This window comes from Mesorhizobium sp. Arg314, from assembly GCF_053714275.1.
Genome location: NZ_JBSKBP010000008.1, coordinates 1 through 113,982, shown reverse-complemented (window position 1 = coordinate 113,982; position 113,982 = coordinate 1). Strand labels below are relative to the sequence as shown.

Sequence of the window (113,982 nt, the reverse complement as noted above, 5' to 3'; positions counted from 1 at the left end):
CAGTTCAACGGAGAGAACACATGTTCAAGTTCACGGGGAAAGTGCTTTCCCTCTCGGCCGCGGCGCTCTTTGCGTCGACGGTGATTTCGTCCGCGGATTCGATGGACGATCTCGTCAAGGCCGCGAAGGCTGAAGGCCAGCTCACCACCATCGCGCTTCCGCATGACTGGTGTGGCTACGGGGCAGTGATCGACGCTTTCAAGGCTAAGTATCCGGAAATCAAGATCAATGAACTCAACCCGGACGCCGGCTCGGGCGACGAGGTCGAGGCGATCAAGGCCAACAAGGACAATAAGGGCCCGCAGGCGCCCGACGTTATCGACGTCGGCCTGTCCTTCGGTCCGACCGCCAAGGCCGACGGCCTGCTGATGCCCTACAAGGTATCGACCTGGGACTCGATCCCGGACAGCGCCAAGGATGCCGATGGCGCCTGGTACGGCGACTATTACGGCGTGCTGTCGTTCATGGTGAACAAGGACCTGGTCAAGGAATCGCCGAAGGACTGGGCCGACCTCCTGAAGCCGGAATTCGCCAACGCGGTCGCGCTCGCCGGTGACCCGCGCGCGTCGAACCAGGCCATCCAGGCGGTCTATGCCTCCGGCCTGTCGTCGGGCGCCGCCGCCGGTGAAGCCGCCGGCAAGGCCGGTCTCGAGTTCTTCAAGAAGCTCAACGCCGCCGGCAACTTCGTTCCGGTCGTCGGCAAGCCGGCGACGCTGGCCCAGGGCCAGACGCCGATCCTGATCAACTGGGACTACAACGCGCTTGCCGGCCGCGACACGCTGAAGGGCAACCCGCCCGTCGACGTGATCGTGCCGAAGACCGGCGTCGTCGCCGGCGTCTATGTGCAGGCGATCAGTGCTTTCGCGCCGCATCCGAATGCCGCCAAGCTGTGGATGGAATACCTCTATTCCGACGAAGGCCAGATCGGCTGGCTGAAGGGCTATTGCCACCCGATCCGCTTCAACGATCTCGCCAAGAAAGGCAAGATCCCGGCGGACGTGCTGGCCAAGCTGCCGCCGGCTGAGTCCTATGCCTCGGCGGTCTTCCCGACGCTCGTGGAGCAGGGCAAGGCCAAGGAAACCATCAGCAAGAACTGGGACGCCACTGTCGGCGCCAACGTCAAGTAAGACTTGAAATCCACCGGGCGGCCACTTGGCCGCCCGGCTTTCCCTCGAAAACGGTGCCGGGCGCATGACCGATCTATCGCTTTCAAATCAGTCTGTTGCCGCCACCAAGTCCGCGCCGCCGAACGAGGCGACCGCTTTCCGCCTGCCGACGCAATGGATCGGTGTGGCGCCATTCTTCGTCTTTGCCCTGATGTTCCTGATCATGCCGACGCTTTATCTCGTCATCGGCGCGTTTCAGACCGGGGAAGGCGGGTTCACGCTCGACAACATCCTGCAGTTGGTGAGCGATCCTTCAATCAGCAATTCCTATTGGGTTTCGATCAAGATCAGCTTCTGGTCGGCCATCGTCGGCGCATTTGCCGGACTGGCGCTCGCCATCGCGATCGTGCGCGGCGGCCTGCCCAGCTGGGTGCGGTCCGCGACGCTGACCTTCTCGGGCGTCGCCTCGAATTTTGCCGGCTTGCCGCTCGCCTTCGCGTTCATCGCAACGCTCGGACGCGTCGGCATCGTGACGGTGCTTCTGCGTGACATGTTCAACCTCAACATCTACGCGTTGGGGTTCAATTTCCTGACCACGTGGGGCCTGATCGTGGTCTATCTCTTCTTCCAGATCCCGCTGATGGTGGTGATCATCGTGCCGGCAATCGACGGCTTGAAGAAGGAATGGAACGAGGCGGCCGCCACGCTTGGCGCCACCCAGTGGCAGTACTGGCGCATGGTGGTGATACCGGTGTTGTTTCCGAGTTTCCTCGGCACCGTCATCCTTCTGTTCGCCAACGCCTTCGGCGCCATCGCAACGGCCTATGCGTTCGCCGGCCCGCAGCTCAACATCGTTCCCATCAAGCTCTACTCGCAGATCAATGGCGACGTGCTGCATAACCCGCAGCTCGGCTACGCGATCGCCTTCGGCATGATCGTCATCACCGGGCTCGCCAACGTCTTCTACATCTGGTTCCGGACCCGTTCCGAGAGGTGGCTCAAATGAAGTCGGGAAAGTTCTGGGCCTGGGTCGTCTTCGGTATCGGTACGGCCTATTTCTTCATTCCGCTGCTGGCGACTTTCGAGTTTTCGTTGCGCATGCGGCGCGGCGTGCATTCCTTCGATGCCTATCAGGTCGTGCTCGGCGACCCGCGCTTCCAGGCAACGTTCCTGTATTCGGTGGTCGCCGCCATCTTCACCATCATCCTCGGCGTGCTGATCGTGGTGCCCGCGGCCTACTGGATCCGGCTGCGTTTGCCTCAAATCAGGCCGATCGTCGAGTTCATCACGCTGCTGCCGCTGGTCATTCCGGCGATCGTCATCGTGTTCGGCTATATCCGCATGTACGGTTCGAATTCGCCGCTGCCTTTCCTGGCCAGCGATCTCGGCGCCAGCGCCTTGCTGGTGATCGGCTACGCAACGCTGGCACTCCCCTATATGTACCGCGCGGTCGACACCGGCCTTCGCACCATCGACGTGCGCACGCTGACGGAAGCGGCGCAAATCCTCGGCGCCGGCTGGGCCACGATCATCACCCGCGTTATCCTGCCCAATGTCCTGATCGCGGTTCTGTCGGGCGCGTTCCTTACCTTCGCGATCGTCATTGGCGAATTCACGATGGCGAGCCTGCTGAACCGCCCGGCGTTCGGGCCGTATCTGCAGAATATCGGCGCCAACCGTGCCTATGAGCCGGCGGCGCTTGCCATCATCGCCTTCGCCATTACCTGGGGCTGCATGTCGCTCATCCAGATCCTGTCCCGTTTCGCGCCGAAATCGGCGAACCGCCCGAATTGACCTGAGAGAAAAGCCATGGCCGAGCCATTCCTGTCCATCCAGCATGTGCGAAAGTCCTACGGCGCCAACACCGTGGTGCAGGATTTCAGCCTCGACGTCGAGCCCGGCGAGTTCGTCTCCTTCCTTGGCCCGTCCGGCTGCGGCAAGACGACGGTGCTGCGCATGGTCGCCGGCTTCGAGGAGCCTTCTGCCGGCAAGATCGTGGTCGGCGGCAAGGACATCACCAGGCTGAAGCCAAACCAGCGAAATGTCGGCATGGTGTTCCAGGCCTATGCGTTGTTCCCGAACCTGACAGTGGCGCAGAACATCGCCTTCGGCCTCAAGGTAGCTGGCATGTCGAAGCCTGACGCGGACAGGCGCGTCGCCGAGATGCTCGACATGATCAAGCTGCCGCAGATGGCCGATCGCTACCCCTACCAGCTTTCAGGCGGCCAGCAGCAGCGCATCGCGCTGGCGCGCGCCATTGCGCCGAAGCCGAAGCTCCTCTTGCTCGACGAGCCGCTGTCGGCGCTCGACGCCAAGGTGCGCGTGTCGCTGCGCGAGGAAATCCGCTCGATCCAGAAGAAGCTCGGCATCACCACCATCTTCGTCACGCATGACCAGGAAGAAGCGCTGTCGATCTCCGACCGCATCGCGGTGATGTATGGCGGCAAGGCCGAACAGGTCGGTACGCCGTTCGAGATCTACAACCGGCCGGCAACCAAGTTCGTCGCCAACTTCGTCGGCACGCTCAACGTGCTGGAGGGCAAGGTCACCGACGCGTCCAGCGGCAAGGTGCAGGTCAACACCCAGGAAGTCTCGCTCAAGGGCAAGCTCAACGGATCGAAGTCCGGCGATACGCTGTCGCTGGCGTTACGGCCGGAGGCGATTTCGCTGGCGCGCCAGCCGGGCCACGACACCAGCCTGTCGGGCGAGATCGCCGAAGTGCATTTCCTCGGTTCGGTCATCCGCGTGCGGGTCGGCATCGGCGGCAACACGGTGTCGCTCGACACCTTCAACAACTCGACGACGCCGCCGCCGGTCGTCGGCGACAAGGCCGACATCTCGTTTTCGTCGGGCGACATGCTGGTCCTGCACTAGGCTATGTCGATATTCAGGTGAGGCCGGCCTGCAAATGGCGGCTTCCTGCGCTTCCGGTGCTCACGTACTTCAAGTACGCTCCGCTCCGGTTCTCGGAAACCGCCATTTTCGACTCGGCCTGACCTGAATCTCGACACAGCCCCGCCAACTGGACTGAACCTCATCAGGCCAGTGCAATGTGCATATAGCCGGGCAATATCGACGCGTCCGACAAATCAACAGTATCCCGGCTCAAGGTACTGCCAAGCTTCGGGTTTCGTCGCTACGATAAGCCATGGCGCTTTTCGAACTCACTCTTGTCCTGCTTCTCATTGCCGTTGCGCTGACGGCGGTATCGCGATGGCTGGAGGTGCCTTACCCGTCGCTGCTGGCGCTTGCCGGGGTCGGGATTGCCTTCGTGCCGGGCGCGCCGATGATCGAGATCGATCCGGAACTGGCGCTTGCGCTGTTCATCGCGCCGGTGCTTCTCGATTCCGCCTATGACACCTCGCTGCGCGACCTGAAACGCTACCGGCTGTCGCTAGTGCTGCTGGCGCTTGGCGCCGTCGTCTTCACCACCGTGGTGATCGCGTTTGTCGGCTGGAAGATGGCCGGCCTGCCGATCGCGGCGGCGATCGCGCTTGGCGCCATCGTCGCGCCGCCGGACGCGGTGGCGGCAAGCGCGGTGCTCAATCAGTTCAAGGTGCCGCACCGGCTCACCGCCATCCTGCAGGGCGAGAGCCTGCTCAACGACGCCACGGCGCTGTTGATCTACCGGATATCGGTTTCGGCCGCCATCGGCTCGCTGATGCTGAAAGACGCCGTGCCGGTGATCCTGCTGGCGACGATCGGCAGCGTTGTTGCCGGCTATCTGTTCGGCCGTTTCTCGCTGCTCACGCTGACGCGCATCGAGGATGCGGCAAGCAGCACCGTGGTGCAGTTCGCCGGAACCTTCGCCGTCTGGATCATCGCCGACAAGCTCGGCCTCTCGGCCATCATCACCATCGTCGTCTATGCCATCACCATCGCGCGCAGGGCACCGCGCCGCATGTCGGCCAGACGCCGCGTCAGCACCTATTCGGTCTGGGAATCGGCGGTGTTCGTGCTCAACGTGCTGGCCTTCGTGCTGATGGGCCTGCAGGCGCGGTCGATCATCGGCCGTCTCTCCGGCGACGGTCAAGGCGAAGCTTTTCTCTTCGCCGGAACGGTGCTCGCCATCGTCATCGTGGCACGCCTCGTCTGGGTGGCAAGCTACGTCGCTGTCATACGATGGTTTGCCCGCTTCGACAGCGAAGAGCAAAGGCGAGATGCGCCGACATTTCGCGGCGCCGTGCTCGTCGGCTGGTGCGGCATGCGCGGGCTGGTGACGCTCGTGGTGGCGATTGCATTGCCTGCCAATTTCCCTGGCCGCGATCCAATCGTGCTTGCCGCCTTCGCGGTCGTGCTTGGCACGCTGGTGCTGCAAGGCATGAGCCTGAAACCGCTGCTGCGGCTGCTCAACTTCGAACGCGACACGACGGTCGACCGCGAAGTGGCACAAGCGCGCGTCGCCATCATGCAGGCTGCGCTCGACGTGCTGAGCCGCAAGAATTCGGCCGCGGCGGCCGTCGTGCGCGAACAGTATGAGGCGCAGCGCAAAGTCGCGGAAAACCCCGATGATGCGCAGGCGGCGACGGAATACGACCGGCTGCGCCTCTATGCCATCAACCGACAGCGCGACACGCTGGAGGAGTTGCGCACCAACGGCACGATCGGCGACGAGGCCTATCATCGGCTGGAGGAGGAGATCGACTGGTCGGAGCTGGCGGCGTCGCCCGCCGGAAGCTTCCAGCCGCTGACGACCTACTAGAGAGGTCGGTTCGCCGGTCATCGGCTGGACTATTGCGCCTGTCCGCGCGGCACATTGCAACGCTGGAGGCGGGGCGCTAGAGCGGTTCACCGAAATGGCGAACCGCTCTAGCTCTTTTGTTTTGACGCAATTTCAGACGGAAAACCGCTCACACTTTTCCTGGAATTGCTCTACTGCGATCATCGGAAGTGAGCCGGTTAATCAATGAAGCTGATCAGCTACAACATCCAGTATGGCTATGGCAGCGACGGGCGCTACGATCTCGCGCGCTCCGCCAGGCTGGTGGAGGGCGCCGACATCATCGCGCTGCAGGAGGTCGAGCGGCATTGGCAGCGCAGCGATGAAGACGACCAGCCCGATATCCTGTCCAGGTTGCTGCCCGACTATTACTGGGCTTACGGCCCCGCCTTCGACATGGACGCCAGCGAGAAGCCGGATGGCCGCATCGTCAACCGCCGGCGACAGTTCGGCACGATGATACTGTCGAAGCTGCCGATCGTCTGGTCGCGCCTGCACGCACTGCCGTTGCGGCGCACGCTCCGGCCGCTCAACACCCGTAACGCGGCGCTAGAATGCATGATCCGCACGCCGGCGGGACCGGTGAGGGTGCTCTCGCTGCACCTGGCGCATATCGCGGCCGAGGAGCGGCTGGAGCAGATCGACTATCTGCTTGCCGAGCATCGACGTGCGCCCTCGGACGGAGGCCCCTGGAGCGGCGTCGACGACGAACCGCAGCGCAATTGGTCGAACGGCCAGCCGGAACCGGAAAACCCGCTGGCGGCGATCTGGCTGGGCGATTTCAACATGGAGCCGGGCAGCGCCGAATACCGGCGCATCGTCGGCTCGACGCCCTATCATCGCGGCGCTGGCTACATCGACGGCTTCGTCGACGCGGCTGCCGTCGCAAAGGAACCGGCAGCCGACTTCCACACGCATGAAAAGATCATCGACGGCAGGCTCGCCAAGCGCCGGCTCGACCATTGTTTCGTCGGCGGCATGCTGGCCGATCGGGTGCGGTCGATCAGCGCCGGTATCGGCGAAGTGGCTTCCGACCATTTTCCGCTCAGGGTCGACATCGACCTGGAAGCGCCGGGTCTCGCTGTCAGATGAACGGAGCATGACGCTTTTCGTTTTCTTCGCGGTGCTTGCCGCAGCCGCCATGCATGCGATCTGGAACGCGCTGGTCAAGGTGCATCTCGACCGTTTCCTGTCGATCACGCTGATGACGCTCGGCATGGGATTTGCGGCACTTTTCGCGCTGCCTTTCGTCGAAGTGCCCAAGGCGGAGGTCTGGCCCTACATCATCGCCTCGGTGATCTTCCACATAGGTTACCGGACCTTCCTGATCGGCGCCTACAAGGCCGGTGATTTCGCCCAGACCTATCCGTTGGCGCGCGGCACCGCACCTCTGTTGGCGGCACTTGGCGGCATGGTCGTCGTCGGAGAGGTCCCGGCGCCGCTCGCCATCCTCGGCATCGTGCTTCTGTCGGCGGGAACGCTGGTGATGTCGTTTCGTGGCGGCGTTCATCTCGAACGTTTCAATCTTCGCGCGGTCGGCTTCGCGCTCGGCACGTCGATCTTCATCGCCAGCTATACGCTGTCCGACGGCAGCGGCGCGCGGCTGGCGGCAACCGCGCAAAGCTACGCGGCGTGGCTGTTCATCTGCGATGCGGCGGGGGCGCTCGTGCTGTGTATCGTCTTTCGCGGACCGCAATCGCTGCCTGTGCTGGCGCGTGACTGGAAGGCGGGGCTGTTCACCGGCGTGCTCAGCGGCGGCGCCTACTGGATCGTGATGTGGGCGATGACCAAGGCGCCGATCGCCTCGGTGGCGTCGCTGCGCGAGACCTCGATTCTGTTCGCCATGATGATCTCGGTCTTTGCGCTGGGCGAGAAAATGACGGGCTGGCGCGGTGCTGCCGCGCTCAGCATCGTTGCCGGCGTCGTCGCACTCAGACTCGGATAGAGCGGTTCACCGTTTCACGAAACGGCGGACCGCTCTATAGCCGGCCGGATAACCGCATTGCAGGATGCCCGAGACCATGCCGCGGGCGCCCGTGGTTCTCACTTTTTGCGTTCGCTGACTAAAGCGCGTCGCGCTGAAACGGTTTCAGGCGACGCGCTTTAAGTCCTTGTTTTTATGCATGTCGTTGTCCCAGAACCGCGTACAATTCTGGGCGACATGCATTAGGGTTCGAGATCGAAGACCATCAGCCCTTCTGTGCCGCCTTTGAGCGCGGCGACCAGGCGCGCGCCCGCGCGCTGATGCGCCTCATGCACGAGATAGGCGTCGCGGGCGGCGGCATCGCGAAAGTCGATGGTGAAGCCATGCGTGAAGCCGCGCGCGAACGGCTCGGGGCTGACATTGGCGCCGAACTGCACCTTGCCCATGCCGTCGGTGACGGCGCGCAGTGCCTCGAGATCGGCATGGATCGCCGCACGTTCGGTTGCCGGAACGTCGTCGCGAAATCGGACAAAGACGCAGTGCCGGATCATCATTTGTGTCTCAAGCCGCCTGGTTGCCCTTGAACACGGCCGGCGGCAGCGGCTCGCGGCCGAGGATGAGGTCGGCGCCCTTTTCACCGACCATGATCGTCGGCGCATTGGTGTTGGAGGAGGGGACGCGCGGCATCACCGAGGCGTCGCAGACCCGCAGGCCTTCGATGCCGCGCAGCCTCAGATCCGGCGTCACCACCGCCATCGGGTCATGGCCCATGCGGCAGGTGCCGACCGGGTGATGATCGGTCTTGGAGGTGCGGCAGGCATAGTCGAACAGGTCTGCGTCGCTTTGCAGGTTTGGACCTGGCAGCACCTCGCGCAGCACGAAGGGCTGAAGCGCCTTCTGCCGCATTATCTCACGCGCCAGTCTGAGGCCCTTGATCGACATGTCGCGATCATATGGGTCGGACCAGTAATTCGGATCGATCAGCGGATGGTCCGCCGGGTCAGCGCTCTTCAGCCGCACCGTGCCGCGCGAGCGCGGGCGCAGGAACGCGGAATTCAACGTCACGCCCGGGTTCTTCAGTTTCTCGACGCCGGCCTCGATGCCGGAGCCGAGGCCCAAATGGAACTGGATATCGGGCGAGGCAGTGGTCGGGTCGGCGTACCAGAAGCCGCCGGTCTCGAACAGGCTGGAGGCGACGGGGCCTTTCTTGAGCAGCAGATATTGCAGGCCGGCCCACAGCGTGCGGTGCAGCTTGGCGTAGTTGTCGTAAGTGTGGTCGCCGGTGCATTCGGCAATGACGAACAGGTCGAGATGGTCCTGCATGTTGGAGCCGACGCCGGGCAGGTCGTGGACCGGCGTCACGCCAACCGACTTCAGATGGTCGGCGGGGCCGATGCCCGATTGCATCAGGAGCTTCGGCGAGCCGATGGCGCCGGAGGAGACGATCACTTCGCGTTCGGCGCGCAGCATGGTCTTCTCACCGCCCGGCTTGTCGACGATCTCGACGCCGACGGCGCGACCCCTTTCGACGACGACGCGGGTGACCAGCACATCGGTCCTGACCGTCAGGTTCTTGCGGGCGCCGATCGGCTTCAGATAGGCGACGGAGGCGGACGAGCGCCGCGCATCCTTCTGGGTCAGCTGGTAGTAGCCGACGCCTTCCTGGCTGGCGCCGTTGAAGTCCGGATTGAACGGGATGCCCATTTCCTGGCCGGCGCGGAAATAAGCCTCGCAGATCGGCAAAGGCGAGATCGGGTTGGAGACGCCGAGCGGGCCCTGGTCACCATGATAGTCGTTGGCGAAGCGCTGGTTGTTCTCGGCGCGTTTGAAATAGGGCAGCACGTCGCGATAGCCCCAGCCGGCGAGGCCCTCTTCCTTCTCCCAGGCGTCGTAGTCGCGAGCGTTGCCGCGCGTGTAGATCTGGGCGTTGATCGACGAGCCGCCGCCGACCACCTTGGCCTGCGTGTACCAGAGGACGCGGTCCTTCATGTTCTTCTGCGGCACGGTCGACCAGCCCCAGGAGGCGATGCCCTTGGTCATCTTGGCAAAGCCCGCCGGCATGTGGATGTAGGGGTGCCAGTCCTTGCCGCCGGCTTCCAGCAGCAGGACGGAATTACCCGGATCCTCGCTCAGCCGGTTGGCCAGAACACAGCCGGCCGGACCGGCGCCCACAATGATGTAGTCAGCCATTGTTCCTCACAAGCGCGGCACGGAAAGCGCGCCGTCGACATCGATGACCGATCCGGTCGAAAAGCCGAATTTGCCGGAGGCAAGTGCGGCCACGACGCCGCCGATATCGGCGGCCTCGCCCCAGCGTCTGGCCGGCACCAGCCCACCCTCGATCAGCGCGTCATATTTGGCGGAGACGCCGGCCGTCATGTCGGTGCGGATGATGCCCGGCCGTACCTCGAACACGCCGATATTTTCCGCAGCGAGCCGCAGCGCCAGGTTCTTCACCCACATCGAAAGGCCTGCCTTGGAAATGCAGTAGTCTGCGCGTTCCGGCGAAGCCATGGCGGCGCTGACCGAAGTGATGGTGATGATCGACCTGGCCGAACCAGCAGGCGCGCCAAGCATCGCCTTGGCGACGGCCTGGCTCAGGAACACCGTGCCGCGCAGGTTGATGTTCAACGCGCGGTCGAAATTCTCCGGCTTCAGCTCCAACAGGTCGCCGCGCACAACAGCGCCGACGCCGGCATTGTTTACCAGGCAATCGATGTGGCCGAAGGCGCCGATGGCCGCTTTGGCAAGAGCGGCATGGCCGGCGAGATCGGCGATGTCGCAACGATGGTAGGCAAACTCCGCGCCGCGCCCGGTGATGTTGAAGGCGAGACTGTCGCCGGGCTTCTCGGCGATGTCGGCGATGAGGATATCGAAGCCTGCATCGGCCAACGCCTCTGCACAAGCGAGCCCAATGCCGCGCGCGCCGCCGGTGATGATGGCTGCGGGCCGGGTCATTGGAAATTAGTCCTGCGGGAGTTGGCGCTGCCCCTCATCGCCCTGCCGGGCACTTCTCCCCGTATAGTGACGGGGAGAAGGATGTTCTCGCCGTCGCATTCGCCAATCGCCAGCGATGCAAAAAAGGCGCCGGGGTTGCGGCCAGCTGTCTTCTCCCCGTTCACGGGGAGAAGGTGCCGGCAGGCGGATGAGGGGCGGCGCTGACGGCTCATGCGGCAAGCTCCGTGCTACGGATGTGGTCGGCCACCCGCAGCGCCTGGGCCGCGATCGACAGTGCCGGATTGACCGCGGCCGATGTCGGCAGGAAGCCGCCGTCGACGACGAACAAGTTCCGGTGGTCGAAGGCGCGGCAGAAAGCGTCGAGCGGTGACGTTGCCGGATCGTTGCCCATCTTCACCGTGCCGCACTGGTGCGAGGGCGTGCGCTTGTCGAAGGGGCGCGACAGCACGATCGGATAACCGCAAGCGCGAAGGTTCTCGCGCATCACCCTGGTCAGGCCTTCCAGCGACTGCATGTTGGAGCGCCGCCACTGCATGACGATCTCCTTGCCGTCGACCATGATGCGACTTTCGGGATCGGGCAGGTCCTCGCACATCAGGTACCAGTCGACGGCGTGGACGGCCATGAAATCGAGCGCGAATTTCGGCACCCGCTTCACATTGGCCTTGAGCATGTTGCCGTCGATCTTGCCGAGCAGCTGCACATTGCCCAGCGGCTTGCCGCCCTTGCCGTCCGACAGATAGTAGTCGTTGAGCATCAGCGTCTTCTGGTAGACGCTGTCGTTGCGGCGCCGCGGATCGATCGCCAGCATCGCGCTCGAATTGTGGTTCATGAAATTGCGGCCGACCTGGTCGGAGCTGTTGGCCAGGCCCTTGCCCCCGTTCTTGCCCTTAGTCGGCGAGGGTGAACGCAGCAGGATGGCGGCCGAGTTGATCGCGCCGGCCGACAGGATGACCAGCTTCGGCGACAGCGTCTTTTGCACGCCGTTCCGGGTGTAGTGAATGGCGGCGATAGACCTGCCGTCCGGCGAGGCTTCGAGCCAGTCGACACAGGCGCTCGTTTCGAGCCGGATGTTCGGATCCTTCAGCGCTGCGGTCAGGGGACCGGTCTGGGCATCGATCTTGCCCTGGCCGGTGTTGGGGAATGCGTCCCAACCGGTCTTGCCATCCTTCAGCCAGGCTTCGATGTCGACGCCGAGCGGCAGCGAAGCCGGGTGCAGGCCGAGGCTCTTCAATTCGGCACGGGCGCGTGCGATCGGCGGTTCGTCCGGCACCGGCTTGAAGGCGTAGGGGATCGAATGGAAGGGTTCGGTCGGATCCTCGCCAAGCGTGCCGCGCACGCGAAAAAGCTGCTCGGCCTTCGAGTACCATGGCTCGAATTCGTCATAGGAAAACGGCCAGGCCGGCGAGACGCCGCCGAAATGCTCGAGCTCGGAAAAATCCTCCTTGCGGTAGCGGATCAGGACGGCGCCGAAGAACTTCGAATTGCCGCCGACATAGTAATAGTTGCCGGGGTTGAAGGCAGCACCTCCGGCCTCGCGCCACATCTCCTTTGGCCGGTAATGCTCGTCGACGAAGATCGAACGCGTCGAGCGCGCGTGCGGCGTCGCGGGCAGCGGCTCGCCGCGCTCCAGGATGAGGATCGAGGCACCGCTACCGGCCAAGCCGGAGGCGATCGTGGCGCCGCCGATGCCGGAGCCGATGATGACGATATCCGGATTTGCCATGGTCTAAAGGTCTTTGCTTTGATGCATGTCGTTGCCCCAAAACCGGATCCACTTTTGGGCGACATGCATCAGAGAATGCGCTTCTCGGTCGCCGGATCGAAGAACACCGCCTTACTGAGGTTGAAGGCCAAAGGCGTGCTGGTGCCGGGCTGGATCTTGGCATCCGCCCGCAGCCGCGCCACCACGCCCTTGCCGCCGAGATTGGTGACGGCGAAGGTGTCGGAGCCGGCCGGCTCGACTACCTCGATGTGGCAGTCGGCGGTGGCAATGTTGGAGCCGTTGCGTTCGGCACCTTCCGGGTCGGTCAGCGCTTCGGGGCGGACGCCGAAGATCACCGATTTGTCCTTGAATGCAGCAAGGCCGGCGGGCGCGCCGGGCATCGGCAGTATGATCGGCTGGCGGGCTTCGCGGTCCAGCACCACGGAAAGCCCGCTGCCATTGCCGTCGATCTTGGCCGGGATCAGGTTCATCGCCGGCGAGCCCATGAAGTCGGCGACGAAAATGTTGGTCGGGTTGTTGTAGATCTCGGCCGGCGTGCCGAACTGCTGCACCTCGCCGTCGCGCATGACGGCGATCTTGGTCGCCAGCGTCATCGCCTCGATCTGGTCATGCGTGACGTAGACGATCGTCGTGCCGGTGGTGGCATGCAGGCGCTTGATCTCGATGCGCATGTCGACGCGCAGCTTGGCGTCGAGGTTGGAGAGCGGCTCGTCGAACAGGAAGAGTTTCGGGTCGCGCACCAGCGCCCGGCCCATGGCGACGCGCTGGCGCTGGCCGCCGGAAAGCTGGCTCGGCTTGCGCTGCAGGAGGTGGCCGATCTGCAGGATCCTGGACACCTTGTCGATCGCCGCCTGGCGTTCCGCCGCCGGCACGCCGCGCATCTCCATGCCGAAGGCGATGTTTCCGGCCACCGTCATGTTCGGATAGAGCGCATAGCTCTGGAAGACCATGGCGATATCGCGCTTGGAAGGGTGCAGATCGTTGATCGCGCGGCCCTCGACGCGGATTTCGCCCTCGGTGATGCTTTCGAGACCGGCAATGGTGTTGAGCAGCGTGGACTTACCGCAGCCGGAAGGACCGACCAGCACCAGGAAGCCGCCTTTTTCGAGCTCGACATTGATGCCCTTCAGGATCTCGACATTCCCGAAACGCTTCTTCAGCCCATCAATTTCCAGAAAAGCCATGGTCGTTCCTTCAAGAAAGAGGGTCAGCCCTTGACCGCGCCTGCCATCAGCCCGCGCACGAAATAGCGGCCGGCGACGACGTAGACGATCAGGGTGGGGAGGGCGGCGATCATCGCCGCGGCCATGTTGACGTTGTATTCGACCACGCCGGTCGAGGTGTTGACGACATTGTTCAGCGCCACCGTCATCGGCATCACGTCGCCGGTGCCGGCGTAGGCGGAAGCGAACAGGAAGTCGTTCCAGATGTTGGTGAATTGGTAGATGACCGTGACGACGAAGATCGGCATCGAGTTCGGCAGCATGATGCGGCGGAAGATCTGGAAGAAGGACGCGCCGTCGACCTGCGCCGCCTTGATCAGCTCGGTCGGGAAGGCCTCGTAATAGTTGCGGAAGAACAGCGTGGTGAAACCGAGGCCGTAGACCACGTGGACGAAGACCAGGTTCACCGTCGAATTGCCGAGGCCGAAGTTGAAGCCGGTCGCGTTCTGCAAGGTGACGCCGAAGCGGCCGATGCTGCCGAGGATCGTCGCCATCGGCAGAAGCACCGACTGGAACGGGATGAAGCAGGCGAACAGCATCATGGCGAAGACCAGCGTATGGCCGCGGAAGCGCCATTTGGTCAGCACGTAGCCGTTCAGCGCGCCGAGCAGCGTCGAGATCAGCACCGCCGGCACCACCATCTTGATGGAGTTCCAGAAGTAGCCCTTGATGCCGGCGCAGGTCAGCCCGACGCAGGTCTGGCCCCAGGCCTTGAACCAGGGCTCGATGGTCGGCGATTGCGGCAGCGCCAGCATGTTGCCGTTCTGGATCTCGTCCATGGTCTTGAACGAGGTGACCAGCATGACGAAGAGCGGCATCAAGTAGAAGATCGCGAACAGCGCCAGCAGCCCGTAGATGACGATGCGGTTGACGGTCCTGGCGCTGGTGCCGCTGGAGGCAGGCCGGGCAGGTGAGATGACAGCGCTCATCGCGGCTTCTCCCTGAGCTCGGAATAGAGATACGGCACGATGATTGCGGTCAGCGTCATCAGCATGATCACGGCGCTCGCCGAGCCGACCGCCATTTCGTTGCGCTTGAAGGTGAACTCATACATGAAGTTGGAGGGCAGCCAGGCCGAGCCGCCGGGCCCGCCGCTGGTCAGCGCCACGACAAGGTCGTAGGACTTGATGGCGAGGTGCGCGAGCACGATGAAGGCCGACAGGAAGACCGGCCTGAGCAGCGGGATGACGATGCGGCGATAGAGTTGGAAGGTGGAGGCACCGTCGATCTGCGCCGCCTTCATGATCTCGCCGTCGATGCCGCGAAGGCCGGCCAGGAACATCGCCATGATGAAGCCGGAGGCCTGCCAGACGCCGGCGATCACCACCGTGTAGATGACGAAATCCTTGTTCTTGATCCAGTCGAAGTGGAAGCTCGTCCAGCCCCATTGATGCAGCGTCTGCTCGAGACCAAGGCCGGGATCGAGGAACCATTTCCAGGCGACGCCGGTGACGATGAAGGAGAGCGCCATCGGGTAGAGGTAGATCGGCCGCAGCACGCCTTCGCCGCGGATCTTCTGATCGAGCAGGATGGCCAGGAACAGACCGAGCGCCAGGCAGATACCGATGTAGAGGAAGCCGAAAATGCCCATGTTGGTGATCGAGGTGTACCAACTCGACGGCGGGTCGCTCTCGAAGGTCCAGCGCCACAGCCGCTGATAGGCGCGGGCGCCGGTGATGTCGTAGGACGGGAAGGTCTTGGAATTGGTGAAGGACAGGTAGATCGTCCACAGGATGAAACCATAGACGAAGACGATCGTCGCCGCGAAGCTCGGCGCCAGCACGATCTTCGGCAACAGGTCCTGCAGCCGCGACCGGACCGACGCGCCAGGGCGGGCGTCATGCTCCGGTGTCAGCTTGATCTGGGTTTCGGCAACTGTGCTCATCGGCTCATCCAGTACCGGTTAGTGAGGATCGGCCGGCGCGCTACGCACGCCAGGAAGCAATCCCGGATATTGTCTCGGCGGGAGACCTCCCCCGCCGAAGCGGGGGAGAGTCAATCTATGCCAAAGGCCTTACTTGGCGTCGTCGATTGCCTTGACCAACTCGGTCACGGCCTCGTCCGAGGTCTTGATCTGACCATGGACGAACTTCGACACGACGTCCTTGTAGGCGTTGGCGACGGCCGGCGGAGCGCCATAACCCTGCGCCAGCGAGCCGAACAGCGTGCCGCCGTCATTGGCCTTCTTCAGGTCGGCGATGCCCTTCTTGCCGCAAGCGTCGAAGTCGGTGTCCGGCACGTCGGTGCGGGCCGGGACCGAACCCTTCACCACGTTGAAGGCCGACTGGAAGCTCTTCGACAGGGTGGCGGTGGCCAGAGCGACCTGGGCGGCCTTGCGGTCTTCCGGAACGTTGAACATGCCGAACATGTCGGAGTTGTAGATCACCGAGCCATCGGTGCCCGGGAAACGGTAGCAGAGGAAGTCGGTGCCCGGGGCCTTTTTGGCGGCGTGGAACTCGCCCTTGGCCCAGTCGCCCATGACCTGAACCAGCGCATCGCCCTTGATGACCATGGCGGTGGCGAGGTTCCAGTCGCGGCCCGAGAAGTTCGGGTCGACATATTTGACGAGCTTGGCGAGGTTGTCGAACGACTTCTTCATCGTGTCGGACTTGAGCGACCCTTCATCGAGGTCGTTCATCGCCTTCTTGTAGAACTCCGGTCCTCCGGTCGACAGCACGACGGAGTCGAACATGGTGGCTTCCTGCCAGTTCTGGCCACCAAGCGCTAGCGGAATGACCCCCGCAGCCTTGGCCTTGTCGAGCAGCGCGATGAAGTCATCGAAGGTCTTCGGCTCGGTGCCGCCGATCTTGTCCATGACCGCCTTGTTGATCCACAGCCAGTTGACGGAGTGGACGTTGACCGGAGCGGCCACCCACTTGCCGTTATAGACGGAGAATTTCTGCAGCGCGGCGGGAACCGACTTGTCCCAGCCTTCCTTCTTGGCAGTCTCGGTCAGGTCGCCCATGACGCCGGCGGCGGCATAGTCGAGCACGGTGTAACCCAGCATCTGCGAGGCGGTCGGATAGTTGCCGGCCGCGACCATGGCCTTCAGCGCGGTCATGGCGGCGTCGCCGCCACCGCCGGCTACCGGCACGTCCTTCCAGGCATAGCCTTCCTTGGCCAGATCCTGCTTCAGCACGTTCAGAGCAGCCGCTTCGCCGCCCGACGTCCACCAATGCAGCATCTGCACTTCCTTGACGTCCGCGGCATGCGCCGAGAACGCAAAGCTCGTCGCGAGAGCCGTTCCGATAAGCAGTTTGCGCAACATGTACTACCTCCCTTGTTGCATACACATAACCGGCGGGTGTCCGCCGGGGTCTCCCAACTCAGCCGACCCACCAACCGGTGCGCTGGCCGCGATGAAACTGGATAGTCTTTTCCTCGGTATAGTCCTCGACGGCGCGTTTGCCGAGTTCGCGTCCGAGACCGGACTGCTTGTAGCCGCCGAAGGGCAGTTCGGGATAACCTTCCATGAACGTATTCACCCAAACCGTCCCCGAACGCACACCGCGGGCCACCGACATGCAAGTGTCGATGCCGGCGCTCCACACCCCTGCAGACAGACCATAGGGCGTGTTGTTGGCAATGTGCAATGCCTCTTCAATCGTTCCAAAAGTGAGCACGGACAGCACCGGCCCGAACACTTCCTCGCGGGCGATCGCCATATCCTCGGTGACGTTGCCGACAATTGTCGGGTCGAGGTATTGGCCGGCGTTTGACGCGAGCCGGCCGCCGCCGCTGAGGACGCTGCCGCCGTTGCTTTTTGCCGCCGCCACATAGCCGGCTACCTTTTCCATATGGTCGACCGAGATCATCGCGCCGACCTTGGTACGGTCGTCAAGCGGATCCCCGACGCGGACCCTCTGCGCCAGTGCCGTGACCGCGGCAAGAAAATCGTCGGCGATCGCCTCATGCACGATCAGCCGGCTGCCGGCATTGCAGCATTCGCCGGCGTTGAAGAAGCCGCCGAACACCGCCGCATCCGCCGCCGCTTCGAGGTCGGCATCGGGGAAGACGATCTGGCCGTTCTTGCCGCCGAGCTCCATCGAGACCTTCTTCAGAGAATTCGATGCAGCGGCCATGGTCATCTTGCCGACGCGGGTCGAACCGGTGAAGGAGACCATCTCGACCAGCGGATGGCTGACCATCGGCGCGCCGACATCGGCGCCGAAGCCGGCGAGGATGTTGACGACGCCGGCCGGTAGTCCGGCCTCGAGCAGTATGTCGCCGAGCACGAACGTGGAAGCGGACGTCATCTCGCTCGGCTTCACCACCACCGTGCAGCCGGCGGCGAGCGCGAAGGGCAGTTTCTGGCTGATGATCAGGAAGGGGAAATTCCACGGCGTGATCAGCGAGACGACACCGATCGGCTCGCGCAACACCACGCCCAGCATGGCGTCGCCGAGATTGGCGTAGCTCTCGCCATGCAGCGTACGGGCAAGCGAGGCGGCGTAGCGCCAGATGTCGACGGCGCCGCCGATCTCGCCGCGCGCCTGGGCGATCGGCTTGCCGGATTCCAGCGCGTCGAGACGGGCGATCTGTTCCAGCCGGCTTTCGACCAGGTCTGCCGCCTTGAGCAGCACGGCGGCGCGCTCGGAAGCTTTCATGCGCGGCCATGGGCCGGTCTCGAAGGCCTTGTGCGCGGCCTGAACCGCGGCCTCGACGTCCACAGTGCCCGCCTGGGCATAGCGCGAGACGACAAAACCGTGGCCGGGGCTGGCACGCTCGATGCTGCGGCCGTCGCTGGCATCGAGATGCTTGCCGTCGATCAGCAGCTTGTAGGCCTTCGGCGCCTGGGACGCCTCGGTCGGCATGGAGATGTTGAGCGGTGCGTTCATCGTTTCTTCTCTAGGATCTCGAAAAGGCCGGCTTCTGCTTGGCCTTGAACGCGCCGACGCCGGTTTTCAGGTCGGCCGTGAGCGCAATGAAACCGCTGGCCAGCGCCTCGGTCGCCGCGGCATTCTCCTCGCCCTCGGCAACGCCGATCATCAGCTTGGCGGCCTCGGTCGCCAGCGGGCCGCGCTCGGCGATTCTTTCCGCCCAGGCCCTGGCGTCGTCGAAAGCCTTGCCGGTTTCGACGACGCGGTCGACAACGCCAAGCGCCAGCGCATCGGCCGCCGGAAAAATCTCGCCGCCAAGCGCCATTCGCCGCACGATCTGCACACCGAAGCGGCGCACAGCGCGCTGCGTGCCGGACCAGCCGGGAACGACGCCGATCGAGGTTTCGGGGAACCCGAGCTTCACCTGGGATTCGGCGACGCGGAAATCGCATGCGGCCGCCAGTTCCAGCCCGCCGCCCAGCGCATGGCCTGACAGAACTGCGATGGTCGGCTGCCGCAAGCGCGCCAGCCGGTCGAAGACACGGTGGCCGTAACGGACCCATTGCACCTGGAAATCGGCGGCGCTCATCGCGCCCCAGGCCTCGACGTCGCCGCCGGCACAAAAACCTTTGCCTTCGCCACGGATGAGCACGACGCGCACGCCCTCGGCCAGTTCCGCCTCGTCGAGCGACGTTTCCAGTGCCCGCAGCATGGGAATATCCAGCGCGTTGAACTTTTCCGGTCGGCGCAGCGTGACGACGCCGACAGCGCCATCCTGCTCGAAGGTGACGAGACGCTCAGCCATGCACGCCTCCGAGCGAGGCGCCGGCATTGAGCGACAGGCCGATCGGCCGGTCCTGGTAGAGCGACGAAGGCGTGACCTTGAGGTCGTTGGCGACGGCGAGCGGGATATCGGCCTGCGCCAGCACATCGCGTTCGAGGTCGATGCCGGGCGCCAGCTCCGTCACCATCAAGCCGCCTGGCGTCAGCTTCATCACGCAGCGCTCGGTGACATAGGTGATGTCCTGTCCCTGCGCGACCGCGCGCTTGCCGGAGAAGGAAATGTGCTCGACCTCCTCGACGATCTTTTTCACCTTGCCCTCCTGGTCGATGCGGATGGCGCTGTTCGCCAGCGAGAGCTTGGCGCCGGCATTGAAGAAGCCGGAAAAGACGATCTTCTTCGCCCGCGACGTGATGTCGACGAAGCCGCCGGCGCCGGCCGTCACATGCGGCCGAGCCGAAAGCTTCGACACGTTGACCGAGCCGTGGCGGTCGATCTGCAGGAAGGAGAGCAGGGAGGCGTCGAAGCCGCCGGCCTGGAAATAGATGAACTGGTGCGGCGAGGGCATGATCGCTTCGGCGTTCGAGGCGCAGCCGAACTTGAAGTCGAGCAGCGGCACGCCGCCGACCGCGCCCTGCTCGATCACCCAGGTGACCTTGCCGTGCTGGCCTTCCTCCAAGAGGATGCGCGGCACGTTGGCCGATATGCCGAAGCCGATGTTGACGGCCATGCCGTCGCGCAATTCCATGGCGACGCGGCGCGCGATCACCTTCTGGACGTTCATCTCCGGCGTGCGGAAGGTCGACAGCGGTCGGAAGATCTCGCCCGAGATCGCCGGGTCGTAAGGCGTGAGGGTCGTCTGCAACTGGTCTGGCGCCACCACGATATGGTCGACCAGCACGCCCGGCACACGCACATCATGCGGCTTCAGCGTGCCGTTCTCGACGACGCGCTTGACCTGCGCGATGACGATGCCGCCATTGTTGCGGGCCGCGAGCGCCTGCTCCAGGCCGCCGAGATAGGCGCCCTCGTGCTCATAGGTGAGGTTGCCGCGCTCGTCGGCCGAAGTGGCGCGGATGATCGAGATGTTAGGAACGATGGCGCGGAAATAGAGCCATTCCTCACCGTCGAACTGCTGCACCGAAACGATCGGCTCGCTGGCCGCGGCGTTCATGGCGCAGCCCTGGTGGCGCGGATCGGCGAAAGTGTCGAGGCCGACCTTGGTCAGCACGCCCGGCCGTTTGGCGGCGGCTTCGCGATGCATGTCGAACAGGATGCCCGAGGGCACGTTATAGGCGGCGACTGAATTGTCGCCGATCATCTTCCAGATCTGCGGCGGCTCGGCGGAGGAGGGGCCGGAAGGATAGGAGCCGCAAAGCGTGCGCTTCAACAGGCCCGGCTTGGCGAGATGGTCGATGCCCTTGATGCCGTACATGTCGCCGGCGGCGATCGGATGCAGCGTGGTGATATTCTTCGGATGGCCCTCGGCGTCGAAGCGCTCGCCGATCGCGGCTAGCACGGCGTCGGGACAGCCAAGGCCGCTCGACGACGACACCGAGACGACCATGCCGTCCTTGATCAGGCTGGCGGCGTGGGCCGCCGAGACGAGCTTGTTCACGCCAGGCCCCCGAGTTGCGGGTCGATCATCACGGATTTGCCGGTCTTCGACGATTGTAGTGCTGCCTCGGCCGAGGCCAGCGACCAGATGCCGTCCTCGCCGGTGGCGGAAGGCTGGCCTTCGCCAAGGATCGCGGCATGAAACTGGCGCAGCGTGCGGGTGTACAGGTCCTCGCGGTCGAAGCTAAGCTCTTCCTCGCCGCTCGCGGTGCGCAGCAGCACCGAGCCGACCGGCTTCTGCGTCATGACATTGGTGGCAATCAGCGAGCCTTCCGATCCATGCACCTCGAAGCCGGTGCCGGCGAATTTCGTCGTGAAGCCCTCATGCGACTGCGCGATGACGCCGGACTTGAAGCGCCAGATGCACATGGCGCCATCCTCCAATCCGCTGCCGGCCATGCCGGCCGACTGCGTGAACGCCGAAATCTCGACCGGATCGTCGCCGAGAACGAAGCGCAGCGTATCGGCGTCGTGGACGGTGATGTCGAGCACCACGCCGCCGCCGGCCTCAGGCCTGGTGATGCGCCAGCCCTGCAGGTTTTCCGGCAGGAAGACGGAATGGAAGACGCGCGCGGCGATCGGCTTGCCAATGCGGCCGGCGGCAATTGCCTCGCGCATGGCGCGGTGCGCGCCGGCGTTGCGCAGATGGTGATTGGTGCCGAAGACGATGCCGGCGGCCTTGGCGGCGCCGACCATCTGCTTGGCATCGGCGCTGGTCAGCGCCAGCGGCTTCTCGCACAGCACATGCTTGCCGGCTTCGATTGCCGCAAGACCCTGTTCGAGATGCAACTCGTTGGTGGTCGAGATGTAGACGGCGTCGATGTCCGCGCCGAGCAGCGCATCAACGGTCGAGACGGCGGCAGGTATGCCGTTCTCGCGAGCATAGGCTTCGGCGCGTTCCGCGCTGGAGCTCATCACGGCAGCGACCTCGCCATCGGCCTGCGCGCGAATGGCGTTGATCATGAACTGCTTGGCGATCGTGCTCGCGCCGATCAGGCCCCATCTCACGCTCATGCCGCGTCCCCCATTCCTTGCTTGCTGCGATCCGGGCCGCTGCTTTCGCGGACGACGAGGCTGACGGCGCCGATATGGTCCTCGGCGCGCGTGGTGCGGGACTGGATCATCTTCAGCATGACGTGGGCGGCGCGCTCGCCCAGGCCGGCGGTGTCGACGGCAACGCTGGTCAGCGCCGGGCTGTAGTGCTCGGCTTCGGCGACATCGTCGAAGCCAACGACAGCAAAGTCCGCTCCGGCTTCCAGATTGCGCCGGCGCAGGGCCAGCATGGCGCCGAAGGCGACCGCGTCGTTGAAGCACAGCGCAGCCGTCGGCGGCTCGGTCGCGGCAAGCGCCGTCTCCAGGCAGGCCATGCCGCCCTTGCGGCTGGTCTCGCCTTCGACGATCAGCCGGTCAGCCGCCGGGATGCCGAGCGTTTGGCAGGCTTCGAGGAAGCCGCCCAGGCGCTCATGATAGACAACGAGGTCGGATGAGCCGCCGAAGAACGCCAGGCGGCGATGGCCCTTGCGGATCAGATGCTCGGTGGCGAGGATGGCGCCGCGATGATTGTCCGGCGTGATCACCGGGATGCGGCTGTCGGGCAGCCGGCGCATGGCAAAGACGATCGGCACACCGGCCGTTTCGATGCGGCGGAAAGCGCCCGGCGTGGTGCCACGCGCCGGCGAGACGATCAGGCCGGCGACGCCTTGCTCCATCAGCGATTTCAGCACCTCTTCCTGGCGCACCGGGTTCTCCGCCGTGTTGGCGATGAAGGGGACCACGCCCGCCGCCTGGAAGACGCGCTCCATGCCGACCGCAAGCTCGGCGAAAAACGGGTTGGTGAGGTCGTTGATCACCATGCCGATGACGTTGGAATGCGCCTTGCGCAGATTGGCGGCGCCGCGGTTGTAGACATAGCCGACATCCTCGATCGCCTTGCGCACCTTGACCGTGGTCTCAGGTCGGATCAGCCCGCTGCCTTGCAGCACGAGCGACACCGTCGATTTGGACACGCCGGCCTCGCGGGCAATGTCCAGGATCGTCGCCTTGGCGCGGCTGGCCATCCTCGTCCCGTCCTCCGCGTTTTTTGAATGAATTTATTGGAACGTTCTAATCACTGTTCGAAATCAGAGTCAATGGCGATTCCCGTCAGATTCGAAAAATTGATTGATACGGTTTAAAATCGCGACCAATACAAGGGTTTTCACGCTGAGGTGCCGTGTGCCCTGCCGGCCAGGCTCCTTGAACATAAAGGTTCTTGATTTATTGGAACGTTCCATTTATAGGAACCGCAACGGGAGAGTTGAATGGACATCACCTTGCCTGCGGAAAACGGCGACCGGGTCAGCTACCGGCTCGTCGGCAAACCGGTCGTGCCGAGCGGGGGCGCGCATTTTTCACGCATCGCCTATGCCGCCGCCCACGTCGTTGCCGACCCCATCGCGATGACCAATCCCTGGTTGCGGCCTGCGGTCGACTGGGACAGGACCATGGCGTTTCGCCATCATCTGTGGCGGCTCGGCTTCCGCATCGCCGAGGCAATGGACACGTCTCAACGCGGCATGGGTTTCGACTGGGGGAGCGCGAAGGAATTGATCCGCCGCTCGATCGCGGAGGCAAAAACGGTTCCGGGCGCCGACCTCGCTTCGGGGGCGGGGACCGATCATCTGGCGCCAGCGGCGGCCAAAATGCTCGACGACGTTATCCGCGCCTACGAAGAACAATTCGCCTTCATCGAAGGCGAGGGCGGCAAAGCGATCATGATGGCGAGCCGCGCGCTGGCGGCCGTGGCAAAAGGGCCGGACGACTATGCCCGCGTCTATGACCTAATGCTCTCCCAGGCGTCGGGCAAGGTCATCCTGCACTGGCTGGGCGACATGTTCGATCCGGCGCTCAAAGGCTATTGGGGCAGCAACGATTTCGACGCCGCGCTCGATACGGTCGTGGCCATCATCGAGCGGCACGCAAGCAAGGTCGAGGGCATCAAGATATCGCTGCTCGATGCCGGCAAGGAAGTGCGGTTGCGCGACCGGCTGCCCGACGGGGTGGTGATGTTCACCGGCGACGATTTCAACTACCCGGAGCTGATCGCCGGCGACGGCAAAAAACACTCGCACGCGCTGCTCGGCATCTTCGACGCTATCGCGCCGGTGGCAAACGCGGCGCTGGCGAAGCTGGCCGAAGGCGACAAGGCCGGTTACGACGCGCTGATGGCCCCGACCGTACCGCTGTCGCGCAAGATCTTCGAAGCGCCGACCGAATACTACAAGGCCGGCATCGTCTTCATGGCCTGGCTGAACGGGCATCAGGACCATTTTACCATGGTCGGCGGCATGCAGTCGGCGCGCGGCATATGCCACTACGCGGATGTCTTCCGCCTCTCCGACCAGGCCGGTCTGTTGGCCGACCCTGATCTTGCCGCCGCCAGGATGAAGGTCCTGCTGGCGATGGCGGGCATCTGAGCCGATCCCCCGTGCGGGGATTTGCGTTCCGCCGGCAAATCTGTATTCGCTTGCCGAAATTGGCGCGGACGAATACGGCAATGGCGGACAAAGTCGCCCCAGCAGACAAAGTCGCCCTTATCACCGGTGTTACCGGGCAGGACGGGGCTTATCTGGCGCAACTGCTGCTCGAGAAGGGCCGAGGTGGACGCGCTGGTTGGCGACGCCGCCAAGGCGAGGCACGTTTTGGGCAGGTCGCACACCGTCGGTTTCAGGGACCTTGTGGCGGAAATGGTCCAGGCCGACCTGGCGCGCGCCGCCGGCGGCGTATGGGGTAACGGCCGTTCAACCTAGGACCTGCGCTCATGGAAAAGAGCTTCGATCTCAAAGGAAAGCGCGTTTTCGTCGCCGGTCATCGCGGCATGGTCGGCTCGGCGCTGGTGGGCCGTCTGGCAGGCGAGGATTGCGAGATCGTGACCGTTGCGCGGAGCGAGCTTGACCTTCTCGACCAGGCCGGCGTGCGCCGCTGGATGGAGGACCGGCGGCCGGATGTGGTGATCATGGCGGCCGCCAAGGTCGGCGGCATCCTTGCCAATGACAGCTTCCCGGTGGATTTTCTTTACGAAAACCTCGTTGTGCAGACCAATGTGATCGAAGCCGCCTTCCGCAGCGAGGTGCAGAAACTCCTGTTCCTGGGCTCGTCCTGCGTCTATCCGAAACTTGCGCCGCAGCCGATCCCGGAAGACACGCTGCTCACCGGCCCGCTCGAACCCACCAATGAATGGTATGCCGTGGCCAAGATCGCCGGATTGAAACTTTGCCAGGCCTACCGGCGGCAATACGGCGTCAACTACATCTCGGCCATGCCGACCAACCTTTACGGTCCGGGTGACAATTTCGACCGCGATAGCAGCCATGTCGTGCCGGCGCTGATGCGCAAGGCGCATGAGGCGAAGCTCACCCGTCAAAAGACCCTGCAGGTGTGGGGGTCAGGCCGGCCGATGCGGGAGTTCCTGCATGTCGGCGACGCCGCCGACGCGTTTGTCTGGCTTTTGAAGAACTATGCCGGTGAGGGTCACGTCAATGTCGGGAGCGGCGAGGACCTCACTATCGAGGAGCTTGCCCGAACCATCGTCTCGGTCGTCGGCGCCGCCGCCGAGATCACCTTCGATCCAACGAAGCCGGACGGCACGCCGCGCAAGCTGATGGATGTGTCGCGCCTGTTTGCAACCGGCTGGCGTCCGAAATACGCGCTGCGCGATGGATTGAAACAGACCTATGCGTGGTTCCTCGAGCATGTCGAGAAGGGCGACATCCGTCTTGGCGCTGTCTGATCCAGCCTCGACGCTGATCGCCGCCACCAGGACCGACGGGCTGGGCGGCCGCCTTCTGGCGATGGCGAACGCGAAGACGCTGGCCGACACCTCCGGCTACCGCTTCGGCTTCACCTGGAACCGAAAGGTCGCGGCCGACAAAGCGTTCCATACCGTCGAGATCGCCGACAGGATTTTCTCACCCGACTTCATTGAAAAGTATTGGCTGGGCGAAAGCGTCAAGGCGTCCGATTTCGGCATTGTCGACATGGCGGCCCTTGGCGGACGCGACCTTGGCGAAGTTGCGAAAGAAAGGAAACTGCGCGGCTGGATTTGCGACGATTTTCTTGTCCTGCAAAGCAATGCGGCTCAGGTTTTGGAGCGGCGGGCGGAGACGTTGCGTGGTTTCGACTATTCGGCGACTGTGAAGGAAGCAATCGCCGCCGCCGATCGAAGCCGGTTTCCCGGCCCGATGGCAGCGCTCCATCTGCGCAGCGGCGACATCGTGCACGGCAAGCATCGCGCCAGCCTGGTCTTTGCCGAGAAGGTCATTCCTTCAACGCTCGCGCGGGCGATCGTTTCGGAGCTTTCGTCGAGAGGTGTGACAACGCTGCTGATCGGGCAGCATCGTCCGACGCTCGACTATCTCAGGGCAGAAACCGGGGCGATGCTGACCGGCGATTTCGGCGCCGACGCATTCGCCGACGAGACCCTGAGAGCATTCTTCGAGATGGCACTGGCGGCGCGCTGCCGGCAAATCTATTCAGGAAGCAGCATCTTCGCCGAGATAGCGTCGCTGATGGGCGGTGCGCCTCTCATGCGTGCGGCTGCCTTGTTCGACGCGCCGCGAGCCGCGAACATCATTCTCGACGAGTTGAAGGTTCACCAGGCGGATTATCATCCGCGTGAGGCGGCCTTCGGTTATCAGGTGGCTTTCCTTGCGATGGAGGACAAGATCGCGCCCAGGCGGGCACGTGAGCTCCTGGATAAGGCCTATGCGCTCGATCCGGAAAACGATGCCTATACCCTGAAGATCGCGTCGTCCTTTTTTCGCGAGCGCGATTATGCTTCGGGCGAAGCGGTGTTGAAATCCGTAGTGACACGGCAATTTCAGGCGCGCCGCAAAATACCAGTGACGATCATGCGACTGCTCGGAGAGGTGCTGTTCCGCAGATGTCCATATGCTGCGGATTTCGAATTCTTCCTTGCCGCGGGGGAAGCAGGCTACCCCTATGCCGCCGCATGTTCGGCCTGGATACTCCAGCAAACGACGGCGGACCGGGATAGGGCGCTGGCGATGGCGCATCGCGCGGTCAAAGCTGCCCCGGTCGATCCGATCCTGAGGAAGGTCAGGCAACGCATCCTGCAGGGCAAGAGACCGAAGTCCGGCCTGATCGCCAAAGCAAGGTGGCGGATCGCCTGGCTGCGCGGTCTGGGAACAATGTGAGAAATCAGGGCCGCCGCCATATCCAGAATGGCGGGATCGCGCAATCCGGATGGAAGATCAGCTTCGTTGCTTCCGGTTGCACGCCTGGAGCCGCAGTTTCGCCGACATGATGCCACGCCAGATCGTCCAGCAAAGGCTTGATGCGCTCCTCATCGAATGTCTCGCCGGGTATCGTGGCCAGGGTGTCGCCGTGTGCCGCCACCCAGCGCAGAGCTGCGACAAGCCCCTGTCCGTCCTTCGTCCGGTACGCCCAGAGATCGTCGCCGACCGAGGACAGGATTCGCGCCAACGCCGTCCAACCCTGCAAGGCAAACATGGCGTAGTGCCTCGGGCGGGTGCGTGACAGTTCCTCGGGCAGGCGGCCGTCGGCCGCGATCTGGGCCGCGATCCTTTCGCGGGCATAGAGTCCCGCCTTCGCAAGTGCTGCGCCGTCACCCAGGAATGCCGCGATGGCCGCCCGTTGCAGATCGAAGAAGACACCGTGATTGTTCAGCCGGTAGAATTCAAACTTCGCGGCCGGCGCGGTGTCCAGCCATTCGCAATATGAACCGAGCCAGGCCCTGACGGCTTGGCTGTCGCGCACGTCCAGCGCTCCGCTTCGCTCGATCAACCTGACGGCGTCGAGAAAGAAGTAGAGGTCCGCGAGTTCGAGGATGCCATATCCAGGGCCTTCATTGTTGTCGCGCCCCGACCGCACCTGCGCATAGCGCATGTTCGGGTTCATTCTGGTCGCGGGGTCCACGAACCATGTCCGGACAAGCCGCGCGGCATGGCTGGCGAAGCGTGGCTCGCCAAGCACGGTCGCCGCCAGAGCAAGCAGGGTGGTGTCGTCGAGAACCCGTTGCAGGCGTGTCCGGTCGTAGGCTTCGCTGCCTGCCGCGAACAATGCTGTGCCGGGGGCGTGTTCGCCGTCGCGCCGGATGAAGGGAAGGCCGTCCGGCTTGCGCGGATCCGGCCACCAATATGGGGCCGGCTGGAAGTAATCGTGCGGATCGCCGCTTGGGGCGCAGCCGCTCTTGTCCATGACGCTGAATGGACCGCGCAGAAGCGCCTGCTCCGCGCAGGCACGCAACTCCCGTCGGACATGCGGGTCTTGGCTCTGGCGCGCGGCGGCGAGCATGTGCTCGTCGTAATAGACCAGGCGTGCCGGATCGAGCTGTTGAACGATCGCCCTGGCGTCGCAGCGGTCGAGCATGCCGACGATCGCCTCGTCGCGCTTGCCCAGCCTGGCCCGGAACCCGGCCCGGCCGATTTCCAGATGCGCACGCCCTGAATCCAGGCGCGCAACCCAGCCCGCATTCTGGAAAAGCCCGGCATCCGCCGCAAGGCGCGGGCGGGGGAAATCCCACGCATCGTCGCGAAACCGGTCCCACGGTCCGGCGACACCGAGCCGCCACAGCATTTCGATCTTCGGCCGGCGCCCATAGCCGTATTGCTCATCGAAGAGCTCGGCCGTATCGCTGCGAAAAATGATCTGCGGCTCTTCCGTCGCGGCCGGCCTGAATGTCTCGTCGAGGACCAGCGCGTTGTCGACGATGCGCGCCATCGGCACGACGACATAGTGAAAATATGGGTTCTGCCCGATCGCCGATCGGATCTCCCGGAAAGCCGGCTGTGTCAGATAGCAATTGCCGTCCCAAGGCATCAGCCATTTGGCACGCCCCCGGGCCAGCTCCAATGCCGCGTTGCGCGCGGTGTTGGCGTTCATCACATAGAGGTTCTTGCGGTGGCGGAGATGCGTTTCGTAACGCGACGCATTCTGCCCACCCGGCCGGTTATCGGCGTTGGTAAACCTGGATTCGTTCGCCACCAGCCCGTCTGTGTTCCAGTGAACTTGCCGATACGCATCGAGTTCGAACGGGATTTTGTGAAAGCTCTGGCCACGGCTTTGCAGGAGATCGACGATGCGCGCCTCCTCTTTGGGGTCGACGATGCGGTTGACGATCCAGAATTTCTCGCAGTCCGGGAACTCAGGTTCATTGTCCAGGATGAACCGGACATTGTCGTATGACTGGCCCTTCCTGTGCCGCGGCTCCAGGTCGTTGCCGATGATGCGGACGAACATGAAGCTGTCCTTCACCGTGGCGGACTGCGACGCCTCATGGGCCTTACGAGCGGCATTGACGCGCTGTCGTGCCAGACGATTGCGAGCCGCCTTGTTTTCAGCCCGTTGGCGAATCCGGGCGAGTGTGGCAAGCGGCGCGCCAGCGCGTTTGCCTGCCCGCTTGAGCTCAAGATAGACGCGCAACCAGACCGGGCGCTTTTTCGGGCCAGCACTCATGCGCCGAGGCTGGCGGCTGGAAATCGCAGTCCGCTTGCAATTGCTGGCCGGCCGAAGAGCAGAGTCTCCATTGGAATTGGAACGATCCCCGAATTTGTGCCTTGCGTAGCCGGTTATCCGGGTTGTGTCACCGTTCTATCGGCAGCGGACCCACAGCGGCTTGCTTCCTAGCGAAGCCTCGGCTCTGGTTTCACGCGATCATGGCAAGTTCGTCACCGGCCATTTGTTGCACATAAACGGCGGCGAGTTCATGGTGTAGGCCTGCAATCATCAGGGAGCACTTCAGCGTGAAGGGATACTGGCTCATCGTCGGAACCGAAATCTCGGACCAGGAGGCGCAGGCCGAATACAGCCGCCTTTGGAAGGCCATCGGCGAAAAGTACCAGGCGCGCACAAACACGACAAAAGAGCCGCCTCTGCTGATTGAGGCGCGCGACGCCGGCCGCATGATCCTGGTGGAATTCCCGTCCTTGGAGATCGCCAAGGCCTGCTACGCCGACCCCGCTTACGAAGAGGCCAAGCGCTTCGCGCTGAAAGCGTCGAATCGCGTGCTTGTGATGTTCGAAGGGGATCTCGGGTAGCAGCCATCAGCGGTGCTGCTGGGGAACCGCTAAACTCGATGTCGACTCGAGGCAGTCATCGCCTGTCCATTTCCAACGGAAATCCAAGCGCAGAGTTCTACGCCAACCGGGTCGTCTAAATTATTGGAAGGATGGTGGGCGTGACAAGGATTGAACTTGTGACCCCTGCAATGTCAATGCAGTGCTCTCCCGCTGAGCTACACGCCCATCCGAAGCCGCGCATACACCACTTTTGATCCGGCGCGTCAATAGCGGGAATGTGGAAAGACGGCTTCCGTTTGTCGCATCGGTGAAGCGCATCGCCGATGCCTGCCGAAGGTGGCTCAGGCCGCCTGCAGCATCTTCTCGACCTCGTTGACGAGATCGCGCAGATGGAAGGGCTTGGACAGCACCTTGGCGTCCTTGGGCGCCTTGGAATCGGGATTGAGCGCGACCGCGGCAAAGCCGGTGATGAACATCACCTTGAGGTCCGGATCGATCTCGGTGGCGCGGCGGGCAAGCTCTATGCCGTCCATCTCCGGCATGACGATGTCGGTCAGGAGCAGCGAGAAAGGCTCCTCGCGCAGCCGCTCATAGGCGCTGGCGCCATTGTCGAAATCGCTTACCTGGTAGCCGGCGCGTTCCAGCGCCTTGACGAGGAAGCGGCGCATATCGTCATCGTCTTCCGCCAGCAGAATGCGTGCCATCATGTCCCGTCCGAATCACCCGCCCCAAGCCTGCCGCCGGGCAAGGCCGTTAACCATCCTGTATATGAGTCTGCGTCGGTAAACATCAAGTGAATGAAGGGCGTCCCACATCGGGTTCGACATGCGGTTTCGCCGCCTGAAATGCTGGACATGCCGCACGCAAGGTGGCAAGTTTTACGTCATGATGCAGTGCTGTTTCCTGGTTCGTGCAAATTGAAAACGGCAGCCGAGGATTTTTCGGTCGTCCCACCCTTCGAAATCCGATCGGGCGCCGAACAGCGCGTCCCTTTCCTCTTCAACTCACCGCATAGCGGCCGCCACTATCCGGAGCGCTTCCTGGCCATGGCGCGGCTCGACCGCAACGCCATCCGCCGGTCGGAGGACTGCTATGTCGAGGAGCTTTTCGGCGGCGCCGTGCCGCTCGGCGCGCCGCTGCTGGCGGCCAATTTTCCGCGCGCCTATCTCGACGTCAACCGCGAGCCCTGGGAACTCGATCCGCGCATGTTCGCCGAGCCGGTGCCGTCCTTCTGCAACATCCGCTCGGCGCGTGTCGCCGGCGGGCTGGGCACGGTGCCGAAGCTGGTCGGCGAGGGGCTCGATATCTATCCCGGCCGCCTGCCGCTGGCCGAGGCAGTGGCGCGCATCGAGGCGGTGTACAAGCCTTACCACGAGACGCTGAAGCGGCTGCTTACCAGGACGCATGCCAGGTTCGGCTATGCCGTGCTGATCGACTGCCACTCGATGCCGGCCGGCATCCGCGTCGGCGACAATGGCGTGCGGCCCGACTTTATCATCGGCGACCGCTTCGGCATTTCGGCCTCGCCGGCGCTCACCGAAATGGCAATCAGCCTGCTTGTCGGCATGGGCTATACGGTCGCGCACAACAAGCCCTATGCCGGCGGGTTCATCACCGAGCATTATGGCAGGCCGGCGCGGCATCTGCACGCGTTGCAGGTCGAGGTCAATCGCGGGCTTTACATGGATGAGCGGACGTTCCGGAAATCGGCCGGCTTCGACGCGCTGGCCGACGACCTGACCCGCTTCTCGGCCGACCTGATGTCGATGCCCGACCATCATTTCGTCGATCTGCCGCTGGCGGCGGAATGACGGCGCGGTCGGCGCGCCGAGTTATCTATACGCAATTCCGGACGGAAAACCGCTTCACACTTTTCCTGGAATTGCTCGAAAAAAAGACCGCATCGTTTTCACGACACGGTCGAAGTCTAGGGAGGAAACGCCCAAGGAGGGCATGGACAGGAAAACCTGTCCGATAACAAAATTATTGTGCGGCGCACAAATGTCAATCGACATCAGGCCTTTTTAATTCAATATGATGTGGAAATTCCGCTTCGGCGGCTCAAATGTGGCATTCGGGCAACAGAATGCGGGCGCTTGACTGGTCTTCAGCGCGCCTGTTCTGCGAGAAAGAGCGGCTGGCAAAGGCCGCGATGGGGAGAACGACTTGGATATCAGCCTCGATTTCATGCGGCGCATCGCGCATGCCGCCGCCGCGGAAACCTTGCCGCGCTTCCGCAGCCAGGGGACGGTCACCAACAAGCTGGCGGGAAGCTTCGATCCGGTAACGGAGGCCGATCGCGAGGCCGAGCGCGTGATCCGGGCGCTGATCTCGGCCGAATATCCCGATCACGGCATTCTCGGTGAGGAGCACGGCAGTGAAAACACCACCAGCCGGCATGTCTGGGTGATCGACCCGATCGACGGGACGCGCGCTTTCATCTCCGGCATCCCGGTCTGGGGAACGCTGGTCGGGCTCACCGTCGATGGCGACGCTGTCGCCGGCATGATGTCGCAACCTTTCACCGGCGAGCTGTTCTACGCAAACGCCTCGGGCTCGCATTTCGAAGGACCGGGCGGCCCGCGCAGGCTCGCGACGCGCAAGACGACCGAGCTCGCGCAAGCGACGCTGTTCACGACCACACCCGCCTTGTTCAAAGGCGATGCGCGCAAGCGCTACGACCAGTTCGAGACAAAGGTCCAGCTCGCCCGCTACGGCACCGACTGCTACGCCTTCGCCATGCTGGCGGCGGGCAGCGTGGATATCGTCGCCGATCCGGGCTTGAAGCCCTACGACATCGTCGCGCTGATCCCGATCATCGAGAAGGCCGGCGGCGTCATCACCACTTTCGAAGGCGGGCCGGCGGAGAAGGGCGGCGACATATTGGCGGCGGCGACGCCGGAACTGCATGCCGCGGCAATGGCCGCGCTGCGCGGTTGATCCACGGCGCCCAGACGGCCGGCCGCGGCCGGACGTCGATCGCGATCAGGCCTCGCCGGTGCCGGGAATGAAGGCGTCGAAGGCGGCCAGGAGCTGCTCGCGGTAGATGTCCTTCTCCTGCAGGAGCTCGTGTTGCGCGCAGTCGATCATCAACAGCGAGCCGACACGCAGTTTCCTGGCATAGGCTTCCACCGCCCTGGTCGAGACCACCCGATCGGCGCCGGCGGCGACGATCAGCGTCGGCACCTGGACCCTTGCCATGAAATCCGAATCGCTGACGGCTTCCGCTGCCCCGGCGGCGGCTTTCAGCCAGCGGATGGTCGGGCCGCCGAGGGCGAGGTGCGGCCAGGCCTCGTAGATCCCGACATTGCGCCGGTAACGCCCGGGATCCGTGGTCACCTTGTTCACCTCGAAAGGCGGCGGCAATTTCGGCCGTGGACCGAGCGCGGCATAAAGCCTGCCGAGACCCAGCGCGCAGAAGACCGCGCAGATGCGCCGCACCGTGCTTGTCGAAACCGGCAGGTCGGGCACGGCGAGGAAAGGCGCCAGCAGCACCATGCGCCGCACGCGGTTGACCATCGACGGCGAGGCAAGCAGCGCAATCACGGCCCCGGTCGAATGGGCGAGGATATAATAGGGGCCGCGGCAGTCGGGCAGCACGATCTCCTCGAAGAATTGTTCGAGGTCGCGCGTATAGTCGCGGAAGCTGCGGACATAGCCGCGCTGGCGGTCACGCAGCAGGCGGCTGGAATCGCCCTGGCCGCGCCAGTCGAGGACGGCGACGCCGAAGCCGCGATCGGCGAGGTTGCGGATGGTCTCGAAATATTTCTCGATGCATTCGTTGCGCCCGGTCAGCAGGACCACCGTGCCCTGCAGCGGGCGGGCGACAGCGGCAAAGACGCCGTACCGGATCTTCTTGCCGTCGGATGTGGTGAAGAAGCCGCCCGCGGCATTCTGCGGCGCGGGATTGTCCTCGGTGTGGTGGAAAAGATCCGTCATTCGGCGCGTCGTTGGTTGCTGCTTGCCCGGACGGGCGAGGCGTCGGCATGGTGATAGACGGCCAGGCGGCAAAAGCAAAGGCGCTGCGAGGATTTACGCGACGCGGCTGCCGTGAAACGGGTAAGGCCGGAAGTGCCTGCGGCGCTCTTCCGGCCTCTGTCGATCCGGGAGGAAGGGACGTTGCACCCGGCTCGGCCTCGTCACGGCGCCGGGATCAAGGCGCCGCTTGTCTCTCTGTCTTGGCGCAGTTCCGGACGGAAAACCGCTTCACGCTTTTCCTGGAATTGCTCGACCTTGGCTGAGCTTAGCGACGCCAGGCTGAACGGATGCCGAAGCCCGAGTTCATCTGCCGTTCATCAACATGGCGGTTTTGCGCCGGTCAAAAACCTTGAAATGGCTTTTTCCGCTTCCCAAATGAAGGGTGCGGCCGCCGATGTCGGGGCCGCTGGCCGATCCGGAACGCCTTTCGAGGGTTTCGCACCGGGTCATGCGCAAACCATGTTGCTCAACAGGAGAACACATCATGCGTCACGTTGATTTTTCCCCGCTTTATCGTTCGACCGTCGGCTTCGACCGGCTGTTCACCATGCTCGACTCGCTCGGCCAGCCCGAGACCGCGCAGACCTACCCGCCCTATAATATCGAGCGCACCGGCGAGAACGCCTACCGCATCTCGATGGCCGTTGCCGGCTTCTCGGAAGACGAGATTTCGATCGAAGCCCACCGCAACGTGCTGACCGTCAAGGGCGAGCGCAAGGAAGAGAACAACGGCGAGGGTTCGGAGCTGCTTTATCGCGGCATCGCCTCGAGGTCCTTCGAGCGCCGCTTCCAGCTGGCCGACCATGTCGAAGTGGAAGGCGCCACGCTGAAGAACGGCCTGCTCTTCGTCGACCTCAAGCGCAATATTCCCGAGGAGCTGAAGCCGCGCAAGATCGCGATTACCCAGTCCTCGGACAAGGCCAGGCAGATCGAAGCCAAGGCCGCCGCGTAACCCGCGGGCTCCATCCAAGACCCAAATCTCCCTCCCGAGACGAAAGCGGCGCCGAGAGGCGCCGCTTTTCATTGTGCCGTAGGATCGCTTGGGCGCTGGGTCCAGCCTCGCTGGTGCGTTCGATGCCGGACATCTGGCGATGTCCTCGCTTGCCGTGCTGCCGGCCTTGCTCGGCATGTGGCAGGGGCAGATGTTGCGCCAGACGATCGGTCCGGCGATCCTCCGCCGCTGGTTCCTGATTTTTCTGATCCTCCTCGCCAAGTTCCCCGACACAGGGATTTTGAAAGGTTGCCGTTTGTCTTGGTACAAGATTTTCCGTTCATTTCCGTGAAATCAGTGCAAACGACGGGGATTGGTTGAAGCCGCCCCAACGTCGTCATTCTATGGCGGAGCAAGGAGCGAAGCGACGCGCGCAGACCATAGAATCCATTCCGTGACTTCGAAGCGTTGCTGCGGTGCAGAATTCTGCTCCGCAGCGCCTTCGATCAAGGCCACGGCATGGATTCTAGGGTCTACGCGGTACGCTTCGCTTCCCGCTCCGCCCTAGAATGACGACGGGGTGAGCGTTTCGGCCAATCTCCAAGGCATGCCACCTGCTAACGCAAACAGAGCCGACCGGTCAAAACCCCTGTGCAGTGCCACTAGCTGCAACACACCTTATTGGCCATTTGCCGCGATCACCGCCTCGATATTCTGTCGGTGAACGGCTTCGTATGGCGCGAAATACGCGGTCGCCGTCGTGGCAAATATGTCGGCGCCGAAGGTCTTCAGATCTTGTTTCGCCAGGCCTGGGTCTTGCCGGCAGGAAAGCAGCTTTCGAACATAGGCTTCAGTCGCGGTGATGAAGCTTCTGTCGTAGCCGCCTGCTTCGATTGCCTGCAAGGAACCGTGGTTGGGCAGGATCCGATCGAACTGCCAACCGGCCATGCGCTCCAGGTCGGTCAAATGTTCGCTCAGGCGTTCCGGTTCCGAGACATAGGTGATGGAGTCTTCCAGCGTGTCGCCCGCCAGCAGCAGGCCGGCGTCGGGCATCAGCAGCACCGTGCCGTCATGGCTGTGGATCTCGACCTGGCGCAGTTCGACGTGGATCGCTCCGACCGTCAGGCCGAGGCTGTTCTCGAATAGCCTGTTGGGCGGTACGAGCGGCTTGATGGGCGGACTACCGCCTTCGATCTCGGCCCGGCCGCGTTCAAGCGCCGAGGCCGTGAGGCGGTTGGCGATGATCTCGCAATCCACGAACACCTCGTTGCCGGCGATATGATCGTCATGCCAGTGGCTGAGCACGACGCGTATCGAAGTCACACCCATGTCTTCAAGCGTCCGCCTGATGAAGCGGGCGTGGGTGAGCGAAATATGCGTGTCATAAACAAGCGCCTGCGATCCATCGACGATGGCATAGGTGCAAATGCCGAGGGTATAAGCGCCGTCGTCGAGCCAATTCGGCTCGTCCGACCAGATGCGAACGCCATCGATGCGGCCATCGTAGAAGCCCAGGACGTTCGGCGCCGGACGAACCAGCCGCATTGTCGAGCCGAGAGACGGTTTGGTCATCAGGCTGCTCCCGGTTGCCGGACACTCAGCCAAGCAAGTGACCGAGACGGTCGATCTCTTCCGTCGTGGTCGCGAAGCTGGCGACGAATCGGTAGATCGCTTCATTGTCGCCGAGGTGCCCGTCGAAGCCCTGCGGCATGCCCCATTCGTAGAACTTGGCGCCGGCCGCCTGCAGCTTCTCCGCCGTCGCGCGGCCGAGGATGGCGAACACCTCGTTGGCCTGCGGCAGCCAGGCGAGCTTGCCGGCCGGCGCATCCTCGATCGTCTCCGCCAGATGCGCGGCCATCGCATTGGCGTGCCCGGCCATCTTCAGCCACAGATCGTCGGTGAGATAGGCTTCGAACTGGGCCGAGATGAAGCGGGCCTTGGAAAAAGTCTGCCCGGCGCGTTGGCGCAGCAGGCGCAGGTCGTTACCGACGTCCGGATTGAGGACCACGACCGCGTCGGCCATCCAGCAGCCGTTCTTGGTGGCGCCGAAGGAGATGAGGTCGACGCCGCTCTTCCAGGTCATTTCGGCCGGGCTGACGCCTGTCGCGGCAATCGCATTGGCGAAGCGCGCGCCGTCCATATGCAGCGGCAGCTTGTGGCGGTGGCTGACCTCGGCGATCGCCTTGACGTCGTCGACGCTATAGACCGTGCCGACCTCGGTCGCCTGGGTGACGCTGACCGCCATCGGCTGACCGGCAGGGGCCAGATCCTGCGAATAGCGCTTTATGGCCCGGTCGAGGGCCTCCGGGTTCATGCGCCCCAGCGGTCCGGGGACCGGCGCCATGCGCGCGCCGCCGGTATAGAAGCCCATCGCGCCAAACTCGTCGACATTCATATGCGCTTCGGAATGACAAAGCGCGATGCCGCCGATACGGTTCAAGGCAGCCATTGAAAGCGCGTTGGCCGCGGTGCCGGTCGCGACGAAGAAGACCTGCACCTCGCGCTCGAAAATCTCGTTGAAGCGACGGTAGACGACGCGGTCGAGGTCGCCGTCGCCATAGGCGACAGCTGTGCCGGCGGCATGGCGCGACAGGTTGGCCGAAATATCGGGGTGCACGCCCGCCCAGTTGTCGGATGCAAAAAACATCGAGGGATCCATATCGTGATTGGCAAAAGCGGCGCGACTTGATCGCTTCGTCAGGCGAAGCGCAAGGGCCAATCACTGGCAAAGCGGTAAAGCCAGCCGGCCACCTTCAAAAGGCCCGGACCAAACCTTGCGTTTCCAGCGCTTGTCCCGAAATTTTGTGTCGCGGCGCCGCCAAGATTTTTGTGAATCAGTCTTGTGTGCCTCCCCGATTTCTGTCATAAAAAATTTAGGACAGTAGTGCTGTCTTATTTTGTCGCACAAAACAGGCTGGACTGGCGTATCATCACTGGCCATTCCGGCCATTGTCGCGAGCGGCGGGTAGACGGCCCGGCTCTGACCTGTACGATACCGGATGCGAACCGGGCGTATAGCCGTATGGTTCGGTAGATTTCGCGAGACGTGCAGCAGGATCAAGGGGAAGCGTTGTGCTTCCCAAGGCAAACCGGCGCCCTGAAATAGTCAGGGCCAAGGTGGAGAACGGAGGATAGGACGATGACGGAACTGACGCCATCTGCGATCGACGGCCAGGCCGCGCAGACGAAAGCGGCAGCCGTTAAACGTCCAACCCGTGCTATGGCCAGCGGCATGACCGCGCAGGGCCTCTACGATCCGCGCAACGAGCATGACGCCTGCGGCGTCGGCTTCATCGCCAACATGAAGGGCGTGAAGTCGCACCGGATCGTCGAGGACGGCCTGGCGATGCTGGAGAACCTCACTCATCGCGGCGCGGTCGGCGCCGACCCGCTGGTCGGCGACGGCGCCGGCGTGCTGGTGCAGATCCCCGACGGCTTCTTCCGCGAGGAGATGGCCGCCAAGGGCGTCGAACTGCCGCCGGCCGGCCAATATGGCGTCGGCCACTGGTTCATGCCGCAGGACGCGTCGCTTCGCGCCCACATCGAAGAGATCATCGCCGAATCGGCGCAGTCGGAAGGGCTGCCGCTGATCGGCTTCCGCGACGTGCCGGTCGACAATTCGTCGTTGTCGAAGGCTCCGGATATCGTCGCGTCGGAGCCGTTTCATCGCCAGGTGTTCATCGGTCGCACGCCGGACATCACCGACGATGAGGAATATGAGGCTAGGCTTTACCTGCTGCGCAAGGTGATCTCGGGCCGCATCTATGCCGAGAACGACAACAAGGACATCGGCGCCTATTGCGTGTCGCTGTCGGCGCGCACCATCGTCTACAAGGGCATGTTCCTGGCCTACCAGGTCGGCGCCTACTACAAGGACCTCAACGATCCGCGCTTCGAAACAGCGCTGATCCTGGTCCATCAGCGTTTCTCGACCAACACTTTCCCGTCGTGGAAGCTGGCGCATCCCTATCGAATGGTCGCGCATAATGGCGAGATCAACACAGTGCGCGGCAACAACAACTGGATGGCGGCGCGCCAGGCCTCGGTCGATTCCGAACTGTTCGGCAACAACATCTCGAAGCTCTGGCCGATCTCCTATGATGGCCAGTCGGACACCGCGTGTTTCGACAACGCGCTCGAGTTCCTGTTCCAGGGCGGCTATTCGCTCAGCCACGCCATGATGATGCTGATCCCGGAGGCCTGGGCCGGCAACAAGCTCATGGACGCGGACCGCAAGGCTTTCTACGAATACCATGCGGCCCTTATGGAGCCGTGGGACGGGCCGGCGGCGGTGGTGTTCACCGACGGACGCCAGATCGGCGCCACGCTCGACCGCAACGGCCTGCGCCCGGCGCGCTACATCGTCACCGATGACGACCGCGTCATCATGGCTTCCGAAGCCGGCGTGCTGCCGGTGCCGGAAGAGAAGATCGTGCAAAAGTGGCGACTGCAGCCGGGCCGCATGCTGCTCATCGACCTCGCCAAGGGCCGCATTGTCTCCGACGAAGAGATCAAGTCGGAGATCGCGACAAGGCACCCCTACAAGACCTGGCTGGCCAACACGCAGCTCATCCTCGAAGACCTGAAGCCGGTCGAGCCGCGCGCGCTGCGCAAGGATGTCAGCCTGCTCGATCGCCAGCAGTCCTTCGGCTACACGCAGGAGGACACCAAGCTTTTGATGGCGCCGATGGCGACCACCGGCCAGGAAGCGGTCGGTTCGATGGGCACCGACACGCCGATCTCGGCAATGTCGGACAAGTCGAAGCTGCTCTACACCTATTTCAAGCAGAACTTCGCCCAGGTCACCAACCCGCCGATCGACCCGATCCGCGAGGAGCTGGTGATGAGCCTGGTGTCGTTCATCGGGCCGCGGCCGAACATCTTCGATCTCGTCGGCACCTCGCGCCGCAAGCGGCTCGAAGTGCGCCAGCCGATCCTGACCAATGGCGATCTGGAGAAGATACGCTCGATCGGTCATACCGAAGATCGTTTCGACACCAAGACGATCGACATCACCTACGGCTCGAACGAAGGTGCAGCCGGCATGCAGGGCGCTATCGACCGGCTCTGCGAGCGGGCGGAGGCGGCGGTCGCCGGCGGTTACAACATCATCATCCTGTCCGACCGCCAGGTAGGGCCGGACCGCATCGCCATTCCTTCGCTTCTGGCGACGGCGGCCGTGCATCATCATCTGATCCGCAAGGGCCTGCGCACCTCGGTCGGCCTCGTGGTGGAGTCCGGCGAGCCGCGCGAAGTGCATCACTTCTGCTGCCTCGCCGGCTATGGCGCGGAGGCCATCAATCCCTATCTCGCCTTCGACACGCTGCTCGACATGCACAAGCGCGGCGAGCTGCCGGAAGAAGTCGACGAGTACGAGGTGGTCTCGCGCTACATCAAGTCGATCGGCAAGGGCATCCTCAAGGTGATGTCCAAGATGGGCATCTCGACCTACCAGTCTTATTGCGGCGCGCAGATCTTCGACGCCATCGGGCTCAAGTCGGATTTCGTCGAGAAGTATTTCACCGGCACGGCGACGCTGATCGAAGGCGTCGGCCTGGACGAGATCGCCACCGAGACGCTCAGCCGCCATAGCGACGCCTTCGGCGGCGATCCGGTGCTGCGCAACAACCTCGAAGTCGGCGGTGAATACATGTACCGCATGCGCGGCGAGGCGCATATGTGGTCGCCCGATGCGGTCGCCAGCCTGCAGCACGCCGTGCGGCAGGGCTCATGGGATACGTTCAAGGACTATTCGGCGCAGATCGACAGCGCGACCGCGCGCGCCCAGACCATCCGCGGCCTGTTCAAGATCAAGCTGGCGGAGGAGACCGGCGGCAGGAAGGTCGCGATCGAGGACGTCATGCCGGCGGCCGAGATCGTCAAGCGTTTCTCGACCGGCGCGATGTCGTTCGGCTCGATCTCTCGCGAAGCGCATACGACGCTGGCGCGCGCGATGAACCAGATCGGCGGCAAGTCGAACACCGGCGAGGGCGGCGAAGAAGCCGACCGCTACCTGCCGCTGCCCGGCGGCGGCAAGAACCCGGAACGCTCGGCGATCAAGCAGGTCGCCTCGGGCCGGTTCGGCGTCACGGCGGAATATCTGGTCAATTCCGATGTCATGCAGATCAAGGTCGCGCAGGGCGCCAAGCCCGGCGAGGGCGGTCAGCTGCCTGGACACAAGGTCGATGCGACCATTGCCAAGGTCAGGCACTCGACACCCGGCGTCGGGCTGATCTCGCCGCCGCCGCATCACGACATCTATTCGATCGAGGATCTGGCGCAGCTGATCTACGATCTGAAGAACGTCAATCCGGCGGCCGATGTCTCGGTCAAGCTGGTGTCGGAAGTCGGCGTCGGCACGGTCGCGGCGGGCGTCGCCAAGGCGCGCGCCGATCACATCACCATCTCGGGCTATGACGGCGGCACCGGCGCTTCGCCGCTGACATCGCTCAAGCATGCCGGCAGCCCCTGGGAAATGGGCCTCGCCGAGACGCATCAGACGCTGGTGCTCAACGGCTTGCGCAGCAGAGTGGCGCTGCAGGTCGACGGCGGCTTGCGCACCGGGCGCGACGTCATCATCGGCGCGCTGCTCGGCGCCGACGAGTTCGGCTTCTCGACCGCGCCGCTGATCGCGGCCGGCTGCATCATGATGCGCAAGTGCCATCTCAACACCTGTCCGGTCGGCGTGGCGACGCAGGACCCAGTGCTGCGCAAGCGCTTCAAGGGCGCGCCCGAGCATGTCATCAACTTCTTCTTCTACGTGGCGGAAGAGGTGCGCGCGCTGCTAGCCGAAATGGGCTTCACGCATCTCGACCAGATCATCGGCGACAGCGATCTCCTGGAGAAGCGCGACGTCATCCAGCACTGGAAGGCGCGCGGACTCGACTTCTCGAAGATGTTCTTCAAGCCGGACGCTCCGCATGAGGCCCTGCACTGGACCGAGCGGCAGAAGCATCCGATCGACGACGTGCTCGACCGCAAGCTGATCGAGGCGGCAAAGCCGGCGCTCGAAGCCAAGCAGCCCGTCATCATCGAGCTGCCGATCCGCAATGTCGACCGCTCTGCCGGCGCCATGCTGTCGGGAGAAGTGGCCAAGCGTTTCAAGCACAAGGGCCTGCGCGAGGATACGATCCAGGTGAAGCTCACCGGCACGGCCGGCCAGTCCTTCGGCGCCTTCCTGGCGCGCGGCGTCTCGTTCGAACTGGTCGGCGCCGGCAACGACTATGTCGGCAAGGGCCTGTCGGGCGGCCGCATCGTCATCCGCCCGCCGGAAGAATCTAGAATCGTCGCGGCGGACTCGATCATCGTCGGCAATACGGTGCTTTATGGCGCGACCGAAGGCGAAGCCTATTTCGCCGGCGTCGCCGGCGAGCGTTTCGCGGTGCGCAATTCGGGCGTGGCCGCCGTCGTCGAAGGCGTCGGCGATCATGGCTGCGAATACATGACCGGGGGCATCGTCGTCGTGCTGGGAAAAACGGGGCGCAATTTCGCGGCCGGCATGTCGGGCGGCGTCGCCTATGTGCTGGACGAGAAGGGCGATTTCGCCGAGCGCTGCAACATGGCGATGGTCGAGCTCGAGCCGGTTCCGGAAGAGGACGACCTGATGGAGAAACTGCTCCATCACGGCGGCGACCTCGACCACAAGGGCCGCGTCGACGTGTCGGGCGACATGACCAGCCATGATGAGGAAAGGCTCTACCAGCTGATCTCGAACCACGTTCATTTCACCGGTTCGGTGCGCGGCCGCGAGATCCTCGACGACTGGCAGAACTTCCGGCCGAAATTCCGCAAAATCATGCCGGTGGAATATCGCCGCGCGCTGATCGAGATGGAACGCATGCGCATGAGCGTGGCGGCGGAATAGGTTTCGGGCATGGCCGGGGAGATGACTTTCCGGCTGGCATCCTCACCAACAATCCTGACCTCAGAGAGCATGACCCCGAAAAGTGGGGACCGGTTTTCGGCGAAGGTCATGCTCCAACAAGGTGCGGTTGCCATGGCGGCCTTATGGGGTTAACGGGTGCGCGACAAGCTAGGCTTCTTGGGGCGTGCCTTCGGACAGCAGGGACTGGACTATGGGCAAGGTAACAGGCTTTCTCGAGATCGACCGGCAGGTGCACAAGTACCAGCCAGCCTCCGACCGCATCCGGCATTTCCGCGAATTCACGCTGCCGATGTCGGACAAGGAGGTCGAGAAACAGGCCGCGCGCTGCATGGATTGCGGCATTCCGTTCTGCCACGGACCAACCGGCTGCCCGATCCACAACCAGATCCCGGACTGGAACGACCTCGTCTACAACGGCGATTGGGACAACGCGATCCGCAACCTGCATTCGACCAACAATTTCCCGGAGTTCACCGGCCGCATCTGCCCCGCGCCTTGCGAGGAAGCCTGCACGCTGAACCTCGAGGACATTCCGGTCGCCATCAAGACGGTCGAGCAGGCGATCGCCGACAAGGCTTACGAGACCGGCCATATCCGGCCCTATCCGCCCGAGAAGAAGACCGGCAAGCGGGTCGCCGTCATCGGTTCCGGCCCGGCGGGAATGGCGGCGGCGCAGCAGCTCGGCCGCGCCGGTCATGACGTGCATGTCTATGAGCGCGAGAGCCGCCCCGGCGGGCTGATGCGCTACGGCATTCCGGACTTCAAGATCGAGAAGCATTACATCGACCGGCGCATCGAGCAGATGCAGGGCGAGGGCGTGACCTTCCATTGCGGCGTCAATGTCGGCGTCGATATGAAGGTGGCCGACCTCCTCGAGGAATTCGACGCCGTGCTTTATAGCGGCGGCTCGGAAACGCCGCGTCCGGCGGGCATTCCGGGCAGCGACCTCAGCGGCGTCTACGATGCCATGCCTTATCTGGTGCAGCAGAACCGCCGCGTCGGCGGCGAGCCGATCCAGTCGGTGGCCTGGCCCTCGCACCCGATCATCGCCGGCGGCCAGCATGTCGTCGTGGTCGGCGGCGGCGACACCGCGTCCGACTGCATCGGCACCGCCTTCCGCCAGGGCGCGGTGCGCGTGACCCAGCTCGACATCCGTCCGCAACCGCCCGAGAAGGAAGACAAGCTCGCGGTATGGCCCTACTGGGCGACCAAGATGCGCACCTCGTCCTCGCAGGCCGAGGGCGCCGAGCGCGAATTCCAGGTGGCGACGCTCGAATTCATCGGCGAGGAAGGCCAGCTGACCGGCGTGCGCTGCTGCGAGGTCGACGACAGGCGCAAGCCGATCGCCGGCACCGAGTTCGTCATCCGCGCCGATCTCGCCTTTATCGCCATCGGCTTTGCCGGCCCGGCGGGCGACAGTCTGATGAAGGAGCTCGACGGCCAGATCAAAGTCGCCACCGACAGCCGTCGCTCGACCAACGTCGAGGCTAACGACCGCGACTACAAAACCAGCGTCGACAAGCTTTATGCTGCCGGCGATGTGCGCCGCGGCCAGTCGCTGGTGGTGTGGGCGATCCGCGAGGGCCGCCAGGCGGCGCGCTCGATCGACGAGGCGCTGATGGGGTCGACGGTGCTGCCTCGCTGAGACCGTTTGGAAATCCTAGGCCTGCGGCAGGCCGCAGGCGTTCTCGTTGCTACCAACCTATTGATTGATACCGGTCGTGGTACCGGGCTGAGCTGCGGCAGTCGCCGGCTGCTTGGGCGGCCAGGAAAAATCGTCGGCGCGGCCGGGTGAAGCCGCGGGCGCCTTGCCTTCGATGATCAGTTTTTCGCCAGGCAGATTCGGATCGGCCCTGGCCGGTTGCGCGGCGCCGAGCAGTTCCGAGCCGCCGTCGAGCGCCGGGTCGCCGAGCAGCATCGGCGCGGTGCGGTCGACGATGACGGGCGCGGCGGCCGGCTTCGGCGCCTCGACCGGAGCGCCCGCCGGCGCCGACACGGTCGTGATGCTCCCCGGCGCCGCCAGGCCGAGGATCTTGGCCAACGGCTTTTCCGTGTAGAAGGCGAGCTTGCGCTTGCCGGCCTTGGTGACGTTGATGCCGTCGTCGGAACGCAGGCGAACCGGCTGGCCGTTGATGTCCGGGCCGGAGATGACGAAAGCGCCGTTTTCGTCGACGAAGCCGTCCCAGACATCGACGAACTCGCCGCCATGCTTTTCGGCGGCCGAGCGAAAGATGTCGTTGAAGGCAAGCATGTCCGAGTTCATCTTCGACACGCGGAAAGCCGGCATGCCGACCCACAGGAACGGCACCTTGGCGTCCTGTATGGCCTTGCCGAATGCATCGGTGCGGCGTTCATATTCCTTGGTCCAGTTTTCCGAACGCGGCTGCTCGCGCACGTCGCCGACCTTCATCTGCTGGCGGTCGTTGGAGCCCAGCATGACGATCACGGCCGACGGTTTCTCGGTTTCGATCAGCGATTTTATCTCGGCCGGCCAATTGTAGAAGTCGTCTCGAACGAAGCCGGACGAACCGTTGCTGCGGGCGACGATCCTGACAGCGGGATTGTCGGCAAAGGCGGTGTCCAGGCCCTCGGCCAGCCCGCCGGCCAGAAAATCGCCGACCACCAGCACGACACGGGCGTCGTTTGTCTTCTCGACGATCGGTGTTTCCGGCGCCGCCGGCGGACGCGGCTTGGCTTTCTTCTTCGGTTTCGGCCTTGGCTTCTGGATTTCGACCGGCGGCTCGACACGTTCGCTGCGGCGCGGGAACAGAAGGTCGCGCAGCGACCAGCCATGGCTTTCCTCCTGCGCGAATGCAGGGGCGTGGAAGGCGCCGGCGGCGGTGACGACAAGCACAGCAAGGGCAAGAATCAGGATCGGCGCCCGGCGAATGCCCTGCCTGATACGCGCAACCGGAACCAAACACCTCTCCATCCCTTGGCGCATGACCAGGCAGACGCGGGAAAGTCATGCGCAAGCCGAAGCGCTACAGCATCCTCGCCCTGCTTGAAAGGATGCCTGGCGCCTTGGAGCGGTTCAACCTTTCACAGAAAAGCTAGCCCGCCCTAAGTATCTCATTCACGCAATTCCGAACGGAAAACCGCCGCGCACTTTTCCTGGAATTGCTCTAAAGCGCGTCGCGCTGAAACGGATTCAGGCGACGCGCTTTAAGTCCTTGTTTTAATGCATATCGTTGTCCCAGAACCGCGTACACTTCTGGGCGACATGCATTAGACGGCTCTACTTCTTGCGAAGCCATTTGAGCACTTCCATGCTCGGATAGCCATCCTGGGTCAAGCCGACCTTGGCCTGATAGGCCATGATGGCGGCCTTCGAGCCATCGCCGATCTTGCCGTCGAACTTGCCGTCATAATAGCCGTGCTCGGAAAGCCGCTTCTGCAACTCCTGCCGTTCTTCGAAGCTGAGCTTGGTGAAAGGCCGCTGCCAATCCTGCACCAGGCCGGTGCCCCCAGCGATCTCGTCGGCCAGGAGGCCGACGGCCAAAGCGTATTTGTCGGCGTTGTTGTAGGCCTTGATGACAGAAAAATTCCTGATCATCAGGAAGGCGGGGCCGCCCTTGCCGTCGGGCACCTTCAGCGTTGCCTTGTCGGTCAGGTTCCTGAACGGCTTGCCGCTGGCCCTGACGACGCCGAGCGTCTGCCATTGGGCGATCGTCTTTGCTCCGCCAGGCAGTTTGCCGGCCGGTATGGTGACTTCATAGCCCCAGGTCTTACCGGCCTGCCAGCCGTTCTTCTTGAGCAGGTTGGCGGAGGTCGCGAGCGCGTCGGGGATCGAATTCCAGATATCGCGCTTGCCGTTGCCGTCCATGTCGACCGCGTAGCGCTGATAGCTGGTCGGGATGAACTGGGTCTGGCCCATGGCGCCGGCCCAGGAACCCATCAGATGGCTCTCGTCGATGTCGCCGGTCTGCAGGATCTTCAACGCCGCGACCAGCTGGGTGCGGGCGTATTTCGAGCGCTTCGGATCGCCATAGGCGAGTGTCGCCAGCGAACGGATGACGTTGCGCATGATGTCGTCGCGCTTGAGGATCTCGCCATAGTTCGATTCCATCGACCAGATGGCCAGAAGGATGTTGCGGTCGACACCGAACCGCGCCTCGATGCGATCGAGCCACGGCTTCCATTTCCTCGCCATCGCCTGGCCGTTGGCCACCGCCTGGTCATGCACGCGGTTGTCGAAATAGTCCCAGGCAGGCGCCGTGAATTCCGGCTGGGTGCGGGCCTTTTCCAGCACGACCGGGTCTGGCTCGATGCCTCTCATGGACTGATCGTAGACAGCGCCTGAAACGCCGCCCGCGACCGCGGTAGCGCGGAAGCCCGAGACCCATTGGCGAAACCCGGCATCGGCGAAAGCGGGTCCGGCTGGCATCAGCAGGGCCAATGTGAGGCCGGCGGCCGTCACCAGTGCCGTCAGGCGCCTTGCGGTGTTGCGAACGGACATCATTTCCTCCTTCGTCAAATCACGAAGGATCATTCAACGCCGAACCGGGTTAGTATTTAGTTTACCATAGGCGCCGCCGGGAACGAAAAAAAGAGGTGTGGCGGCTTTTAACTCTCACGTTCAACTTGGCGGTTCGGTAGTCCAACATTCCGGCGTGAAAATGATTTCCGCGTGAAAATCTCTGGGGGGATTGCGGAGCGCGCCGCCGAGCGGATAATTGGCCGAAACGCAAGGGTGGCGCAGCATGAAGCGAGTTCGCAAGGCAGTTTTCCCGGTCGCAGGCCTCGGCACGAGGTTCCTCCCGGCCACCAAGGCCATCCCGAAGGAAATGCTCACCGTCGTCGACCGGCCGGTCATCCAATATGTGGTCGACGAGGCACGCGACGCCGGCATCGAGCATTTCATCTTCGTGACCGGTCGCAACAAGGCGGTCATCGAGGACCATTTCGACGTCCAGTTCGAGCTCTATGACACGCTCGCCCAACGCGGCAAGGACGACCAGCTTGCCCGCCTGCAGCGGCTGCAGCCGGCGCCGGGACAGACGAGCTTCACGCGCCAGCAGGTGCCGATGGGCCTCGGCCACGCCGTCTGGTGCGCCCGCGAGCTGGTCGGCGACGAGCCGTTCGCGCTGCTTTTGCCCGACATGATCATGCAGTCGGAGAAGAGCTGCATGAAGGACATGGTCGAGCTCTATGCCGAGACCGGCAACAACATCATCGCCGTGCAGGAATGCGACCCGGCCGAGGCGCATAAATACGGCATTGTCGGCCGCGGCGAGGACACCCATCACGGCTTCCGCATCACCGGGATGGTGGAAAAGCCAAAGCAGGGCACGGCGCCCTCCAACCTCTTCATCAACGGCCGCTACATCCTGCAGCCGGAAATCTTCGGCATCCTGGAAAGCCAGGAACGCGGCGCCGGCAACGAAATCCAGCTGACCGACGCCATGCTGAAGCTGGAGAAGAAGCAGCCCTTCTACGGCTATCACTACAAAGGGCGCACCTTCGACTGTGGCTCGCCGGAAGGTTTTGTGGAGGCCAATGTCGCCTTCGCGCTCTGGCGCACCGACATGAATGGAAGCATGGCCGGCGTCATCCGCACGCTGCTGGATGAGGTGCGGCCGGTGGAGCGCCGAGGCGCGGCTTCTTAAAGCGCGTCGCGCTGAAACGGATTCAGGAGACGCGCTTTAAGTCCTTGTTTTTATGCATGTCGTCGTCCCAGTACCGGGTACACTTCTGGGCGACATGCATTAGTTTGCTGGCCAAGGCCACCGGGCTTCGTCATCCTATGGCGTAGCAAGGAGCGAAGCGACGCGGCGCAGACCATAGGATCCATGCCGTTACCTGCGAACATCGCAGCGGTGCAAAACCACCTCTGTTCTGCGCCGCTTTTACTATTCGGCCCAAGGCACGGCATGGATCCCCGGGTCTGCGCGTCCGCTTCGCTACCGCTACGCCCGAGGATGACGAAGCGTCAGCGCTGGACCTTCAGGCCAAGATAGACGCTGTTGGCGGTGTAGTCGCGTCCGGGCAGGTTGCTGGTCAGCTTCTCCGTCCTGACGCGGGTGGTAACCCCGGCGTAGCGGTTCAGCCACCATGTCAGCCCGGCCTCGGCGCTGAGGATCATATCGTGGCCGTCGGAGCCGGTATAATCGCGCCAATCGAGGCCAAGCGCTGAATTCGCCGTCAGATTGGCGCGGATCTGGCGCTCGCCGGTCAGACGGCCGGAGTAGAGGATATCGCCGCTCTCGTTGGCTGTCGTGGTTGTTTCGACGCTGGTCTTGCCGGTCAGGCCGATAGTGGTGCCGCGCTCGGGCGACCATTTGAGGTCGGCGTCGATGCTCGGACCCGCCACCGCCCGAAGGCGGTTGTCGTCGATCGCTTCGCGCAGCCAGCCGACGGAAAATTCGCCGGACAGCTTCTCGCCCATGTCGAGCTCGAGGCCGGCGCGCGCGCCAAGCCTGGTCGAGGACCGCTCGAAGCCGTCGGTGTCGACGCGCAGGTCGTAGATGCGCCGCCCGGCCTCGACCTCCGTGAAGGGTGTCAGCGCCGGCGAGACCTCGTAGCCGGTGCGCAAGGTCGCGGTGTAGAGCGTGGAATCGCGATCCTTCTGCGACACGGTGGTGCCGTTGGAGAGTTCGGCATCGCCGTAGAAATCATGCGAGACCGCGCCGGTCAGCGCGTAGCGCATCTTGCCGACACCCTTTTCGATGCCGAGGCTGCCGTCCACGGTCTGGCGCAGCGGCTGAGAGGTGACGCCGGCGATCGCATCCGGCGAGGAGGCCGATTCCGGAGCTGCCTCATAGCCGAGCTTGGCGATGGCGCGCAGCTCGTTGTCGAGGTCGACATTGAGCTGGCCTTCGATGCGGCCCTGCGCATCGTTGATCTTTTCGCCGGAGACGGTGTCGCGGAGCAGGCCATAGCCGGTGATCAAAGCCGAATTCTCGCGCCAGTCGGAGGTCGCCGTGAAACGCAGCGCCGTCTCGGACAGAACGGCGGATTTGCCGGTGCTGCTGGAATCGGCGTTGGACGTCGCGGTGAAGCCCTGCTCGAGCGTCGGCCGGAAGAGAAAGGTGCCGACCTTGACGCCCGGCGCGGCGAATGGATCGTCCTCCGGCTTGACCTTCTGGCCTTCAATGGATGCGGTGCGCTCCTGGCCTGGGTCGAGCTTCTGCTTGTCGACGCTGTCGATGGTGACGGCGCGGCGGTTGCTGTTATCGTCATCGGTGGCGGTGGCGTCGGTCCGGTTGACCGTGCCGGCGGTAGTTGCGGTGGTTGTGCTGTCCGTCGCCTCTCCGTTTTTCTTCTTGGCCTTTTTCCTGTCGGCCGTCTTGTTGTCAGCTTTTGCCTTGGTCTCCTGAGCGCGCTGCTTCGCCGTCGAAGGCCGGCGCGGCTTTACCGGGGTCGCCGTGTCGGCCGGGGTGGCGTCGGTTGCCTGTGGCTGGTCGAAGATGCTGGCCGTTGCGCCCGCCGTCTGGTTGTCATCCGGAACGGCACCCGGACTTGCAGGCTGGTACGTCGTCGATGCGGTGTCCTGGACGGCCGCGGCTGCGGGCGAGTTCTGATCCTGCGACCCTTGCGCCCTCAACTGCCTGGCCTTGCGCTGCTGGTCGGCGAGTATGGCCGATTCGGAAACCTCGCCACGTAGCTCGCTCTCCTGGGAAAACGCCGGCGCCGGCCGCAGCAAGGTAAGCGCGCTTGCCGTCAGCAGCAGTGCTGCGACGGCAATGCCCCTTCGACCGATTTTCGCTTCAGGCTGGCCCCCGGACATCGTCACCACTGCTTGCGCGGCGCGGTTGCGCCATACTTACCGAACCGTAAATGCGGATGGTTAACGGAGGGTTGAGAGAGCCGCCTTGGAGCCCCCGCATCGGCAGACCGCGGCAATTCTGTTGGACAGGGGCGCGGCAAAGCGCTAATCGCTTGGCCATGCATGCGGGGTCCCCAGAAAGAAAGCAGCCGGACAGGCAGGCTGCGATCGAATCGGCGCTGAGAACGGTGGCGACGGAGCAGGCCGGTGTGGCGGCGCTCGCCGCCGCGCTCGCAAACGGACTGGCCGAGCCTTTCGCAGCCGCGATCGACCTGATCTCGCGGATCGAGGGCCGCGCCATCGTCACCGGCGTCGGCAAGAGCGGCCATATCGGTTCCAAGATCGCCGCGACGCTTGCCTCGACCGGCACGCCCGCCTTTTTCGTCCATCCGGCCGAGGCCAATCACGGCGATCTCGGCATGATCGCCCGGGATGATGCGATCATCGCCATGTCCTGGTCCGGCGAGAGCAAGGAATTGATGGGCATCGTCGCCTATTCCAGGCGCTTCTCCATCCCGTTGATCGCAATCACCTCGGGGGAGAGTTCGGCGCTGGCGCGGGCCGCCGACGTCGTGCTGCTGCTACCGGCCGTGCCTGAGGCGTGTCCGCATGGGCTGGCGCCCACAACGTCGGCCTTGCTGCAGCTCGTCATGGGCGATGCGCTGGCGATCGCGCTGCTCGAGGCGCGGGGCTTCACGCCGGACCATTTCCGCACCTTCCATCCGGGCGGCCAGCTCGGCGCCAATCTGACCCAACTGCGTGAAATCATGCATGTCGGCCAACGGTTGCCGCTGGTGCCTTCGGGCACCGGGATGCGCGAAGCGATCCTGGAATTGTCGCGCAAGGGTTTTGGCTGCGTGGCGATCACCAGCGCCGACGGCGCGCTGGCCGGCATCATCACCGACGGCGATATCCGCCGGCACATCGCCAGCGACCTGCTTTCCATGAGCGTCGATCAGGTGATGACGAAGAAGCCGAAGACGGCAAGCCCGGACACGCTGGTTGCGACAGCGCTGCAGACGATCAACACATCCGCCATCACCAGCCTGATGGTCGTCGAGAGCGGACGCCCGGTTGGACTTGTACACCTGCACGACCTGCTGCGGATCGGCGCGGCATAGAATGTGCTGATATTCAGGTGAGGCCGGCCTGCAAATGGACGCTTCCTGCGCTTCCGGCCTTCGCCGGCCGAAGCGATCATGAGTGGCGTTGCAGTTGAGGCTTCGGCCGGCGTAGGCCGGTTCTCGGAAACCATCCAGTTTGGTCGCTTCGCGCCCGTCTTCGACTCGGCCTGACCTGAATCTCAACGCATTCTTGGACGCTGGAGTCAGACTGCTTCTACCGTCAGCTCGAGGTCGGTATCGGCGGCGCTGATGACGCGCACCTGCGTGCCCGCTGGCAAGTCCGGGCCGGAGACCCGCCACAGCGTGTCGCCAAGCTTGATGCGGCCGCGGCCGTTCTTGATCGGCTCGGCCAGCGTCGCCAGCTTGCCGACCATCTGCGCGCCGCGCCGGTTTAACAGCGGCTGGTCGGCATCGCCGTGGCGGCCGGCCATCAGCTTCTTGCCGACGAAAGCCGAGACCAGCGACAAGACCAGGAAGACCAGCACCTGCACCTGCCAGCTCCAGAAAGCCGCGTCCCAGATCGCCAGCGACACGGCGCCGACGATGAGCGCGGCGATGCCGATCCACAGCATGAAGACGCCCGGCGCGACGATCTCCATCACCAGGAGCACAAAGCCCAGAACCATCCAGTTCCACGGGCCGAGTTCGGAAACGATACGGTCTATCATAATGCCCACCTATTGGAGCAATTCCAGGAAAGGTGTGAAGCCGCTTTCCGTCCGGAATTGCGTCAAAACAAAGGGAGAGCGGTTCGGCGTTTCCATGAAACGATGAACCGATCCAGACATCAGTTCTCGTTCGGACGAACCACCGGCGGGCGGGCTGCCTGCCGCTGCGAGCCCGAAGAGCCATCGCCTTTGAAGACTTCCTTGGCGATTTCGCCGATACCGCCGAGCGTGCCGATCAGCGACGAGGCCTCCAGCGGCATCAGCACGATCTTGCTGTTCGTGGCCGAACCGATCTTGGTCAGCGCCTCGGTGTATTTCTGGGCGATGAAGTAGTTGAGCGCCTGGACGTCGCCCTTGGCTATGGCTTCCGACACGACCTGCGTCGCCTTGGCCTCGGCCTCCGCCGAGCGCTCGCGCGCCTCGGCGTCGCGGAAGGCTGCTTCCCTGCGGCCCTCGGCCTCGAGGATCTGCGACTGCTTGAGGCCTTCGGCGGCCAGGATCTGGGCGCGCTTGTTGCGTTCAGCGGTCATCTGCCGGCCCATCGATTCGATGAGGTTGGCTGGCGGGTTGATGTCCTTGATCTCGACACGGGTGATCTTGATGCCCCACGGGTGGGCCGCCTCGTCGACGACGCGCAGCAGCCGCTCGTTGATGGCGTCGCGGTTCGACAGCAATTCGTCGAGATCCATCGAGCCCATGACGGTACGGATGTTGGTCATGGTGAGGTTTAGGATGGCGTTCTGCAGTCCGGCGACCTGATAGGCCGCCTGCGCGGCATTGAGGATCTGGTAGAAGGCGATGCCGTCGACGCCGACAATGGCGTTGTCGCGGGTGATGATCTCCTGCGTCGGGACGTCGAGCACCTGCTCCATCATGTTCATCTTGGCGCCGATGCGCTCGAAAATCGGGTTGATGATGTTCAGGCCAGGGGTCAGCGTCTTGGTGTAGCGGCCGAAGCGCTCCACCGTGTAATTGTAACCTTGCGGCACCGTCTTGATGCCCTTGAAAAGCAGGATAATGACCAGGAAAACAAGAACAATGATGGCGATATCGAAACCGCTAAAGCCCATTTCGTTTCTCCCTCAAAGGTGGCGACCTCACGGAATCACTTAAGTGTGTTTCCGCAACGTTACAATCAGGTGATCGCCAATATTGGTTAGCGGCGGGTTTTGCGCACCGGTTTCAGGCTAAAGCGCGTCGCGCTGAAACGGATTCAGTCGACGCGCTTTAGGTCTTTTGTCTTGATGCATGTCGTTGTCCCAGAACCGCTGCACACTTCTGGGTGACATGCATAAGTCGGTGAAGCCGGTCACACCCAGCCGGAAAGCTCGCGCCGCACCAGCGCTTCGACCACCGCCATGCCCTCGGCGCTGTCGTTGAGACAAGGGATGTGGGCGAAGTTCTTGCCGCCGGCGTGGTGGAATGTTTCGGCCGCCTCGCGGCCGATCTCGTCCAGGGTCTCGATGCAGTCGACGGAAAAGCCGGGATTGACGATCGCGATCGACCTTATGCCGTCCTTCGCCAATTTCTCGACCGTGACATCGGTGTAGGGCTGCAGCCATTCCTGCGCGCCGAAGCGCGACTGGAAGGTGATGATGAGCTTGTTCTCGTCCCAGCCTAGCCTTGCCCGCAGCAGCCGTGTCGTTTCGTGGCAGTGCGACCGATAGGGATCGCCCTTGTCGGAATAGGGTTTGGGGATGCCGTGGTAGGAGGTGATCACCACCTCCGGCACGAAGTCGAGCGTCGCGATGTGCCGCTCGATCGAACGGGCAAGCGCCTCGATATAGACCGGTTCGTCATAGTAGGGCGGCACGCTGCGGACCGCCGGCGCGCGCCTGATCTTCATCAGCGCGCGGAACAATTGGTCGTTGGCCGTCGCCGTCGTCGTCGCCGAATATTGCGGATAGAGCGGAAAGGTCAGGATGCGGTCGCAGCCCCGCTCGACCAGTTTTTGAGCGACGTCTGCTGTCGAGGGATTGCCGTAGCGCATCGCCCAGTCGACCTCCACATCGGGCAGGTCGGCCAGCGCCGCGGCCAGTTTCTGACCTTGAGCGCGGGTGAAAGTGCGCAGCGGCGACTCGTTGATCTCCCGGTTCCAGATACGGGCGTAGTTGGCGCCTGATTTTTTCGGCCGGGTGGTCAGAACCAGTCCGTAGAGGATCGGGTACCAGATCGCCTTATTAAGCTCGATGACGCGCGGGTCGGAGAGAAATTCCCTGAGATACCGCCACATCGGCTTGAACGCGGTGCCGTCAGGTGTGCCGAGATTGACCAGCATGATGCCGATCTTTCCCGGCCTGACAGACGCGGCGTCGGCGGACAGCGGACCGACGGCCTTGGCATCGGTGGGGCTGGCAAGCGTCATAGACAGTCTCCGGTAGCGCCGCCAAACTAGCGATGCCCTGCCGGTTTTCAATGCTGCGTCTGGCCGCACCTTATCGCGTTTGGGTCTGGAAATGGAACACCCGCCCGGTTTCCCGGGCGGGTGCCATCAATTCCGGATGGTCGATTATTTCGCGGCCGGCGGAATGGTCAGCGTCGCGCCGAGTGGCAGGCGGCGCGGCTTATAATCCTTATTGGCTTCGGAGATGAGCTTCCACTTGGTGGCGTCGCCATAGGCTTTCTTGGCCAGGTCCCAATATGTATCGCCTGCGGCAACCGTATGGCTGGTTTCGGCGGATTTGGCTTCCGCCGGCGTTGCTTGCGCGGGCTTGGCCGGTTCGGCGGCGGGAGCAGGCGTTGCCGGGGTGGTCTCGGCGGGCTTTGCCGGTTCCGCGGCCGGCGCCGCGGGCGCAGTCTCAGCCGGAACGGCCGGCGGCGCGCCGGCAATGTCGCTGGAACCGGAAGGCAAGGCCGGCATCGCAGGTTCGCTGTTCGCCGGAGCGGTCTCGGCCGGCTTCGCTGCCTCGGCTGCCGGCGTCTGGGTTGTGGCGGCGGGAGCGGTTTCGGCCGGCTTTACCGGTTCGGCAGGCTTGGCGGGTTGCGCCGCCGCCGTCGTTGCCACAATTTCGGTGATGCGGCCGTCGAGCTTCGGCGTGTAGGGCCGATGGGCGCCGAGATAATCGGCCACCACTTGCTCCAGGCCGGGGCCGTAATCATAGGCGTCCGTGGCCTTGTTGGCGAAGACCTTGTAGCCATCGCCGCCCTGGCGGACATAGTTGTTGGTGGCGACGAGGTACTGCTTGTCGGGATTGATCGGCGTCCAGGCGCCGTTCTCCATCACCTCGACCGATTTGACGCGACCGGCATTGGGCGCGACCGACTTGTCGAAGGAATATTTGAGGCCGGCAACCTGCGGGAAGCGGCCGGCGCCGTCCTCGATCTGGCTGAGGCCGCTTTCGAGGCCCGCGACAAGGTCCTTGCCGGAGATCTTGAAGGTCGCCAGCGTATTCTGGAACGGCAGCACGGTCAGCACCTCGCCCATGGTCACCGTGCCCTGGTCGATCGAAGCGCGCAGGCCGCCGCCGTTCGAGATGACGATCTCGACGCCTTGGCCCTTGGTGCGGTCGAGGATGGCGTCGGAAACGAGATTGCCCATCTCGCATTCGCGCGTGCGGCAACTCTCGCGGCTGCCGTCGATCGGCTTGGTGGTCTCGGCCACCTCCTTGTTCTTCAGCGCCTCGATTGGCGCGCCGAGGTCCTTGATGCGGGCAAGAACGGCGGGATCGGGCGTGATCGACTTGTCGAGATAGATCGGGGCGCCACTGGCCTCCTTGACGACGCCGTTGTCGTCGAACACGACCTTGAACTCGCCGAGATATTTCGAATAGGACGCGGCCTGCACCACCGGCACCTTGGAGCCGTCGGGGTTGTCGACGATGGTCGGATACGGGCCCTCGGCCTTCGGATCGGAGTTGGACAGAAGCGTGTGGCTGTGGCCGCCTACCACCACGTCGATGCCCGGGATTTTCGCAATGACATCGCGCTCGCGCTTGTAGCCGATATGGGTGACGGCGATAATCTTGTTGATGCCTTCTCCCTTCAGCTTTTCGACCTCCGCCGTGATCGACTTGACGTCGTCCGCGATGGCGATGTTTGGGCCGGGCGAGGCGAGTTCCGGCGTGTCGTTGGTGACGGCGCCGATGATACCGATCTTCTGGCCGCCGACCTCGACGACGATCGACGGCTTGATCTTGCCCGCCGCGCCGGACTTGTCGTTGGGCACGACATTGGCGCTGACGATCGGGAACTTCGCCTTGTCGAGGAAAGGCACCAGCGCGGTCTCGCCGTCGTCGAATTCGTGGTTGCCGAGCGTTACCGCGTCGGGCTTGATCTGGTTGAGGAATTCCTCTTCTACGGCGCCCTTGTAGGTGGTGTAAAACAGCGATCCCTGGAAGCTGTCGCCCGCATTGAGCAGCAGCACGTTCTGCCCTTCGAGCTTCTTGCGCTCCTGGGCGATCACGGTGATCAGCCGGCCGGCGCCGCCGATGCATTCGCCCTTGGTCTCTTCTTCGGCAGAGCAGGTCGACTCGTATTTGTTATTGCCTTCGATGCGGCTGTGCCAATCGTTGAAATGCAGGATGTTCAGCGTGTAGTCGGCAAAAGATACGCCCGCCGACAGGCCAAGCGTCGAAGCGGACAGGGCTAGGATGGCGGCAATCTTCTTCATCTTCGTCTCCCGGATGAGCTGACTTCCAAGGTGCTTGAAGCGCGTCGCGCTGAAGCGGATTCGAGCGACGCGCTTGAAGGCTTTCCTTTCGTGCATGCCGTTCTCCCAAACCGCTGCGCACTTTCGGAGCGACTGCATTAACGCCCTCGCTTGACTGGAAAATAACAGTCAGCTTCGGGTCATGTTCACATCGGGTTCCGGCCGATGCAAGCACAAATCAGGGAGATGTTTGCCGGCATAAAAAAGGACGGCGGCTTGCGCCGCCGTCCTATCAGTTCAAGATTTGCGGGCCTTAAGCACGGCGCGTCAGCACGAAATTCTGGCCGCTGGCGCTGGTGCAGTTGAGCTGGCTGGTGGAAACCATCAGGCAGTTGAAGCTGACCGGCGTCTGGCGGATCAGCGAGGTGCCGTGGATCTCGACCGAGGTCGCACCGGTCATGGTGTAGCTGCCTTCCGACAGCTTCTGGCCGGTGTCGGTGGCGACGGTGGTGAAGCTGCCGGCCATGAAGGTCGACAGGCCGGTGCCCTTGGCGTCGATCCAGTTGCCCTCGACACCCTTGGGCGCCGCCATCGATGGCTGGTCGGAAGGGCCGGTGGTGGTGCAAGCGGCCGCAGCCAGAAGGCTTGCCGCTGCGCCTGCAGAAAGCAGTTTGCGCGCAATGGTCATTCGAAAATCCTCTCCTCTCGCATCGGCCCGAAAATCGGCTTCCGATTTTCGGCAAGCTCGATGCGTTCATTCAAAGTGCTAGAGCGTACTTTGTTCGTCCGGATGGACGCACGTCGCTCTAGGCCGCAACATCTCAATCGCCCGATTTCCGGGCGATTGCAAGGCGGTGAGGGCTGTCACGCCGGCCGCTATCGCACCAGAATGTTGCGGAACTGCCACGGGTCGTCCTTGTCGAGATCCTCCGGGAAGAGGCCAGGGCGGTTATCCAGCGGCGTCCAGTCGGTGTAGTAGCCCCTGACCGGCCCGAGATAAGGCATTTGCACCTCGAGGCAACGGCGGTAGTCCATCTCGTCGGTTTCCACGATGCCGGCCGTCGGATTCTCCAGCGCCCAGACCATGCCGGCGAGCACCGCGGAGGTGACCTGCAGGCCGGTGGCGTTCTGGTAGGGGGCGAGCTTGCGCGCCTCGGCCAGCGACAGCTGCGAGCCGTACCAATAGGCGTTCTTGTCGTGGCCGTAGAGCAGCACGCCAAGCTCGTCGACGCCGTCGACCAGCTCGTGCTCGTCGAGCACGTGGTGAACCGGCTGCGGCTTGCCGGCGGCGCCGAACATCTCGTCCAGCGACAGCAGGGCGTCGTTGCAGGGATGGTAGGCGTAGTGGCAGGTCGGACGGTATTGAAGCTTGCCCTTCTTCGAGCGCACGGTGAAGAAGTCGGCGATCGAGATCGCCTCGTTATGCGTCACCAGCAGGCCGTATTGCGCGCCCGGCGTCGGGCACCAGCTGCGCACGCGCGTGTTGGCGCCGGGCTGCTCCAGATAGATCGCCGCCTTGGAGCCCTGCTTGTGTTTCTTGCCGTTCTTCGGCATCCAGTTTTCATGCGTGCCCCAGCCGAGCTCGGCCGGCTGCAAGCCTTCCGAGATGAAGCCTTCGACCGACCAGGTGTTCCAGAACACGTCCATCGGCTTCGGCTTCTTGGTGCGCTGGGTGTCGCGCTCGGCGATATGGATGCCCTTGACGCCGGCCTTCTTCATCAGCTTGGCCCAGGCCTCGCGATCTTCCTGCGCGGGTTCCGAAAACTCGAGACCAAGATCGGTGGCGAGGTTGACCAGCGCCTTTTTGACGAACCACGAGACCATGCCGGGATTGGCGCCGCAGGTGGAGACCGCCGTGGGGCCGCCCGGCTTGTCGTGCTTTTCCTTGATCATCGCCTCGCGCAGCGCGTAGTTGGTGCGGCTGGCATTGTCGGCCTCGGCATCGAAATAGAAGCCGAGCCACGGCTCGACGACGGTGTCGATGTAGAGCACGCCGAGCTTGCGGCACAATTTCATCAGGTCCACCGAGCCGGTGTCGACCGACAGGTTGACGCAAAAGCCCTGGCCGCCGCCATTGGTCAGAAGCGGCGTTAGCAGCTTCTTGTAATTCTTCTCGGTCACCGCTTCCTGCATGAAGGCGATGCCACGCTCGTCGAGCAGCTTGCGGTCGGTGTCGCGCGGGTCGACGACCGTCATGCGCGACTTGTCGAACTTGAAATGGCGCTCGATCAGCGGCAGCGTTCCCCGCCCGATCGAGCCGAAGCCGATCATCACGACAGGACCGGTGATTTCACCGTAAACGGGCCAGTTTTCATTCGCCATTTTTTCGCACACTCCTTCAAACACGCAAAGTCGGGCGGTTTTCGCCCGACGGCCAAGCGCTACACCACAGATCATTGTCACAAACCAGCGAAAAGCGCCAACCGCCGGTCGAGCCGGCTTTAAGTCTTTGTTTTGATGCATGTCGTTGCCCCAGAACCGCTGCACACTTCTGGGCGACATGCATTAGAGCCGGATGATTTCAGGTCTGTCCGACCTGAAATCTGAATCCGTCTCTAGATCAAAGAGATAGAGCATGATGCCGCCCGAAAGCCGCTTCACACTTTTCGGCATCATGCTCTTGCGGCGTGGTTAAGCCGATCGGGCCATGCGATCGAGGAATGCAACCAGCCGGTCGCGGTCGGCGGTCAGGCCCTTGTAGTCGAGCTGTTGCTGGTCGAGGGCGGTGAGCTGCTCGGCGAACGAGGCCGCCAGCGTCGCCCGATCCGGATGGCGGATGAGCACCTTGAGCGGATCGAGGTGGATGCGGATGGTGAAGAGGATGTCGTGCGAGGCGGGAAGCTTGCGCAGCGTCTGGCGTTCGACGCGGATGAAGGCGTGGGCGTTGACGTCGCCGTCGGGGAAGCGGCTCGGGCGGCTCGTGGCGCGGTCGATGCGCTCGATGTTGGAGAGCGGATGATAGAGCGCATCGTCGGCCTGGATCGACCAGTTGAAACGCTCGACCGCCTGGCCCTGCAGGCCGTCGAACATGCGATTGATGAGCTCGGCCGGGCGCGTGCCGGGTCCGAAGCCGGGCACCGGTTCGTGGATCTCCTGCAGCGGCTTGCCGAATTTCTCCTGAAGCGACCAGGATGAAGGGAAACAGAGCGAGCCGGCGGCGAGCCGCCAGCCGCGCTCGTCGCGACGCATCAGGATCAGGTCTTCCTGGACGAGCAGCGAAGCCTTTGCGAGCGGCGCCTCGCGCAAGCCAGGAGGCAGCCTGTCGATGGCGCCCTCAAAGCCGACCGGCTCGGCGTCAGCACGGCGATGCGTGCCGGGATGCGCGGCTTCGAGATGCGCGATGAGCAGGTCCAGCACTTCGCGTTGAGCGTCGCGGGTGCCGTCTTCCTCGACGAAGACCTTTTGCGGGATTTCCGTGCAAAGCCGTTGCTTTTCGGCCAGATGCGGCAGGAGGAATTCATCGACCTCGATCCAGCGATCGAATTCGAGCGGCTTCAGCCCGATGGTGAAGAGTTTTGAGGACCCGTCATAGGGCGTATGGGTCGGCTGACGAGCGGTCATATCTGCTTGCGTTCTATCCAGTTGCTCTCTCCAGTCCGATCACCCAAGCCGCGCCGGGATCAGCCCGCGCAGCGAGTTGCCGACGAAGATCGCCTTCGCCGCTTTCAGATCGTCGAACCTGTAGATCGCTTCCACGGCGCGGCCTTCGTCCAGAAGCGCGCCACGCAATATTCCAGGCAGCAGGCCGCAGTCGAGGCGAGGCGTGATCAGCGGGCCGTCGCCGAAATCGGCAAAGAGATTGGTGATCGTGCCCTCGCAGAGCTCGCCGCGCTCGTTGGCTAAAAGCACTTCGTCGGCGCGGGTGGCGAGATATTCAGCGCGCGCATGCTGGTAGCTCTCGCGGCGGCTTGTCTTGTGGCGCAGCAGCATGTTGCCGGAATCGAGACGGATCCGCGCCAGCTGCAGCCGCCAGACCTTGTCGGCGGGCAGCGGTTCGTAAGGCTGCACAGCGGCCGTCGCTTCGCCACTGCGTTGCAAAGCGAGGCGCACGCGCAAGGCAATCCCGTGCCCGCCGACGGCGCCGGAAAGCACCTCGCCGACCCGCTCGGGATTGCAGGCAAAGCCCAGGTCGGCGGCAGACGCATAAAGCCTGGCGAGATGGCGCTCGAAGCGCAGGAAGCCTGAGGCGGGCTCCCAGCGCATGGTCTCGATCAGCTCGAAGCCGGCACCGTTCCCGTCGCGAAGCGCGCTTTCAACAGACACTCCTTGTACTCCTCCCCGGCGGTGGAATCGAAGACGACGCCGCCGCCGACATTGTAGACGGCCTCGCCGTCGGCAAAGAGCGAGATGGTGCGGATCGCCACGGAAAAACGCATCCTGCCGCCAGGCGCGATCCAGCCGATGGCGCCGCAATAAACGTCACGCGGTGCCTCTTCCAGCTCGTGCAGGATTTCCATGGCGCGGATTTTTGGCGCGCCGGTGATCGAGCCGCAGGGAAAGAGCGCGGCGAAAATCCGGCGGATGCCGATGTCGGGCAACAGCTTCGCGCGCACGCGGCTCACCATCTGGTGCACCGTCGGATAGGTCTCGATGCGGAACAGTTCCGGCACGTCCAGCGTGCCGACTTCGCTGATCAGCGAGATGTCGTTGCGCAACAGGTCGACGATCATCCGGTTCTCGGCCTGGTTCTTCTCGTCGTTGCGCAGGAAGGCTTTCAGCTTCGCATCTTCGGCCTTGGTCGCGCCGCGTGGCGCGGTGCCCTTCATCGGATGCGTCTCGATCATGCCGTCGGCATCGATCTCGAAGAACAATTCGGGCGAGCGCGACAAGACGATCGGGTCGCCGAGCGCGACCAGCGCGCCATATTTCACCGGCTGGCGCTCGGTCAGCGCGTCGAAGGCGGCGAGCGGATCGCCGGACCATTGCGCGCGGACCGGGAAGGTGAGGTTGCCCTGGTAGCAATCGCCCTTGCGGATGTGGTTGTGAAGGCGCGCGAAGCGGCCGGCATAATCCTCGGCGGACCATGTTGCCCTGGCATCGAAGATCGGTCCGTTGCTGGCGAACGCCTGCATTTGCGGCACCGCTTGTTCGACCGGCGCATCGAAGACGCCGAGGCAGATCAGCGGCGCGCGGCGGCCTTCGGGCAGCAGCGGCACCAGTTTCGGCTCGAGCAGGTAACCAGCCTCGTAGGAGAAATAGCCGGCCAGCCATTTGCCGGAATCCGAGGCGGCCTGCGCTGTCTCAAGCGCTGGCACGAACTCGTCCGCGTCGCGCGCGACAATGACCTCCTTCGGCCGGTCGAAGACCAGCTGACGAGCGGTCGCGTCGTTGCGGAAAATGGCTGCGGGCAGGGACATGAGCCTCGGATGCGGACAACTAAGTCGACCGCTCTATATGGGGGTTCGCCGAGGCGCAATCGAGGGAGCGGCGTCGGGCGGCGCAAAGCCGTCCAGTTGGCGCGGAAGCTTCGGTAGCTGATTTTGCAGAGATTGGCGGAAACGCTCGAACTTCGTCATCCACGAGCGGAGCGGAAGCGAAGCGGACGCGTAGACCCGAGGATCCATTCCGTGACCTCGCGCGAAGGGTAAGGGCGGTGCAGAACGAAGGCCTTTCTGCACCGACGCAACGCTTGTAGGTAACGGAATGGATCCTATGGTCCGCGCTGCGTCGCTTCGCTCCACGCTACACCATAAGATGACGAAATGACGGGCGGTTCTGGCCAACCTCCGGCGTTGGCGACGCTGGCGAGATGCTCAGGTGTTGCTTGCGGTTCCCGCGGTCGGGAAGCGGCGGGCGAATTCCGCCTCGTTGCCCGCAGCCAGCAATTTCGCCTGCTCGATCCAGTTTTCGCGCGCGATACGGCCGTCGAAGTTGAGCACCTCCTCGATGCGCTTGACGTCGGCGGCGGTCCAGGCGGCGATCTGGGCGTAGGTGGTGACGCCCTGGCCTTTGAGCAATCTTTCATTGACCGGACCGATGCCGATGAGGCGGCGCAGATTGTCGGCGTTGCCGGATGCGGCCCGCGGCGCCGCTGCTTTCTTTGCCGCGGGCGCTGCCGCCTTCTTCGGCGCGGCGGCCTTGGCAGCCGGCTTCTTCGCAGCGGCCGACTTCGCCGGAGCGGCCTTTGCCGCGGCTGCCGGGGTCGACATCAGCGCCGCCGGCGCCTGCGTGGCGGCCTTGTCGGCGCCCGCCTTGGCGGCCGGCGCATCACGCAGCCGGCTTTCGAGATCGGCGCGGGCGCGGCCGCAGGCATCGAGCTCGCCCTTCAACCGATCGCTATCGGCGCGCAGCCTGTCGCGCTCGCTTCGCGTGCGATCGAGGTCGCCACGCAGGCTGTCGATCTCGCCGCGCAGGCGGCCCCAGATGAACCAGCCAACCAGGATACCCACAACGAACGCCAGGAGCATGTAGAAGAAAGTGCTCATTTCTCTCTCCAGTCCGATCTGTCAGCCTAGGCCCGGAAAGGCGAGCTCACGCCAAGGATCGTCAAAGGTTCCGTGGTCGGCGGAACCGCCGGCTTCCTATCGAGCCATCGGCGTTCGGCCTTGTCCGGGCCGACGGCCATCATCGCATTCGCCGTAGCGCCGCGGCCGGCCATCTCGGGCCTGCGCGATGCGTCCGGCTGAGCTTGAGGCCGGACGCTATCATATGGCTTGTCGAAAGCCAGTTGAAAAATGCTGCGGAGAGTTATTCAAGAACAGCTATTTAAGGCAAGAATAGTTCCCTGCTAATATGCATCCCGGCTAAACTATTGCAGCCGATGATCGCTCCGTAGTTGCTGTCATTTGTCGAGCGCCTCCAACTCGTCGATCAACGAACCGATCACGCCAAGGCCGATCTGCCAGAAAGCGGGATCGGTGGCGTCGAGGCCGAAGGGCGCCAGGAGTTCGGAGTGATGTTTCGTGCCCCCGGCGCGCAGCATTTCGAAATACTTCTCCTGAAACCCGCGCTCGGCATTCTGGTAGACGGCGTAGAGCGAGTTCACCAGGCAATCGCCGAAGGCATAGGCATAGACGTAGAACGGCGAGTGGATGAAATGCGGGATATAGGTCCAGAAGACCTCGTAACCCTCGCGCAGCTTGATCGCCGGCCCCAGGCTCTCGGCCTGCACCTCGAGCCAGAATTCGCCGAGCCTGTCCGAGGTCAACTCGCCATTCTTGCGCTCGGCATGCACCTTGCGCTCGAACTCGTAGAAGGCGATCTGGCGCACGACCGTGTTGATCATGTCCTCGACCTTCTGGGCGAGCATGGCCTTGCGCTCGCGATTGTCGCTGGTCTGCTCGAGCAGCGAGCGGAAGGTCAGCATCTCGCCAAAGACGGAGGCCGTTTCGGCCAGCGTCAGGGGTGTCGAGGCCATCAACGCGCCCTGGCCGGCGGCCAGCACCTGGTGCACGCCATGGCCGAGCTCATGCGCCAGCGTCATCACATCGCGCGGCTTGCCCATATAGTTGAGCAGCACGTAAGGATGCGCCGACGGCACCGTCGGATGGGCGAAGGCGCCGGGCGACTTGCCCGGCCGCACCGGCGCGTCGATCCATCTGCGATCGAAAAAGCCGCGCGCGATTTCGGCCATGTCCGGTGAGAAGCGCCGGTACGCGGAGAGCACCGTGTCCCTGGCCTCGTCCCAGCGGATCACCGCCTGCGGCGTCTCCGGCAGCGGCGCGTTGCGATCCCAGTGGTTCATTACCTCCATGCCAAGCCAGCGCGCTTTCATCGCGTAATAGCGATGCGAAAGCCGCGGATAGGCCTCGCGCACGGCCGCCGCGAGCGCGTCGACCACATCGCGCTCGACACGGTTGGCGAGATGGCGCGAGTCGGCAATGTCCTGGAAGCCGCGCCAGCGGTCGGAGATTTCCTTGTCCTTGGCGAGCGTGTTGGTGATAAGTGTAAAGGTGCGCAGGTTCTTGCGGAAGGTCGCGGCGAGCGCCTCGGAGGCGCGGCGGCGCACCTCGCTATCGGCGTCCTGCAGGCGGTTGAGCGCCGGCTCCAGCGTCAGCTCCTCCCCATCGACGTCGAAGCGCAGATCGGTCATCGTCTCGTCGAACAGACGGTTCCAGGCGCCGCGCCCGGTGACCGACTTTTCGTGGAACAACTGCTCGACGCGGTCCTCGAGCTGGTAGGGTTTGTCCTTCCTGAGGTCGAGCACCCAGGGCCGGTAGTGGCCGAAGGCCTTGTCGGCGGCAAGCGCGCTCTCGATCGCCGCATCATCGATCAGGTTGAGCTCGAGCGCGAAGAACAGGAGATGCGCGCTGGCATCCGTCATCTTTTCCTGGACGTCGCCATAGAGCTTGGCGCGCTGCGGATCGGCGGTGTTGCCTGCATAGACGAGGCCGGCATAGGAGACGATGCGGCCGATCAGTTCCTCAAGCGCCTCATAGGCTTTAAGCGCCTCGCCGAGCCGGCCGGCGCCGCCGCGTCCGGCTTCCGCGGCAAGGGTGCCTTTCCAGCGGGTTTCGAAGGCGATGGCATCGCTCGCCGCCTTGGCGATGTCGCGCTTCAGCTCAGGCGCTTCCATGCCGGAATAGAGATCGGCGAGATTCCACTCCGGCAGATCGCCAAGCTCCGCCGCGCCCTGTCCGGACGCTGGCGCCGCAAGCCGCCGACCAAACACCATGCGCATCAACAATACCTTCTTTGAACCAAGGGGGCAGAATCCAAGGGAAAGGAGAAGCCGGTCAAATCCTAAGGAATTCGTTCACCGGGTTTTTTGAAACCTTATTTAGAACCCTGTGCCAAGATGATCCATGGGGATTTCCAAGGCGGGCAGCCAGCACAGTCATGACAGGTTCCATTCTCATAGTCGATGACGATCCGGTCCAGCGCAGGCTGGTTGAAGCCGCGTTGACCAGGTTCGGCCACACCGCGATCGTCACGGATAGCGGCGACGCCGGGCTCGACGTGCTCGACGGGCCGAACGCGCGCGAGGTCTCCGTCGTCATTCTCGACCTTGTCATGCCCGGCCTCGACGGCATCGGCGTGCTGAAGGCGATGCGCGAGCGCGCCATCAACATCCCCGTCATCGTGCAGACGGCTCAGGGCGGCATCGAGACGGTCGTCTCGGCGATGCGGCACGGCGCCTTCGACTTCGTCGTCAAGCCGGCATCACCCGACAGGTTGCAGACCGCGATCTCCAACGCGCTCAAGGTCGAGGCCGTCGAGGACGAGATGAAGCGCGCATCGCGGCGACGCGGCGGCGGCCATCTCACCTTCAAGGACATGATCACGCGCAGCCCGGCCATGGATCGGGTGATACGTCTCGGGCAGAAAGCGGCGGCCTCCAACATCCCGATCCTGATCGAGGGCGAATCCGGCGTCGGCAAGGAACTGGTGGCGCGCGCCATCCAGGGCAGCGGCGATCGCCGCTCAAAGCCGTTCGTCACCGTCAACTGCGGCGCCATCCCGGACAATCTGGTCGAATCGATCCTGTTCGGCCATGAGAAGGGCTCGTTCACCGGCGCCACCGACAAGCACACCGGCAAATTCGTCGAGGCGAATTCCGGCACGCTGTTCCTCGACGAGATCGGCGATCTGCCGCTCGAGGTCCAGGTCAAGCTGCTGCGCGCCGTGCAGGAAGGCGAGGTCGATCCGGTCGGCGGCCGCTCCACCGTCAAGGTCGATATCCGGCTGATCTCGGCCACGCACCGGAACCTGTTGCAGCAGGTCAAGGACGGCAAGTTCCGCGAGGACCTGTTCTACCGGCTGAACGTCTACCCGATCTTCGTGCCGCCGTTGCGCGACCGCCGCGACGACATTCCCTACCTGGTCCGGCATTTCATGGAAAAGGTCGCTCCGACCGATCCGCGCCGGCGCCTTGCCGGCATATCGGCGTCAGCGCTTGCCATGCTGCAGGCTTATGACTGGCCCGGCAACATCCGCCAGTTGGAGAATGCGGTCTTCAGGGCGTCGGTGCTTGCCGAGGGCGATGTGCTGACTGAGGAAGAGTTCCCGCAGATACGGGCGCAGGTGGAAGGAACAGTCCATCTCGAAGCGGAACCGGCATCCGCAACGGCCGAAACAACCGCGGAAACGTCTGCGCAGGCGGACGAGACGATCGCCGACACAACTGGGTTCGCCTGGTCCGACAGCGAGGCGCCAGCCAGGCTGCAGCCGCGTTTAGGCACGCTTCGGGCGCTCGACGAGCGCGGCAATGTGCGGGCGCTGGCCGACGTGGAGCTCGAGATGATCAAGCTCGCGATCGACCATTACAACGGCCAGATGAGCGAGGTTGCCCGCCGGTTGGGCATCGGCCGTTCGACGCTCTACCGCAAGTTGAAGGAATATGGCATTGATCCTGAAGCTGGCCGCGTCGACCGGCTTGCCTCGTGACTGGCAAGCCTCGAACCAGCTTGCCCGCCTAAAATCCGAGTCAAATTGTCGCTTTTGACGTGAAAACCCCAGGTTTTAAGCGGTTGGCGTTGCCGAGGATCACGCATTAACGCTAACGGTAACAGATCGTGTTCTGGCCGGGGCCGGATTCTTGATCTAAACCAGCGGTTTACCACGAAATGCTGTGCATCATTTTTGACGGGATATCGCCACGGTGTTACCGCATTTCGGCTTCAATAAACGATGATTAACCATTAGGATCGATATTCGGATGTGAAAACCACGCATCCGTTTGGTCAAATCCGGGGACAAACGGCAGCCTGCAAGGCCATTTGATTTGAACAAAGTCGAACGACACAAAAACGGGCGGCATTTTCACATAAGCGTCTGGCCGAGGTGGCTGACGTTCGTGATTTTGGCCGTCGGGTTTCTGTCCGCGGCGACGTCAGGCGCCAGGGCCGAGGTTCGTACGCTCAAGCTCTATCACCTGCATACGCATGAGAAGGCCGAGATCGTCTACAAGCGCAATGGCCGCTACGATCCGGAAGGCCTGCGCAAGATCAACATCATCCTGCGCGACTGGCGCCGCAACGAACCGACCAAGATCGACCCGCGGCTGCTCGACCTCGTCTGGGAAGCCTATCGCGAAAGCGGCGCGACCGACTACATCCAGGTCGTCTGCGGCTATCGTTCCCCGTCGACCAACGCGCTGTTGCGTTCGCGCAGCCGTGGTGTCGCCGAGAAAAGCCAGCACATGCTCGGCAAGGCGATGGATTTCTACATCCCAGGCGTGCCGCTGAAGAAGCTGCGCAACATCGGCCTCAAGATGCAGGGCGGCGGCGTCGGCTACTACCCGACCTCCGGCTCGCCCTTCGTCCATATGGATGTCGGCAATGTGCGCCACTGGCCGGGCATCAGCCGCCAGGAACTGGTCAGCCTGTTCCCCAACGGCAAGACGCTGCATGTGCCGAGCGACGGACGTCCGCTGCCCGGCTATGAGCAGGCGATAGCCGCCTACAAGTCACGTGCCGGCTCCGGCACCCCGAACATCGAACTGGCCAGCGCCGGTGGCTCGACCAAGCGGTCCGGCGGCCTGCTTGCGGCCTTGTTCGGCGGTGGCGCCGACGAGGCCGATGACGACGCCGATACCGGCGCCGGTGGCGCTGCGCCTCAGGCGAAGGCTGTGAAGCAGGTCCAGGTCGCTACGGCCCGCAGCAGCAGCCAGCCGGGCATCGCGATCGTTGCGCCGCGGGACGCCAAGCGCGCCAACATCCCGCAGATCGCGGATGACAGCGCCGACGATTCGCAGCCGCAGCAGGATACGCCGGAGACGATCATCGCCGCGCTGCCGCCAAAGGAGATCCCGCTCCCCGACTTCGCGCCGCGCCCGAAAGCCGATGTCGGCCAGCAGACGCCGCAGAACGTGCCGTTCGCCGTGGCGGATGCCTCGGCGACGACGGAGCAGGCAATTTCGACGGCACAGGCTCCCGCGCCTGACAAGGTTCCGTTCGGCACGGCCAGCGCGGCAGATGCCGCGAGCGCCGATCCGGCACAGGTGGCGGTCAACAACATTCCGCTGCCGACCCGGCGTCCCGACCGCTCGACGCCGGCGGAGCTGGCGCCGAAGGACAAGAACGTGCTTCTGGCGCTGGCCGAAACCGCTTCGCAGGACAAGAGCGCGACCGACGCGTTCTCCGTGCTGCCGACCGCCCGGCCGCAACCCGGCAAGCAGGATGAGGTCAAAGCCGTTCTCGAACAGGCCAATGCGACCGTCGAGGCCGGCGGCGCCGGCGCCGAATACCAGCTTGCGTCGCTGACGGAACCGGAGCCGCGCTCGGCGTTCAACGATCCGTCAGGCGTCGATGCGGCCTCGCCGCGCCAGGCCATCGCCGCCCTCCCGGCAGGGACCGATCCCGCGCAGGTGATCGGCGCCGGTGTGAAGACAACGGCCAAGGAGGCCAGGGCGTCTGCCCACGATCTGAAGTCGGGACCGAAGGCGATGGTGGTGGCGGCACCGCCGCAGGCCGCGCGCTGGGCGCTGGGCGCTGGCGTGAACATTGCCTCGGTTTCCGACCCGACGACGGCACCGCGCTATGCCTACAACATCGTGCATACACCGCCGAGCGAGGTCTATACGGCCGGCTTCCAGGCGGACGGCGAGGTGCCCGATCCCAGCCGTTTCACCGGCAATGCGGTGAAATTCCTCTCGGTCGCTCGCTTCCAAACGAAATAGCCGAAGCTGCCCGGCCGCCGCAAAGCCGCGTTGGCCATCAGCGCGGCTTTGTTTTTATCGGGCGATCGGTATCTTAAAGCGCGTCGTGCTGAAACGGATTCAAGCGATGCGCTTTAAGTTTTTGTTTTATGCATGTCGTTATCCCAGAACCGCTGCACACTCTGGGCGACATGCATTAGCCCACCCGCACATTCCCGCTTCGTCTAATGGTAGGACAGCGCCCTTTGAAGGCGTGAATCGTGGTTCGAATCCATGAGCGGGAACCAGTCGGCGACCGTGGCGTCGTGCCTGCGCCGGCATTCGAGCCGGTGGACCAACCGGCGGCTATTTCGACGAGAACAGTCCGCTTCCCTGGCGAGCTTAGCTAAAATTATTTGGCGAGCCTGCTCGCCTCTCGCGCCAGCGCTTCGATCTCGTCCCACTTGCCGGCCTTGATGAGATCGTCGGGCGCCACCCAGGAGCCGCCGACGCAGACGACGTTGGGCAGGCTCAGATAGTCGGCGGCGTTCCTGGCCGTTATGCCGCCGGTCGGGCAGAACTTCACGTCGGCGAGCGGCGAGGCGAAAGCCTTCAGCGACGCGATGCCGCCGGACTGCTCGGCCGGGAAGAATTTCAGGAAGCGCAGGCCGGCCTCACGCGCGGCCATGATCTCGCCGGGCGTGATGGCGCCGGGCAGCAGCGGCACCGGGTTGTCCTTGGCCGCATCGAGGAGCTGGCTGGTGATGCCGGGGCTGACGATGAATTTCGAGCCGGCGCCGGCTGCTTCGTCGAATTGCTTGGCATCGAGAATGGTGCCGGCGCCGACGACCGCATCCTCGACCTCGCCTGCAACGCGGCGGATCGCTTCCAGCGCATCGGCCGTGCGCAGCGTGATCTCGATGGCCCTCAAGCCGCCGCGCGACAAAGCGCGGGCGAGCGGCACGGCATCCGCAACATTGGCGATTTTGAGCACCGGGATAACCGGCTGACCGTTGAGAAGCGACAGGAGCCTTTCGGTCTTGCTGGTCATGTGCTGGTCTCCATTTCGATCGATTTCAACCGATTAGCAGAAGGGGTATGCCAAGTCCACGAAGGCCGGCGTGTCGTGATGCCGCGCAGCGGATCGCCGCCTGCCTCGAATTTCCTCTGCCTTGAAACCGCTTTCACCACGGTCTAGAGCGGTTCACCGCTTCGCGGAAACGGCAAACCGCTCTATCTTTTAGTTTGCGCAATTCCGGACGGAAAACCGTTTCACACTTTTCCTGGAATTGCTCTATGTCATGGCCATGACAACCACCACAAAAACTCAGCCCGTTCGCGTCGCCGCGCTCTACAAGTTTGCCCGGCTCGACGGATATGAGACCCTGCGCGCGCCGCTCGCGGCCTTCTGTTGCGGGCGCGGCATCAAGGGCACGCTGCTTCTGGCGCATGAAGGCATCAACGGCACCGTTGCCGGCAGCCAGGAAGCGATCGCAGGGCTGATGGATCATCTCCAGGCCATCGAAGGCCTTGCCGGGCTGGAAGTCAAATACAGCGGCGCCGCCGAGATGCCATTCCACCGCATGAAGGTGCGGTTGAAGCGCGAGATCGTCACCATGGGCGTCGAAGATATCGATCCGGCAACCAGCGCCGGCACCTATGTCGCGCCGGCCGACTGGAATAGGCTGATCTCGGATGTCGATACCGTCGTCATCGACACGCGCAACGCCTATGAAGTCTCGCTCGGCACCTTCATGGGAGCGGTCGATCCCAAGACCACCAGCTTCCGCGAATTCCCGGCCTGGGTCGAGCGGCACCGAGGGGAGATCGAAGGCCGCAAGGTGGCGATGTTCTGCACCGGCGGCATTCGCTGCGAGAAGGCGACGGCCTATGTGAAGTCGCTCGGCCTCAAAAACGTCTTCCATCTCAAGGGCGGCATCCTTAAATATCTGGAGGACGTTCCGGCCGCGGAGAGCCTCTGGAAAGGCGAATGTTTTGTGTTCGACGAGCGGGTGTCCGTCTCGCATGGTCTCGCAGAGGGTGAAGCCGAACTCTGCCGCGCCTGCCGGCATCCGCTGACGGCCGAGGATCGGCTGTCGCCGAAATTCACCGCCGGCGTCGCATGTCCGCATTGTTTTGAAACGCGGTCCGATGCGGATCGAGAGCGCTATGCCGAGCGCCATCGCCAGGTGGAACTGGCGCAGGCGCGTGGCGGCAAGCGCCATATCGGCACCTAGAGCGCGTCGCGTCGAAACGGTCTCAGGCGACGCACATAAATCTTTGTTTTGATGCATGCCGTCTTCCCAAAACCGCTGCGCATTTTGGGCGACATGCATCAGAACCCCACCGAATAGCGGTCGATCGCCCAGAGCCATGTTCCGTCGCTCTGACGACGGGCGACCTCGCTGGTTATGCTGCCGTCGGGAAGCTTCGTCGACGTCAGCGCCAGATCGCCGTTGACGAGGGCGGGGCGCTGCTCGCCGCGCTGGAACTTTCGTCCGGCGGCGATGCCTTGCTCGAAGAGCGCGCGGATGGCGTGCCGCCCGCGAACCGGTTCGTCGGCGCCGCCGTCGACGACGGCGTCGAGCTCGAACAGCGCCAGCATTCCCTCGATGTCGCCGGCCCACTGCCGATCGATCAGCAAACGCTCGAGATCCTGCGGATCGCGCGCCGGCTGGCGGCTTTCTGCATTCGTCATCCAATCGCTCCTTTCTGAAACGGCCGCGATCCTACTCGAAGCATTCCACCGTTTCGACACATGAGGGGAGCTTGGCCAGACAACGACACCGTGCGGGGCGAAATGTCGGCTGTCATTGTAATGTCAGAGCGCGGAGCCTACCTCTTGCCGGTCCGAAACCCTGCCCGGGCGCGTTCGGCCGGGCCAATTCTGGAGGCATTGATGCTCGACCCCAAGAAGCTGCTCGACGACCTTCTCGGCTCGCAAATCCCTGGGACCGGCTCGACTGTCCGCGACAAGGCGGGACAGGCTGTGCAGATGGCGAAGGACAATCCGCTCGCAGCCGGCGCGCTGGCCGCCGTGCTGCTCGGCACCGGCACCGGCCGGCAGGTGACGGGCGCGGCCGTCAAGCTCGGCGGTCTGGCCGCGATCGGCGGTCTCGCCTACAAGGCCTATCAGAACTACAAGGCAGGCAAGGAACCGGCGCAGCCGCCGCCTGCCAGCGGGCCGGAACTGCTGCCGCCGCCGGTGGACACCGCCTTCCATCCCTCGCAGGCGCCGCAGGGCGAGGCCGAGTTCACGCTGACGCTGGTCAGGGCAATGATCTCGGCGGCGAAGGCCGACGGCCATGTCGATGACGATGAGCGCAAGAAGATCGCCGACAAGCTCAAGCTCGCCGGCATCGGCGCAGAAGCCGAGAAATTCCTGATGGCAGAGCTTGAGAGCCCGCTCGATCTCGATACGCTGGTTGCCGGCGCCAAGACCGATGCGCAGAAGCTGGAGCTCTATACCGCCTCGCGGCTCACCATCGATCCCGACACGCGCGCCGAACGCGGCTATCTCGACCTGCTTGCCGGCCGGCTCGGCCTGCCGGACGCTCTGGTCGATCATGTCGAGGCGACAGTGTCGGCGGCGAAGGTGCCGGGCGGCAACTCGCCGAGCTCGCCGTGGTAAGCAAGAGGGTTAGCGCGCGCTATCGCCGTTAACTTTTCGTTAACCCAGCAAGCGCATGATTCTAACCAGTCGGACCGGCTTATCCTCCTCCCAAGCGCGGTTCAGATAGGGGCGGTCGCCAATGGCCGCCCTTTTTGTTGGCTCTTTCTTTGTCGCCAACAGCTGCTTGCCATGATCCCTGGCATTTGCGATGCCACGTCTTTCCATCCACGACCGGGAGGACAGCGATGACAGCCATAGCACAGAAGACCGCCATCGTTACCGGTGCCGGCACCGGCATCGGCAAGAGCGTCGCCACTGCGCTGCTCAAGGCAGGGTGGAACACGGTGTTCTGCGGCCGCCGCAAGAACGTGCTGGAAGAAGCGATCGCCGAGGCGGGGAAGACGCAAGCCAAGGCATTGGCCGTCGCTTGCGACATCAGCAAGGCCGCAGAAGTCGATGACATGTTCGAGACGGTGCTCGAGGCATTCGGCCGTGTCGACCTGCTCTTCAACAATGCCGGCATGGGTTACAAGTCGACGCTGATCGACGAGATCCCGGTCGAGGTCTGGAACGACGTCGTCGGCGTCAACCTCACCGGCTCGTTCCTGTGCGCCCGCGCCGCCTTCGGCGCCATGCGCCGGCAAAAGCCGATGGGCGGCCGCATCATCAACAACGGCTCGGTGTCGGCCTATGCGCCGCGCCCCGGCTCCGCACCCTATACGGCGACCAAGCACGCGATCACCGGGCTCACCAAGACGCTGGCGCTCGACGGCCGGCCCTTCGACATCGCCTGCGGCCAGATCGACATCGGCAACGCGCTGACCGAGATGGCGCAGCCCATGACGGTGGGCGTGCCGCAGGCCAATGGCTCGATCGCGGCCGAAGCGGTGATGGATGTGCAGCGCGTCGCCGACGCCGTGCTTCACATGGCGAGCCTGCCGCTCGACGCCAACGTGCTGTTCATGACCGTGATGGCGACGAAGATGCCGTTTGTCGGGCGCGGCTGAAGCGCTACTTTTTCAAAAACGCTTCGATCCGTTCCAGCGCGCGTAAAATGTTCTCCTCGGAATTGGCGTAGGAAAGCCGGATATAGCCTTCGCCGAGCACACCGAAATCGGGGCCGCCGATGAGAGCGACGCCGGCATCCTCGAGCAGCGCCGAGGCCAGCTTCTTCGCCTTCCAGCCAGTCTTCGACACGTTGGGGAAGGCATAGAAGGCGCCCTTCGGCGTGATGCAGGAGATGCCGGGGAGTGCGTTCAGCCCCTCGACCACGATCTTGCGGCGGTTGTCGAAGGCACGCATCATCTTCTCGACGTCGTCCTGTGGGCCGTCGATCGCCGCAATGCCGGCAAATTGGCTCGGCGCGTTGACGCAGGACCAGCAGTTCACCGCCAGCTTGCGCACCTTGTCGTAGAGATGGGCGCCCTTTTCGCCGTTCGGCCAGATCGACCAGCCCATGCGCCAGCCGGTCATCGCCCAGGTCTTCGACCAGCCGTTGAGCACGATCAGCCGGTCGCGGATCTCGGGGAAATTGAGCAGCGAGCAGTGGGTCTCGCCGTCATAGGTCATGACGTCGTAGATCTCGTCGGACATGATGGCGACCTGGGGGTGCTTCTCCAGCCCCTTGACGAGCTTCTCGATCTCGGCCCGCGGGGTGACGCCGCCGGTCGGATTGGCGGGCGAGTTGAGGATCAGGAGCCTTGTCTTCGGCGTGACCAGCGCCAGCGTCTCGTCGGCCGAGAAGGCAAAGCCGTTCTCCTCGCGGATCGGCACGGGGATCGGAGCGGCGCCGGTGAACTCGATCATCGAGCGATAGATCGGAAAGCCGGGATCGGGATAAAGGATCTCCGCGCCCGGCTCGCCGAACATCAGGATCGCGGCGAACATGGTCGGCTTGCCACCCGGCAGGATCATTACATTCTCGGGCGACACCTCGACGCCGGTGGTGGTCAGCGTGCGGCGCACGACCGCCTCGCGGGTGGCGAGCAGGCCGTTGGCCGGCGTGTAGCCGTGGTGGCCGTCGCGCAGCGCCTTGATCGCCGCCTCGACGATGTGCTGCGGGGTCTTGAAGTCGGGCTGGCCGATGCCGAGGTTGATGATATCGCGACCCTGATGGGCAAGAGCGGTGGCCCGTGCCAGCACCGCGAAGGCGTTTTCCTCGCCGAGCCGGTCGAAGGCCGCGATCGTGTGGAGCATTTTTCCCGTTCCTGTGGTTCTTTCTGTGAGCGAGCGTTTTTGTGACCGTCCGCTGATAAAAGTCAAACTGATTGGAGTGGCCGGTGTCGGAAGATATGAAGAATTGGCAGCCGCGCCCGCGGCCGGAACGCAAGGCGATCGAGGGACGTACCGTCAGGCTCGAGCCGCTGAGCGCCGCAAAGCATGGCGACGGCCTCTACCAGGCCTCGTCGGTTTCGGATGTCGGCGGACGTTTCGCCTGGCTGCCCGACTATCCGCCCGAGACCCGCGCCGCCTTCCAGCCGTGGCTCGACAAGGCCGAAGCGAGCGAGGATCCGCTGTTCTTCACCGTCATCGACAAGGCCACCGGCAAGATTGCCGGGCGCCAGACGCTGATGCGCATCGATGCCAGCAACGGCGTCGGCGAAATCGGCAACATCTATTGGGGTCCGCTGATTTCGCGCAAGCCGGCAGCGACCGAGGCGCAGTTCCTGTTCGCGAAATATCTCTTCGACGATCTCGGCTACCGCCGCTACGAGTGGAAATGCAACAACCGCAACGAGCCCTCGAAGCGCGCCGCAGAGCGCTTCGGCTTCAGATTCGAAGGCATTTTCCGCCAGCATCTCGTGGTAAAGGGCGAAAACCGCGATACGGCATGGTATTCGATCATCGACAAGGAATGGCCGGCATTGCGCAAAGCCTATGAGGCTTGGCTCGATCCTGCGAATTTCGATGGCGAAGGCGGCCAGAAGCGGCGGCTTGAGGACTTCCGCGCCGACTTTGGCGCGTAACAGGAGTTTGCGCGATGGCGCATGATCACGCGGAGCATGGTCATAGCCACAGCCATGGTGTGGGCCATGTGCATGGCTCGACCGACATGAAGCGGGTGCTGATCGCGGCCTGCCTGACAGCCGGCTTCATGGTCGCCGAGGCGCTGGGCGGCTGGCTGACCGGATCGCTGGCGCTGGTCGCCGATGCCGGGCATATGCTTGCCGACGCGATCGCGCTCGGACTTGCCTGGTACGCCTTCCATCTGGCGGGGCGTCCCGCCACCGGCCGTCTCACCTACGGCTTCGCCCGGATGAAGACGCTGGTCGCCTACACCAACGGCATCGCCATCTTCGTCATCGCGCTCTGGATCGTCTACGAAGCCTGGGGGCGGCTGATGGCACCCGCGCCCGTGCTCGGCGGGCCAATGCTGGTGGTGGCGGTGGCCGGTCTGCTGGTCAACATCGCTTCCTTCTTCGTGCTGCACGGCGGCGACCGCGAGAGCCTCAATATGCGCGGCGCGATATTGCATGTACTGGGCGACCTGCTGGGCTCCGCCGCTGCCATCGCCGCTGCCATCATCATCCTGGCGACAGGGTGGACGCCGATCGATCCGATCCTGTCGGTGCTGGTATCGCTGCTCATCCTGACGACGGCATGGTCGCTGATGCGCGAGGCCGCGCATGTCCTGCTCGAAGGCGTGCCGGCAAGCCTCGACCGCGACCTGATCGCCAAGGACCTGGAAGGCGCGGTCAAGGGCGTGCGCGAGGTGCATCATATGCATGTCTGGTCGCTCGATGGCACCTCCAACATGGCGACGCTGCACGCTTGCCTGACTGACGGCGTCGATCCGCATGCGGCGGTGAGCGCCATCAAGAAACGGCTTGCGGTCAAGCATGGCATCGAGCATGCCACAGTCGAGCCCGAATTCGGCCAATGCGCGGACAGCCGTGACGAGCACGACCACCATCATGATCATGACCACACGCATGATGCGCCGCGCGATCGCCGGCACTATCACTGATCGCGCCGCGACGATGAAGCCGAACGGCCTCGAAACGAGAGATGCCTGCTGATGGATCGTGACACTCGCAACGCGGCGATCGCCGCGGCCGTGATACTGCTGCTGTTCGGTCTCGCCGCCTATTTCCTGCCGACCATCATGCTGGCCGCGGGCAAGGTATCGACGGTCCTCGCCGCCATCATCGCCGTGATCTTCATGGTTGGGCTGTTCGTCGTCCTGTGGCTGCGCGGACGCAGCCAGCGCAAGAGGGGTCTCTGAAGATGAGAATTCTGATCACGGGTGCCGCCGGCATGGTCGGTCGCAAGCTCGTTGCTCGGCTGGCCAAGGATAGCATGCTGCGTGGGCGTAGGATAACGGCGCTCGATCTGCATGACATCGTGGCGCCGCCGGCGCCGGCGCTCGCGGGCGTCGATGTCTCGATTCACACCGGCGACCTTTCGACACCCGGCGCCATGGCCTCACTCGTAGCCTCCCGCCCGGATGTGATCTTCCATCTCGCCGGCATCGTGTCGGGCGAAGCGGAAGCCAATTTCGATCTCGGCTACCGCGTCAATCTCGACGGCACGCGCGCGCTGTTCGATGCAGTGCGGCTGGCGGCGTTTGCGCCGCGCCTTGTCTTCACCTCGTCGATAGCCGTGTTCGGCGCGCCGTTTCCGGACATCATCCCGGACGAATTCCATCCGACGCCGCTTACCTCATACGGCACGCAGAAGCAGATGAGCGAAGCGCTGCTTGCCGATTATACGCGGCGGGGCTTCTTCGACGGCATCGGCATCCGGCTGCCGACGATCTGTGTCCGTCCCGGCAAACCCAACAAGGCGGCGTCAAGCTTCTTCTCCGGCATCATCCGTGAGCCGCTGAGCGGGCAGGAGGCGATCCTGCCGGTGCCGCGCTCGGTGCTGCACACCCATGCCAGCCCGCGCTCGGCGGTCAATTTCCTGGTCCACGCGGCAGAGATCGACGGTCGAGCGGTCGGCCCACGCCGCAACCTCACAATGCCTGGCGTCGCCGTCACTGTCGGCGAGCAGATCGAGGCGCTGGAGCGCATCGCCGGCGCCGAGGTTGCGAAGCGGATACGCGAGCAGCCCGACGAGACGATCTGGGCGATCGTCAAAGGCTGGCCGACGCGGTTCGAGGCCAGGCGGGCGAGGGAACTCGGCTTTGCCGCCGAGAGCAGCTTCGACGAGATCATCCAGGCTCATATCGATGATGAGCTGGGCGGAAGGTATATTGATGTTCAGTGACCTGAATCTCAACACACCTTCGGGCACTACTTATGGTCAGACCCCGCCCGACAGGCTGGCGGACAGAAGCAGCAGGCCGACGAGGAAGATGAAGGCCGCGCCGCCGATCTCGATGATCGAGTGGATGCGGTTGCCGATGCGCCCGTCGCCAGCGAAATAGACCGCCCAGTTCTTGGCCGTCACGGCGATCGTCGCCAATGCCGAGACGGTGATCGCGGTGCCGATCGACATTGCCAGCACCGACAGCAGCCCGCCTACCCACAGTCCGTTGAGCAACGCGAAGCTCAGCACGATCAGCGCGCCGGAGCAGGGGCGGATGCCGACGGCGGCCACCGCCGACCAGGCCGTGCGCCAGTCGAAGCGGTCGCCCGAAAGCAGTGCCGGGTCCGGCGCATGCGAATGGCCGCAGGTCTCGCAGACTTCGCCCTGGCCGTGGTCGTGGTGACCGTGATCATGCGCTGCGTGATGGTGGTGGTCATGCGCGCCATGATCGTGACCGTGCGCGTGCGAATGGTCATCATGATCGTCATGCACGTGTAGGGCATGGGAATGCGCGGCGTGCGCATGCGCGTGGGAATGGCCTGCATGAGAATGGGCGTGAGCGTGCGCATGTCCGGCATGAGAATGTCCGCCATGCGAATGGCCGGCATGGGCGGCCGACAGGCTGTAGGCGGGGGTTCTGCCAAACAGGCGCAGGATCGACGGACCGAGCTTGCGCCACAAAAGCAAGGCGCCGAACAGCGTCACCAGCACGTAGCTCGAGATTTCCAGGAACCATGCCGCGTCGGTCATCGAGATCGCGGTGCCGCGCAGCACGAAATAGGCAAGCATCATGACGACGATCGCCGTCAGGCCCTGCAGCAGCGCCGAGACGAAGGAGAGCATGATGCCGCGCCTGAGCGCCACTTCGTTGGCGACCATGTAGGAGGAGATCACCGCCTTGCCGTGGCCGGGGCCGGCGGCGTGGAAGATGCCATAGGCGAAGGAGAGGCCAATCAAAAGCCAGAGCTTGCCGCCGTCCTGGCGCATCGCCTTCATGGCGGCGGCCAGCGAATGGTAGAATTCCTGCTGGCGCAGATTGATCCACATCAGGATGTGGGCGAACGGACCCGTGGTGGTCGGCGCCATGCCGTCATTGGTGCCGATGCCGAGCGAGCTTTGCGCGTGCGCGCCGACAGGCAAATGAGTGATCACCAGGGTTGTGGCCAACAGGCCGAGCGCCAGGCGGATATTCGTGGGATGCCCCACGAATATCCGCCTAGATTCCCTTGTTTGTCGCAGGTTCCGGTCGCAAAACCGTGGGACACTTTTGCGGAACCTGCTTGCGCGCAACGACAGTTTCATCACCAAATTATCCTTCCGGCGAGCAGTTCAACTCGAGCTTGGTGGCGAAGATCTTGCTCATGTTGGTGCCTGTCGGATCGTTGAAGAACGCGTCCGTCAGGGTCTTCTGGTTTTCCTTGATCGCCTCGTCCGGATCGGGACGGATGACCTTCTTGGTGCAGGTCGAGGGCAGGCCTTCGACGGTGAGGTTGGCGTCGTCGGTGAAGTCGATCGCCGTATAGAAGGTCGGATCGTAGACGCCGATGTCGATCTTGCCGGTCAGCTTGATCGGCGTCTTCGGCTGCGACTCGAACAGGATGATCAGCTGGTCGTTGTCGAAGTTCGCCATCAGATGCGGCGGCGGGACCATGGCCACGTCCTTGCCGTCCTGGGTGACGAGCTGGAAGTAGTTGAACTCGGCCAGCGAGGCATGGACGGTGTCGGCCACCTCCTTGAGCTCTTTGTCGTCAAGTTTCAGATCGGAGTTCTTATCGAACTCCATCATCACTGTACTCGAAAACAGGTCATCGAAGCGCCAGAGGTGGCGCAGCGCCGTCACACTTTGGTGATCCTGGCCGAGGATGACGTCGAGGCGGGCTTCGGCGAAGACATGCGGGTGCACCTCGGCCGGCTCGACGGCGGCAAACGTGGCCGCAAGGGCCGATGCCAGCATGGCTGCTTGCCGTTTCAGATGCATTCCGGGCCGCGATTCCATTGACTTCGGGAGTGAGCCCGAGGGTTAACACAAAGCTGGCGAAATTGGGACGCGCGCCTCAGGTAAGTTTTGATGCATGCCCCTGCATATGCCCGGGCGACCTGCATCAGACGGTGTCGCGCGTCTTGAACCAGTGCACCAGGAAATCGACGAAGACGCGCACCTTGGCCGGCAAATAGCGGCGGTGCGGGTAGACGGCGAAGATGCCGGTGCCCGCCAGGATACGATCGTCGAGCGCGCTGACCAGCTTGCCGGACGCGACGTCGGGGGCGGCGATGAAATCCGGCAGCATGGCAAAGCCCAGGCCGGACACCGCGGCGGCTCTTGCCACGATCGGGCTGTTGACCTCGATCGGGCCCGAGACTGCGACGCTCATGGACTCTTCGCCTTCACCCTTGAAGCGCCAGTTGGCCAGCGAGCGGCCGTTGGTGTCGACGATGCAGGGCATGTTGGCCAGATCCTGCGGACGTGTCGGCGCGCCATGCTTGGCTATCAGATCCGGCGACGCGCAAAGCCTGACCGAGAACGGCGCCAGCCGCCTGGCGATCATTGAGGAGCTCTCCAGCCGCGAGATGCGCACGGCAAGGTCGAAACCTTCCTCGACCAGATCGACGAACCGGTCGTCGAGATGAATGTCGAGCACGATGTCTGGATGCTGCCTGGCGAAGTCGACCAGCGACTGACCGATCGGCGCGTCGGCGAAGGTGCGGGCGGCCGACAGCTTGATCCTGCCGCGGACGTCGCCGGAAGACTGGCGCACGGTCTCGGCGAGGCTGTCGACCTCGCGCACGATTTCCGAGGCGCGCTGATAATAGGTGTGGCCGGCTTCGGTCAGCGAGAACTGGCGCGTGGTGCGGTTCAGAAGCAGCGCGCCGAGCTCGTCCTCCAGCTCGCGCACATATTTCGACAGCAGCGCCTTGGAGCGGCCGATCTTGCGCGCCGCGGCCGAAAAGCCTTCCGCCTCGACCACGTCGATGAAGGCACGCATGCGGGTCAATGTGTCCATGGTCAGACCTTTCGTGCCGCGTCGAGAATCCTGCGGCCGAGCCGTATCAGGGCAACGTCGCTGCCGGAAGGGCCAAGCAGCGAAAGGCCGAAGGGCGCGCCGTCGACGGAGCCGATCGGCAAGGTGATCTGCGGAAAACCTGAAAGACCGGAGAGGCACAGCAGGTGCAGCGCCCTTTCGCGGTAGGCCTGGAACTGTTCCGGTGTGCTCGAAGCGAGCGGTGCCGCGCCGGGGACGGTGGGCAGAACGAGGAAGCCGTTGTTGCCGAGCAGCGCCCCGAACTCGGTCCGGAACGCCAAGCGGCGCGCGGCTTCGGTGGCGGCGGTCTTGGCATCGATGGTGCGGCCGAAGCCGAAGCGTTCCTCAACGCCGGGGCCGAGGCGGCCGCCGGCCGAGATCCAGGCGCCATGCTCGCGCCAGGCCTCGAAGGCCTGCAGGCGGCGAAAGCACCAGTAAAGCTCGTCGGGGAACGAGGCGAAGGCGTATTCGGTCTCCGCCGGCGGGCCAATAACGGTGGCGGCCAACGCCTTCATGCGCGCATATTCCGCGGCTTCCGCCGGACCGGTGACGAAGGCATCCAGCCAGCGGATCGACAGCGGGCGGTTGAGAGGGTGCTGGTGCGGATCGCGGCCGAGCAAAAGCTTGCCGACCGCCTCATAGGTCTCGATGTCGTCGGCGAACCAGCCGAAGGTGTCGAAGCTCGATGCCAGCTTCATCGCGCCATCCAACGGGATGCGGCCATGGGTGGTGCGCAGTCCGATCAGTCCGCAGAAGCTCGCCGGCGCGCGGATCGAGCCGCCGGTGTCGGAGCCGGTGGCGATGTTCGCCAACCCGCCGGCGACCGCGGCCGCCGAGCCGGATGACGAGCCTCCCGTGACGCGCTCGGGTGCAGCCGGATTGACCGGATACGGGAAATGCGCGTTCTGACCGAAGAGCGAGAAGGCCAACTCGTCGGTCTGGGTCTTGCCGACGAATCGCGCGCCGGCATCGAGGATCGTCTGCACCGCTTCCGCCGTGCGCGAGGCGGCATGCGCCTCCTCGAACCTTTGCGGGTTGCCGCAGCCGGTGCGATAGCCGGCGACGTCATAGATGTCCTTGACGGCCAGGCGCAGGCCGGCGAGCGGGCCAAATTCCGCATTCGTCACAGGCATTTGGCGCAGATCGAGGAAGGCGTTCAGAGGCCCTTGAGTTCCTGGCATCGTTCGATTTCCGTATACAGTCCGACACACATTGTTCGATGCCAGAAATTTTACAACCTGAGCTTACGATTTTTATTGATTGTGAAACCCTTCGCTCCTATATCGCGCTTGCCCAAAGTCGCACGTGCCTGTGGGTGTCCGCCGATCCTCGAATGGTGAGGGCAATCGGTAAGGTAACTGGAGCCAACCCCTCCAGTCGGTCTAGCGGCCAACCGCCAGCCCGAGGACACCTTGAAGCAACGACGGTGCGGGCCTTTCTGGTTCTCTTCCGGTTGTCCAAAGACCGGGGTTACTAAAGAGGCACACCTTCATTGCCGGCAGTGCGGACGGGGTCTCCCATCCAAGCCAAGGCAGACAAAGCGAACCGAGGCCGGGCAAGGCCAAGGTTCACCGCCGCGAGACGGCGTTTCATGGTTCCGGGGTCTCCACCGGCTGGTTCCATGGATTTTCCGTCCCGCCTTTGTCCACCGCGTGTTCGCGAGGCCGACAGCCCGCGTCCTGCAGCCTTATTGCGCGCCGCAAGGCGTGATGGAGAAACCCGATGGCTACCCAGCGCATCCTCGACTTCCTCGCCACCCGACGTCCGACCGGCCCCTGCCTCGTCGTCGACCTCGATGTCGTGCGCGACAATTTCCGCGCCTTCGAGAAGGCGTTGCCCGATTCCAAGATCTATTATGCGGTGAAAGCAAACCCGGCGCCGGAAATCCTGCGCCTGCTTGCTGCGATGGGCTCGTCCTTCGACACCGCATCGGTTGCCGAAGTCGAGATGGCGATGGACGCCGGTGCGCCGGCGGACCGCATCTCCTTCGGCAACACCATCAAGAAGGAGCGTGATATCGCACGCGCCTTTCAGCTCGGCATCCGCCTGTTCGCGGTCGACTGCGTCGAGGAGGTCGAGAAGATCGCCCGCGTCGCTCCCGGCGCGCGCGTCTTCTGCCGCGTGCTGACCGACGGCGAAGGCGCCGAATGGCCGCTGTCGCGCAAGTTCGGCTGCGTGCCGGCGATGGCCGTCGACGTGCTGCGCCATGCCAAGGGCCTCGGTCTCGACGCCTATGGCGTGTCGTTCCATGTCGGCTCGCAGCAGACGGATCTCACCGCCTGGGACCGCGCGCTGGGCGACGCCAAGAAGGTGTTCGCGACGCTCGCCGACGAAGGCATCGTCCTGAAGATGGTCAATATGGGCGGCGGTTTCCCGACCCGTTACCTGAAGGACGTGCCGGTGGCTCAGGCCTATGGCCAGGCGATCTTCTCGGCGCTGCGCAAGCATTTCGGCAACGCGCTGCCCGAGACGATCATCGAGCCGGGCCGCGGCATGGTCGGCAATGCCGGCGTCATCAAGTCGGAAGTCGTGCTGATCTCGAAGAAGGCCGACAACGACAATGTGCGCTGGGTGTTCCTCGACATCGGCAAGTTCGGTGGTCTCGCCGAGACGATGGACGAGGCGATCCGCTATCCGCTGGTCACCCGGCATGACGGCTCCGAGACCGCGCCCTGCGTGCTCGCCGGCCCGACCTGCGATTCGGCCGACGTGATGTATGAGAAGACGCCTTATCCGCTGCCTTTGTCGCTGACCATCGGCGACGAGGTGCTGATCGAAGGCACCGGCGCCTACACGACCACCTATTCGGCGGTCGCGTTCAACGGCTTCGAGCCTCTCCGATCCTACGTGATCTGAGCAGTTCGCAAGAAACCGCTCAGATCACCCGGGTGGGTGCTGTCATCCGCCCGGGCTCGCTTGTGGAACAGATCTCCGCTCGTGAAGGATCGCGGATATGGAATACCTGATCAAATCGGCCATTGCGGCCACCGAAATTGCCCCCTCGTCCGGACCGTCGGATGGGCTTTTCTCCGCGGAGGAGAATGGCTCCATGGCAGCGCTTCTTGGCGCATTTTCTTACGGCGAACCGGTTTCCACTTCGCCTGAAAATGCGTTCGCGCCCTCCCTTGCCCTTTGCGCACAGGCTGGCTCGCGCGGCACGCCGGACGAGGGGGCCGCCCAGGCGCCGGCCTTCGTCATCATTGCCGAAGGCGCCGGCGACGTCACGGCGCGCGAAGCGCTCCTCGACCGCGCCATGGGACCGAACCGCAAGAAGAAGTCGTCCGAGAAGCTGCGGCGCGGCCGCCGGCCTTCGGAAGGCCTGGCCTTTGTCGCTCGCGACGCGTCGGGCGTGGTCGTCGGCACGGTGCGGCTTTGGGACGTAAGGTTGGGCGAGGGCGGTCCGGCACTCCTGCTCGGCCCGCTTGCGGTCGAGCCAGGACTGAAGAGCGGCGGTATCGGCTCGGCGCTGATGCGGCACGCGCTTGCCGAGGCCGCGCGGCTCGGCCACGGCGCGATCCTGCTCGTCGGCGACGCGCCCTATTACGGGCGGTTCGGCTTTTCGGCCGACCGCACCGGAACGCTTGCCATGCCTGGCCCCTATGAGCGGCACCGGCTCCTGGCGCTGGAACTGAAGGACGGCGCGCTGAACGGCGGCAAGGGCACCATCAAGCCCGCCGGCCGCAAGCTTAAGGGGCAGGCACTGGAGTTCGTCGCCTAAATCGAACGAAGAAATGCCGATGCGGCGCCACGCCGAGAAGACGGGCGCCGCGTCGGGCCAATTCCGAACTGCCGTCGATCAGGCGAGCAACTGGCCGAGCGCCATGGCGACCGTCATGTCGCCTTCGACCTTGAGCTTGCCGGCCATGAAGGCCATGGTCGGGTTGAGGTCGCCGGCGATCAGCGAATCCAGATCGTCGAGCGAGAGCTTGATCGTGCAGTCGGTCGGGGCATCGGTGGTCGAGATGGTCGCGCCGTCGATGACGATGACGCCGTCGGCGCCGGTATCGAACTTGACCGAATGCTCGAAGCCCGCGCTTGCCACGCGCGACTTGATCCTGTCGGCAATCTCCTGAACGCCCATGGCGGTTCTCCTCGTTGGTTGCGTTGACGCGCACCGGCTTGTCGAGCCGCTGGGCGAGGTAGGCGCGCCGCGTGTGCGCGCGGTCGCCTGTCACCGGGGCATATAGCTTCGAGTTGACGTTAACGTCAACGCGGTCCCATGCGTCATCTCGCGTCACGGGCAAGAGCAGTTCAGCATTTGAATGAATCGCCGACCTACTCCAAAGCGCGTCGCGCTGAAATTTCAGGCAACGCGCTTAAGGCTTCGCTTTGATGCATGTCGTTGTCCCAGAACCGCGTACACTTCTGGGCGACAAGCATGAGTTCTTTGTTTTTTGCGCAATTTGGACGGAAGGCTACGGCGAACGCGCCGAGCCTGACCGCTGCGCGCTTTTTTCTGAAATTGCTTTAGTGGTTGTCGCCGCGCACCCTTGAGTGGGCAATCAATGTGCCTGGAAAGGCTTGGTCATCGCCGCCGCGGTTTCGCCGGCACCCTTGCGGCGGCGAAGCGCGTTGTCGCGGATATCGTCCTTGGAGAGGAAGTTGACCTGGTCGATCAGCACCTCGTGCACCAGTTCGACGCCGACCCGGGCGTTGATGGTGTCGCGGATCGACTTGCGGAAAGCGTCGAGATCGATCGATTCCTTCTTGGTGAAATCGATCTGCGGGTTGGAATAGAGATAGGAATAGACCTGGTCGGTCATCAGCGCCTGCGCCGGGATCGACAGCTTCTTGATCTGTTCCGGCTCAACCGTATAGACGAGCTTGGTGAGGAAATAGCCGTCGATCGCGCCGTTGCGCAGCAACGGTACCGAGATCATGTCGGTCTTGACATAGTCGAGGCCGCCCAGCATCGGCTTCGGCGGTTCGCCCACGCCGCGCTGGCCGGCCGCCTGGAAGGAATAGAAAACCGCGCCAAGCGTCACGGCGCAAATCCACAGCGCGGCGACGATGAACTTGATCATGTTCTATTTGTTTCGAGCATGATCTCGCCCGAAAACCGGCTTCCACTTTTCGGGATCATGCTCGGGCCATTCCGAATTCGCCCACCGAATAGGTGCCGTCGGCATCGGCTCGCTGGATGGCGTTCCGCAGAAGCGTGGCGACCTCGTTGACGGCATTGAGATGGGCGAGGATCGCCGCCTCGTTCTTCGCCAGTTTCTGGCGCAACCGCAGCAGGCCTTCGCGATGCTGCTCGAGGAATTCGATCTCGTTGGCGCCCTTGAGCGCCCGGTTCAGCTCGTAGAGATACCGGCTCTTGCGCGCGTTCGAGGCCTTGAGGTCATAAGCCGTCCCGCTGCGGATACCGGCGGTCTCCTCGTCCACGACTTCCTCGATGCGGCCGATGATGGCGGCGAGGTTGCCGGGTCGTGCGGCGGGCGCTTCCATTGCGTTGGTCCGCGCGGGAAGGTTGGAAAGGTCCGTTTGGTCGGCCATGTAGGTCCCTAGATCTTGATGTCCGTGGTTGTTTCGTCGCCGGTCATCGACCGTGCGGCCTTGCGCTCGAACTCCTCGAGCATCGAGGTCGAAAGCCTGGTCTGCTGGTCGATCTCGGTTTTCTGCGGCCCGCCGGCAACGGGGCCGACCGGCACCTTGTGCTTGCCGTCGAGATAGTGGTCGGCCAGCATCGATTTGGCGATGCCGATGCCGCCATGCGCTGCCATGACATCGGCCACCTTTTCGGCGAGCTGCGATTTCCACATGTCGCCGGCCAGGCCCTTGCCGTAAACGCCTTCGGTGTCCTTGGGCATCATGTTCTGGATGAAGGTCGTCAGCACCATCGCTTCGAAGCGCTGGAACTTCTTCGCCGGATTGGCGGCTTCCGCCTTGTCGGCCGTAGCGCGCGAGAGCACGGAGCCGGCATCGACCGTGGCGGATGGATCGACCGAGAAAGCGCCAGGCGCACCACCGACGCGCCTAAGGAGCGCCGCGCGCGCGGCCTCGACATCGGCCGGCTCCGCTGCGCGGGCAACGTCCATGACGATGTCGCTGGGTGGAGAAATTGCCAAGAAAGTCCGCCCTTTGCCGGTTTTGTTATCCGCACAATGACTGAACAAGCTTGTGGCAGGCTTGCGCGGATCAGCCTTCGTCCACTCGCTTCTGCGTGATCAGATCGAGCCGCTCGCGGTCGGAGCGCTCGCGCTCGTCGCGGCGGCGCACATCCTTGTAGGCGCGCTCGACCATGTTGGTGCGCGCCGTCGCGGTGGCGATCAGTGCAGCTTCCTGGCGGGCATTCTCGAGGTTCTGTTTCTGCCGGCCGAGCGCGTCGGTGATGCGCCGGTGGTAGAGCGCGGGAAACAGGCCGGCCAGCGAGTTGTCGGTATCGAAACGCTCTATCAGTTCCCTGGCCTCCGCTTCCGCCTTGAGGGCGGCGGCGAGGAAGCCGGCATGGCGAGTTTCGTGCAGCGCTTTCAACTGCTCCTGCACCTTGACCAGTTTCTTCAGGCGGTCCTTTCGCGTGGTCATGGCGCCTATCTCGCCAGCGTGAGGTCGACGAAGCCGTCGACGAACAGCGACAGCAAGGTGCCGACGGCGAAATAGAAGATGATCATCCCGCCGGCGATGACGAACGGCAGCGAGATGAAATAGACCGGGATCTGCGGCGTCAGCTTGTTGACGAAGCCGATGGTCAGGTTGACCAGGATGGCATAGGCGACAAACGGGCTGCCCAGGCGGATGACCAGGAAGAAGGCGTCCGACACCGTGTCGGTGACGTCGACGAGGGCTGCCTGCGGATTGAAGAACACGTTGACCGGGGCGACCGTGTAGGAGGCGACCAACGCCTTGATGATCTCGTGGTCGAAGTCGAAGACGAAAAGCAGAAGCAGCGCCGAGAAGGAGATGATGGCGGCAAGCGCTGCCTGCGGCTCAGGCTCCTCGATCGCAGGTCCGCCCGAGCCGCCATAGCCGATCAGCATGGCGATGGCCGAGCCCATGAAACGCAGCGCTTCCATGTAGAGCCTGGTCATGGCGCCGATCAGGCCGCCGACAAGGATCTCGGAGACGATCATCGGCGCCAGGATCTGCGGGCGCGGATCGACGAACGGGTAGATGCGGTCCCACAGGAAGGCGAGCAGGCCGCCGGTCGCGGCCAGCGAGACGAACAGCCTGATCTGCAACGGCACGCGGGCGCTGGACAGGCCCGGCATCAGCATGAAGCAGGCGCCGATGCGGCAGAAGGCGAGGAAGGCGGCGATGACGACGCCTTGCGAGAGCGCGTTCACGAGATCGTCCCGAGCACCTTGATCTCGACGCCCTTGGCGATCTCGACATGGCTGAGCACCGGCAGCGTGGTGAACAGCCGCTCGATGATCATGCGCACATAGGGGCGCGCGTCGGGCGCGGTGACGAGCACGAAGCGCTCGCCGGCCTCGAGATGCTTGCGGATCGCCTTGGTGGCGTCCTGGCCGAATTCCTCGAGCTGACGCGGGTCGATGTCGAATTCGCGCACCTCGCCCTTGGCATCGCGCTTGAGGCTCTGGTGGAAAGCGAGGTCCCAGCGGTTGCCGAGGCGCAGCACCTTGAGCATGCCGCTTTCGGAGAGGTCGCCGCAGATCTGCTGTGCCATGCGGATGCGCACATGCTCGACGATCTGCTCGGTGCGGCGCACATGCGGCGCGATCTCGGCGATCGCCTCGATGATCAGATGCAGGTTGCGGATCGAGACGCGCTCGGCGAGCAGCAGCTTCAGCACGGCCTGCAGGCCGGGGTAGGAGATGTGCGAGGTGCAGATCTCGTCGGCAAGCTTGCGGTATTCCGGGTCGAGCCGCTCCAGCAGCGCCTTCATGTCCTTGTAGGACAGAAGCTGCGGCAGGTTGTTGCGGATGACCTCGGAAAGATGCGTGAGCAGCACCGACATGTTGTCGGCGAAGGTGAAGTTCTCGCGCTTCAGATCCTCGGCGAAGGTTTCGAGCACGGAATAGGCGCGCATGCCGAAGGCCGGCTCGCGGATTTCCTCGCCGGGGATTTCCGGCACGCCGCGCGTGCCGAGCAGCACCATGATCTCGCCGACGCGCATCTGGTGTTCGGCGACCACCGTGCCGTGCACCTTGATCTGGTAGCTCTTCGGCGGGATGGCGAAGTCGTCGGCGACGCGTATTTCCGGCACCACGAAGCCATATTGCTGGGCGAATTTCTTGCGCATCTTCGACATGCGAAAAACCAGTTCCTGGTGCGCCACCATCAGCCTGGTCGAAAGCTGCTTGCCGATCAGAAGCTCGATCTCGGCGGTGACGAGCGAGGCCTTGACCGAGTTCTTCTCCTCCTCGACCTTGTTGGCCTTCTCCTGCGTCTTCAAGGCTTCGGCGGCGGCAAGCGCGCGGTTCTGGCGCAGCGGGATGATGTAGCCCAGGCCGGCCATGCCGCCGGCAAGCGCGAAGAACGGGAACAGCGGCAGGCCGGGCATCAGGCCGAGGATGACCAGCAGCGAGGCCGCGACGTAGAGCGCGCGCGGATGCGCGCCGAGCTGGCCGAACACCGCCTGGTTGGTCGAGCCGCGCGTGCCGCCCTTGGAAACGAGCATGCCGGCGGCGAGCGAAACGATGAGCGCCGGGATCTGGGTGACGAGGCCGTCGCCGACCGAGAGCTTGATGAAGACGTCGGCCGCCTGGCCGAGGCCCATGCCGTGGCGCAGATAGCCGATGGCGATGCCGCCGACGATGTTGATGGCGGTGATGATCAGGCCGGCGATCGCATCACCGCGGACGAATTTCGAGGCACCGTCCATCGAGCCGAAGAAGGAGGATTCTTCCTCCAGCTCGCGGCGGCGCAGCTGTGCCGTCTTCTCGTCGATCATGCCGGCGGAGAGGTCGGCGTCGATCGACATCTGCTTGCCGGGGATGGCGTCGAGGGTGAAACGCGCGCCGACTTCGGCGATACGGGTGGCGCCCTTGGTGATGACGATGAAGTTCACCACGATGAGGATCATGAAGACGATGAGGCCGATGACGAAGTCGCTCGACATCACCAGCTTCGAGAAGCCCGAGATGACATAGCCGGCGGCATGCGTGCCCTCATTGCCGTGCGACAGGATCATGCGGGTGGTGGCGATATTGAGCGACAGCCGCAGCATGGTGGCGATGAGCAGCACGGTCGGGAAGGACGAGAAGTCGAGCGGCCGCTGGATCCAAAGCGCCACCATCAGGATCAGCACCGAAAGCGCGATCGAGAAAGCGAGCCCGATATCGATGAGGAAGGCGGGGATCGGCAGAAACAGCACCGCCAGGATGAAGACGATGCCGAGCGCGAAGAAGACGTCGCGGCCGTTCTTGACCACCAGGCCCGACGGGAGAGTTTCGCTGATCGCCATATCGTCCTCAAATCAAGAGCCGCCACGCGCAGGGCAGCCCCCCGACCGTAACCGGCCAAGCTTGCGCGAAGGTGGGAGAGTGGCTACGGGACCTCATCCGGCCCTTTAAAAAGCGCGTCGGGGCGAAATGAATTCGGGCGACGCGCTTCACGTTTTTGTTTCGATGCATGTCGTTGTCCCAAAACCGCTACGCAGTTTTGAGCGACATGCATTAGCGAAAGGAAAGTCGCATGCTCCTGATCATCGGCACGGTTCGGCTGCCAGCCGACAGATTCGAGCAGGCAAAGCCGGCGATGCAACGGATGATCTCGGCAAGCCGCGCCGAGCCGGGCTGCCTCGGCTATTCCTACGCGCAGGATGTGCTGGATGCCGGGCTCATCCACGTTTCGGAGGCCTGGAGCGAGCGCGCCGCGCTCGAAGCGCATTTCAAGTCGGCGCATATCGCTGAATGGCGCGCGAGCTGGGTGGAGCTCGGCATCGGCGATCGCAAGCTTACCCTTTACGAAACGGACGGCGGCGCGCCGACCTGACCATCCCTGTAGCTGACTAAGTCTATCTCCTTGGTCGCGACGGCACGCCTTCCGTAACGCTATTTCGCACAACGCCAAAATGGCGCCACTAGCGGGTCGGCATTGCCATTGCCACGCAGAGCCGCCGCGCGTATCAGGCGCTGCAGTTGTTTATCTTTCGCATATCGGCGAGCCGCTCCGTTGCCTGCCAGAAACGACCCACAAGTCTACGCCCGCCGGCTTCGCGCGGTGCTGATCAACTCGATCCCCGTGCTCGAGGCGCGCGGCATCGTGATCGTGCTGATGGCCGGCATGGTCGGCGTGATCGCGGGTGCACTGGTCACCGGCATGAGCGCGCTGGTGCAAGGCATGCACTACCTGCTGTTCGACGTGCAGCCGGGCGGCAGGCTTTCGGCGATGTTCTCGCTTGCCGATCCGGTGCAGGCGATGTTCCCGGCGATAGGCGGCCTGCTGCTCGGCCTTTCCGTGATCTGGCTGCGAAAGCGCAAGTTCCGCACCCCCGTCGACCCGATCGAGGCCAATGCGCTCTATGGCGGGCGCATGTCGCTCACCGACACCTTCATCATCGTGGCGCAGACGATGATTTCCAGCGGTTTCGGCGCCTCGGTCGGATTGGAAGCCGGCTATACGCAGATCGGCTCCGGCTTCGCCTCGCGGCTGGCGCGCGCGTTCCGGCTGCGCCGCAACGATGTTCGCATGCTGGTCGGGTGCGGTGCCGCCGGCGCGATCTCGGCCGCCTTCGACGCGCCGCTGACCGGCGCCTTCTACGGTTTCGAACTGGTCATCGGCATCTACTCCGTCGCCAATGTGGCTCCGGTGATGGCGGCGGCGATCGCCGCCTCGCTGACGGCGGAAGTGTTCGGCGGCGTGCCGTTCCCGCTGGAGCTCTCGGGTCTGCCGACATTGACCGCCAGCGAGTATGTGCCGTTCCTGCTGCTGGGACTGCTCGGCGGGGCGGCCTCGATCGCGATCATGCATCTGGTGAGCATCGTCGAGCGCCTTTTCGTGCGGCTGTCGATCGACGCGTCGGTCAGGCCCTTCATCGGCGGCATCTTCGTCGGCCTGTTGGGGCTGGTCACGCCGCAAGTGCTCTCCAGCGGCCATGGCGCGCTGCACCGCGAGTTCGCCATGAATTACGCGCTTCCGGTGGTGGCGAGCGTCTTCGTGATGAAGCTGGCCGCCTCCGCCATCTCGCTCGGCTCCGGCTTCCGCGGCGGCCTGTTCTTCGCCTCGCTGTTCCTGGGGGCCTTGCTCGGCAAAGTCTTTGCCGGCGTCATGGCGTTGACCGCGCCGTCGGTTGGCATCGACCCGGCGGTCGCCGCCGTCGTCGGCATGACATCGCTTGCGGTTGGCGTCGTCGGCGGTCCGCTGACCATGACGTTCCTGGCGCTGGAGTCCACCCGCGACCTGACGCTCACCGGCGTGGTGCTGGCGGCCTCGATCATGTCGGCGATCCTGGTGCGCGAGACCTTCGGCTACTCCTTCTCGACCTGGCGCTTCCATCTGCGCGGCGAGACGATCCGCAGTGCCCACGACGTTGGCTGGATGCGAAGCCTCACCGTCGGCTCGATGATGCGCAAGGATGTCCGCACCATTCCCGCCTCCATCACGCTCGCCGAATTCCGCAAGGAGATCCCGCTCGGCTCCGGGCAGCGCGTCATCGCTGTCGAGCAGGCAGACCAGTATGTCGGCATGCTGCTGGTGCCAGAATTGCACAGCGATCTTTCCGATGGCGCCACGCCGGTAAGCGCGCTCGCGCAGTTCAAGGATGCGGTGCTGGTGCCGTCGATGAACGTCCAGACCGCCGCCGAGACGTTCCAGCGCACGGGGGCCGAAGAGCTGGCGGTGGTCGAGGACTTCGACGAGCGCATCGTTCTCGGCCTGCTCACCGAAAGCCATCTGATGCGCCGCTACGCCGAAGAGCTCGACAAGGCGCGGCGCGACCTGTCGGGCGAGGGCTGACCGATCGACAATCCAGCCAATAAGGCGATCAATCCCGGAAACCATCCCATGCAAGTCAGGCGCAACGGCGACATCTCGTTCTGGTATGCAGATCTGGGTGCGATCCCCGCGCCGCGTCCGCCTTTGCCGGGCGACATCGAGGCGGATGTCGCAATCGTCGGCGCCGGCTATACCGGGCTGTGGACCGCCTATTATCTGAAGAAGGCGAAGCCATCGCTGCGCATCGTGCTCGTCGAGCGGGAGTTCGCCGGCTTCGGTGCTTCGGGGCGCAATGGCGGCTGGCTGTCGGGCGGCTTCGGGTGGTCGCGCGAGAAGTATCTGAAGACTTCGACACGGCAAGGCGTCACCGCCATGCAGAAGGCGATGGCCGGCTGCGTCGACGAGGTGATCTGGGTGGCAACCGAGGAAGGCATCGATGCTGACATCCGCCGCGCCGACAATCTGACGGTCGCCACCAATCCGGCGCAGCTGGAGCGTGTGCGCGAAGAGTGCGGGACGATCCGCTCCTGGGATGCCGACCCCGAGCGCATCGAACTTCTCGACGCCGACGCGACACGCGCGCGTATCAACATCAAAAATGTCATGGGCGGCTTCGTCATCCACGGCCAGGCGCGGGTGCAGCCGGCCAAGTTGGTGCGCGGGCTGGCGGCGGCGGTCGAAAGACTTGGTGTTTCGATCTACGAGAAGACGACGGTGACGGCGATCGCAAAGGGCGTTGTGAGCACGGATCGGGGCACGGTGCGGGCCGAAACCATCATCCGCGCCACGGAAGGGTTCACCGCCGGCATTCCGGGAGAGGAGCGGACCTGGCTGGCACTCAACAGCGCGCAGATCGTCACCGAGCCGCTGTCGGAAGAACTCTGGCGCAAAATCGGCTGGGAGGGGCATGAGCTGCTCGGCAATGCCGCGCATGCCTATTGCTACGCCCAGCGCACGCGTGAGGGGCGCATCACCATGGGCGGGCGGGGCGTGCCTTACCGCTATGGCTCGCGCACGGACGTCAACGGCCAGACGCAGCAGGCGACGATCGACCAGTTGCACACGATCCTGACGACGCTCCTGCCGCAGACGGCCGGGTGCCGCATCGATCATGCCTGGTGCGGCGTGCTCGGCGTGCCGCGCGACTGGTGCACGACGGTCGGCCTCGACCCCAGAACGCGCATCGGCTGGGCCGGCGGCTATGTCGGGCTCGGCGTGTCGAGCTCCAACCTGTCGGGGCGCACACTGACCGATCTCGTGCTCGGCCAGGACAGCGAGCTGACGCGGCTGCCGTGGGTCAACCGCAAGGTGCGGCCGTGGGAGCCGGAGCCGTTGCGCTGGATGGGCGTGCACTCGATGTACCAGCTCTACCGCATCGCCGACCAACGCGAGGCCGCAGGGCTCAATCACACTTCGAAACTTGCAGCTTTGGCCGACGGCCTCACGGGCCATTGATCATGGAGACCAGCTTGATCGACCTTTCGACTTTCCACGACCTTGCCAAGGCCGACATCGGCGCCTTTTCACCGAAGCCGACCTCGATCGAAGGGGATCAGGTCGAAGCCGTGCGTTCCTTCTTCCAGTCGCCGGACGGGACCATCGACATCGGCATCTGGGAATGCACGCCCGGCCGCTTCACCGCCGACCGCACGAACTCGTCCGAGATCTGCCACATCATTTCCGGCCGCGTCGAGGTGAGCCGCGCCGATGGCGAGATGCGTGAGCTAGGCCCGGGCGACCTCCTCGTCCTGCCGCAAGGATGGAAGGGCGAGTGGCGCATCCATGAGACCACCCGCAAGCTCTACATGATCCAGAGCTCCGACTGATCGTTGCTCCCCTGGTGCATGTCGTCTGCCAGGCGGCATGCGATCAGTGCTCGATCGGGCCTTTGGGTGAGACAAGCGCCGTGCCCGCGGTGGTCGGGCGCTCGATCATGCGGCGCACACGCGGCGGATTCTCGCCGCTGTGCAGCGCGCGGATGCGTTCGCCGATCACGGCGTCGGCATGGGTGGCGCGCCGGTTGTGGCGGATGTACTCGACCCAGGTCGGCGTGTGGTAGTGCTCGATCCAGATGCCGGGATTTTCAAGGTCGCGGGCTAAAGTCCAGTTGCGTGCGCCGTCGCGGCGACGGATACGGCCGCGCTCGGCCATGGTCGCCAGGAATTCCGGCACGTCGTCCTCGCGGATGATGTACTCGATCATGATGGCGATCGGGCCGCTGCGTGGCCTGAGGTTGAGCGCCAGCATCGGTTCCTTGAACCGGTTGAGCGGGTCGAGGTTGAGCGTCGTCTGCTGCGGCAATGGCAGAACAAAGCCGATGGCGCCGCCGGCCAGCATCGCGACCGCGGCCGCGATCAACGCGGTTTCCGCGCCATGCGCATCGGCGACGACGCCCCAGATCCAGCTGCCCAGCGCGATGCCGCCGAAGGTCGCGGTCTGGTAGATCGACAGCACGCGTCCGACCACCCAGCGCGGCGTCGACATCTGCACCGTGACGTTGAAGTGCGAGAGCGCGATCACCCAGCAGGCGCCGCCGATGAGCAGGCCCGCCGATGTCTGCCAGGCATTGTGGCTGACGGCGGCGTTGAAGGCGCAGAGCGCGAAGCCGCAAAAGGCCATGCGCACCATCACCTCGCTGGACAGCAGCTGCCGCAGCCTAACGCTGATCAACGCGCCGCCGACCGCGCCGATGCCGAAAGCGCCGAGCATGATGCCGTAGGTCAGCGCATCGCCCTTGACGACGTCGCGCGCCACCAGCGGCAACAGTGCCAGCACCGCGCCGGCGCTGAAGCCGAAGGCCGAACCGCGGACCAGCACCTTGGCGATGTTGGGCGACATTGCGACATAGCGCAGGCCGGCGCCCATCGCGGCACCCAGCGACTCGCGCGGCAGGGTTTGCTCGGGCAGCGTCGGCTTCCAGCGGGCGAGCACGACGATCAGGCCGATATAGCTGACGGCGTTGGCGGCGAAGGCCGCGGCCGCACCGGCGGCAGCGACGATGACGCCGCCGATGGCCGGGCCGACGCTGCGGGTGATGTTGAAACCAAGCGAGTTGAGCGCGACCGCAGCCGGCACCTTGGCGCGCGGCACCATGTCGCCGACCGATGCCTGCCATGCCGGGCTGTTCAGCGCCGTGCCGCTGTCGATCAGGAAGGTGAAGGCAAGCAGCGTCCAGGGTGTCATCCAGCCGAGCCAGGTGAACAAGGTCAGCAGCGCCGAGACGACCAGCATGAAGGTCTGCGCCACCAGCATCACCTTGCGGCGGTTGAAGCTGTCGGCGATGGCGCCGGCAACGAGCGCGAACAACATGATCGGCAAGGTGGTCGAGGCCTGGACCAGCGCCACCTGATAGGACGAGGTGGCGATCGTGGTCATCATCCAGGCGGCGCCGACGCCTTGGATCAGACCGCCGAAATTCGACACAAGGCTGGCCGACCAGACGGCGCGGAAGATGCCGTGCCGGAACGGCGCCAGCGCCGAGACGCGTTCGCTTTCCGGCTCGTCGTCGATCATGGTTGCGCCCTTCCGCTATAATGCGCGTCGCGCCCGGAAGGCCGGCGACTCGCCAAAGAGTGCGACCCAACAATAGGACGGCAAAGGCGAAAATGCGTCGGCGAAGCTTTAGACCAAGCATCTGGCCGGTCTGGACCAACTTTTGGCTATTTCCCGCTTTTCGTTTCGGCGTGCAGGGCCTCGCTCAGGCTGCCTGTCGTCTCGCCGCCCATGTAGAGCCTGAGCAGCATTTCCATGCCGACGAGGCGCAGGCGCGACGTTTCCTGGCTCCTTGCCATGTCGATAAGGTCGTCCAACTCGGAAGAAGACCATTTCATCGCGTCGCGCAGCAGACCGCCGCGCAGCAGGCCCTGCGTGCCGGCTGAAAAAGCGTCTGCGATCTCGAAACCGTTTTTCGCCGCGCGGATATTTTCATGCGGGAGGTGGCGTTCGGCGACCTTTTTCAGCAGCCACTTGCCGGTCCGGTCGCGGTATTTCTGCCTGCGCGGCAAATGAATGGCGAAGTCGATGAGCCTGTTCTCGAGGAACGGCACCCTGAGCTCGACCGACGCTGCCATGCTCAACCGGTCGTGCCGATGCAGCAGGTCCTGCAGGTGCGAGTAGAGGTCGTACAAACAGGCTGCAAGGAACGCGCGGTCGCCAGGCGGCGTGACGCCCTCCAGCCTGTCGAACAGCTTTGTCTGCAGGAAGTTCAGCTCCGGCGACAGGGCTCTGAGCGCCATGGCTCGGTCCGAAGGCGAGCCACGACCGATCGAGTTGCGGAACGGGGTACGCCGTAACTCCGCGAATTTGCGGTCGCGCCTGGCCTTCGAGCGGAACAGGCGCTGCAGCCAGGATTGGCGCCAGAGCCGCATCGTCGATGCCTGCCATTTATAGCCGCCAAACAGCTCGTCGGAACCCTCGCCGGTGAGCAGCACCTTGACGCCGTCGGCGCGGCACTGGTCGGCAAGCGCCAGCAGCGCGGCATGGCTGGCGTGCCAGCCGTCGGTTTCAAGATGCCAGACCGCACGCGGCCAAAGCTCGAGAAACCGGTCCCTGTCGAAAGGCACCCGTCGCAGGCTGACGCCGACATGGCGACCGGTCCGCTCGGCGTCCTGCGCCTCGCTGCGGCCGAGCTTCGGGTCGACGACATAGCCGTGCAGCTCAGGCCTGAAGCGTGTGGCAAGCGCGGTGATCAGGCCGGAATCGACGCCACCGCTGCAGGCTGTGGCAAGGCTGGTATCGGCGATGCAATGCAGCTCGACGCTTTCCTCAAGCAGCGTCTGAAGCATTGTCATATGTCCGGCGTCGGAGGTGTTGTCGCCGGCGATGCGCGCGGTCTCCAGGACGTCGAGGATATGCCAGAAGCGGCGCTTCTCGATGCCATCCCCGGTGATTTTCCACAGGCCGGCCGGCGGCAGCCGCTCGATGCCGTCGAAGACGCTGTAGCTCGAATCGCGGCTTTGCCAGGCCAGCCGCAATGTCAGCTCGCGCGTGTCGATCCGGCGCGCAAAGTCTTGGCAGGCAAGGATCGCCTTGTCCTCGGACGCGAACAGCAAGCGGTCGCCGGTTTCGGCGACCGACATCGGTTTGATGCCCAGCCGGTCCCTGGCAAGCCACAAGGCGCCGTCGCGGGCATCGAAATAGGCGAAGGAGAACATGCCGTCGAACAACGGCACCGCCTTCTGCGGACCCCAGTGGTGAAGGGCCTGCAGCACCACCTCGGTGTCGGACACCGTGCGGAACGTCAGGCCTTCCGCCTCCAGTGTCTTGCGCAGCGCGCGAAAATTGTAGACCTCGCCGTTGTAGCACAGCACGCCGTCGCCGGACGCGGTCAGCATCGGCTCGCGCGCGGCGGGCGATGGATCGATGATGGTCAGCCGGCGGTGGCCGAGCGCCAGGCGGGCGTTGTTCCAGTTGCCGTGATCGTCGGGACCGCGATGCGCCAATGCCAGCATCATGCGCACGATATCGGAGAGATCGCCGCTGCCGATCGGATCGCGCTTTCGCCAGACGCCGGCTATTCCGCACATGGCCTGCCGGCTGTTCTTGCTTGATGCATCGCTTCCAGAAAAATCGCCTGAGACAACGACGCCGGCCGATGCCGGCGCGCTTACAATCTAGCTGCAACAAACGCCGCCGCAAGCGATCTTCCGGCTCGCGTGGATGCCGCTCGACGTCCGCCGCGGTTTCGCGTCAGAAACCGTGTTCGATGCGCTCGAAGATGACGTTGGTGAAGGCCGAGATCTGGCTGCCGATGAACGGGCCGGTCAGCGCCACCACAAGCATGATGGCGACGATCTTCGGCACGAAGGTCAGGGTGATTTCCTGAATCTGGGTCAGCGCCTGGATGAGCGCGATGCCGATGCCGACGACCATCGCCACCAGCACCACGGGGGCGGAAGCGGTAAGAACCGTCCACACCGCGTACTGGACGATATCGAGGGCGTCGGCCTCGTTCATGCGGGCACTCCGTTGATCGACAGCCTAGCTGGCCGGCTTGATCGACACACCTGCGCCAACGGGGACCTGTGTGCCATCCTGCAGCACCGCGATCAGGCCGCTGCTGGAGAGCGTCACCGAAGCCACCGTTCCGGTGGTCTTGCCGTCGGCCGAGGTGATTGAGCGGCCGATCAGCGCGTCGGCCTGTGACAATGCCGAGGACTGCATGATCTGATCGAGCTTGGTGTTGGTCTGCACTGACTGCTCGACCTGGGAGAAGGTGGCGAGCTGCGCGACATACTGGGTCGAATCCATCGGCTTGGTCGGGTCCTGGTTCTTCATCTCGGCGATCAAGAGCTTCAGGAACGACTGGTAGTCTACCGCTGTCTTCGAGGTCTGCTGGCTGGCCTTGTTGGCGCCAACCGGGATCGTCGTCGTCATGTCGACGGCCATCTTATGCTCCTACAGCCAATGCGCGGGGCGTTTCGGGAATGTCGTCATTGTCCTCGAGCGCCCTGCGCTCGAGCGGATAGAGCGCGCGGATAGCCTTCAGCGCCTCATAGATATCGTCCTCGCCGACCATGCGGTCGATCTGCTTCAGGCCCTTGCAGATGTCCTGGTTCTCGAAGCTGGCAATCAGCATCGGCAGCGAGCGGCGGAACATGTCGCGCGCCTCGGCGGCGCCCGCCGGGTTGATCAGCATGATCTGGACGATGAAATAAAGCTGCCTGAGCGGCGTCGAGGCCTGGTCGGCCTGGATGACATGGCTTTCGAGCAGGAACTGCACGTCATTCATCAGCTCGATGGTGACCTTGCGGTCGACGCGGATCACCGCCCCGTTGATATAGATCTTCTCGTTGGGCTTCAGCGAAATCTTCAGCGTGTTGGTCATTGGATGCCGTCGCGTATGATCTGGGAGACCTCGATCAATCCTTCGAAATTGTTGGTGCGGCCCTGGCGGATGTCTTCCGTTTCGCGCAGCAGCCACAGGCCGATGGAGATCAGGTTGGCGCGCAGCTCCTTGGGCAGGGCGTTGTCGCTGGAGCCGAGATCCTCGACGAAGGTGGTCCAGACGCGGTTGGTGAAGTGCAGCGCCTCGACCGCTTCCATCGAATCGGTGCCAATGGCGGCTGCCGCGGCCAGCATGTCGATCGATCGGGTGAGCAACTGCCGCTCCCGGTCCTTGGCATCGGCGACGGAGTCGGTCTGGATGTCGGCGTATGAGAATTGATACATCGTCGGCGCTCTGGCGTTCTGGTTTATGTGTTCAGGTCAGATAGTTGAGCAGGCTGAGCCGCTGCAGACGCGCGGTCAAGGCGAAGGACGTCTCGATATGCTGCGTCAGGTCGGCGACGCGGGTAGCGGCTTCCGCCGGATCGACGCCTTCGAGATTGACGATGTGCTTCTCGAAGAGATCGACCTGGGTCTTCATGCGGTCGCTGGCATCGGACACGCGCTGCTGCGCGAGGCCCGTTTCGGCTCGCAACTGGGTAATGCCGCCGATGGCTTCGCCGACAAGCGCCTGCGCGCGGCTGACGACCGCGTTCTGTGCGGCCTCGCTGATGCCGCCGGTGACCAGGCTGCTGACCATGGCGGCCGCCATGGCAAGCTTGCGGATGCCCTGCTCGTTGGCGTTGACCGAGGTCTGGGTGGTTTCGTTGAGCGAAATACGGCTGGTGATCTGATCGTCGGTGGCGCTCGACCAGTTGGTCTGCCAGCCTGCGCCCAGGAATTGCGGCTCGACCTTGGTGGTGATGAAATCGTCCATCTGGGCGGCGGTGATGTTGGCTGCCGCCGGGGCCGTCTGGGTAAAGCCGAAATAGCTGGTGAAGGCGGCGTCGAATGCCGCCTTGGCCGGCGAGCCGGCGGCGCTGAAATCGTCGACCGGCTTGACGTCGGTGTTGGTGCCGGCAAACAAATATTCGCCGTTGACACTGGTGTTCAGGATGCCCGTCATCTGCTGCAGCGCCGAGGCGCCGGCGGTCCGCAGGATATTGGTCGATGAGTCGCCCGACACGCCGCTGGTCAGCGCGGACAGGAAGCTCTGCGCAGTAGAGGCGATCTGGCCGAGCGAATTCTGGGTCGATGTCAGGCGCGCGGTGACGAGCGCGTTGGAATCGACGATGCCGTTCAGCCGGTCGAGATCGCGCTGGAAGGTGACGGCCTGGGTCGTGCGTCCGCCAAGCGCCAGGCCGACATCGGCTACCTTGCCGGTCGAGGATTCCGTTGTCGCCTTGACGAGGTCGGCCTGCATGCGCGCCTGCTGGTAGCGCAAGGCATTGGAGATGGCGGCTGAGGAAACGGCTGTCGCTTTCATGAATTATCCTACCGCGCTCATCAGCGCGTCCAGCATATCGCTTACGGTCTTCATCATACGCGCCGAGGCCTGATAGGTGTGCTCCAGATCGAGAAGCAGCGACATCTCCTGGTCGACATTGACCCCGGTGTCGTTGGACAGCGCCTGGGCCGTGCGTGCGGCCAGCGCCTGCTTGCTGTCGGCATTGGTCGAGGCCTGCTGGCGGACGCCTTCGAACCAGCCGATGGCATTGGCCGCATAGTCGGAGACGCCGGAGCTGACGGTGATGCCAGCCGAGGTATCGAAGGCCATCGGCTGATCCAGCTTGTTGCCGTAGCCGATCAGGAGGTCCGAATAGGATGCGCCGCCGCTGGTGTTGGCGACATAGGCCGCGCCGTTGGCGCCCCCGTCGCGCAACAGAGCCGGATTGCCGCCGGCGCTCGGATCAAAGGCGGCGTTGACACTGATCGAGCCGGCGAGGCCGTCGACCAGGGTGCCAGCGGCCGGAATTGCCGGCGCGCCGGACCAGGTGAACAGGCCGGTCGCGTTGGGCTGCGATGGCGCGGTCTCGGCAAATGCCGTGATAAGGCCACGCGCGATTTCGTCGAGCTGGCTCTGCATGGTCGAAGCGACACCGTCGCGCAGCTTCAGCAGGCCCGCAAGCTTGCCGTCGGCGGTGGTGCTGTCGCTGGTGCCTGCCGAAACCGGCACGTTGTCGATGTAGATCGTGTTGCCGGGCGTACCGGCCGAGTAGCCGGCCGACGGCGTGAAGGTCACTGAGCGCGGTACGGTCTCGAACAGCGTCGAGCCGTCCTTGGTGGTGATGACCATGTCGTTGTCGCCGCGCGTGAAGGTCGAGACCGGGACATATTCCGATATCTTCTTCAGGAGCGCGTCGCGCTGGTCGAGCGCATCGGACACGTCCGTGCCTGAACGTGTGCCCGAGATGACGGCCTTGTTGGCATCCTGGAACTGGCTGAGCAGCGAGTTGAGGTCGTTGACGGCGGTGGCGATCTGGCTGTCGGCCTGGGTGCGGAAATGCTGGATCGCCTTGGTGCCGCTGTTCAGCGAATTCACCACCTGCTTGGCGGCGTCGACGACGCTGGTGCCGAGGTTCTGGTTCGACGGCGTGGTGGCGTAGAGCTGCAGGGACTGCTGCAGATTGGCGATCGCCGTCGAGGGGGACGACGCGTTGTCGACCCCGTTGACCGAGAGATCGAGCTGATCCATGCCGTTGTAAAGCGCGCTCTGGCCGCTCCATGCCGACAGCGCCGAAAGGTTCTGGCGGAACAGCAGATCATTCGCGGCGCGCTGGATTTCCACCGCCCTGGCGCCGGGTGCCGTGCTGGTTACCACGGCGATGCGGCGGGTATAGTCCGGGTTCGACGCATCGGCCACATTGCGCGATACGACGCTGGTTTGCTTGGACGTGGCCAGGAGCGCCGACTGGGCAATGCTTAGTGCGGAGGAAAGCGACATGCTGATCTTTCACGGGCGGCGCCCGTCGTTTATCTCTTCAGGTTGACGAGAACGTCCATCAGGTCCGAACCGGTCTGGAAGACCTTGGAATTGGCGGTGTAGCTGCGCTGCGCCGCAATCATGTTGGTCAGTTCCTCGGCGATATCGACGTTAGAGTTTTCGAGCGCTCCGGAGACGATGGAGCCGAGCTTGCCTTCATTGGCAAAGCCGATGTGAACCGCGCCGGAATCGGTGCTTTGCACATAGACGTTGCCGGGCATGGCGGTGAGGTTGTCGGGACTCTGAACGTCGGCCAGCGGGATCTTGTACAGCGCCTTGGTCGAGCCATCCTCGAACTGCGCGTAGATGACGCCGTCCTGGCCGATCTGGACCTTCTGGATGGAGCTCGGCGCATTGCCGTTGACTTTGGCATCAGCAACGGTGAAGCCGGTGCCGAGCTGCGTCAGCTGGGAAAGATCGAGATTCATCGTCGCGCCGCCCGGCACCGTGAAGGAGACGCCCGTGGTGGCGCCGGTCAGCTTGCCCGTGGTGGTGTCGAAGGTGAGGTTGGCCGATCCCAGCGCGCCGCCCGTATAGGGGAAAGAGGTGCCTGCCGTCGCCTTCGACTGATCGAACACCGAGACCTCCCAGGTACCGGCGCCGGTGTTGGTGAAGTAGACGTCGAGGAGTTTCTTGTTGCCCAGATTGTCATAGGCAACCAGCGAGGTCTTCGATGTGTATTCGGCGGTCGCGCTGTTCGTGGACGGCAGCGGACCGGAGGGCGGGGTGGCGCCCGCGGGCAGATTGCCGGTGAAGTTGCCTTCCGTGCTCGGCGTCGCCGTCATTTGCTGGTCGGAGATCTGCACCGGCACGAGGCCTTCGAAGCCGTTGGCGGTCGCGGCCGGCTCGCCATTGGCGTAGCTGTAGGCCATGAGCTGGTAGCCCGCGGCATTGACCAGCCGGCCTTGCGCGTCCGGTACGAAGGAGCCGGCACGGGTGAGGTAGGGCGTGCCGCTGGCATTCTGCACGACGAAGAAGCCGTCGCCGTTGACGGCAAGGTCGGACACCGAGGTGGTGTATGTCATGACGCCTTGCGTGCTGACGGCGGAGCGGATCGTCGTCGTCACGCCGCCCGAATTATAGGCGCCGCCGGTGCCGGGCATGATCAGTGTCGAGAACTCGGCCGAAGAGCGCTTGTAGCCGGTGGTGTCCGAATTGGCGATGTTGTCGGCCACCGCGGAGAGGCGGTTGGCCTGCGCGTTCATGCCGGAAACGCCGGTTCGCATCATTCCGTAGAGGCTCATCGATACATCTCCGCAGTGTCTGGGTAGGAGGCCATAAAGCTATGCCTCGTGTCTTGCGCGAGGCTGGCGCGGGATGTGCCCTGGGCGGCCATCAAAATACCAGCCGGTAGCCGAGAAACCTCTTGGAATCGATCGGGTCGTGGCCGAGCTTCTCACGCAGCTTCTTGCGCAGCTTCGAGATGTGGCTCTCCACCACGTTCTCCTCGACCTCCTCGTCGAAGATGCCGTAGATGGCGTTGAAGACCTGCGTCTTGGTCACGCGCCGGCCGCGGTTGCTGGCCAGATATTCCAGGATGCGCCGCTCGCGCCGCGGCAGCGGCAGCGGCTCGCCGTCGATCTCCGGATCGCGACCATCCATGAAGATGCGCATCGAGCCGACTTCGGTGTAGGCGGCCTCTTCGGAACCGCGGCGGCGGATGGCGGTGATACGAGCGAGTATCTCGCGGATATGGACAGGCTTGCGGACGACGTCGTCGACGCCGCTTTCGAACAGCCGCAGCGTGTGTTCGAGCGAATGGTGTTCGCTGAGCGCGATCACCGGCGCGCCGGTGCGGTCGCGGATCTGGCGCGGCGATATCGCGCCCTCGCGGCAGTCGCCGATGAGAAAGGCCCTGACGCATCTGAGATCGGTGTCGGCGGCGGAACTCACCCACTCGCCGAATTCGCCTGGCGCGAAGCCGGCAGTGGCCACCCCCTCGCGATCGAAAAGTGAAGAGTAGCCCTCAGTCACGAGCTCTCGCTCGTCAACGATCACGATCATCGGCCCGCCCTCCGAATCATTTCACTTGCCCCGTGCGGAAAGGGGTACCCGGCTCGACGAATCCTGAAAAACCATCATTTCTTGTAGCTATTTTCTTGGGAGTTTTTTTGGGAGCCGTAATAAAAGCGGTTGTGCAGGTGTATTCGCGCCAACTGTTGGCGCACGAATATTGGCGCCGGCGGGTAGGCTGGCGAAGGCCGATCGGCACTCGGGATGAAGCAACTACTGATTGCAGAAGGCGTTGGCATTCGGCGTCCATTTGCCAAAGCCGGTGGCGACCATATTGGCGATGACGCGGCAGACATAGACCTTCTGCGCGGGGTCGTTGTCGGGGCCGGCATGGTAACGGGCGACAGCCATCGACCAGGTCACATGCCGGGCGTGCAGGCTGGCCAGGAAGCGTGCCGCGTAGTCGACGTTCTGATGCGGGTCGAGCATGTCCTCAACGCTGCGGAAATGATCGCCATGATAGTGATGGTTGATCTGCATGCAGCCGAGGTCGATCAACGTCTTGCCCTCGCGACGAGCATTCTCGAATGTCGCGAGCGCTTCACCGCGGTCGCGCGGAAAGACGGCTTTTCCTTCTATATTCAAGGCATTAGGTTGAAGGCTGCCTTTCTTTCCAGTCTCGGTCAGGCCGACCGCATAGAGAATCCCGGCCGGCACGCCGTAGCGATCGGCGGCGCGCAGGATCTCCGGCTCGCAGGGATTGGCGGCGGCGTTGGCCGTGCCGGCGGCGAAACTAGATAAACATATCGTCGCCAGCGCGCTCGCCAACAGGCGAAGCGGCACGCCCGAATTCCTGTGCGCCATTGCCCTCGTTCCTTCCCGGTTGCCGGCCGCCGCCCGCGCTGTTGCCGCCTGAGTTCCCGGGCTGGAACGAAGGCTGGTCGCGACCCGTCGACATCGGCATGGCGCTGCTCGCGTCGGCGCGGCTGGCTGCGTGTGCTGCTATCGAGGGTTGTAGAATGGTCACCTTGTCGACATCGAAGCCGAGGCTGCGCATGGACTTGATGATGGCATCGCTATCGGCGGTGAGACGACGATATGCCTCGTGTGTCTCGGGCTTCATCTCAATCGACAGTTGCTCCCCCGAGAGCCGCAGGCTGGCGGTGACCGACCCGAGCTCCGAAGGGTGGAGCTCGATCTTCAGCACATGTGTCGGAACGGCAACAGAGTTGGTCGTCTGCAAGCCTGCCGAGGCACTCGCAAAGGCCTGCTGGACGCCGTTGTCGGAGGCAAGCGCTTCAACCAGCGCCGATGCCGTCTGGCTGATCGGGTTTTGCGCCGGCGCCGGAAAGCTCTGCTGGCTGACGACTTCCATGCGCCCGGCCGAAGAGGACTGCTTGGCCGGTGTCTGCTGCGCGGATTGAGACTGTTGCGAAGCCTTGGAAGCGGAGGTCGGCCGCCAGCCCTGCGGCGGCAATGCGCTGTCGGCCTGCGTGTCATCCCCTTGCACCGGCAACGCTTCGGCATCGCGCCGGCCCGGCATATCCAAGGCCACTTTCGCCTTTGCCGGCTCCTGCCCGAAATCGGGCCCCGAACCTTCCGCCATCGTCGAGCGGGCGGATCGCGACAGCGGCTCGGCGGAGTTGTCGACTACCGCGCGCTTGCCAGCCCGCAGCCGCAGTTCCGGCAAGCCGTGCTCGCCGGAACCCTCTTCACCGTCGGCGGAAGTCTTGCTGCCCGTGCCCGACGATTGCGCGAAATGCTTCATGTCGCTCAGCGCCATCAGCAACGGCAAGCGGTCCTGTAGCGGCGCGGAATCGCTGGCTTGCGCCGTGGCATCCTTGCTCGCCGTTGGCTTCGCCTGGCCGTCGGTCTTCGCGGACTTTCCCGTCGCTGCTTTCTGAGAGCCGGTTTTCCTCTGCGGGTCCGGCTCCTCCTTGCCGTCGCTGGCCGGCGATCGCTTTGCCTGATGAGCGTCCGGCACGACCGGTCCGCTCGTGGGCCTGTCCTGCGGCCGATCGGGCCTCTCGGTCCCATGCACCATCTCACCGAAATCCTGATCCCCATCCTTGCCGCCGGCGGCATGCTGCCTGGGCTGGGACTGGGTCGAAGCAAAGCCCGGCAGGGTCTGGTTGACGCTGGTCATTTCGGGGCTGCTCCGAGTAGCTGGTCGATCTGGTCTAGCTGACGGCGCGTGCTGGCCACCGCCGCATCGACAGGGTCTTGCGCATCGGGCGCCGCCGCCGGCGCGGATGCCTGCACCACCGGCGCGGCGTCAGCCGGTACAGGAGCGGCCGCCGGTGTTTCAGCCGTTTTTTGCGCCGGCTGCGGGGCAGGGGGCGGCGAAGCCGCGGGTGGCGTGTCTCTGGCCTGATCGCTCGCCGCGACCGGCGGATCGCTGGCCGCGACCGACGGATCGCTGGCCGCGACCGACGGCTGGTCGGGCATCGCCCCTTCCACCGGAGGCAAGTCCGCATTGGCCGGATCGGCCGCGGCCGCGGATTTCGCGTCGTCACCTTTCGCAACTGTTGCCGGCGCAGCGCCGGCCTTGGCGGTCGCCTTCACCGGCGCCACCACTTCGCCCGCGACAGCCCGCGCGGCGTCAAGCAGGTCGCGGTCGCTTTGCGAAAGCTTGCCGCGATCGATCTTGCCGAGCTTGGCACGCACCTCGTCGACGCTGGCCGATGTCATGGTGGAAAGGCTCGAATAGAGCTGGGTGCGCGGGTCGTCCTGGTTACTATTGCCGTTGCGGCCGAGCTCCGCCTTGGCCGAGGCGAAGGCCGACAGCTCCGTCATCCCGTCGATCGCGGCGCGGCGTGCGATGCGCAGGTAGATCACCTTCTCGCGCTCGGAATCCATCATCGAGGTGATGTCGGCGATCTTGTCCTGGCTGATCGCCATATGCAGCGTCATGAGGCCGGAGACAAAGGCATCGGCGAACTGGCTTGCGTAAGGCGAATAGAGATAGGACGCGACATACTGGGTCGAAGCCAGCGCGAAACGGGCGGCGTCGCCCTGCGCGGCCGCGATGCCCACGGAGCGGCGAAGCGCTGCCTCCTCGACCAGCGTGCCGGGGCTGAGCAGGCGCGCCTCGTCCAGCAGAGCGAGCGCCTGGGCAGGATCGTCGGTCGCTAGCAGTGAGCCCTTGACCAGCGCCAGGAAGGCGCCGATGTCGGCGGGCACGCCCATCGGATCGATCGGCTTCAGCATTTCGATCGCCTCGGCCGGCCGCCCGTTCAGATAGGCGACGACGCCCTTGGCGATGGCGACGCTTTGCGGATCGGTTAGTGCGCGCGAAGCCGCCGCCGCGACCGTAACCGGATTGCCGCCGCTCATGCCATAGACCAGCAAAGCGCGGAAATTCTTGGGCTCCTTGAGATCCTCGGCATTCGCATCGCGCATCCGCGCGTCGATCATTTCGAGGAGTTTCGCCTGCATCGGCAGCGCGGCATGATCACCGCCCGCGATACGGTCCTGGATCAGCTGCAGCGAACGCACCAGCTGATAGGGTTGCAGGGTGTCCTGCGCGAAGGCGGCTGATGACGGCGCCGCGGCGAGCAGCAGCAGCGCCAGAGCAATTCCAGGAAAAGTGTGAAACGGTCTTCCGTTCGGAATTGCGTCAAAACAAGGAGATGGAGCGGTTCGCCGTTTCGGTGAAACGGTGAAATGCCCTATCGCGCCGCCGATGACGGTTCCGCCCCTCATCCGCCGGCCGCCATCAGGATTTCGATGCGACGGTTCGCGGCCGCCATCGGATCGGAGGCGATCTTTGGCTGCCGGTCGGCGAAGCCCGCGACCTCGGTGACGCGGCTCTCGTCGACGCCGCCGCGCACCAGCATGTAGTAGGCCGAATGGGCGCGCGCGGTGGACAGCCGCCAATTGTCGTAAGTGTCGCTGCGGAACGGCCGCGCGTCGGTGTGGCCGCTGATTGTGATGGTGCCCTTCTTCTCGTTGATGATGTGGCCGATCTTTTCCATCGCCAGCACCAGCTCGCGGCGCGGCATGGCCGAGCCGATCTCGAACATGCCGAAATCGAGCTGGTCGGTGATCGAAATGACGACGCCCTTGTCGGTGGCTTCGACCGAGACGCCGTCGGCGAGTTTTTCGCCCGGCAGGAATGCCTTGGCGAGTTCCTTCTTGATATCCGCCGCTTCCTGAATAGCGGCTTTGCTCGGCGCCTTGTCGCCCTTGTCGGCGGCTTGCTCCGGTTCGGCCTTTTCCGCTTTCGCCGCTTCCGCCTTGGTGTCGCCAGCCGCAAGCTCGCGCTTGTCGGCTTCGGCTTTCCCGCCCTGTGCTTTCTCGCTCTTGTTCCCTTCGCTCGCCGGCTTCTCAACCTCGCCCGGCGCGTTTTTTTGCCCGCTCTTGGCGTCAGTCTTTGCCGGGATTGCCAGCGGCTCCAGCGGCGCGGCCGTCAGCGGGGGAGCAGCCGGAACGGCCTTCACCTTCGGCACCGCGACTGTCGCGACCTTCTCGCCGGGCTTGATCGGATCGCCATCGATCCTGGTGCGTTCGGCGGTGGCCTCGGCGCCAGGCGTTGCAACCTGCTGCGACCAGAAATCGGGCGCGAACGGATCGCGATAGGATTCGCCGCCGGAGGCGCCGGTCGCCGGGCCGGCTGCCTGAGCACCGCCTTCGCCCTTGGCGCTGACGTTCTGCATCACCCCCGTGTCTGCGGCGATTTCCGCCAGCACCGCATAGGGATCGGCAAACAGCTTTTCATCGGAGAGCCGGGCGTCCTGCGCCCCATCCTTGGTCTGCCGGCGTTCGGACGAGCCGGCGCCGCCCTTGCCGTCATCGCCCGCCTTGGTTGCGCCGTCCTGCGGGTTGTCCGAGGTCAGGCCGACCTTGCTAGGGCCGTCGCCAAGGTCTTCGAGACCCTTGCGGCTGGAATTGCGGTCGATCAGCTCGACCGGATTGAAATAGCTGGCGACGGCCGCCTTGGTCTGCTCGTTGGCGGCGTTGATCAGCCACATGACGAGGAAGAAGCACATCATCGCCGTCATAAAGTCGGCGAAGGCGATCTTCCACACGCCACCATGGTGATCGTCGTCATGACCGTCGTGATTGCGCTTGACGATGATGATCTCATGCCGGGGTTCGGCATGGTCGATGGCGCTCATGACAGAACCTCCGACAATGACGCCGACCACTCGGCGATACGCGTCTCGAACACCGTTTCGTCAATGGTGACGGTCAGGTCGAAGCCCGGCGCCTCGGTGAAGTCGAGATTGGCGGCGCGGGATCCAAGCGCCGTCTTCAGCGGCTCGAACAGCGAGAGCGGTCCCCGAACACCGATGCGGACGGCCTCGTTGTCGGCGACCGCGGCGCTGATGGCGCGCGAAAGGGCCGCGAGCGACCGTTGCTGCAGGTCGTCGCTGAGAAGGCCGCCGACGATGCGGGCGACCGTCGCGCCGGCAAGCTCGGCTACGCGCTGCTCCATGGCCGCGATCCGCGTGGCGACAGCGGTGCCGAGATCGCCGCCGAAGCTTTCAAGGAAAGCTCTCGCCGCATCGTCATTGGCCTGGCGCTCGGCGTCGAGCGCCGCCTGATGGGCGAGCGCAAGGCGCGTCTCCAGCGCTGCCTCCGCTTCGGCCACCGCCTCGGCGATCAGCGCGCCTATATCGGCCTGCGGCGACGGCGCGGCCGGCATATGTTCGGCGTCGCGCGCGGCCGGCGCCTGGTTGGCTGCTGAGGCCCGCGAACCAAAATCGGGCAGGAGATCGAAGAGGGCTGCCGAGGCCATGGCCTAACCCACGGCTTCCGGGACGGCTGCCCATTTGCGCAGAATCTGGGCGGTGCGCTCCTCATTGAGGTCGACCATGCGGGCAAGCCGCTCCTGCGGCGCCGGTCGGATTTTCTGGCGCAGATCATCGAGCGGGGTTGCGCCGGGGCGCGCGCCGGGCAGGGCACCGGCCGGGGCCTCGGCGGTGATCGCAGCGACCGGGGCATCGGGTGTCGGCAGCGAGCGCTGCACGTCGTCGAAGCTTGGGCCGGCGATGGCCGCGGGCTTCGCCGATGCCGTGAGCGCCGCGGCCATCGGCTTCAGGCCGAAAAAGGCCACCAGGAAAACGACGACGATGAAGGCGCCGGCATTGATCAGCGTGCCGGTATGGGTGCCGATCGAGGCGAGGATGCCCGGCTGATCGATCGGCTCACCGTCGAGGCCGTTGATGAACTCGACCGCCGACACGTCGATGATGTCGCCGCGCTTGTCGTCGAAGCCGGTCGCCGAGGCCACCATCTTCTGGATCTCGACGACACGCTTGGCGATCTGCTCCGGCGTGGCGTCCTTGCCGAGGATGGTCTTCAGCCGATCCTGGTTGACGACGACCGCGATGGACATCTTGTTGACCGTGTAGCCGTTGGAGACGGTGGCGATCTTCTTCGAGTTGATCTCGTAGTTGGTGATCTCCTCCTTGCGGTCGTTCTGCGAGGTCGATTGCGGTCCCTCGGTGGTGGTGGTCTGGGTCTCGGGCAGGTTCTGCTCGACGCTGGTCGGGGTCGAGGCCTGCTTCTGGTTGCTGGCTTCGTTGGTCTTCACCGATTGCACCGAGCGCTCGACGCGTGAGTTCGGATCGAAGATCGTTTCCTCGGTCTGGCGGGTGTCGGTGTTGACGTCGGCTTTCACGCTGGCGCGGAAATTGTCGGGGCCGAGATAAGGCGTCAGCGCGCGGCGGATATTGTCGCCGATCTGCGCCTCGACCGTCTGCTCGACACCGAGCGTGCGGGCGGCACTCGTATTGGAGGGGTCGTCACCGGCGGCCAGCAAATTGCCGTTGGAATCGAGCACGGTGACCTTGTCGGCCGAAAGGCCGGGAACAGCCGCAGCGACGAGGTGGCGGATCGACATGGCGCTTTTCTCGGCGTCGCTGCCGGCATAACGGATAACCACCGAGGCGGAAGGCTGCTGTTCGTCGCGGCGGAAATTGGCGCGCTCGGACATGACGATGTGGACCCGCGCCGCCTTGACGCCGGAAATCGACTGGATGGTGCGCGCGATCTCGCCTTCCAGAGCGCGCACGCGGGTGATCTGCTGCATGAAGGAGGTGAGGCCGAGCGAACCGACATTGTCGAACAGCTCGTAGCCGGCATTGGCGCTGGTCGGCAGGCCTTTCTCGGCAAGCAGCATGCGCGCCTGCGCCGTGGTGCCGGCCGGCACCAGCACCGAGGTTCCGTCGGAGCCGACATCGAAGCCGATGCCGGCATCGGCCAGCACCAGGCCGATCTGGTTCACGTCGGAACGCTCGAGGCCGACATAGAGCGTCTCATAGGCCGGCCGGTTGAGATAGACGGAGGCGATGCCGATGACGGCCATGACCAGGGCCGCGATGCCGCCCATGAGCGCCAGACGCCGCAAGCCGAAGCTCTTCAAATTCGCGATGATGCTCTGGATCTGTTCCGGCACGATTCAACCGCTCCCAGCATGACTGTCCGCCGGAAGACTAGACCGCGAAGCTTGTGCGAGGATGATAGCCGCGCCGTCGAAGAGCGAGCAAAATACTGAACGGGCGACTTCCTCCCCACGAACGAAAAGGGCCGCGCTTCAGACGCGGCCTTTTTCGTCGGTCGAAGTAGGTCTGGTGGCTTAGCCGTTCTTGAACAGCGACAGGATCGACTGCGAGGAGCTGTTGGCGATCGACAAGGACTGGATGCCGAGCTGCTGCTGCACCTGCAGGGCTTGAAGACGGGTCGATTCCTTGTTCATGTCGGCATCGACGAGCTGGCCGACGCCCCGATCGATGGAGTCCATCAGGCTCTGCGTGAAGGTCTTCTGCAGGTCGATCGAGCTCTTGGCTGAGCCGAGCACGGTGGCGGAGTTAGTGAGCTGGTTCATGACGTTGTCGATCTTGGTGACCATCTGCGTGATGATGTCGTCGGTCACGCCCGCTGCCGTGATGTCGAGATTGAAAGCGGAGACATTGTCGATCTTGACGGGGGTGCCCGTCACAGCGGCCTGGCCGGCGACGTTGGCGGCGATGTCGGTGTTGCCGGCGGCGATCGAGGCCGTATAGGCCGCGTCGTATGCGGATTGGTCCGTAGCCGTCGAATAGATCGACGTCTTGCGATCGAGAATGCCCTGGTTCTTGACGTCGGCGGCAAGACCGGAATCGAACAGCTTGGTGCTCTCGACATTGATGTCGATCGTTCCGAGCGAAATAGCGCCGGACGAGGAACGGTTAAAGGAGGAAACGATCTTGGCGTCGGGCTGGACGCCGTCATTGGCCGCGGCGACCTGCTTGGACGTCACCGAAAGGAAATTCGAACCGGAGAAGGTGGCGGCATCGGCGAAGGATTTCATCTGCGCCTGAAGCGCGGTGATTTCGGTCTGTGTCTTTGCCTTGTTGGCATCCGACTGGCCGACGCTCGACAGCAGCTTTGTCTTGATCTTGCCGATCGTGTCCAGCACGTTTTTCATGCCGGTGTAGGCGGTGTCGACTTTCGAGGCGCCGAGGCCGAGCGCATCCTGCACGGTCGACAGCGCCGAGTTGTCGGAGCGCATCGTGGTGGCGATCGACCAGTAGGCGGCATTGTCGGAGGCCTCTGAGACCCTGTAGCCGGTCGAGATTCGGGCCTGCGTCTGCTCAAGCGATTTGTTGGTGGCGTTGAGGCTTTGAAGTGCAGTCAACGCCGCAGCGTTCGTCATGATGCTCGCCAAGAAACTCGCTCCTTCTCAAAAGCCGGCATGCCACACAGACCGGGTCGGCCTGCCCATCGGCTGCGATCGTGCCGGTCGGGCCGATTCGACAACCTAAGTCATTGGTTAACCATACCTAGCTCGATATGGTTAATGGCCTGTTAAAAGTAGGCTTTCAAGAGGTTAAGGAACGAGGGTTGCGCGAGCCTTGAGCTAATGCATGTCGCCCAGAAGTGTACGCGGTTGCGGGACAACGACATGCATAAAAACAAGGACTTAAAGCGCGTCGCCTGAATCCGTTTCAGCGCGACGCGCTTTAGAGCAAAAGCGTGCACGGTTGGGAAACCGCTCTAGAGCGGGATGAGATTAGTGTTGGTCATAGCCTGAGTTTTGGAAATAGTGTGAGCACTCTGTCGGTGTGACGCGGTTGAGTGTTTTTGCGATAGCGTCGCAAACGGCTTGGACGGTGCGGCTTGCTGCCTTTCTGAGCCAGTGCTTAAGCTTTGAGAAGAGCTGTTCGATCGGATTGAGATCGGGTGAGTATTTCGGC

General features: G+C 63.9%; 99 protein-coding genes, 2 tRNA genes and 1 pseudogene. 37 read left to right on the top strand and 65 right to left on the bottom strand.

Going from position 1 to position 113,982, the window contains the following annotated elements; all coding sequences use genetic code 11:
* The first annotated feature begins 20 nt into the window (after positions 1-20).
* The 7 genes from ACWGS9_RS11020 to ACWGS9_RS10990 all read left to right on the top strand — a co-directional run bounded on the left by ACWGS9_RS11020 (position 21) and on the right by ACWGS9_RS10990 (position 7,771).
* Positions 21-1,127 (top strand): ABC transporter substrate-binding protein, encoded by a 1,107-nt coding sequence (locus tag ACWGS9_RS11020; RefSeq protein WP_454505272.1) that lies wholly within the window; start codon positions 21-23, stop codon positions 1,125-1,127.
* 64 nt (positions 1,128-1,191) lie between these two features.
* Complete coding sequence (locus ACWGS9_RS11015) at positions 1,192-2,112, top strand: ABC transporter permease (RefSeq protein WP_454505271.1); 921 nt, start codon at positions 1,192-1,194, stop codon at positions 2,110-2,112.
* Positions 2,109-2,900 carry an ABC transporter permease gene (locus ACWGS9_RS11010; protein WP_140642340.1) on the top strand — a complete coding sequence of 264 codons (792 nt, stop codon included), beginning with the start codon at positions 2,109-2,111 and terminating at the stop codon, positions 2,898-2,900. The genes ACWGS9_RS11015 and ACWGS9_RS11010 overlap by 4 nt, the downstream gene beginning before the upstream one ends.
* Positions 2,901-2,915: 15 nt before the next feature.
* Positions 2,916-3,980, top strand: a complete 1,065-nt coding sequence (locus ACWGS9_RS11005) for an ABC transporter ATP-binding protein (RefSeq protein WP_454505270.1) — start codon at positions 2,916-2,918, stop codon at positions 3,978-3,980.
* 274 nt (positions 3,981-4,254) lie between these two features.
* Positions 4,255-5,808, top strand: a complete 1,554-nt coding sequence (locus tag ACWGS9_RS11000) for a cation:proton antiporter (protein ID WP_454505269.1) — start codon at positions 4,255-4,257, stop codon at positions 5,806-5,808.
* Positions 5,809-6,012: 204 nt separating this feature from the next.
* Complete coding sequence (locus ACWGS9_RS10995; protein ID WP_454505268.1) at positions 6,013-6,918, top strand: endonuclease/exonuclease/phosphatase family protein; 906 nt, start codon at positions 6,013-6,015, stop codon at positions 6,916-6,918.
* A gap of 7 nt (positions 6,919-6,925) precedes the next feature.
* Positions 6,926-7,771: an EamA family transporter gene (locus tag ACWGS9_RS10990; protein WP_454505267.1), complete on the top strand. Its 846-nt coding sequence runs from the start codon at positions 6,926-6,928 to the stop codon at positions 7,769-7,771.
* Between the two features lie 221 nt (positions 7,772-7,992).
* On the opposite strand, the gene ACWGS9_RS10985 is transcribed toward ACWGS9_RS10990, so the two are convergent.
* From ACWGS9_RS10985 to ACWGS9_RS10925, 13 genes are all read right to left on the bottom strand, one after another.
* Positions 7,993-8,301 (bottom strand): Dabb family protein, encoded by a 309-nt coding sequence (locus tag ACWGS9_RS10985; protein WP_454505391.1) that lies wholly within the window; start codon positions 8,299-8,301, stop codon positions 7,993-7,995.
* Positions 8,302-8,311: 10 nt separating this feature from the next.
* Positions 8,312-9,940, bottom strand: coding sequence for a GMC family oxidoreductase (locus ACWGS9_RS10980; protein WP_454505266.1), 1,629 nt, complete (start codon positions 9,938-9,940; stop codon positions 8,312-8,314).
* A gap of 6 nt (positions 9,941-9,946) precedes the next feature.
* On the bottom strand, positions 9,947-10,708 hold the full coding sequence (locus ACWGS9_RS10975; protein ID WP_454505265.1) for a 3-ketoacyl-ACP reductase: 762 nt from the start codon (positions 10,706-10,708) through the stop codon (positions 9,947-9,949).
* Positions 10,709-10,916: 208 nt separating this feature from the next.
* Positions 10,917-12,434, bottom strand: a complete 1,518-nt coding sequence (locus ACWGS9_RS10970; protein WP_454505264.1) for a GMC oxidoreductase — start codon at positions 12,432-12,434, stop codon at positions 10,917-10,919.
* A gap of 68 nt (positions 12,435-12,502) precedes the next feature.
* Positions 12,503-13,618, bottom strand: coding sequence for an ABC transporter ATP-binding protein (locus tag ACWGS9_RS10965; protein ID WP_454505263.1), 1,116 nt, complete (start codon positions 13,616-13,618; stop codon positions 12,503-12,505).
* A 23-nt stretch (positions 13,619-13,641) separates the two neighbouring features.
* Positions 13,642-14,586: a carbohydrate ABC transporter permease gene (locus ACWGS9_RS10960; protein WP_454505262.1), complete on the bottom strand. Its 945-nt coding sequence runs from the start codon at positions 14,584-14,586 to the stop codon at positions 13,642-13,644.
* Complete coding sequence (locus tag ACWGS9_RS10955) at positions 14,583-15,542, bottom strand: carbohydrate ABC transporter permease (protein ID WP_454505261.1); 960 nt, start codon at positions 15,540-15,542, stop codon at positions 14,583-14,585. The genes ACWGS9_RS10960 and ACWGS9_RS10955 overlap by 4 nt, the downstream gene beginning before the upstream one ends.
* 129 nt (positions 15,543-15,671) lie before the next feature.
* Positions 15,672-16,925, bottom strand: coding sequence for an ABC transporter substrate-binding protein (locus ACWGS9_RS10950; protein ID WP_454505260.1), 1,254 nt, complete (start codon positions 16,923-16,925; stop codon positions 15,672-15,674).
* A gap of 58 nt (positions 16,926-16,983) precedes the next feature.
* A complete protein-coding gene (locus tag ACWGS9_RS10945) occupies positions 16,984-18,495 on the bottom strand; it encodes an aldehyde dehydrogenase family protein (protein ID WP_454505259.1) in 1,512 nt (503 codons plus the stop codon).
* A 10-nt stretch (positions 18,496-18,505) separates the two neighbouring features.
* A complete protein-coding gene (locus tag ACWGS9_RS10940; protein WP_454505258.1) occupies positions 18,506-19,282 on the bottom strand; it encodes an enoyl-CoA hydratase/isomerase family protein in 777 nt (258 codons plus the stop codon).
* Entirely contained in the window at positions 19,275-20,876 is a 1,602-nt protein-coding gene (locus tag ACWGS9_RS10935; RefSeq protein ID WP_454505257.1) for an acyl CoA:acetate/3-ketoacid CoA transferase, read from the bottom strand. Before ACWGS9_RS10935 ends, ACWGS9_RS10940 begins: the two co-directional genes overlap by 8 nt.
* Positions 20,873-21,889, bottom strand: a complete 1,017-nt coding sequence (locus ACWGS9_RS10930; protein WP_454505256.1) for a Gfo/Idh/MocA family protein — start codon at positions 21,887-21,889, stop codon at positions 20,873-20,875. The genes ACWGS9_RS10935 and ACWGS9_RS10930 overlap by 4 nt, the downstream gene beginning before the upstream one ends.
* Positions 21,886-22,932, bottom strand: a complete 1,047-nt coding sequence (locus ACWGS9_RS10925) for a LacI family DNA-binding transcriptional regulator (protein ID WP_454505255.1) — start codon at positions 22,930-22,932, stop codon at positions 21,886-21,888. The genes ACWGS9_RS10930 and ACWGS9_RS10925 overlap by 4 nt, the downstream gene beginning before the upstream one ends.
* Before the next feature lie 243 nt (positions 22,933-23,175).
* On the opposite strand from ACWGS9_RS10925, the gene ACWGS9_RS10920 reads away from it, so the two are divergent.
* The 4 genes and pseudogenes from ACWGS9_RS10920 (at position 23,176) to ACWGS9_RS10905 (ending at position 27,069) form a co-directional block, all read left to right on the top strand.
* The gene (locus tag ACWGS9_RS10920; RefSeq protein WP_454505254.1) at positions 23,176-24,330 is read left to right on the top strand and encodes a dihydrodipicolinate synthase family protein; all 1,155 of its coding nucleotides are present in this window, start codon (positions 23,176-23,178) and stop codon (positions 24,328-24,330) included.
* An 80-nt stretch (positions 24,331-24,410) separates the two neighbouring features.
* A pseudogene (locus tag ACWGS9_RS10915) lies at positions 24,411-24,510 on the top strand (GDP-mannose 4,6-dehydratase); the annotation flags it as partial.
* Positions 24,511-24,674: 164 nt separating this feature from the next.
* Positions 24,675-25,643, top strand: coding sequence for a GDP-L-fucose synthase (fcl, locus tag ACWGS9_RS10910; protein WP_454505253.1), 969 nt, complete (start codon positions 24,675-24,677; stop codon positions 25,641-25,643).
* Positions 25,630-27,069, top strand: a complete 1,440-nt coding sequence (locus tag ACWGS9_RS10905; protein ID WP_454505252.1) for a hypothetical protein — start codon at positions 25,630-25,632, stop codon at positions 27,067-27,069. The genes fcl and ACWGS9_RS10905 overlap by 14 nt, the downstream gene beginning before the upstream one ends.
* A 4-nt stretch (positions 27,070-27,073) precedes the next feature.
* On the opposite strand, the gene ACWGS9_RS10900 is transcribed toward ACWGS9_RS10905, so the two are convergent.
* Positions 27,074-29,134 carry an alginate lyase family protein gene (locus ACWGS9_RS10900; protein ID WP_454505251.1) on the bottom strand — a complete coding sequence of 687 codons (2,061 nt, stop codon included), beginning with the start codon at positions 29,132-29,134 and terminating at the stop codon, positions 27,074-27,076.
* A 503-nt stretch (positions 29,135-29,637) separates the two neighbouring features.
* Between ACWGS9_RS10900 and ACWGS9_RS10895 the strand changes: the two genes are divergently transcribed.
* On the top strand, positions 29,638-29,931 hold the full coding sequence (locus ACWGS9_RS10895) for a DUF1330 domain-containing protein (protein WP_454505250.1): 294 nt from the start codon (positions 29,638-29,640) through the stop codon (positions 29,929-29,931).
* A gap of 132 nt (positions 29,932-30,063) precedes the next feature.
* Here the strand turns inward: ACWGS9_RS10895 and ACWGS9_RS10890 are convergent.
* Together ACWGS9_RS10890 and cpdR are read right to left on the bottom strand one after the other, a co-directional pair.
* Positions 30,064-30,138, bottom strand: a tRNA-Val gene (locus ACWGS9_RS10890).
* Positions 30,139-30,254: 116 nt separating this feature from the next.
* Entirely contained in the window at positions 30,255-30,617 is a 363-nt protein-coding gene (gene cpdR / locus ACWGS9_RS10885; RefSeq protein ID WP_006199474.1) for a cell cycle two-component system response regulator CpdR, read from the bottom strand.
* Between the two features lie 150 nt (positions 30,618-30,767).
* Here cpdR and ACWGS9_RS10880 point away from each other — a divergent pair, with 150 nt between their 5' ends.
* Entirely contained in the window at positions 30,768-31,724 is a 957-nt protein-coding gene (locus ACWGS9_RS10880) for an N-formylglutamate amidohydrolase (RefSeq protein WP_454505249.1), read from the top strand.
* A gap of 355 nt (positions 31,725-32,079) precedes the next feature.
* Entirely contained in the window at positions 32,080-32,853 is a 774-nt protein-coding gene (gene hisN / locus ACWGS9_RS10875) for a histidinol-phosphatase (RefSeq protein WP_320309677.1), read from the top strand.
* Between the two features lie 45 nt (positions 32,854-32,898).
* On the opposite strand, the gene ACWGS9_RS10870 is transcribed toward hisN, so the two are convergent.
* Positions 32,899-33,852 (bottom strand): alpha/beta fold hydrolase, encoded by a 954-nt coding sequence (locus ACWGS9_RS10870; protein ID WP_454505248.1) that lies wholly within the window; start codon positions 33,850-33,852, stop codon positions 32,899-32,901.
* 523 nt (positions 33,853-34,375) lie between these two features.
* Here ACWGS9_RS10870 and ACWGS9_RS10865 point away from each other — a divergent pair.
* Positions 34,376-34,843: an Hsp20 family protein gene (locus ACWGS9_RS10865; RefSeq protein WP_320214695.1), complete on the top strand. Its 468-nt coding sequence runs from the start codon at positions 34,376-34,378 to the stop codon at positions 34,841-34,843.
* Between the two features lie 139 nt (positions 34,844-34,982).
* On the top strand, positions 34,983-35,174 hold the full coding sequence (locus tag ACWGS9_RS10860; RefSeq protein ID WP_454505247.1) for a hypothetical protein: 192 nt from the start codon (positions 34,983-34,985) through the stop codon (positions 35,172-35,174).
* Positions 35,175-35,500: 326 nt separating this feature from the next.
* Here the strand turns inward: ACWGS9_RS10860 and ACWGS9_RS10855 are convergent, their stop codons facing one another.
* Together ACWGS9_RS10855 and ACWGS9_RS10850 are read right to left on the bottom strand one after the other, a co-directional pair.
* Positions 35,501-36,394 (bottom strand): MBL fold metallo-hydrolase, encoded by an 894-nt coding sequence (locus ACWGS9_RS10855; RefSeq protein ID WP_454505246.1) that lies wholly within the window; start codon positions 36,392-36,394, stop codon positions 35,501-35,503.
* 25 nt (positions 36,395-36,419) lie between these two features.
* Complete coding sequence (locus tag ACWGS9_RS10850) at positions 36,420-37,469, bottom strand: threonine aldolase family protein (protein WP_454505245.1); 1,050 nt, start codon at positions 37,467-37,469, stop codon at positions 36,420-36,422.
* A 492-nt stretch (positions 37,470-37,961) separates the two neighbouring features.
* Here ACWGS9_RS10850 and gltB point away from each other — a divergent pair, with 492 nt between their 5' ends.
* Together gltB and ACWGS9_RS10840 are read left to right on the top strand one after the other, a co-directional pair.
* Positions 37,962-42,686, top strand: coding sequence for a glutamate synthase large subunit (gene gltB / locus ACWGS9_RS10845; RefSeq protein WP_454505244.1), 4,725 nt, complete (start codon positions 37,962-37,964; stop codon positions 42,684-42,686).
* Positions 42,687-42,897: 211 nt separating this feature from the next.
* Positions 42,898-44,352, top strand: coding sequence for a glutamate synthase subunit beta (locus ACWGS9_RS10840; RefSeq protein ID WP_454505243.1), 1,455 nt, complete (start codon positions 42,898-42,900; stop codon positions 44,350-44,352).
* Between the two features lie 57 nt (positions 44,353-44,409).
* Here ACWGS9_RS10840 and ACWGS9_RS10835 read toward each other — a convergent pair whose 3' ends face one another.
* Both ACWGS9_RS10835 and ACWGS9_RS10830 read right to left on the bottom strand, forming a co-directional pair.
* Positions 44,410-45,627 carry an SGNH/GDSL hydrolase family protein gene (locus ACWGS9_RS10835; RefSeq protein ID WP_454505242.1) on the bottom strand — a complete coding sequence of 406 codons (1,218 nt, stop codon included), beginning with the start codon at positions 45,625-45,627 and terminating at the stop codon, positions 44,410-44,412.
* 318 nt (positions 45,628-45,945) lie between these two features.
* Positions 45,946-47,166, bottom strand: coding sequence for a lytic murein transglycosylase (locus ACWGS9_RS10830; RefSeq protein ID WP_454505241.1), 1,221 nt, complete (start codon positions 47,164-47,166; stop codon positions 45,946-45,948).
* A 244-nt stretch (positions 47,167-47,410) separates the two neighbouring features.
* Between ACWGS9_RS10830 and galU the strand changes: the two genes are divergently transcribed.
* Positions 47,411-48,316, top strand: a complete 906-nt coding sequence (galU, locus tag ACWGS9_RS10825) for a UTP--glucose-1-phosphate uridylyltransferase GalU (RefSeq protein ID WP_454505240.1) — start codon at positions 47,411-47,413, stop codon at positions 48,314-48,316.
* Positions 48,317-48,639: 323 nt separating this feature from the next.
* Here the strand turns inward: galU and ACWGS9_RS10820 are convergent, their stop codons facing one another.
* Positions 48,640-50,436, bottom strand: a complete 1,797-nt coding sequence (locus ACWGS9_RS10820; RefSeq protein ID WP_454505239.1) for an outer membrane beta-barrel protein — start codon at positions 50,434-50,436, stop codon at positions 48,640-48,642.
* Positions 50,437-50,594: 158 nt separating this feature from the next.
* On the opposite strand from ACWGS9_RS10820, the gene ACWGS9_RS10815 reads away from it, so the two are divergent.
* A complete protein-coding gene (locus ACWGS9_RS10815; RefSeq protein ID WP_454505390.1) occupies positions 50,595-51,596 on the top strand; it encodes a KpsF/GutQ family sugar-phosphate isomerase in 1,002 nt (333 codons plus the stop codon).
* Positions 51,597-51,802: 206 nt separating this feature from the next.
* Here ACWGS9_RS10815 and ACWGS9_RS10810 read toward each other — a convergent pair whose 3' ends face one another.
* From ACWGS9_RS10810 to ACWGS9_RS10760, 11 genes are all read right to left on the bottom strand, one after another.
* Complete coding sequence (locus ACWGS9_RS10810) at positions 51,803-52,267, bottom strand: NfeD family protein (RefSeq protein ID WP_320309689.1); 465 nt, start codon at positions 52,265-52,267, stop codon at positions 51,803-51,805.
* A 119-nt stretch (positions 52,268-52,386) separates the two neighbouring features.
* Positions 52,387-53,337: an SPFH domain-containing protein gene (locus tag ACWGS9_RS10805; RefSeq protein WP_320212509.1), complete on the bottom strand. Its 951-nt coding sequence runs from the start codon at positions 53,335-53,337 to the stop codon at positions 52,387-52,389.
* 239 nt (positions 53,338-53,576) lie between these two features.
* Positions 53,577-54,632, bottom strand: a complete 1,056-nt coding sequence (gene hemH, locus ACWGS9_RS10800; RefSeq protein ID WP_454505238.1) for a ferrochelatase — start codon at positions 54,630-54,632, stop codon at positions 53,577-53,579.
* A 144-nt stretch (positions 54,633-54,776) separates the two neighbouring features.
* Entirely contained in the window at positions 54,777-56,876 is a 2,100-nt protein-coding gene (locus ACWGS9_RS10795; RefSeq protein ID WP_454505389.1) for a 5'-nucleotidase C-terminal domain-containing protein, read from the bottom strand.
* Positions 56,877-57,168: 292 nt separating this feature from the next.
* Positions 57,169-57,543 carry a hypothetical protein gene (locus ACWGS9_RS10790; protein ID WP_454505237.1) on the bottom strand — a complete coding sequence of 125 codons (375 nt, stop codon included), beginning with the start codon at positions 57,541-57,543 and terminating at the stop codon, positions 57,169-57,171.
* Between the two features lie 188 nt (positions 57,544-57,731).
* Positions 57,732-59,177 carry a homospermidine synthase gene (locus ACWGS9_RS10785; protein ID WP_454505236.1) on the bottom strand — a complete coding sequence of 482 codons (1,446 nt, stop codon included), beginning with the start codon at positions 59,175-59,177 and terminating at the stop codon, positions 57,732-57,734.
* A 309-nt stretch (positions 59,178-59,486) separates the two neighbouring features.
* Entirely contained in the window at positions 59,487-60,416 is a 930-nt protein-coding gene (locus tag ACWGS9_RS10780) for a heme-dependent oxidative N-demethylase family protein (RefSeq protein ID WP_454505235.1), read from the bottom strand.
* A 39-nt stretch (positions 60,417-60,455) separates the two neighbouring features.
* On the bottom strand, positions 60,456-61,118 hold the full coding sequence (locus tag ACWGS9_RS10775; RefSeq protein ID WP_454505234.1) for an aminotransferase class IV family protein: 663 nt from the start codon (positions 61,116-61,118) through the stop codon (positions 60,456-60,458).
* Positions 61,067-62,212 (bottom strand): aminodeoxychorismate synthase component I, encoded by a 1,146-nt coding sequence (locus ACWGS9_RS10770; RefSeq protein WP_454505233.1) that lies wholly within the window; start codon positions 62,210-62,212, stop codon positions 61,067-61,069. The genes ACWGS9_RS10775 and ACWGS9_RS10770 overlap by 52 nt, the downstream gene beginning before the upstream one ends.
* A 396-nt stretch (positions 62,213-62,608) precedes the next feature.
* Positions 62,609-63,280 carry a proton-conducting membrane transporter gene (locus ACWGS9_RS10765; protein WP_454505232.1) on the bottom strand — a complete coding sequence of 224 codons (672 nt, stop codon included), beginning with the start codon at positions 63,278-63,280 and terminating at the stop codon, positions 62,609-62,611.
* Positions 63,281-63,636: 356 nt separating this feature from the next.
* Entirely contained in the window at positions 63,637-65,475 is a 1,839-nt protein-coding gene (locus ACWGS9_RS10760; protein ID WP_454505231.1) for a M3 family oligoendopeptidase, read from the bottom strand.
* Between the two features lie 158 nt (positions 65,476-65,633).
* Here ACWGS9_RS10760 and ACWGS9_RS10755 point away from each other — a divergent pair, with 158 nt between their 5' ends.
* From ACWGS9_RS10755 to ACWGS9_RS10745, 3 genes are all read left to right on the top strand, one after another.
* Complete coding sequence (locus ACWGS9_RS10755) at positions 65,634-67,181, top strand: sigma-54-dependent transcriptional regulator (protein WP_454505230.1); 1,548 nt, start codon at positions 65,634-65,636, stop codon at positions 67,179-67,181.
* Positions 67,182-67,560: 379 nt separating this feature from the next.
* Positions 67,561-69,414 (top strand): DUF882 domain-containing protein, encoded by a 1,854-nt coding sequence (locus ACWGS9_RS10750; RefSeq protein WP_454505388.1) that lies wholly within the window; start codon positions 67,561-67,563, stop codon positions 69,412-69,414.
* A gap of 192 nt (positions 69,415-69,606) precedes the next feature.
* A tRNA-Gln gene (locus tag ACWGS9_RS10745) sits at positions 69,607-69,680 on the top strand.
* Positions 69,681-69,784: 104 nt separating this feature from the next.
* Here the strand turns inward: ACWGS9_RS10745 and ACWGS9_RS10740 are convergent.
* A complete protein-coding gene (locus ACWGS9_RS10740) occupies positions 69,785-70,423 on the bottom strand; it encodes a 2-dehydro-3-deoxy-phosphogluconate aldolase (protein WP_454505229.1) in 639 nt (212 codons plus the stop codon).
* A 256-nt stretch (positions 70,424-70,679) separates the two neighbouring features.
* Between ACWGS9_RS10740 and trhO the strand changes: the two genes are divergently transcribed.
* Positions 70,680-71,609, top strand: coding sequence for an oxygen-dependent tRNA uridine(34) hydroxylase TrhO (trhO, locus tag ACWGS9_RS10735; RefSeq protein WP_454505387.1), 930 nt, complete (start codon positions 70,680-70,682; stop codon positions 71,607-71,609).
* A gap of 98 nt (positions 71,610-71,707) precedes the next feature.
* Here trhO and ACWGS9_RS10730 read toward each other — a convergent pair whose 3' ends face one another.
* Positions 71,708-72,070 (bottom strand): YybH family protein, encoded by a 363-nt coding sequence (locus tag ACWGS9_RS10730; RefSeq protein ID WP_454505228.1) that lies wholly within the window; start codon positions 72,068-72,070, stop codon positions 71,708-71,710.
* 201 nt (positions 72,071-72,271) lie between these two features.
* Between ACWGS9_RS10730 and ACWGS9_RS10725 the strand changes: the two genes are divergently transcribed.
* Complete coding sequence (locus tag ACWGS9_RS10725) at positions 72,272-73,003, top strand: tellurite resistance TerB family protein (protein WP_454505227.1); 732 nt, start codon at positions 72,272-72,274, stop codon at positions 73,001-73,003.
* Between the two features lie 227 nt (positions 73,004-73,230).
* Complete coding sequence (locus ACWGS9_RS10720) at positions 73,231-73,992, top strand: SDR family oxidoreductase (RefSeq protein WP_454505226.1); 762 nt, start codon at positions 73,231-73,233, stop codon at positions 73,990-73,992.
* 4 nt (positions 73,993-73,996) lie between these two features.
* Here ACWGS9_RS10720 and ACWGS9_RS10715 read toward each other — a convergent pair whose 3' ends face one another.
* Complete coding sequence (locus ACWGS9_RS10715; protein WP_454505225.1) at positions 73,997-75,181, bottom strand: pyridoxal phosphate-dependent aminotransferase; 1,185 nt, start codon at positions 75,179-75,181, stop codon at positions 73,997-73,999.
* Between the two features lie 83 nt (positions 75,182-75,264).
* Between ACWGS9_RS10715 and ACWGS9_RS10710 the strand changes: the two genes are divergently transcribed.
* From ACWGS9_RS10710 to denD, 4 genes are read left to right on the top strand one after another with little or no spacing between them, the layout of a single operon-like run.
* A complete protein-coding gene (locus ACWGS9_RS10710) occupies positions 75,265-75,951 on the top strand; it encodes a GNAT family N-acetyltransferase (protein WP_454505224.1) in 687 nt (228 codons plus the stop codon).
* A gap of 14 nt (positions 75,952-75,965) precedes the next feature.
* Complete coding sequence (locus ACWGS9_RS10705; protein ID WP_454505223.1) at positions 75,966-76,952, top strand: cation diffusion facilitator family transporter; 987 nt, start codon at positions 75,966-75,968, stop codon at positions 76,950-76,952.
* Positions 76,953-77,003: 51 nt separating this feature from the next.
* Positions 77,004-77,210 carry a hypothetical protein gene (locus ACWGS9_RS10700; protein ID WP_454505222.1) on the top strand — a complete coding sequence of 69 codons (207 nt, stop codon included), beginning with the start codon at positions 77,004-77,006 and terminating at the stop codon, positions 77,208-77,210.
* 2 nt (positions 77,211-77,212) lie between these two features.
* Positions 77,213-78,196: a D-erythronate dehydrogenase gene (gene denD / locus ACWGS9_RS10695; protein ID WP_454505221.1), complete on the top strand. Its 984-nt coding sequence runs from the start codon at positions 77,213-77,215 to the stop codon at positions 78,194-78,196.
* 36 nt (positions 78,197-78,232) lie between these two features.
* On the opposite strand, the gene ACWGS9_RS10690 is transcribed toward denD, so the two are convergent.
* From ACWGS9_RS10690 to ACWGS9_RS10675, 4 genes are all read right to left on the bottom strand, one after another.
* Positions 78,233-79,444 (bottom strand): nickel/cobalt transporter, encoded by a 1,212-nt coding sequence (locus tag ACWGS9_RS10690; RefSeq protein ID WP_454505220.1) that lies wholly within the window; start codon positions 79,442-79,444, stop codon positions 78,233-78,235.
* Between the two features lie 103 nt (positions 79,445-79,547).
* The gene (locus ACWGS9_RS10685; RefSeq protein ID WP_454505219.1) at positions 79,548-80,216 is read right to left on the bottom strand and encodes a DUF1007 family protein; all 669 of its coding nucleotides are present in this window, start codon (positions 80,214-80,216) and stop codon (positions 79,548-79,550) included.
* Positions 80,217-80,340: 124 nt separating this feature from the next.
* On the bottom strand, positions 80,341-81,240 hold the full coding sequence (locus ACWGS9_RS10680; RefSeq protein WP_454505218.1) for a LysR family transcriptional regulator: 900 nt from the start codon (positions 81,238-81,240) through the stop codon (positions 80,341-80,343).
* Between the two features lie 2 nt (positions 81,241-81,242).
* Positions 81,243-82,439: an amidase gene (locus ACWGS9_RS10675; protein WP_454505217.1), complete on the bottom strand. Its 1,197-nt coding sequence runs from the start codon at positions 82,437-82,439 to the stop codon at positions 81,243-81,245.
* 541 nt (positions 82,440-82,980) lie between these two features.
* Between ACWGS9_RS10675 and odc2 the strand changes: the two genes are divergently transcribed.
* On the top strand, positions 82,981-84,114 hold the full coding sequence (odc2, locus tag ACWGS9_RS10670; protein WP_454505216.1) for an ornithine/lysine decarboxylase: 1,134 nt from the start codon (positions 82,981-82,983) through the stop codon (positions 84,112-84,114).
* 193 nt (positions 84,115-84,307) lie between these two features.
* Positions 84,308-84,976 (top strand): GNAT family N-acetyltransferase, encoded by a 669-nt coding sequence (locus ACWGS9_RS10665; protein ID WP_454505215.1) that lies wholly within the window; start codon positions 84,308-84,310, stop codon positions 84,974-84,976.
* Positions 84,977-85,054: 78 nt separating this feature from the next.
* Here the strand turns inward: ACWGS9_RS10665 and ACWGS9_RS10660 are convergent, their stop codons facing one another.
* The gene (locus ACWGS9_RS10660) at positions 85,055-85,339 is read right to left on the bottom strand and encodes an SCP2 sterol-binding domain-containing protein (protein WP_454505214.1); all 285 of its coding nucleotides are present in this window, start codon (positions 85,337-85,339) and stop codon (positions 85,055-85,057) included.
* Positions 85,340-85,590: 251 nt separating this feature from the next.
* Between ACWGS9_RS10660 and ACWGS9_RS10655 the strand changes: the two genes are divergently transcribed.
* Complete coding sequence (locus ACWGS9_RS10655; RefSeq protein ID WP_454505213.1) at positions 85,591-85,752, top strand: hypothetical protein; 162 nt, start codon at positions 85,591-85,593, stop codon at positions 85,750-85,752.
* 8 nt (positions 85,753-85,760) lie between these two features.
* Here ACWGS9_RS10655 and ACWGS9_RS10650 read toward each other — a convergent pair whose 3' ends face one another.
* The 6 genes from ACWGS9_RS10650 to flhA all read right to left on the bottom strand — a co-directional run bounded on the left by ACWGS9_RS10650 (position 85,761) and on the right by flhA (position 90,625).
* Complete coding sequence (locus ACWGS9_RS10650; RefSeq protein ID WP_454505212.1) at positions 85,761-86,282, bottom strand: hypothetical protein; 522 nt, start codon at positions 86,280-86,282, stop codon at positions 85,761-85,763.
* Positions 86,283-86,337: 55 nt separating this feature from the next.
* Positions 86,338-86,754: a hypothetical protein gene (locus tag ACWGS9_RS10645; RefSeq protein ID WP_454505211.1), complete on the bottom strand. Its 417-nt coding sequence runs from the start codon at positions 86,752-86,754 to the stop codon at positions 86,338-86,340.
* A gap of 8 nt (positions 86,755-86,762) precedes the next feature.
* Positions 86,763-87,326, bottom strand: coding sequence for a rod-binding protein (locus ACWGS9_RS10640; RefSeq protein WP_454505210.1), 564 nt, complete (start codon positions 87,324-87,326; stop codon positions 86,763-86,765).
* A gap of 70 nt (positions 87,327-87,396) precedes the next feature.
* Entirely contained in the window at positions 87,397-87,783 is a 387-nt protein-coding gene (locus tag ACWGS9_RS10635; RefSeq protein ID WP_454505209.1) for a hypothetical protein, read from the bottom strand.
* A 5-nt stretch (positions 87,784-87,788) separates the two neighbouring features.
* Complete coding sequence (gene fliR / locus ACWGS9_RS10630; RefSeq protein WP_454505208.1) at positions 87,789-88,541, bottom strand: flagellar biosynthetic protein FliR; 753 nt, start codon at positions 88,539-88,541, stop codon at positions 87,789-87,791.
* Entirely contained in the window at positions 88,538-90,625 is a 2,088-nt protein-coding gene (gene flhA, locus ACWGS9_RS10625) for a flagellar biosynthesis protein FlhA (RefSeq protein WP_454505207.1), read from the bottom strand. The genes fliR and flhA overlap by 4 nt, the downstream gene beginning before the upstream one ends.
* 230 nt (positions 90,626-90,855) lie before the next feature.
* On the opposite strand from flhA, the gene ACWGS9_RS10620 reads away from it, so the two are divergent.
* From ACWGS9_RS10620 to ACWGS9_RS10605, 4 genes are all read left to right on the top strand, one after another.
* Positions 90,856-91,155 carry a putative quinol monooxygenase gene (locus ACWGS9_RS10620; RefSeq protein WP_454505206.1) on the top strand — a complete coding sequence of 100 codons (300 nt, stop codon included), beginning with the start codon at positions 90,856-90,858 and terminating at the stop codon, positions 91,153-91,155.
* 180 nt (positions 91,156-91,335) lie between these two features.
* A complete protein-coding gene (locus tag ACWGS9_RS10615; protein WP_454505205.1) occupies positions 91,336-93,117 on the top strand; it encodes a chloride channel protein in 1,782 nt (593 codons plus the stop codon).
* A gap of 48 nt (positions 93,118-93,165) precedes the next feature.
* On the top strand, positions 93,166-94,551 hold the full coding sequence (locus tag ACWGS9_RS10610) for an NAD(P)/FAD-dependent oxidoreductase (RefSeq protein WP_454505204.1): 1,386 nt from the start codon (positions 93,166-93,168) through the stop codon (positions 94,549-94,551).
* A gap of 2 nt (positions 94,552-94,553) precedes the next feature.
* On the top strand, positions 94,554-94,922 hold the full coding sequence (locus ACWGS9_RS10605; protein WP_454505203.1) for a cupin domain-containing protein: 369 nt from the start codon (positions 94,554-94,556) through the stop codon (positions 94,920-94,922).
* Positions 94,923-94,965: 43 nt separating this feature from the next.
* Here ACWGS9_RS10605 and ACWGS9_RS10600 read toward each other — a convergent pair whose 3' ends face one another.
* The 18 genes from ACWGS9_RS10600 to ACWGS9_RS10515 form a co-directional block, all read right to left on the bottom strand.
* On the bottom strand, positions 94,966-96,609 hold the full coding sequence (locus tag ACWGS9_RS10600) for an MFS transporter (RefSeq protein WP_454505202.1): 1,644 nt from the start codon (positions 96,607-96,609) through the stop codon (positions 94,966-94,968).
* Positions 96,610-96,755: 146 nt separating this feature from the next.
* Positions 96,756-98,621 carry an asparagine synthase (glutamine-hydrolyzing) gene (gene asnB / locus ACWGS9_RS10595; RefSeq protein WP_454505201.1) on the bottom strand — a complete coding sequence of 622 codons (1,866 nt, stop codon included), beginning with the start codon at positions 98,619-98,621 and terminating at the stop codon, positions 96,756-96,758.
* Positions 98,622-98,784: 163 nt separating this feature from the next.
* A complete protein-coding gene (gene fliQ / locus ACWGS9_RS10590; protein WP_040989996.1) occupies positions 98,785-99,051 on the bottom strand; it encodes a flagellar biosynthesis protein FliQ in 267 nt (88 codons plus the stop codon).
* Between the two features lie 24 nt (positions 99,052-99,075).
* Positions 99,076-99,483 carry a flagellar hook assembly protein FlgD gene (flgD, locus tag ACWGS9_RS10585; RefSeq protein ID WP_454505200.1) on the bottom strand — a complete coding sequence of 136 codons (408 nt, stop codon included), beginning with the start codon at positions 99,481-99,483 and terminating at the stop codon, positions 99,076-99,078.
* A gap of 1 nt (position 99,484) precedes the next feature.
* Positions 99,485-99,922, bottom strand: coding sequence for a flagellar biosynthesis repressor FlbT (gene flbT, locus ACWGS9_RS10580; RefSeq protein ID WP_454505199.1), 438 nt, complete (start codon positions 99,920-99,922; stop codon positions 99,485-99,487).
* Positions 99,919-100,266 (bottom strand): flagellar biosynthesis regulator FlaF, encoded by a 348-nt coding sequence (gene flaF, locus ACWGS9_RS10575; protein WP_320236620.1) that lies wholly within the window; start codon positions 100,264-100,266, stop codon positions 99,919-99,921. The genes flbT and flaF overlap by 4 nt, the downstream gene beginning before the upstream one ends.
* A gap of 31 nt (positions 100,267-100,297) precedes the next feature.
* The gene (locus tag ACWGS9_RS10570) at positions 100,298-101,347 is read right to left on the bottom strand and encodes a flagellar hook-associated family protein (protein ID WP_454505198.1); all 1,050 of its coding nucleotides are present in this window, start codon (positions 101,345-101,347) and stop codon (positions 100,298-100,300) included.
* A 3-nt stretch (positions 101,348-101,350) separates the two neighbouring features.
* Complete coding sequence (gene flgK, locus ACWGS9_RS10565) at positions 101,351-102,805, bottom strand: flagellar hook-associated protein FlgK (RefSeq protein ID WP_454505197.1); 1,455 nt, start codon at positions 102,803-102,805, stop codon at positions 101,351-101,353.
* A 29-nt stretch (positions 102,806-102,834) separates the two neighbouring features.
* Positions 102,835-104,088: a flagellar hook protein FlgE gene (locus tag ACWGS9_RS10560; RefSeq protein ID WP_454505196.1), complete on the bottom strand. Its 1,254-nt coding sequence runs from the start codon at positions 104,086-104,088 to the stop codon at positions 102,835-102,837.
* Positions 104,089-104,179: 91 nt separating this feature from the next.
* Complete coding sequence (locus ACWGS9_RS10555; protein WP_454505195.1) at positions 104,180-104,848, bottom strand: response regulator transcription factor; 669 nt, start codon at positions 104,846-104,848, stop codon at positions 104,180-104,182.
* Between the two features lie 222 nt (positions 104,849-105,070).
* Positions 105,071-105,640, bottom strand: coding sequence for a lytic transglycosylase domain-containing protein (locus tag ACWGS9_RS10550; protein ID WP_454505194.1), 570 nt, complete (start codon positions 105,638-105,640; stop codon positions 105,071-105,073).
* Positions 105,591-106,943 carry a flagellar hook-length control protein FliK gene (gene fliK / locus ACWGS9_RS10545; protein ID WP_454505193.1) on the bottom strand — a complete coding sequence of 451 codons (1,353 nt, stop codon included), beginning with the start codon at positions 106,941-106,943 and terminating at the stop codon, positions 105,591-105,593. The genes ACWGS9_RS10550 and fliK overlap by 50 nt, the downstream gene beginning before the upstream one ends.
* Positions 106,940-108,502: a chemotaxis protein MotC gene (locus ACWGS9_RS10540; protein WP_454505192.1), complete on the bottom strand. Its 1,563-nt coding sequence runs from the start codon at positions 108,500-108,502 to the stop codon at positions 106,940-106,942. The genes fliK and ACWGS9_RS10540 overlap by 4 nt, the downstream gene beginning before the upstream one ends.
* Positions 108,499-109,917 (bottom strand): MotB family protein, encoded by a 1,419-nt coding sequence (locus ACWGS9_RS10535; RefSeq protein WP_454505191.1) that lies wholly within the window; start codon positions 109,915-109,917, stop codon positions 108,499-108,501. The genes ACWGS9_RS10540 and ACWGS9_RS10535 overlap by 4 nt, the downstream gene beginning before the upstream one ends.
* The gene (locus tag ACWGS9_RS10530; protein ID WP_454505190.1) at positions 109,914-110,540 is read right to left on the bottom strand and encodes a hypothetical protein; all 627 of its coding nucleotides are present in this window, start codon (positions 110,538-110,540) and stop codon (positions 109,914-109,916) included. The genes ACWGS9_RS10535 and ACWGS9_RS10530 overlap by 4 nt, the downstream gene beginning before the upstream one ends.
* 3 nt (positions 110,541-110,543) lie before the next feature.
* Positions 110,544-112,202, bottom strand: coding sequence for a flagellar basal-body MS-ring/collar protein FliF (fliF, locus tag ACWGS9_RS10525; RefSeq protein ID WP_454505189.1), 1,659 nt, complete (start codon positions 112,200-112,202; stop codon positions 110,544-110,546).
* A gap of 180 nt (positions 112,203-112,382) precedes the next feature.
* A complete protein-coding gene (locus tag ACWGS9_RS10520; protein WP_454505188.1) occupies positions 112,383-113,453 on the bottom strand; it encodes a flagellin N-terminal helical domain-containing protein in 1,071 nt (356 codons plus the stop codon).
* Between the two features lie 345 nt (positions 113,454-113,798).
* The coding region (locus tag ACWGS9_RS10515; RefSeq protein ID WP_454505187.1) for a transposase at positions 113,799-113,982 on the bottom strand (184 nt) is incomplete at its 5' end.

What these genes read in the sequence shown, in the direction of transcription:
- ACWGS9_RS11020 (WP_454505272.1), top strand. Translation starts at nt 21, where the DNA reads ATGTTCAAGTTCACGGGGAAAGTGCTTTCCCTCTCGGCCGCGGCGCTC.
- ACWGS9_RS11015 (WP_454505271.1), top strand. Translation starts at nt 1,192, where the DNA reads ATGACCGATCTATCGCTTTCAAATCAGTCTGTTGCCGCCACCAAGTCC.
- ACWGS9_RS11010 (WP_140642340.1), top strand. Translation starts at nt 2,109, where the DNA reads ATGAAGTCGGGAAAGTTCTGGGCCTGGGTCGTCTTCGGTATCGGTACG.
- ACWGS9_RS11005 (WP_454505270.1), top strand. Translation starts at nt 2,916, where the DNA reads ATGGCCGAGCCATTCCTGTCCATCCAGCATGTGCGAAAGTCCTACGGC.
- ACWGS9_RS11000 (WP_454505269.1), top strand. Translation starts at nt 4,255, where the DNA reads ATGGCGCTTTTCGAACTCACTCTTGTCCTGCTTCTCATTGCCGTTGCG.
- ACWGS9_RS10995 (WP_454505268.1), top strand. Translation starts at nt 6,013, where the DNA reads ATGAAGCTGATCAGCTACAACATCCAGTATGGCTATGGCAGCGACGGG.
- ACWGS9_RS10990 (WP_454505267.1), top strand. Translation starts at nt 6,926, where the DNA reads ATGACGCTTTTCGTTTTCTTCGCGGTGCTTGCCGCAGCCGCCATGCAT.
- ACWGS9_RS10985 (WP_454505391.1), bottom strand. Translation starts at nt 8,301, where the DNA reads ATGATCCGGCACTGCGTCTTTGTCCGATTTCGCGACGACGTTCCGGCA.
- ACWGS9_RS10980 (WP_454505266.1), bottom strand. Translation starts at nt 9,940, where the DNA reads ATGGCTGACTACATCATTGTGGGCGCCGGTCCGGCCGGCTGTGTTCTG.
- ACWGS9_RS10975 (WP_454505265.1), bottom strand. Translation starts at nt 10,708, where the DNA reads ATGACCCGGCCCGCAGCCATCATCACCGGCGGCGCGCGCGGCATTGGG.
- ACWGS9_RS10970 (WP_454505264.1), bottom strand. Translation starts at nt 12,434, where the DNA reads ATGGCAAATCCGGATATCGTCATCATCGGCTCCGGCATCGGCGGCGCC.
- ACWGS9_RS10965 (WP_454505263.1), bottom strand. Translation starts at nt 13,618, where the DNA reads ATGGCTTTTCTGGAAATTGATGGGCTGAAGAAGCGTTTCGGGAATGTC.
- ACWGS9_RS10960 (WP_454505262.1), bottom strand. Translation starts at nt 14,586, where the DNA reads ATGAGCGCTGTCATCTCACCTGCCCGGCCTGCCTCCAGCGGCACCAGC.
- ACWGS9_RS10955 (WP_454505261.1), bottom strand. Translation starts at nt 15,542, where the DNA reads ATGAGCACAGTTGCCGAAACCCAGATCAAGCTGACACCGGAGCATGAC.
- ACWGS9_RS10950 (WP_454505260.1), bottom strand. Translation starts at nt 16,925, where the DNA reads ATGTTGCGCAAACTGCTTATCGGAACGGCTCTCGCGACGAGCTTTGCG.
- ACWGS9_RS10945 (WP_454505259.1), bottom strand. Translation starts at nt 18,495, where the DNA reads ATGAACGCACCGCTCAACATCTCCATGCCGACCGAGGCGTCCCAGGCG.
- ACWGS9_RS10940 (WP_454505258.1), bottom strand. Translation starts at nt 19,282, where the DNA reads ATGGCTGAGCGTCTCGTCACCTTCGAGCAGGATGGCGCTGTCGGCGTC.
- ACWGS9_RS10930 (WP_454505256.1), bottom strand. Translation starts at nt 21,889, where the DNA reads ATGAGCGTGAGATGGGGCCTGATCGGCGCGAGCACGATCGCCAAGCAG.
- ACWGS9_RS10925 (WP_454505255.1), bottom strand. Translation starts at nt 22,932, where the DNA reads ATGGCCAGCCGCGCCAAGGCGACGATCCTGGACATTGCCCGCGAGGCC.
- ACWGS9_RS10920 (WP_454505254.1), top strand. Translation starts at nt 23,176, where the DNA reads ATGGACATCACCTTGCCTGCGGAAAACGGCGACCGGGTCAGCTACCGG.
- fcl (WP_454505253.1), top strand. Translation starts at nt 24,675, where the DNA reads ATGGAAAAGAGCTTCGATCTCAAAGGAAAGCGCGTTTTCGTCGCCGGT.
- ACWGS9_RS10900 (WP_454505251.1), bottom strand. Translation starts at nt 29,134, where the DNA reads ATGTTCGTCCGCATCATCGGCAACGACCTGGAGCCGCGGCACAGGAAG.
- cpdR (WP_006199474.1), bottom strand. Translation starts at nt 30,617, where the DNA reads ATGGCACGCATTCTGCTGGCGGAAGACGATGACGATATGCGCCGCTTC.
- ACWGS9_RS10880 (WP_454505249.1), top strand. Translation starts at nt 30,768, where the DNA reads ATGCCGCACGCAAGGTGGCAAGTTTTACGTCATGATGCAGTGCTGTTT.
- ACWGS9_RS10870 (WP_454505248.1), bottom strand. Translation starts at nt 33,852, where the DNA reads ATGACGGATCTTTTCCACCACACCGAGGACAATCCCGCGCCGCAGAAT.
- ACWGS9_RS10865 (WP_320214695.1), top strand. Translation starts at nt 34,376, where the DNA reads ATGCGTCACGTTGATTTTTCCCCGCTTTATCGTTCGACCGTCGGCTTC.
- ACWGS9_RS10860 (WP_454505247.1), top strand. Translation starts at nt 34,983, where the DNA reads ATGTCCTCGCTTGCCGTGCTGCCGGCCTTGCTCGGCATGTGGCAGGGG.
- ACWGS9_RS10855 (WP_454505246.1), bottom strand. Translation starts at nt 36,394, where the DNA reads ATGACCAAACCGTCTCTCGGCTCGACAATGCGGCTGGTTCGTCCGGCG.
- ACWGS9_RS10850 (WP_454505245.1), bottom strand. Translation starts at nt 37,469, where the DNA reads ATGTTTTTTGCATCCGACAACTGGGCGGGCGTGCACCCCGATATTTCG.
- gltB (WP_454505244.1), top strand. Translation starts at nt 37,962, where the DNA reads ATGACGGAACTGACGCCATCTGCGATCGACGGCCAGGCCGCGCAGACG.
- ACWGS9_RS10840 (WP_454505243.1), top strand. Translation starts at nt 42,898, where the DNA reads ATGGGCAAGGTAACAGGCTTTCTCGAGATCGACCGGCAGGTGCACAAG.
- ACWGS9_RS10830 (WP_454505241.1), bottom strand. Translation starts at nt 47,166, where the DNA reads ATGTCCGTTCGCAACACCGCAAGGCGCCTGACGGCACTGGTGACGGCC.
- galU (WP_454505240.1), top strand. Translation starts at nt 47,411, where the DNA reads ATGAAGCGAGTTCGCAAGGCAGTTTTCCCGGTCGCAGGCCTCGGCACG.
- ACWGS9_RS10820 (WP_454505239.1), bottom strand. Translation starts at nt 50,436, where the DNA reads ATGTCCGGGGGCCAGCCTGAAGCGAAAATCGGTCGAAGGGGCATTGCC.
- ACWGS9_RS10815 (WP_454505390.1), top strand. Translation starts at nt 50,595, where the DNA reads ATGCATGCGGGGTCCCCAGAAAGAAAGCAGCCGGACAGGCAGGCTGCG.
- ACWGS9_RS10810 (WP_320309689.1), bottom strand. Translation starts at nt 52,267, where the DNA reads ATGATAGACCGTATCGTTTCCGAACTCGGCCCGTGGAACTGGATGGTT.
- ACWGS9_RS10805 (WP_320212509.1), bottom strand. Translation starts at nt 53,337, where the DNA reads ATGGGCTTTAGCGGTTTCGATATCGCCATCATTGTTCTTGTTTTCCTG.
- hemH (WP_454505238.1), bottom strand. Translation starts at nt 54,632, where the DNA reads ATGACGCTTGCCAGCCCCACCGATGCCAAGGCCGTCGGTCCGCTGTCC.
- ACWGS9_RS10795 (WP_454505389.1), bottom strand. Translation starts at nt 56,876, where the DNA reads ATGAAGAAGATTGCCGCCATCCTAGCCCTGTCCGCTTCGACGCTTGGC.
- ACWGS9_RS10790 (WP_454505237.1), bottom strand. Translation starts at nt 57,543, where the DNA reads ATGACCATTGCGCGCAAACTGCTTTCTGCAGGCGCAGCGGCAAGCCTT.
- ACWGS9_RS10785 (WP_454505236.1), bottom strand. Translation starts at nt 59,177, where the DNA reads ATGGCGAATGAAAACTGGCCCGTTTACGGTGAAATCACCGGTCCTGTC.
- ACWGS9_RS10780 (WP_454505235.1), bottom strand. Translation starts at nt 60,416, where the DNA reads ATGACCGCTCGTCAGCCGACCCATACGCCCTATGACGGGTCCTCAAAA.
- ACWGS9_RS10770 (WP_454505233.1), bottom strand. Translation starts at nt 62,212, where the DNA reads ATGTCCCTGCCCGCAGCCATTTTCCGCAACGACGCGACCGCTCGTCAG.
- ACWGS9_RS10765 (WP_454505232.1), bottom strand. Translation starts at nt 63,280, where the DNA reads ATGAGCACTTTCTTCTACATGCTCCTGGCGTTCGTTGTGGGTATCCTG.
- ACWGS9_RS10760 (WP_454505231.1), bottom strand. Translation starts at nt 65,475, where the DNA reads ATGCGCATGGTGTTTGGTCGGCGGCTTGCGGCGCCAGCGTCCGGACAG.
- ACWGS9_RS10755 (WP_454505230.1), top strand. Translation starts at nt 65,634, where the DNA reads ATGACAGGTTCCATTCTCATAGTCGATGACGATCCGGTCCAGCGCAGG.
- ACWGS9_RS10740 (WP_454505229.1), bottom strand. Translation starts at nt 70,423, where the DNA reads ATGACCAGCAAGACCGAAAGGCTCCTGTCGCTTCTCAACGGTCAGCCG.
- trhO (WP_454505387.1), top strand. Translation starts at nt 70,680, where the DNA reads ATGACAACCACCACAAAAACTCAGCCCGTTCGCGTCGCCGCGCTCTAC.
- ACWGS9_RS10730 (WP_454505228.1), bottom strand. Translation starts at nt 72,070, where the DNA reads ATGACGAATGCAGAAAGCCGCCAGCCGGCGCGCGATCCGCAGGATCTC.
- ACWGS9_RS10725 (WP_454505227.1), top strand. Translation starts at nt 72,272, where the DNA reads ATGCTCGACCCCAAGAAGCTGCTCGACGACCTTCTCGGCTCGCAAATC.
- ACWGS9_RS10720 (WP_454505226.1), top strand. Translation starts at nt 73,231, where the DNA reads ATGACAGCCATAGCACAGAAGACCGCCATCGTTACCGGTGCCGGCACC.
- ACWGS9_RS10715 (WP_454505225.1), bottom strand. Translation starts at nt 75,181, where the DNA reads ATGCTCCACACGATCGCGGCCTTCGACCGGCTCGGCGAGGAAAACGCC.
- ACWGS9_RS10705 (WP_454505223.1), top strand. Translation starts at nt 75,966, where the DNA reads ATGGCGCATGATCACGCGGAGCATGGTCATAGCCACAGCCATGGTGTG.
- ACWGS9_RS10700 (WP_454505222.1), top strand. Translation starts at nt 77,004, where the DNA reads ATGGATCGTGACACTCGCAACGCGGCGATCGCCGCGGCCGTGATACTG.
- denD (WP_454505221.1), top strand. Translation starts at nt 77,213, where the DNA reads ATGAGAATTCTGATCACGGGTGCCGCCGGCATGGTCGGTCGCAAGCTC.
- ACWGS9_RS10685 (WP_454505219.1), bottom strand. Translation starts at nt 80,216, where the DNA reads ATGCATCTGAAACGGCAAGCAGCCATGCTGGCATCGGCCCTTGCGGCC.
- ACWGS9_RS10680 (WP_454505218.1), bottom strand. Translation starts at nt 81,240, where the DNA reads ATGGACACATTGACCCGCATGCGTGCCTTCATCGACGTGGTCGAGGCG.
- ACWGS9_RS10675 (WP_454505217.1), bottom strand. Translation starts at nt 82,439, where the DNA reads ATGCCAGGAACTCAAGGGCCTCTGAACGCCTTCCTCGATCTGCGCCAA.
- odc2 (WP_454505216.1), top strand. Translation starts at nt 82,981, where the DNA reads ATGGCTACCCAGCGCATCCTCGACTTCCTCGCCACCCGACGTCCGACC.
- ACWGS9_RS10665 (WP_454505215.1), top strand. Translation starts at nt 84,308, where the DNA reads ATGGCAGCGCTTCTTGGCGCATTTTCTTACGGCGAACCGGTTTCCACT.
- ACWGS9_RS10660 (WP_454505214.1), bottom strand. Translation starts at nt 85,339, where the DNA reads ATGGGCGTTCAGGAGATTGCCGACAGGATCAAGTCGCGCGTGGCAAGC.
- ACWGS9_RS10655 (WP_454505213.1), top strand. Translation starts at nt 85,591, where the DNA reads ATGCATGTCGTTGTCCCAGAACCGCGTACACTTCTGGGCGACAAGCAT.
- ACWGS9_RS10650 (WP_454505212.1), bottom strand. Translation starts at nt 86,282, where the DNA reads ATGATCAAGTTCATCGTCGCCGCGCTGTGGATTTGCGCCGTGACGCTT.
- ACWGS9_RS10645 (WP_454505211.1), bottom strand. Translation starts at nt 86,754, where the DNA reads ATGGCCGACCAAACGGACCTTTCCAACCTTCCCGCGCGGACCAACGCA.
- ACWGS9_RS10635 (WP_454505209.1), bottom strand. Translation starts at nt 87,783, where the DNA reads ATGACCACGCGAAAGGACCGCCTGAAGAAACTGGTCAAGGTGCAGGAG.
- flhA (WP_454505207.1), bottom strand. Translation starts at nt 90,625, where the DNA reads ATGGCGATCAGCGAAACTCTCCCGTCGGGCCTGGTGGTCAAGAACGGC.
- ACWGS9_RS10620 (WP_454505206.1), top strand. Translation starts at nt 90,856, where the DNA reads ATGCTCCTGATCATCGGCACGGTTCGGCTGCCAGCCGACAGATTCGAG.
- ACWGS9_RS10610 (WP_454505204.1), top strand. Translation starts at nt 93,166, where the DNA reads ATGCAAGTCAGGCGCAACGGCGACATCTCGTTCTGGTATGCAGATCTG.
- ACWGS9_RS10605 (WP_454505203.1), top strand. Translation starts at nt 94,554, where the DNA reads ATGGAGACCAGCTTGATCGACCTTTCGACTTTCCACGACCTTGCCAAG.
- ACWGS9_RS10600 (WP_454505202.1), bottom strand. Translation starts at nt 96,609, where the DNA reads ATGATCGACGACGAGCCGGAAAGCGAACGCGTCTCGGCGCTGGCGCCG.
- asnB (WP_454505201.1), bottom strand. Translation starts at nt 98,621, where the DNA reads ATGTGCGGAATAGCCGGCGTCTGGCGAAAGCGCGATCCGATCGGCAGC.
- fliQ (WP_040989996.1), bottom strand. Translation starts at nt 99,051, where the DNA reads ATGAACGAGGCCGACGCCCTCGATATCGTCCAGTACGCGGTGTGGACG.
- flgD (WP_454505200.1), bottom strand. Translation starts at nt 99,483, where the DNA reads ATGGCCGTCGACATGACGACGACGATCCCGGTTGGCGCCAACAAGGCC.
- flbT (WP_454505199.1), bottom strand. Translation starts at nt 99,922, where the DNA reads ATGACCAACACGCTGAAGATTTCGCTGAAGCCCAACGAGAAGATCTAT.
- flaF (WP_320236620.1), bottom strand. Translation starts at nt 100,266, where the DNA reads ATGTATCAATTCTCATACGCCGACATCCAGACCGACTCCGTCGCCGAT.
- ACWGS9_RS10570 (WP_454505198.1), bottom strand. Translation starts at nt 101,347, where the DNA reads ATGAAAGCGACAGCCGTTTCCTCAGCCGCCATCTCCAATGCCTTGCGC.
- flgK (WP_454505197.1), bottom strand. Translation starts at nt 102,805, where the DNA reads ATGTCGCTTTCCTCCGCACTAAGCATTGCCCAGTCGGCGCTCCTGGCC.
- ACWGS9_RS10560 (WP_454505196.1), bottom strand. Translation starts at nt 104,088, where the DNA reads ATGAGCCTCTACGGAATGATGCGAACCGGCGTTTCCGGCATGAACGCG.
- ACWGS9_RS10555 (WP_454505195.1), bottom strand. Translation starts at nt 104,848, where the DNA reads ATGATCGTGATCGTTGACGAGCGAGAGCTCGTGACTGAGGGCTACTCT.
- fliK (WP_454505193.1), bottom strand. Translation starts at nt 106,943, where the DNA reads ATGACCAGCGTCAACCAGACCCTGCCGGGCTTTGCTTCGACCCAGTCC.
- ACWGS9_RS10540 (WP_454505192.1), bottom strand. Translation starts at nt 108,502, where the DNA reads ATGAGGGGCGGAACCGTCATCGGCGGCGCGATAGGGCATTTCACCGTT.
- ACWGS9_RS10535 (WP_454505191.1), bottom strand. Translation starts at nt 109,917, where the DNA reads ATGAGCGCCATCGACCATGCCGAACCCCGGCATGAGATCATCATCGTC.
- ACWGS9_RS10530 (WP_454505190.1), bottom strand. Translation starts at nt 110,540, where the DNA reads ATGGCCTCGGCAGCCCTCTTCGATCTCCTGCCCGATTTTGGTTCGCGG.